The 110,721-nt window shown below is 73.0% G+C and carries 115 protein-coding genes, 2 pseudogenes and 1 riboswitch (2 of these 118 running past the window's edge); of the genes and pseudogenes, 63 read left to right on the top strand and 54 right to left on the bottom strand.

The genetic code is table 11. The features are described 5' to 3' along the window. Positions 1-472 carry the 3' portion of a GNAT family N-acetyltransferase gene (locus tag ABD332_RS29690; RefSeq protein ID WP_344505599.1) on the top strand. 284 nt of this gene lie to the left of the window's left edge, so 472 of the gene's 756 nt are visible here — the last part of the coding sequence; its start codon lies beyond the left edge, outside the window; its stop codon occupies positions 470-472. 45 nt (positions 473-517) lie between these two features. Here ABD332_RS29690 and ABD332_RS29685 read toward each other — a convergent pair whose 3' ends face one another. Continuing rightward, positions 518-958, bottom strand: a complete 441-nt coding sequence (locus ABD332_RS29685; RefSeq protein WP_344505597.1) for a TIGR03618 family F420-dependent PPOX class oxidoreductase — start codon at positions 956-958, stop codon at positions 518-520. A 39-nt stretch (positions 959-997) separates the two neighbouring features. Between ABD332_RS29685 and ABD332_RS29680 the strand changes: the two genes are divergently transcribed. Beyond that, positions 998-1,363 (top strand): hypothetical protein, encoded by a 366-nt coding sequence (locus ABD332_RS29680; protein WP_344505595.1) that lies wholly within the window; start codon positions 998-1,000, stop codon positions 1,361-1,363. Between the two features lie 32 nt (positions 1,364-1,395). On the opposite strand, the gene ABD332_RS29675 is transcribed toward ABD332_RS29680, so the two are convergent. Continuing rightward, positions 1,396-3,066, bottom strand: a complete 1,671-nt coding sequence (locus ABD332_RS29675) for a protein kinase domain-containing protein (RefSeq protein ID WP_344505703.1) — start codon at positions 3,064-3,066, stop codon at positions 1,396-1,398. Between the two features lie 104 nt (positions 3,067-3,170). On the opposite strand from ABD332_RS29675, the gene ABD332_RS29670 reads away from it, so the two are divergent. Next, entirely contained in the window at positions 3,171-3,623 is a 453-nt protein-coding gene (locus ABD332_RS29670; RefSeq protein ID WP_344505593.1) for a hypothetical protein, read from the top strand. A 2-nt stretch (positions 3,624-3,625) separates the two neighbouring features. Here ABD332_RS29670 and ABD332_RS29665 read toward each other — a convergent pair whose 3' ends face one another. From ABD332_RS29665 to ABD332_RS60140, 3 genes and pseudogenes are all read right to left on the bottom strand, one after another. Further along, positions 3,626-4,111 (bottom strand): TolB family protein, encoded by a 486-nt coding sequence (locus ABD332_RS29665; protein WP_344505591.1) that lies wholly within the window; start codon positions 4,109-4,111, stop codon positions 3,626-3,628. 99 nt (positions 4,112-4,210) lie between these two features. Beyond that, complete coding sequence (locus ABD332_RS29660; RefSeq protein ID WP_344505590.1) at positions 4,211-4,699, bottom strand: outer membrane protein assembly factor BamB family protein; 489 nt, start codon at positions 4,697-4,699, stop codon at positions 4,211-4,213. A 245-nt stretch (positions 4,700-4,944) separates the two neighbouring features. Beyond that, positions 4,945-5,493, bottom strand: a pseudogene (locus ABD332_RS60140) (outer membrane protein assembly factor BamB family protein); the annotation flags it as partial. A gap of 36 nt (positions 5,494-5,529) precedes the next feature. On the opposite strand from ABD332_RS60140, the gene ABD332_RS29650 reads away from it, so the two are divergent. Next, positions 5,530-6,267: a hypothetical protein gene (locus ABD332_RS29650; RefSeq protein ID WP_344505588.1), complete on the top strand. Its 738-nt coding sequence runs from the start codon at positions 5,530-5,532 to the stop codon at positions 6,265-6,267. Positions 6,268-6,376: 109 nt separating this feature from the next. Here ABD332_RS29650 and ABD332_RS29645 read toward each other — a convergent pair whose 3' ends face one another. Beyond that, complete coding sequence (locus ABD332_RS29645) at positions 6,377-7,828, bottom strand: peptide MFS transporter (RefSeq protein WP_344505586.1); 1,452 nt, start codon at positions 7,826-7,828, stop codon at positions 6,377-6,379. Positions 7,829-7,908: 80 nt separating this feature from the next. After that, positions 7,909-8,415, bottom strand: coding sequence for a GNAT family N-acetyltransferase (locus tag ABD332_RS29640; RefSeq protein WP_344505584.1), 507 nt, complete (start codon positions 8,413-8,415; stop codon positions 7,909-7,911). Between the two features lie 103 nt (positions 8,416-8,518). On the opposite strand from ABD332_RS29640, the gene ABD332_RS29635 reads away from it, so the two are divergent. Beyond that, on the top strand, positions 8,519-9,829 hold the full coding sequence (locus ABD332_RS29635; RefSeq protein WP_344505582.1) for a hypothetical protein: 1,311 nt from the start codon (positions 8,519-8,521) through the stop codon (positions 9,827-9,829). Positions 9,830-9,891: 62 nt separating this feature from the next. On the opposite strand, the gene ABD332_RS29630 is transcribed toward ABD332_RS29635, so the two are convergent. The 3 genes from ABD332_RS29630 to ABD332_RS29620 form a co-directional block, all read right to left on the bottom strand. Next, on the bottom strand, positions 9,892-10,605 hold the full coding sequence (locus tag ABD332_RS29630; protein ID WP_344505580.1) for an ABC transporter permease: 714 nt from the start codon (positions 10,603-10,605) through the stop codon (positions 9,892-9,894). A 9-nt stretch (positions 10,606-10,614) separates the two neighbouring features. Further along, the gene (locus ABD332_RS29625) at positions 10,615-11,199 is read right to left on the bottom strand and encodes an ATP-binding cassette domain-containing protein (RefSeq protein WP_344505578.1); all 585 of its coding nucleotides are present in this window, start codon (positions 11,197-11,199) and stop codon (positions 10,615-10,617) included. An 80-nt stretch (positions 11,200-11,279) separates the two neighbouring features. After that, complete coding sequence (locus ABD332_RS29620; RefSeq protein WP_344505576.1) at positions 11,280-14,186, bottom strand: AfsR/SARP family transcriptional regulator; 2,907 nt, start codon at positions 14,184-14,186, stop codon at positions 11,280-11,282. A gap of 191 nt (positions 14,187-14,377) precedes the next feature. Here ABD332_RS29620 and ABD332_RS29615 point away from each other — a divergent pair, with 191 nt between their 5' ends. Next, positions 14,378-15,076 (top strand): DivIVA domain-containing protein, encoded by a 699-nt coding sequence (locus ABD332_RS29615; protein ID WP_344505575.1) that lies wholly within the window; start codon positions 14,378-14,380, stop codon positions 15,074-15,076. A gap of 7 nt (positions 15,077-15,083) precedes the next feature. Here the strand turns inward: ABD332_RS29615 and ABD332_RS29610 are convergent, their stop codons facing one another. Further along, the gene (locus ABD332_RS29610) at positions 15,084-15,542 is read right to left on the bottom strand and encodes a carboxymuconolactone decarboxylase family protein (RefSeq protein WP_344505574.1); all 459 of its coding nucleotides are present in this window, start codon (positions 15,540-15,542) and stop codon (positions 15,084-15,086) included. Positions 15,543-15,634: 92 nt separating this feature from the next. Between ABD332_RS29610 and ABD332_RS29605 the strand changes: the two genes are divergently transcribed. After that, positions 15,635-16,471: a sigma-70 family RNA polymerase sigma factor gene (locus ABD332_RS29605; RefSeq protein WP_344505572.1), complete on the top strand. Its 837-nt coding sequence runs from the start codon at positions 15,635-15,637 to the stop codon at positions 16,469-16,471. 74 nt (positions 16,472-16,545) lie between these two features. On the opposite strand, the gene ABD332_RS29600 is transcribed toward ABD332_RS29605, so the two are convergent. The 3 genes from ABD332_RS29600 to ABD332_RS29590 all read right to left on the bottom strand — a co-directional run bounded on the left by ABD332_RS29600 (position 16,546) and on the right by ABD332_RS29590 (position 18,847). Continuing rightward, a complete protein-coding gene (locus ABD332_RS29600; protein ID WP_344505571.1) occupies positions 16,546-17,532 on the bottom strand; it encodes a hypothetical protein in 987 nt (328 codons plus the stop codon). A gap of 143 nt (positions 17,533-17,675) precedes the next feature. Beyond that, complete coding sequence (locus ABD332_RS29595) at positions 17,676-18,245, bottom strand: OsmC family protein (protein WP_344505570.1); 570 nt, start codon at positions 18,243-18,245, stop codon at positions 17,676-17,678. 11 nt (positions 18,246-18,256) lie between these two features. Continuing rightward, positions 18,257-18,847 (bottom strand): carboxymuconolactone decarboxylase family protein, encoded by a 591-nt coding sequence (locus ABD332_RS29590; protein WP_344505569.1) that lies wholly within the window; start codon positions 18,845-18,847, stop codon positions 18,257-18,259. A gap of 123 nt (positions 18,848-18,970) precedes the next feature. Between ABD332_RS29590 and ABD332_RS29585 the strand changes: the two genes are divergently transcribed. The 3 genes from ABD332_RS29585 (at position 18,971) to ABD332_RS29575 (ending at position 22,494) form a co-directional block, all read left to right on the top strand. Continuing rightward, positions 18,971-21,547, top strand: a complete 2,577-nt coding sequence (locus ABD332_RS29585) for an ATP-binding protein (protein WP_344505568.1) — start codon at positions 18,971-18,973, stop codon at positions 21,545-21,547. 45 nt (positions 21,548-21,592) lie between these two features. After that, entirely contained in the window at positions 21,593-21,775 is a 183-nt protein-coding gene (locus ABD332_RS29580; protein WP_344505567.1) for a hypothetical protein, read from the top strand. Positions 21,776-21,999: 224 nt separating this feature from the next. Then, the gene (locus ABD332_RS29575; RefSeq protein WP_344505565.1) at positions 22,000-22,494 is read left to right on the top strand and encodes a hypothetical protein; all 495 of its coding nucleotides are present in this window, start codon (positions 22,000-22,002) and stop codon (positions 22,492-22,494) included. On the opposite strand, the gene ABD332_RS29570 is transcribed toward ABD332_RS29575, so the two are convergent. From ABD332_RS29570 to ABD332_RS29550, 5 genes are all read right to left on the bottom strand, one after another. Continuing rightward, a complete protein-coding gene (locus tag ABD332_RS29570) occupies positions 22,449-23,384 on the bottom strand; it encodes a TerD family protein (protein WP_344505564.1) in 936 nt (311 codons plus the stop codon). The genes ABD332_RS29575 and ABD332_RS29570 overlap by 46 nt on opposite strands. Before the next feature lie 96 nt (positions 23,385-23,480). After that, positions 23,481-24,197: a Clp protease N-terminal domain-containing protein gene (locus ABD332_RS29565; RefSeq protein ID WP_344505563.1), complete on the bottom strand. Its 717-nt coding sequence runs from the start codon at positions 24,195-24,197 to the stop codon at positions 23,481-23,483. A gap of 111 nt (positions 24,198-24,308) precedes the next feature. Beyond that, positions 24,309-24,527, bottom strand: coding sequence for a helix-turn-helix domain-containing protein (locus tag ABD332_RS29560; protein WP_344505561.1), 219 nt, complete (start codon positions 24,525-24,527; stop codon positions 24,309-24,311). 164 nt (positions 24,528-24,691) lie between these two features. After that, entirely contained in the window at positions 24,692-26,929 is a 2,238-nt protein-coding gene (metE, locus tag ABD332_RS29555) for a 5-methyltetrahydropteroyltriglutamate--homocysteine S-methyltransferase (RefSeq protein ID WP_344505560.1), read from the bottom strand. A 130-nt stretch (positions 26,930-27,059) separates the two neighbouring features. Next, positions 27,060-27,281, bottom strand: a riboswitch (cobalamin riboswitch). Positions 27,282-27,317: 36 nt separating this feature from the next. After that, positions 27,318-28,211 carry a DUF4437 domain-containing protein gene (locus tag ABD332_RS29550; RefSeq protein ID WP_344505558.1) on the bottom strand — a complete coding sequence of 298 codons (894 nt, stop codon included), beginning with the start codon at positions 28,209-28,211 and terminating at the stop codon, positions 27,318-27,320. 83 nt (positions 28,212-28,294) lie between these two features. Here ABD332_RS29550 and ABD332_RS29545 point away from each other — a divergent pair, with 83 nt between their 5' ends. The 3 genes from ABD332_RS29545 to ABD332_RS29535 all read left to right on the top strand — a co-directional run bounded on the left by ABD332_RS29545 (position 28,295) and on the right by ABD332_RS29535 (position 29,906). Then, positions 28,295-28,852: a TetR/AcrR family transcriptional regulator gene (locus ABD332_RS29545; protein WP_344505556.1), complete on the top strand. Its 558-nt coding sequence runs from the start codon at positions 28,295-28,297 to the stop codon at positions 28,850-28,852. Continuing rightward, positions 28,849-29,592: a maleate cis-trans isomerase family protein gene (locus tag ABD332_RS29540; RefSeq protein ID WP_344505554.1), complete on the top strand. Its 744-nt coding sequence runs from the start codon at positions 28,849-28,851 to the stop codon at positions 29,590-29,592. Before ABD332_RS29545 ends, ABD332_RS29540 begins: the two co-directional genes overlap by 4 nt. Positions 29,593-29,744: 152 nt before the next feature. After that, positions 29,745-29,906, top strand: a complete 162-nt coding sequence (locus ABD332_RS29535) for a hypothetical protein (RefSeq protein WP_344505552.1) — start codon at positions 29,745-29,747, stop codon at positions 29,904-29,906. Between the two features lie 105 nt (positions 29,907-30,011). Here ABD332_RS29535 and ABD332_RS29530 read toward each other — a convergent pair whose 3' ends face one another. Next, on the bottom strand, positions 30,012-30,809 hold the full coding sequence (locus tag ABD332_RS29530; protein WP_344505550.1) for a methyltransferase domain-containing protein: 798 nt from the start codon (positions 30,807-30,809) through the stop codon (positions 30,012-30,014). A gap of 82 nt (positions 30,810-30,891) precedes the next feature. Here ABD332_RS29530 and ABD332_RS29525 point away from each other — a divergent pair, with 82 nt between their 5' ends. After that, entirely contained in the window at positions 30,892-31,629 is a 738-nt protein-coding gene (locus ABD332_RS29525) for an ATP-binding protein (protein WP_344505548.1), read from the top strand. Between the two features lie 4 nt (positions 31,630-31,633). Here ABD332_RS29525 and ABD332_RS29520 read toward each other — a convergent pair whose 3' ends face one another. Both ABD332_RS29520 and ABD332_RS29515 read right to left on the bottom strand, forming a co-directional pair. Further along, a complete protein-coding gene (locus ABD332_RS29520) occupies positions 31,634-32,764 on the bottom strand; it encodes a SigB/SigF/SigG family RNA polymerase sigma factor (RefSeq protein ID WP_344505547.1) in 1,131 nt (376 codons plus the stop codon). Between the two features lie 384 nt (positions 32,765-33,148). Beyond that, positions 33,149-34,285, bottom strand: a complete 1,137-nt coding sequence (locus tag ABD332_RS29515; RefSeq protein WP_344505546.1) for an NAD(P)/FAD-dependent oxidoreductase — start codon at positions 34,283-34,285, stop codon at positions 33,149-33,151. A 47-nt stretch (positions 34,286-34,332) separates the two neighbouring features. On the opposite strand from ABD332_RS29515, the gene ABD332_RS29510 reads away from it, so the two are divergent. The 14 genes from ABD332_RS29510 to ABD332_RS29445 all read left to right on the top strand — a co-directional run bounded on the left by ABD332_RS29510 (position 34,333) and on the right by ABD332_RS29445 (position 47,768). Then, entirely contained in the window at positions 34,333-34,545 is a 213-nt protein-coding gene (locus ABD332_RS29510; protein WP_344505545.1) for a hypothetical protein, read from the top strand. A 2-nt stretch (positions 34,546-34,547) separates the two neighbouring features. Continuing rightward, positions 34,548-35,078 carry a nitroreductase family protein gene (locus ABD332_RS29505; protein WP_344505543.1) on the top strand — a complete coding sequence of 177 codons (531 nt, stop codon included), beginning with the start codon at positions 34,548-34,550 and terminating at the stop codon, positions 35,076-35,078. A gap of 97 nt (positions 35,079-35,175) precedes the next feature. Beyond that, positions 35,176-35,721, top strand: a complete 546-nt coding sequence (locus ABD332_RS29500) for a DUF488 domain-containing protein (protein ID WP_344505542.1) — start codon at positions 35,176-35,178, stop codon at positions 35,719-35,721. A 79-nt stretch (positions 35,722-35,800) separates the two neighbouring features. Further along, positions 35,801-36,328: a SigE family RNA polymerase sigma factor gene (locus ABD332_RS29495; RefSeq protein ID WP_344505541.1), complete on the top strand. Its 528-nt coding sequence runs from the start codon at positions 35,801-35,803 to the stop codon at positions 36,326-36,328. After that, entirely contained in the window at positions 36,325-37,524 is a 1,200-nt protein-coding gene (locus tag ABD332_RS29490; RefSeq protein WP_344505540.1) for a hypothetical protein, read from the top strand. Before ABD332_RS29495 ends, ABD332_RS29490 begins: the two co-directional genes overlap by 4 nt. Continuing rightward, positions 37,521-38,621: a hypothetical protein gene (locus ABD332_RS29485; RefSeq protein ID WP_344505539.1), complete on the top strand. Its 1,101-nt coding sequence runs from the start codon at positions 37,521-37,523 to the stop codon at positions 38,619-38,621. Before ABD332_RS29490 ends, ABD332_RS29485 begins: the two co-directional genes overlap by 4 nt. A gap of 109 nt (positions 38,622-38,730) precedes the next feature. Beyond that, complete coding sequence (locus ABD332_RS29480) at positions 38,731-39,378, top strand: hypothetical protein (protein ID WP_344505538.1); 648 nt, start codon at positions 38,731-38,733, stop codon at positions 39,376-39,378. A gap of 166 nt (positions 39,379-39,544) precedes the next feature. Further along, positions 39,545-40,714, top strand: a complete 1,170-nt coding sequence (locus ABD332_RS29475) for a hypothetical protein (protein ID WP_344505536.1) — start codon at positions 39,545-39,547, stop codon at positions 40,712-40,714. A gap of 223 nt (positions 40,715-40,937) precedes the next feature. Further along, positions 40,938-42,323 carry a glycoside hydrolase family 43 protein gene (locus ABD332_RS29470; protein WP_344505534.1) on the top strand — a complete coding sequence of 462 codons (1,386 nt, stop codon included), beginning with the start codon at positions 40,938-40,940 and terminating at the stop codon, positions 42,321-42,323. Continuing rightward, positions 42,320-43,774 (top strand): family 43 glycosylhydrolase, encoded by a 1,455-nt coding sequence (locus tag ABD332_RS29465; RefSeq protein ID WP_344505533.1) that lies wholly within the window; start codon positions 42,320-42,322, stop codon positions 43,772-43,774. The genes ABD332_RS29470 and ABD332_RS29465 overlap by 4 nt, the downstream gene beginning before the upstream one ends. Continuing rightward, positions 43,771-45,150 (top strand): family 43 glycosylhydrolase, encoded by a 1,380-nt coding sequence (locus ABD332_RS29460; protein ID WP_344505532.1) that lies wholly within the window; start codon positions 43,771-43,773, stop codon positions 45,148-45,150. The genes ABD332_RS29465 and ABD332_RS29460 overlap by 4 nt, the downstream gene beginning before the upstream one ends. Before the next feature lie 7 nt (positions 45,151-45,157). After that, positions 45,158-46,573, top strand: a complete 1,416-nt coding sequence (locus ABD332_RS29455) for a glycoside hydrolase family 43 protein (protein WP_344505531.1) — start codon at positions 45,158-45,160, stop codon at positions 46,571-46,573. A gap of 59 nt (positions 46,574-46,632) precedes the next feature. Next, positions 46,633-47,091 carry an NUDIX domain-containing protein gene (locus ABD332_RS29450; protein ID WP_344505530.1) on the top strand — a complete coding sequence of 153 codons (459 nt, stop codon included), beginning with the start codon at positions 46,633-46,635 and terminating at the stop codon, positions 47,089-47,091. Then, positions 47,088-47,768 (top strand): 2-phosphosulfolactate phosphatase, encoded by a 681-nt coding sequence (locus ABD332_RS29445; RefSeq protein ID WP_344505529.1) that lies wholly within the window; start codon positions 47,088-47,090, stop codon positions 47,766-47,768. The genes ABD332_RS29450 and ABD332_RS29445 overlap by 4 nt, the downstream gene beginning before the upstream one ends. Here ABD332_RS29445 and ABD332_RS29440 read toward each other — a convergent pair. After that, the gene (locus ABD332_RS29440) at positions 47,743-48,324 is read right to left on the bottom strand and encodes a hypothetical protein (RefSeq protein WP_344505528.1); all 582 of its coding nucleotides are present in this window, start codon (positions 48,322-48,324) and stop codon (positions 47,743-47,745) included. The genes ABD332_RS29445 and ABD332_RS29440 overlap by 26 nt on opposite strands. Positions 48,325-48,382: 58 nt before the next feature. Next, positions 48,383-48,982, bottom strand: a complete 600-nt coding sequence (locus tag ABD332_RS29435; RefSeq protein WP_344505527.1) for a TetR/AcrR family transcriptional regulator — start codon at positions 48,980-48,982, stop codon at positions 48,383-48,385. Between the two features lie 23 nt (positions 48,983-49,005). Here ABD332_RS29435 and ABD332_RS29430 point away from each other — a divergent pair, with 23 nt between their 5' ends. Beyond that, entirely contained in the window at positions 49,006-49,392 is a 387-nt protein-coding gene (locus ABD332_RS29430) for a cupin domain-containing protein (RefSeq protein ID WP_344505526.1), read from the top strand. 10 nt (positions 49,393-49,402) lie between these two features. On the opposite strand, the gene ABD332_RS29425 is transcribed toward ABD332_RS29430, so the two are convergent. From ABD332_RS29425 to ABD332_RS29405, 5 genes and pseudogenes are all read right to left on the bottom strand, one after another. After that, positions 49,403-50,140, bottom strand: coding sequence for a hypothetical protein (locus ABD332_RS29425; protein ID WP_344505525.1), 738 nt, complete (start codon positions 50,138-50,140; stop codon positions 49,403-49,405). A gap of 258 nt (positions 50,141-50,398) precedes the next feature. Further along, positions 50,399-50,716 (bottom strand): hypothetical protein, encoded by a 318-nt coding sequence (locus tag ABD332_RS29420; protein WP_344505524.1) that lies wholly within the window; start codon positions 50,714-50,716, stop codon positions 50,399-50,401. Beyond that, positions 50,713-50,925 (bottom strand): hypothetical protein, encoded by a 213-nt coding sequence (locus ABD332_RS29415; protein ID WP_344505710.1) that lies wholly within the window; start codon positions 50,923-50,925, stop codon positions 50,713-50,715. Before ABD332_RS29415 ends, ABD332_RS29420 begins: the two co-directional genes overlap by 4 nt. 407 nt (positions 50,926-51,332) lie before the next feature. Then, positions 51,333-51,641, bottom strand: a pseudogene (locus tag ABD332_RS29410) (GNAT family N-acetyltransferase); the annotation flags it as partial. 45 nt (positions 51,642-51,686) lie between these two features. Beyond that, entirely contained in the window at positions 51,687-52,499 is an 813-nt protein-coding gene (locus ABD332_RS29405) for a barstar family protein (RefSeq protein ID WP_344505523.1), read from the bottom strand. A 112-nt stretch (positions 52,500-52,611) separates the two neighbouring features. Here ABD332_RS29405 and ABD332_RS29400 point away from each other — a divergent pair, with 112 nt between their 5' ends. Both ABD332_RS29400 and ABD332_RS29395 read left to right on the top strand, forming a co-directional pair. After that, complete coding sequence (locus ABD332_RS29400; RefSeq protein ID WP_344505522.1) at positions 52,612-53,487, top strand: peptidoglycan DD-metalloendopeptidase family protein; 876 nt, start codon at positions 52,612-52,614, stop codon at positions 53,485-53,487. 39 nt (positions 53,488-53,526) lie between these two features. Then, positions 53,527-54,468: a hypothetical protein gene (locus ABD332_RS29395; protein ID WP_344505521.1), complete on the top strand. Its 942-nt coding sequence runs from the start codon at positions 53,527-53,529 to the stop codon at positions 54,466-54,468. Between the two features lie 2 nt (positions 54,469-54,470). Here ABD332_RS29395 and ABD332_RS29390 read toward each other — a convergent pair whose 3' ends face one another. Beyond that, the gene (locus ABD332_RS29390) at positions 54,471-55,049 is read right to left on the bottom strand and encodes a hypothetical protein (protein WP_344505520.1); all 579 of its coding nucleotides are present in this window, start codon (positions 55,047-55,049) and stop codon (positions 54,471-54,473) included. A gap of 223 nt (positions 55,050-55,272) precedes the next feature. Here ABD332_RS29390 and ABD332_RS29385 point away from each other — a divergent pair, with 223 nt between their 5' ends. Both ABD332_RS29385 and ABD332_RS29380 read left to right on the top strand, forming a co-directional pair. Further along, positions 55,273-56,826 carry a methyl-accepting chemotaxis protein gene (locus tag ABD332_RS29385; protein WP_344505519.1) on the top strand — a complete coding sequence of 518 codons (1,554 nt, stop codon included), beginning with the start codon at positions 55,273-55,275 and terminating at the stop codon, positions 56,824-56,826. A 20-nt stretch (positions 56,827-56,846) separates the two neighbouring features. Beyond that, entirely contained in the window at positions 56,847-58,136 is a 1,290-nt protein-coding gene (locus tag ABD332_RS29380; RefSeq protein ID WP_344505518.1) for an ABC transporter substrate-binding protein, read from the top strand. A 245-nt stretch (positions 58,137-58,381) separates the two neighbouring features. Here the strand turns inward: ABD332_RS29380 and ABD332_RS29375 are convergent, their stop codons facing one another. Then, entirely contained in the window at positions 58,382-59,590 is a 1,209-nt protein-coding gene (locus tag ABD332_RS29375; RefSeq protein ID WP_344505517.1) for an alpha/beta hydrolase family protein, read from the bottom strand. Positions 59,591-59,691: 101 nt separating this feature from the next. On the opposite strand from ABD332_RS29375, the gene ABD332_RS29370 reads away from it, so the two are divergent. Both ABD332_RS29370 and ABD332_RS29365 read left to right on the top strand, forming a co-directional pair. Beyond that, entirely contained in the window at positions 59,692-62,199 is a 2,508-nt protein-coding gene (locus tag ABD332_RS29370) for a hypothetical protein (RefSeq protein WP_344505515.1), read from the top strand. A 3-nt stretch (positions 62,200-62,202) separates the two neighbouring features. Continuing rightward, positions 62,203-63,021, top strand: coding sequence for a YwqG family protein (locus ABD332_RS29365; RefSeq protein WP_344505514.1), 819 nt, complete (start codon positions 62,203-62,205; stop codon positions 63,019-63,021). 60 nt (positions 63,022-63,081) lie between these two features. Here the strand turns inward: ABD332_RS29365 and ABD332_RS29360 are convergent, their stop codons facing one another. Both ABD332_RS29360 and ABD332_RS29355 read right to left on the bottom strand, forming a co-directional pair. Continuing rightward, positions 63,082-63,759 (bottom strand): Tat pathway signal sequence domain protein, encoded by a 678-nt coding sequence (locus ABD332_RS29360; protein WP_344505513.1) that lies wholly within the window; start codon positions 63,757-63,759, stop codon positions 63,082-63,084. Positions 63,760-63,793: 34 nt separating this feature from the next. Continuing rightward, a complete protein-coding gene (locus ABD332_RS29355) occupies positions 63,794-64,714 on the bottom strand; it encodes a hypothetical protein (protein ID WP_344505512.1) in 921 nt (306 codons plus the stop codon). 213 nt (positions 64,715-64,927) lie between these two features. On the opposite strand from ABD332_RS29355, the gene ABD332_RS29350 reads away from it, so the two are divergent. Together ABD332_RS29350 and ABD332_RS29345 are read left to right on the top strand one after the other, a co-directional pair. After that, on the top strand, positions 64,928-65,551 hold the full coding sequence (locus ABD332_RS29350; protein ID WP_344505510.1) for a DUF6230 family protein: 624 nt from the start codon (positions 64,928-64,930) through the stop codon (positions 65,549-65,551). Between the two features lies 1 nt (position 65,552). Next, the gene (locus ABD332_RS29345; RefSeq protein ID WP_344505509.1) at positions 65,553-65,978 is read left to right on the top strand and encodes a DUF6114 domain-containing protein; all 426 of its coding nucleotides are present in this window, start codon (positions 65,553-65,555) and stop codon (positions 65,976-65,978) included. Positions 65,979-66,004: 26 nt separating this feature from the next. Here the strand turns inward: ABD332_RS29345 and ABD332_RS29340 are convergent, their stop codons facing one another. Then, entirely contained in the window at positions 66,005-66,511 is a 507-nt protein-coding gene (locus tag ABD332_RS29340) for a hypothetical protein (RefSeq protein ID WP_344505508.1), read from the bottom strand. 354 nt (positions 66,512-66,865) lie between these two features. On the opposite strand from ABD332_RS29340, the gene ABD332_RS29335 reads away from it, so the two are divergent. The 6 genes from ABD332_RS29335 (at position 66,866) to ABD332_RS29310 (ending at position 70,018) form a co-directional block, all read left to right on the top strand. Next, positions 66,866-67,144, top strand: a complete 279-nt coding sequence (locus ABD332_RS29335; protein ID WP_344505507.1) for a hypothetical protein — start codon at positions 66,866-66,868, stop codon at positions 67,142-67,144. A 28-nt stretch (positions 67,145-67,172) separates the two neighbouring features. Further along, the gene (locus ABD332_RS29330) at positions 67,173-67,856 is read left to right on the top strand and encodes an arsenate reductase/protein-tyrosine-phosphatase family protein (protein ID WP_344505506.1); all 684 of its coding nucleotides are present in this window, start codon (positions 67,173-67,175) and stop codon (positions 67,854-67,856) included. Beyond that, a complete protein-coding gene (locus ABD332_RS29325) occupies positions 67,849-68,508 on the top strand; it encodes an arsenate reductase ArsC (RefSeq protein ID WP_344505505.1) in 660 nt (219 codons plus the stop codon). Before ABD332_RS29330 ends, ABD332_RS29325 begins: the two co-directional genes overlap by 8 nt. 34 nt (positions 68,509-68,542) lie before the next feature. Continuing rightward, complete coding sequence (locus tag ABD332_RS29320; protein WP_344505504.1) at positions 68,543-69,280, top strand: aquaporin; 738 nt, start codon at positions 68,543-68,545, stop codon at positions 69,278-69,280. A 29-nt stretch (positions 69,281-69,309) separates the two neighbouring features. Continuing rightward, positions 69,310-69,720, top strand: coding sequence for an arsenate reductase ArsC (locus tag ABD332_RS29315; protein WP_344505503.1), 411 nt, complete (start codon positions 69,310-69,312; stop codon positions 69,718-69,720). A gap of 67 nt (positions 69,721-69,787) precedes the next feature. Beyond that, on the top strand, positions 69,788-70,018 hold the full coding sequence (locus ABD332_RS29310; RefSeq protein ID WP_344505501.1) for a hypothetical protein: 231 nt from the start codon (positions 69,788-69,790) through the stop codon (positions 70,016-70,018). Positions 70,019-70,026: 8 nt separating this feature from the next. On the opposite strand, the gene ABD332_RS29305 is transcribed toward ABD332_RS29310, so the two are convergent. After that, the gene (locus ABD332_RS29305) at positions 70,027-70,602 is read right to left on the bottom strand and encodes a permease prefix domain 1-containing protein (protein WP_344505499.1); all 576 of its coding nucleotides are present in this window, start codon (positions 70,600-70,602) and stop codon (positions 70,027-70,029) included. After that, complete coding sequence (locus tag ABD332_RS29300; protein ID WP_344505498.1) at positions 70,584-70,928, bottom strand: PadR family transcriptional regulator; 345 nt, start codon at positions 70,926-70,928, stop codon at positions 70,584-70,586. The genes ABD332_RS29305 and ABD332_RS29300 overlap by 19 nt, the downstream gene beginning before the upstream one ends. Positions 70,929-70,989: 61 nt before the next feature. Here ABD332_RS29300 and ABD332_RS29295 point away from each other — a divergent pair, with 61 nt between their 5' ends. Continuing rightward, positions 70,990-71,502, top strand: coding sequence for a hypothetical protein (locus tag ABD332_RS29295; protein ID WP_344505496.1), 513 nt, complete (start codon positions 70,990-70,992; stop codon positions 71,500-71,502). Here ABD332_RS29295 and ABD332_RS29290 read toward each other — a convergent pair. Then, on the bottom strand, positions 71,453-71,827 hold the full coding sequence (locus tag ABD332_RS29290; protein WP_344505494.1) for an ArsR/SmtB family transcription factor: 375 nt from the start codon (positions 71,825-71,827) through the stop codon (positions 71,453-71,455). The genes ABD332_RS29295 and ABD332_RS29290 overlap by 50 nt on opposite strands. 90 nt (positions 71,828-71,917) lie before the next feature. Here ABD332_RS29290 and ABD332_RS29285 point away from each other — a divergent pair, with 90 nt between their 5' ends. From ABD332_RS29285 to ABD332_RS29255, 7 genes are all read left to right on the top strand, one after another. Further along, the gene (locus ABD332_RS29285) at positions 71,918-72,064 is read left to right on the top strand and encodes a hypothetical protein (protein WP_344505492.1); all 147 of its coding nucleotides are present in this window, start codon (positions 71,918-71,920) and stop codon (positions 72,062-72,064) included. A gap of 57 nt (positions 72,065-72,121) precedes the next feature. Then, positions 72,122-72,355: a hypothetical protein gene (locus ABD332_RS29280; RefSeq protein ID WP_344505491.1), complete on the top strand. Its 234-nt coding sequence runs from the start codon at positions 72,122-72,124 to the stop codon at positions 72,353-72,355. After that, the gene (locus tag ABD332_RS29275; protein ID WP_344505490.1) at positions 72,352-73,605 is read left to right on the top strand and encodes a M28 family metallopeptidase; all 1,254 of its coding nucleotides are present in this window, start codon (positions 72,352-72,354) and stop codon (positions 73,603-73,605) included. Before ABD332_RS29280 ends, ABD332_RS29275 begins: the two co-directional genes overlap by 4 nt. Positions 73,606-73,617: 12 nt before the next feature. Continuing rightward, entirely contained in the window at positions 73,618-73,947 is a 330-nt protein-coding gene (locus ABD332_RS29270) for an ArsR/SmtB family transcription factor (RefSeq protein WP_344505488.1), read from the top strand. After that, on the top strand, positions 73,944-74,447 hold the full coding sequence (locus tag ABD332_RS29265; protein WP_344505486.1) for a GNAT family N-acetyltransferase: 504 nt from the start codon (positions 73,944-73,946) through the stop codon (positions 74,445-74,447). The genes ABD332_RS29270 and ABD332_RS29265 overlap by 4 nt, the downstream gene beginning before the upstream one ends. A gap of 65 nt (positions 74,448-74,512) precedes the next feature. After that, entirely contained in the window at positions 74,513-75,937 is a 1,425-nt protein-coding gene (locus ABD332_RS29260) for an FAD-dependent oxidoreductase (protein ID WP_344505485.1), read from the top strand. A 22-nt stretch (positions 75,938-75,959) separates the two neighbouring features. Beyond that, the gene (locus tag ABD332_RS29255; RefSeq protein WP_344505484.1) at positions 75,960-77,252 is read left to right on the top strand and encodes an MFS transporter; all 1,293 of its coding nucleotides are present in this window, start codon (positions 75,960-75,962) and stop codon (positions 77,250-77,252) included. Here the strand turns inward: ABD332_RS29255 and ABD332_RS29250 are convergent. Next, positions 77,183-77,587 (bottom strand): hypothetical protein, encoded by a 405-nt coding sequence (locus ABD332_RS29250; RefSeq protein WP_344505483.1) that lies wholly within the window; start codon positions 77,585-77,587, stop codon positions 77,183-77,185. The genes ABD332_RS29255 and ABD332_RS29250 overlap by 70 nt on opposite strands. Here ABD332_RS29250 and ABD332_RS29245 point away from each other — a divergent pair. Then, on the top strand, positions 77,574-78,077 hold the full coding sequence (locus tag ABD332_RS29245; protein WP_344505482.1) for a hypothetical protein: 504 nt from the start codon (positions 77,574-77,576) through the stop codon (positions 78,075-78,077). The two genes, ABD332_RS29250 and ABD332_RS29245, sit on opposite strands and share 14 nt — an antisense overlap. Positions 78,078-78,151: 74 nt before the next feature. Here the strand turns inward: ABD332_RS29245 and ABD332_RS29240 are convergent, their stop codons facing one another. Further along, a complete protein-coding gene (locus ABD332_RS29240; RefSeq protein ID WP_344505481.1) occupies positions 78,152-79,180 on the bottom strand; it encodes a DUF932 domain-containing protein in 1,029 nt (342 codons plus the stop codon). Between ABD332_RS29240 and ABD332_RS29235 the strand changes: the two genes are divergently transcribed. After that, positions 79,160-79,780, top strand: a complete 621-nt coding sequence (locus tag ABD332_RS29235; RefSeq protein WP_344505479.1) for a hypothetical protein — start codon at positions 79,160-79,162, stop codon at positions 79,778-79,780. The genes ABD332_RS29240 and ABD332_RS29235 overlap by 21 nt on opposite strands. Before the next feature lie 40 nt (positions 79,781-79,820). Here the strand turns inward: ABD332_RS29235 and ABD332_RS29230 are convergent, their stop codons facing one another. From ABD332_RS29230 to ABD332_RS29215, 4 genes are all read right to left on the bottom strand, one after another. After that, a complete protein-coding gene (locus tag ABD332_RS29230) occupies positions 79,821-82,853 on the bottom strand; it encodes a hypothetical protein (protein ID WP_344505478.1) in 3,033 nt (1,010 codons plus the stop codon). A gap of 240 nt (positions 82,854-83,093) precedes the next feature. Further along, complete coding sequence (locus ABD332_RS29225; protein WP_344505477.1) at positions 83,094-83,450, bottom strand: hypothetical protein; 357 nt, start codon at positions 83,448-83,450, stop codon at positions 83,094-83,096. 169 nt (positions 83,451-83,619) lie between these two features. Continuing rightward, entirely contained in the window at positions 83,620-84,270 is a 651-nt protein-coding gene (locus ABD332_RS29220) for a response regulator (RefSeq protein WP_344505476.1), read from the bottom strand. Beyond that, positions 84,267-85,544, bottom strand: coding sequence for a sensor histidine kinase (locus ABD332_RS29215; RefSeq protein ID WP_344505475.1), 1,278 nt, complete (start codon positions 85,542-85,544; stop codon positions 84,267-84,269). The genes ABD332_RS29220 and ABD332_RS29215 overlap by 4 nt, the downstream gene beginning before the upstream one ends. A gap of 110 nt (positions 85,545-85,654) precedes the next feature. Between ABD332_RS29215 and ABD332_RS29210 the strand changes: the two genes are divergently transcribed. The 4 genes from ABD332_RS29210 to ABD332_RS29195 are packed head-to-tail and all read left to right on the top strand — an operon-like array spanning position 85,655 to position 89,134. Further along, complete coding sequence (locus ABD332_RS29210; RefSeq protein ID WP_344505474.1) at positions 85,655-86,173, top strand: hypothetical protein; 519 nt, start codon at positions 85,655-85,657, stop codon at positions 86,171-86,173. Beyond that, complete coding sequence (locus ABD332_RS29205; protein WP_344505473.1) at positions 86,170-87,258, top strand: peptidoglycan-binding protein; 1,089 nt, start codon at positions 86,170-86,172, stop codon at positions 87,256-87,258. The genes ABD332_RS29210 and ABD332_RS29205 overlap by 4 nt, the downstream gene beginning before the upstream one ends. Continuing rightward, a complete protein-coding gene (locus ABD332_RS29200) occupies positions 87,255-87,950 on the top strand; it encodes an ABC transporter ATP-binding protein (RefSeq protein ID WP_344505472.1) in 696 nt (231 codons plus the stop codon). Before ABD332_RS29205 ends, ABD332_RS29200 begins: the two co-directional genes overlap by 4 nt. Next, a complete protein-coding gene (locus tag ABD332_RS29195) occupies positions 87,947-89,134 on the top strand; it encodes an ABC transporter permease (RefSeq protein WP_344505471.1) in 1,188 nt (395 codons plus the stop codon). Before ABD332_RS29200 ends, ABD332_RS29195 begins: the two co-directional genes overlap by 4 nt. Here the strand turns inward: ABD332_RS29195 and ABD332_RS29190 are convergent. The 4 genes from ABD332_RS29190 to ABD332_RS29175 form a co-directional block, all read right to left on the bottom strand. Next, a complete protein-coding gene (locus tag ABD332_RS29190) occupies positions 89,103-89,606 on the bottom strand; it encodes a DinB family protein (protein ID WP_344505470.1) in 504 nt (167 codons plus the stop codon). The two genes, ABD332_RS29195 and ABD332_RS29190, sit on opposite strands and share 32 nt — an antisense overlap. A gap of 227 nt (positions 89,607-89,833) precedes the next feature. After that, positions 89,834-92,314 (bottom strand): FtsX-like permease family protein, encoded by a 2,481-nt coding sequence (locus ABD332_RS29185; RefSeq protein ID WP_344505468.1) that lies wholly within the window; start codon positions 92,312-92,314, stop codon positions 89,834-89,836. 5 nt (positions 92,315-92,319) lie between these two features. Then, positions 92,320-93,045: an ABC transporter ATP-binding protein gene (locus ABD332_RS29180; protein ID WP_344505467.1), complete on the bottom strand. Its 726-nt coding sequence runs from the start codon at positions 93,043-93,045 to the stop codon at positions 92,320-92,322. After that, positions 93,042-93,620: a PadR family transcriptional regulator gene (locus tag ABD332_RS29175; RefSeq protein WP_344505466.1), complete on the bottom strand. Its 579-nt coding sequence runs from the start codon at positions 93,618-93,620 to the stop codon at positions 93,042-93,044. Before ABD332_RS29175 ends, ABD332_RS29180 begins: the two co-directional genes overlap by 4 nt. Before the next feature lie 109 nt (positions 93,621-93,729). Between ABD332_RS29175 and ABD332_RS29170 the strand changes: the two genes are divergently transcribed. Then, a complete protein-coding gene (locus tag ABD332_RS29170; RefSeq protein ID WP_344505465.1) occupies positions 93,730-94,053 on the top strand; it encodes a hypothetical protein in 324 nt (107 codons plus the stop codon). A 40-nt stretch (positions 94,054-94,093) separates the two neighbouring features. Next, positions 94,094-95,476: an AAA family ATPase gene (locus tag ABD332_RS29165; protein WP_344505464.1), complete on the top strand. Its 1,383-nt coding sequence runs from the start codon at positions 94,094-94,096 to the stop codon at positions 95,474-95,476. 67 nt (positions 95,477-95,543) lie between these two features. On the opposite strand, the gene ABD332_RS29160 is transcribed toward ABD332_RS29165, so the two are convergent. Both ABD332_RS29160 and ABD332_RS29155 read right to left on the bottom strand, forming a co-directional pair. Further along, positions 95,544-97,370 carry an AMP-dependent synthetase/ligase gene (locus ABD332_RS29160; protein WP_344505463.1) on the bottom strand — a complete coding sequence of 609 codons (1,827 nt, stop codon included), beginning with the start codon at positions 97,368-97,370 and terminating at the stop codon, positions 95,544-95,546. A gap of 99 nt (positions 97,371-97,469) precedes the next feature. Next, positions 97,470-98,642 (bottom strand): TetR/AcrR family transcriptional regulator, encoded by a 1,173-nt coding sequence (locus ABD332_RS29155; RefSeq protein WP_344505462.1) that lies wholly within the window; start codon positions 98,640-98,642, stop codon positions 97,470-97,472. A gap of 104 nt (positions 98,643-98,746) precedes the next feature. Between ABD332_RS29155 and ABD332_RS29150 the strand changes: the two genes are divergently transcribed. The 4 genes from ABD332_RS29150 (at position 98,747) to ABD332_RS29135 (ending at position 106,060) form a co-directional block, all read left to right on the top strand. Next, positions 98,747-99,958 (top strand): acetyl-CoA C-acetyltransferase, encoded by a 1,212-nt coding sequence (locus ABD332_RS29150; RefSeq protein WP_344505461.1) that lies wholly within the window; start codon positions 98,747-98,749, stop codon positions 99,956-99,958. A 12-nt stretch (positions 99,959-99,970) separates the two neighbouring features. Continuing rightward, positions 99,971-102,085 carry a 3-hydroxyacyl-CoA dehydrogenase NAD-binding domain-containing protein gene (locus ABD332_RS29145; protein WP_344505460.1) on the top strand — a complete coding sequence of 705 codons (2,115 nt, stop codon included), beginning with the start codon at positions 99,971-99,973 and terminating at the stop codon, positions 102,083-102,085. 147 nt (positions 102,086-102,232) lie between these two features. Next, positions 102,233-104,596, top strand: a complete 2,364-nt coding sequence (locus ABD332_RS29140; protein WP_344505458.1) for a caspase, EACC1-associated type — start codon at positions 102,233-102,235, stop codon at positions 104,594-104,596. Positions 104,597-104,809: 213 nt separating this feature from the next. Continuing rightward, on the top strand, positions 104,810-106,060 hold the full coding sequence (locus ABD332_RS29135; RefSeq protein ID WP_344505457.1) for an NsdA family TPR-like regulatory protein: 1,251 nt from the start codon (positions 104,810-104,812) through the stop codon (positions 106,058-106,060). A 101-nt stretch (positions 106,061-106,161) separates the two neighbouring features. Here the strand turns inward: ABD332_RS29135 and ABD332_RS29130 are convergent, their stop codons facing one another. The 5 genes in view from ABD332_RS29130 to ABD332_RS29110 are tightly spaced (at most 10 nt apart) and all read right to left on the bottom strand, a layout consistent with a single transcriptional unit that may run on beyond the window. Next, a complete protein-coding gene (locus ABD332_RS29130) occupies positions 106,162-106,803 on the bottom strand; it encodes a hypothetical protein (protein WP_344505455.1) in 642 nt (213 codons plus the stop codon). A gap of 10 nt (positions 106,804-106,813) precedes the next feature. Further along, positions 106,814-108,766, bottom strand: coding sequence for a GMC family oxidoreductase (locus ABD332_RS29125; RefSeq protein WP_344505453.1), 1,953 nt, complete (start codon positions 108,764-108,766; stop codon positions 106,814-106,816). Next, positions 108,766-109,479, bottom strand: coding sequence for an ABC transporter ATP-binding protein (locus ABD332_RS29120; protein WP_344505452.1), 714 nt, complete (start codon positions 109,477-109,479; stop codon positions 108,766-108,768). The genes ABD332_RS29125 and ABD332_RS29120 overlap by 1 nt, the downstream gene beginning before the upstream one ends. Continuing rightward, positions 109,476-110,267 (bottom strand): ABC transporter ATP-binding protein, encoded by a 792-nt coding sequence (locus tag ABD332_RS29115; protein WP_344505451.1) that lies wholly within the window; start codon positions 110,265-110,267, stop codon positions 109,476-109,478. The genes ABD332_RS29120 and ABD332_RS29115 overlap by 4 nt, the downstream gene beginning before the upstream one ends. Beyond that, positions 110,264-110,721, bottom strand: the end of a protein-coding gene (locus tag ABD332_RS29110) for an ABC transporter permease (RefSeq protein WP_344505450.1). 1,462 nt of this gene lie beyond the right edge of the window; 458 of the gene's 1,920 nt are visible here — the last part of the coding sequence; its start codon lies beyond the right edge, outside the window; the stop codon is at positions 110,264-110,266. The genes ABD332_RS29115 and ABD332_RS29110 overlap by 4 nt, the downstream gene beginning before the upstream one ends.

Raw genomic sequence — 110,721 nt, 5'->3', positions numbered from 1 at the left:
GCGGCACACGTACCTGTGCTGCCGCCCGACGACGCTGCGGACGCCTGCCGTGCCCGACCCGTACCAGCTGCGGACACCGGACACCGACGAGCTGCTCGCGGCGCTGATCGGCGCGCAGAACGCCGCCTTCGGCGCGGAGCCCGTCGCGTCCCCGGCGGACGTGGCCCGGGTCCGCCGCCTGCAGGCCGCCGGTGGCGTCGCCGTCATGGCCGTCACCGGCGACGAGTGCGCGGGCGGCGGCCAGGCGGTCCCACCCGCCGACGGGGTGAGCGAGGTCGCCGGGATCGCCGTGTGTACGCCACACCGCCGCCGCGGCCTCGCCGGTGCCATCACCGCCGACGTGACGGCCCGCCTCTTCGCGTCCGGGGTGGACCTCGCCTGGCTCGAGGCCTCCGGCGAGGACTCCTGGCGCGTCTACACCCGCGTCGGCTACGAGCGCGCCGGCGAACGGCTGTACATGACGATGACCTGATCGCAGCCCAGCGGCGGTCCTGGCCTGCGCCGGGGCCGCCGCCCGTCAGGGGTTGGTGGCGAAGCGCTCGGGGTGGACCAGGACGGCGACGCGACGGTCCTCCAGCATCGCCCGGTCGTACTCGTCGAGGTCGGGGTGGACGCCGCCGGCGGCGTGGTACACGTCGCGCAGCAGGAGCCGGAGCGACTCGGCGCCCGCCTCGGGCCCGACGACCTCGGCCGGCCCGGCCACCGAGATCCACTCCCAGCCGGCGCGGAAGACGAGGGTGGCCCGCGGGTGACCGGCCAGGTTGTGAAGCTTGGCCGTGTCGCCGCGGGAAACCAGCGCGACGACCGGCTCACCGGTGGCCGGGTGCGGCAGGACGCCGGCGTTGACGACCGACGTCGACGGCTCACCGTCCGGCCTGATCGTCACCAGCACGGCCAGCCAGTGCTCCCGCCTGGCCAGCTCCGTCACCCGCCGCAGCCCCGCCTCGATCGTGGTCATGCCGCCACCCTATCCACCGCCGCCGGTGCGGAGACTTCAATGATCAAGAGCATGCAGACCGAGAAGCTCCTTCACCTGCTCCGCCACGACGGCTTGCGTCACCCCGATGTGGTGAAGCAAGACATCGAAGATCCCGGAGTCACGTTCGATCCGGAGCAGACACGGGTGATCGTGATTCCCGCCCAGGACGCGTACCGAACGGACCTGGCCCGTTGCGAGGTCGATCGAGAAGGCGGCCGCGTTTGGCTTGGATGGGAGGATCGCCTCTCAGCGTTGCGAGAGATCAACGGCAACGTGGGGATCACCTACATCACCGTCGGTCGCTGGCGCCTGGGTGTGCTCCTGCACGAGGACCTGAGCCAGACTTACGCCTGCCTGTATCGGCCGCTGAACAAGGATGTCTAGATCAGGTAGCCGTGGGCAAGGCGGCGGCGGGCCTAGGCGGTGGGGGTGGTGGCGCAGGCCCAGTCCTGCTGGCCGGGTGGGGAGTAGGGGGAGACGCCGGCGGGGCCGGAGGCGCGGACCTTGAAGCACATGTACGTGCCGGGGGTGAGGCCGTCCCAGGTCAGTGACGTCGAGTTGGCGCCGGTGGTGCGGGACCTGCTGCCGTCGATGACGGTGAAGCCGGTCTCGTCGGTGGAGTTGTCCGTCCATTGTAGACGGATGGCGGTCGGGCCGGTCGGGGTGGCGGTCAGGTTCGAGGGCGCGGCGGGGCCCTGGCCGGCGAGGCTGGTGGCGCAGACCCAGTCCTGCTGGCCGGCCGGGTGGTAGGCGGACGGACCCGCGGCGTTGAACGCGCGCACCTTGAAGCACATGTACGTGTCCGGGGCCAGGCCGTCCCAGTCGAGGGTGGTCGCGTTGGCGGCGGTGTCGCGGGAGGCGGCACCGTTGAGGACGCTGAAGCCGGTCTCGTTGCTGGACGCGTCCGTCCAGCGGAGGCGGATCGTGGTGCTGCTGATCGGGGTCGCTGTCAGCTTCGACGGCACCGCGGGTGCACCGGCGACCGAGACCCTGCTGGGCGGTGGCGACGGCGGGGTGGGGACCGCCGTCGACGGGCCGCGGGTGGCGGAGGCGGCCGGGGAGCCGGGGGCTCCGGTGAGGCCGGCGGCGCCGCCGGCGGCGGACGGGCCCGGCTCGGTGGTGCCGGCGGCGTGCGCGGGGGTCTGAGGGTCGCCGCCGGGCAGCAGCGCGACGGTGGCGGCGGCCGCGGCCAGCAGCAGCACCGCACCGGCGGCGGCCACGATGACCCGCCGGCGTCCGCGGCCGGGGACGACGGTCAGGGGCTCGGTCGGTGAGGCGGTCAGCGCCTCCCGCGCGGCGGCGGCGAGGGCGGCACCCGAGGGCCACCGGTCCGTGGGGTTCTTGGCCAACGCCCGGGCGACCACCGAGCGGACCGCGGGCGGCACGTCAGACGGCAGGGGCGGCGGCTCGTCGTGGGCGTGCCGGAGCGCGATCTGCAGCATGCTCTCGCCGGTGAACGGCAGGTCGCCCGCGAGACAGCGATACGCGACGACGCCCAGCGAGTAGATGTCCGACTGGGCGGTCGCCGGCTCGCCGGCCGCGCGTTCCGGCGCGATGTACGACGCGGTGCCCAGCAGCAGCCCCATCGACGTCTCGTGGGTGCTGGTGGCGGAGCGGGCGATGCCGAAGTCGGTGAGCACGGTGCTGCCGTCGGGGCGGATCAGCAGGTTCGCGGGCTTGACGTCGCGGTGCGTCACGCCCTTCTCGTGGGCCGCGTGCAGCGCGAGCGCGGCCTCGGCGACGAGCCGCATCGTGGTCTCGGCGGACAGGCGCGGCGAGCGGTCCAGGGTGCGGGCCAGGGACTCGCCTTCGATGTACTTCATGACCAGGTACACGCCGGCGGTGGGGTCGTCGCCGAAGTCGTACACGTCGACGACGCCGGGGTGGCTGATCGTGGCCATGGTGCGCGCCTCGGTCCGGAACCGGTCGATGAACGACGGGTCGCCGGTGGGTGCCCGCAGCAGCTTGACCGCGACCGTGCGGCCGAGCACGCGGTCGTGCCCCTGCCACACGTCGCCCATGCCGCCGGAGGCGATGTGCTGCCCGATCTCGTAGCGCCCCGCCAGTACCGTGCCCGAACCTGTCATCCGTGTCACCCACCCCTCCGTACGCAGGCGATCGTAGTGGCTGTGTGCGTTGACACATCGCCAGGGATCTTTCCGGACGGGGGTGCCCGGCGCATGATCAGCGCATGGCGTTACAGGCCCGGGCGAGGCGAATCGCCGCTGCGTTGGTCATCCTGCCCCTGCTGCTCGGCTGCGGCTGCTGCGAGGGGGCCGGGGTCGCTGCCGACTCGGTCTTCGGCGGGAGCCGAAAGCCGTTCACCGAGCAGGACGTGATCGGCGACTGGTCCAGCGACTGTGACGGCACGATCAGCATCCGCGCCGACGGCACGGCCACCGTCAAGGGCCTGCCGACCAGCGAGGACACCAACGACGTGCGGACCTACGCCGACGGCGAGTTCACCTGGAAGATCGCCGCCGCGGACAAGAACCACGACCAGGAGGTGCAGTTCGTCAGCAAGGTCAAGGGCGGTGGGGAGTTCGAGGCCCACGCGGAGCGGACCTGGGGCGACTTCGAGGATCTCGAGTACTACCTGACCCGGCCGAGCGACCCGATCTACTGCGTGCTGAGCAAGCAGTAGCGTCAGGCGGGCTGGTCGCCGGGCACGTCGGTGATGAAGCCGACCTGCGGCGGCGCCTGGTCGCGGCACACGGCGGGCGAGACCGGCACGGACGTCGTGCCGCCCGCCAGCCCGACGCGGAACGCGCCGGGAGCCCCGGTGCAGGACGTCGCGGTGTACGTGATGCGGGTGCTGTCCGGTGTCCACTCGGGTGCGGTCCCGGTGCGGTCGCTCACCTGGTGCTTGCCCGCGCCGTTGACGCGCATCACCCAGACGGTGTTGTTGTGCACGTACGCGATGCGCTTGCCGTCGGGGGAGAGGCTCGGCTCGGCGTTGACCTCGTCCTCGGTGAGGCGCACCTCGTGGCCGCCGGTGCTGGCGTAGACCGCGCCGGCGCGGGCGTAGACGTCGGTGCCGGCGGAGGCCGCGTGCGCGGGGGAGGACGCGAGAAGGCTGCCCAGCCCGGCAGCGGCGGCGAGTCCGACGAGCGTGATCGTGGTGCGGTTCATCCGTGGCCTCCTGTGGTGCGTCGCTTCCCTGTGACGCAGTGACCATCGGCGCAACCGCGCTGCACCTGAACGGTTCCCGCCCGAAAACCGGTGTGACGATCAGGGCGTCACACGGAACATCTCCAGCGCCAGACGGTTCGGGCCCGCGCCGCGGGTCGTGGCGACCCAGTCGTCGCCGAGCCCGGCGAGCCAGCTGCCGAACCGGCCGCGGTCCTCGCCGGAGCGCACCGCGTACACCCGCACGAACGGCTTCTCGCCGACCGCGCCCTGCACGGCGACGAGCCCCGCGGTGAGCGCGCAGTCCCAGCTCGCCGACAGCCCCGGCAGGCCGCTGTCCGGTGCCTTCCAGCGCACCGCTCCGGTCTGGAAGTCCAGCAGCCGGAAGCCGCCCTCGTCGGCGGTGTCGCGCACCAGCAGCGTCGTGCCGTCGCTCTCCAGCGGCACGCCCCGCTCGTCGGAGCGCCAGACGGTGCGGCCGGTCGCGAGGTCGTACACCTGGACGGCGTCGTCGGCGGTCGCGGCCGCGATCCTCGTGCCGGCGCCGATGAGGACCGCCCCGCGTGGCGGTCGCCGAACGCCCGCTGGCACTCGCCGCCGCGTTCGCGGCCACTGTAGACGGCGCCGGAGGTCGTCTTTTCCCCGGTGTCGCCACTGTACGAGGTGACGGCGACCGTGCAGTTCGGGTCGCCACCGGGCGGGTCGTGGTCCGTGGTGACGATCAGGTCTCCTGCGGCGAGCGCGAACCAGCCCCGCTCCCGCGGTACAGACGCCGCCGACGCCACACCGGTCGCCGGGTCGAGCAGGGTCAGGCCGCCCCGGGGTGCCCCGGTGAGCAGCAGCCACGGACCCGCCTGCGGCGCGAACGGCCCCCGCCGCCCGATCGTGTCGGCGCCCACGTTGCCGGTCGCCTTCGGCAGCCGCCACAGCTCCCGCCCGTCGCGCATGTCGAGCGCCACCAGCGTGCACACCACCCCACCGGCCGGGCAGTCTCCACTGTAGACAGCGTCGGCGTAGACGACGGGCCGCCACAGCGACGGCGGCGTGCCCCAGACCGGGGTCCCGGTCGCGGCATCGAGCACGAACACGCGATGGGTCAGCGCCGCCGCGTCCGCCTCCTGAAGGACGACCCGGTCGCCCGCGACGACGGCCACGTGGGCGGCCTTGTCCCGCCGCCACAGCTCTCGCCCGGTCTGCTTGTCCAGCCCGAGCAGCGTCTGGTCGCCGATGACGACCGCGAGGTCCCCGACGACCGCCACGTCCTGCGCCCCGGTCTCGACCTGCACCGTCCACAACGGACGCGGCCCGGGGTCGGGCGTCTCGCCGTGGCCGCAGGCAGCCGTCGCCAGGATGATGCCGATCGTGCCCGCGACAGCCCACCGCATGCACCTCACCGTAGTCCGTGGCGCGACAATTGCCACATGACCGGCGACGACCTGGTGCGGGCGGGCGGGGTGTTCGAGGACGACGCCCTCATCGCCCGCGTGAACGACGCGCTGCGGGGCATGTGGTCGCGGCTCGCCGCGGTGCCCCGCGACGACCCGTTCTGGTCGCGGACCAACCACCGGACCACGTGGTTCAAGGTGCACGACCACGCCCGCGCGTGCCTCGACCGCGACCCGTCGGACGCGGAGGCCCGGCTCGCGCTGGTCGGGCTCGCGATGCGGGCCGGCGCGTTCGACGGCCTCGACCTGCTCGCCGAGGACGCCACGGCGCGCGACGGCGCGGTGCACGACCTGATCGCGGTCACCGAGTGGGTGTGGCTGCAGGTCGGCGTGGACCCCGGCCCGACGCTGGAGCGGGCGCTGCTGACGGTCGGCGGTCCGGCGCTGCGGCGGCTGTCGGCGTCCGGCATGCGCGCGGCGGCGGCCGGTCTCGCGTTCCTCGACGGAGCGTCGTTCGCCGAGGCGATCGGGCGCGATCGGTGGCAGCTGCTGCTGTACGCGCTGGTGGACCCGCCGTTCGACGAGCGGGCGCGGGAGTGCCTGCGCGACGATGCGTCGGCCGTCGGCGACCTGATGGACGAGGCGCGGTGGTGGGCGACCTACCGCGACACCGACGTCACCGGACGCCTTCGGGAACTGCTCGTGAACGCGGCGCCGGGGTCTGCTACGTCGGGGCGGACGGCAGGTACCGGCGGACCTCCGTCGCCACGATGACGGCGCCGGCGCCGGCGCGGGTTCGGGGTCGCCGCCGGTGCACGCGCCGGTCGCCAGGCCGAGCATGACCGCCACCGCCAGCCGCGTGTTCGGCCGCGCTGTGGCGAGGTCAGTGGACGCCGGACAGCAGGCGGCGGATCGTGGGGGTGAGGGCGGCGAGGACGGCGCCGAAGAGCAGGGCGGTGGCGCCGAGCGCTCCGAAGTACCAGGTCTCGTGCGCCTCGTCGTAGTAGCGGGCGAGGACCCCGGACATGGCGGTGCCGAGCGCCACGGACAGGAAGAACAGCGCGACGGTCTGGGTGCGGAACGCCACCGGCGCGACCTTCGTGGACAGCGACAGCCCGACCGGCGACAGCAGCAGCTCCGCGATCGTGAACACCAGCAGGATCCCGGCGAGGGCGAGCAGCGGCGCGCTGTTGGGCCCGCCGCCGGCGAGCGGCAGGAACAGCAGGAACGCCAGCCCCATCACGGCGGTGCCGGCGGCGAACTTGGCCGGGGTCGACGGCTGGCGGTCGCCGAGCCGCGTCCAGAGCGCCGCGAACGCGCCGGACAGCACGATGATGAACACCGGGTTGATCGCCTGGACCCACGAGACGGGCATCTCCCACCCGAGGATCGTGCGGTCCAGCCGCCGGTCGGAGTAGATCGTCACGACGGTGAACTGCTGCTGGTAGAGCGACCAGAACACCGCGCTGGCCAGGAACATCGGGATGAACCCGAGCATGCGGCGGCGCTCGACGGCGGTGACGGCGCGGCTGGTGAGGATGACGACGAAGTAGGTGGCCGCGGCGACGGCGCTGACGACCACGACGGCCGTCGCGAGCCGGTCCGCCGGCAGCAGCCCGCTGACCACGACGGCCCCGACCGCGGCCAGCCCCGCGACGGCGACCGCGGCGACGAGCCACCGCCGTGCGGCGGGCAGCGGGTTGGGCACCTCGCGCGCGGTGTCCTTCAGGTCGCGCCGTCCCATGGTGTACTGGACGAGCCCCACCGCCATGCCCGCGGCCGCCAGTCCGAAGCCGTAGTGGAAGCCGACGTTCTCCTGCAGCAGCCCCGTCAGCAGCGGCCCGGCCAGTGCGCCGAGGTTGACGCCCAGGTAGAACAGCGAGAACCCGGCGTCCCGGCGCGGGTCGTCCGCGGCGTACAACGACCCCACCAGCGACGTCGCGTTGGCCTTCACCCCACCCGAGCCGACCGCGATCAGCACCAGGCCCACGCTCACCCCGGCCAGCCCCGGGATCAGGGCGAGGGCGAGGTGCCCGGCCATGACGAGCACGGCGCTGCCGAACAGGACCCGTTCCGGCCCGAACAACCGGTCCGACGCCCACCCGCCGAGGATGGTGGACAGGTAGACGGCGCCGCCGTACGCGCCGACGATGCTGGTGGCGGTCGCCCGGTCGATGCCGAGCCCGCCGTCGGCCGCCGAGTAGTACAGGTAGATGAGCAGGATGCCCTGCATGCCGTAGAACGAGAACCGCTCCCACAGCTCGACCCCGAACAGGTTCGCGAGCACCCGCGGCTGCCCGAAGAACGTGCGCTCCCTGGTCTCCACCACCGTCATACCGCGTACGCCTACCCGCCCCCACCCCGTCCAACCACCCCTGGCGGGTGAGTATCGACGACCGTGAAAGCTACGCGGGCTCAGACCCCGAACGGCGGGGCGTAGGCGATCGTGCCGGAGGGGACCTCGACCCCGTCCCGCAGCGCCATCGCCATCAGCGCCTCGTCGGGCACGTCGAACGGGGCGCGGATGCCGAACTGCGAGGCCCGGCCGAACCCGAACCGCGGGTAGTACTCCGCGTGCCCCAGAACAACGACGGTCTGCTCGCCCATGGCGCGCGCCGCGTCGAGCGCCGCCCGGATCGCCGCCGAGCCCGCTCCCTGCCGCTGCACCCGCGGCAGGACCGAGCACGGCGCGAGGGCGAGCGCCGGCTCCCCGCCGATGTGGCACCGGGTCAGCAGCGCATACCCGACCGCTTCGCCGTCCTCGCCGGCCGCGACGACGGACAGGCCGTCGATCCAGGCCGGGTCCGCGCGCAGCGCGTCGACGAGGTCGGCCTCCTCCGCCGTCGGGAACGCGGCCAGGTTGACCGCCCGCACAGCCGGCTCGTCGGCCGCGGTCTCGACCCTGGTCACCCACCTCGTCACGCCCGCCATCCTATCGACGCCAGCCGTGCCGCGACCGGTACTCAAGCGCGGTTGAGCACCGCGACGGATGGCCTGTGCCGTTCGAGCCGCGAAGCTGGTCGGCATGGGGAAGCGGCACGCGCTCTTGGTCGGGCAGCTCACCGGGGTCTGGCTGCTGGGCTCGGCCGGGCTGCCCGCCGCGGTCGGGGTCGTGGTCGCCGCCGCGTTCGCCCACAGCCCGGCTGGCCTCGTCGGGGGCGGCATCGTGGTCGCCGGCGTCTTCCTGCTCGTGCTGTGGCTGATCGTGAGAGCGACCGCGGCGGCGTCGGCGCTCGGCGGGACGACCGGGCGGCAGGTGTGGTGGGTGCTGCTCGTGCTGGGGTTCGGTGTGGCGCTGTGGGGGTTCGGCTGGGCGCTGACCGACGAGGCCGGGCTCGGCGTGAGCCGCGACGGCGCGCTCACCCAGCTGTGCAGCGGCATCCCGTTCGCCCTGGTCGCCGGTGTACTGCTACGCGGCTGGCCGGCCCGGCTGACCGCGGCCGGGACCCTGGTGGCGCTCGTCGCGGCCGGACTCGTCGCCCTGGCCCGGTCCTCGCCGGCCCCTCCGCCCGCCGCTGAGCTGCCCCACGATCCGCCGTACGTCGTCAGCATCCCCGGCTACCGTCCCACCGACCCCTCGTTCGGCGGGGTCGTCGGCACCCGGACGTTCACGCCCACCGACCCCGCGGCGATCCCGCAGCCGCGCTGGATCACCGTCCTCGCGTACGCCCGGCAGTACGCGGTGACCGATCCCAGCCCGTGCGGCGAGACCGCGTACGACTCGAGCCTCCGGATCGCCGAGTGCACTGCCGAGCCGGACGGCTGGGTCTACCGCCGCGGCGTCGCGGAGCACGGCTACCAGGTCACCTCCGGCCAGTCGCTCGTCGTGGTGGCCGGCCCGCTCGTCGTGGACCGCCAGGTGCTGCGCGCCGCCGCCGCGACGGTCCACCCGGCGTCCCCGGCGGAGCTGACCGCGCTCAGCTCCGAGGGCGAGGAGGGCGTCTTCTTCGCGTCGTCGCCCGGCTACATCCCACGCAAGCAGGGCATCCCGCCCGGCGTCCGGCTCGAACCCGCCGACCCCGCCGCCTCACCGCAGAGCGTCGTGATCGACGTCTTCGCCGACCTGTCGGAGAACACCTGCGGCGCGGCCACCTGCACCGCGGAGCCCGGCGGCCTGCTCTACCGCCGCACCGACGACACGCACGGCTACGTGATCGCGCGCGGCCACGTCCACGTGTACGCCATGGGCGGCCTCAGGGTCGACAGGGCGCTGCTGCGCCAGGCCGTCCTCGAGGCCCGCCCCGCGACCGAGGAGGAGCTGCGCCGCTCCCTGCCCCCGCCACCCCCACCTGCCAGGAACGCAATGTCCCGCCTCCGCGACTGGCTCCGCGGCTGACCCCGTCATCGGGAAGCTGATCGGGCGGCGCGGTCCGACCGCTGTCGTCACGCTGTCGCCGCTCACGGACGCCGGCGCCGGGTCCGCCACTGGTGCACGGCGAGGACCACGGCGGCCTCGACGGTCCAGGCGGCGAGGACCATGGCGGCGTCGCGGGCGTCGGTGTGCTGGTCGACGGTGCTCCGCGCGACCTCGCCGAGCCAGTACGTCGGCAGCGCCTTCGCCACGTCGACCAGCCAGCCCGGGAACAGCGCCAGGGGCACGAGCAGCCCGCCGAGCAGCGCGCCGACGGTGAGCGCCCCGCCGGCGACGACGGGCTGGTCACGGGCCGCGACGAGCTGGCCGAGCACCAGCCCCAGCAGGGCGAACGGCAGCGTCGCCAGCCAGATCCCGGCGACGATCCGGGTCCACGCGCCCGCGGCCAGGTCGACCTGGTCGACGAACCGGGCGAGCAGGCACACCACCGCGATCGGCGTGGCCGACACCAGCATCGCGGTGAGCGCCTTCGCGGTCAGGTACGCACCCGGGGTCAGCGGCGTGAGGCTGAGCTGCCGCTGCCAGCCGCCGGCGCGCTCCAGCGCGATCCGCGCGGTCGGCAGGGTCGCGGCGATGTACGCGCCGAGCGCGGCCAGGGTCGGCACCAGGTAGGCGTCGCCGTCGAACGGCACGGCCAGCCGGTAGCCGAGGAACAGCACCGCCGGCAGCGCGACGGCCAGCAGCAGGTAGCGGCGGCAGCGCAGGGCCCGCCGGGTCTCCAGCGCGAGATATCCGAGCATGCGGTCCCCCTACGCGATCGCGGCGGCCGGCAGCGCGACGACCCGGTCGAAGACGGCATCGGGCAGGGACCGGGCGGTGACCAGGACGGCCGTGCCGCGCCGGCCGAGGACGCGCAGCGACTCGTGGAAGCCCTCGAACGCGGGCGGCTCGTCGAGCACCACGACGTCCGGGCAGCCGGCGAGCGCCAGCGCGTACCGGACCTGCCGCCGCTCGCCGGGGGACAGCGTCCCGCAGCGGCGCCCGGCGAGGGCCCGCACGCCGGCGAGGTCCAGCGCTTCGGTGACAGGCCTGGAGGACCGGTGCAGCGCGGCGATCATCGCGACCGTCTCGTGCACGCCGCAGTCGTCGAGCAGGGTGCCGTGCTGCAGCATCGCGCCGACCCGCCCGGCGCGGACCGCGTCGCGCGGCGCCCGTCCGTGGATGCTCACCTCACCGGCGTCCGGGCCGGTCAGGCCGAGGACGATCTCGACCAGTGCGGACTTGCCGGCGCCGGGCGGGCCGAGCACCGCGACCAGCGCGCCGGGTGGCACCGACAGATCGAACCCCGCGATGACGTGCCGCTTGACGAGCCCGCTGATCCGGATGGCGTACACGGCGATCTCCCTCGAATCGAACCGTCCGACCTCGACGATCCGATGCTGCGGGCGCCGCTTATCGGGGCGGCATCGCGCGCTTATCCCGCGTCGAGCTCCGCCAGCCGGGACCGCACCTGCGCCTCCAGCCGGGGTGACCGGACGACCCGCAGCAGCTCCAGCGCCGCCCGCAGCTCGGCCGCGGCGAGCCCGGGGTCGCCCGCCGCCGTCGCCAGCTCGGCGCGCGCCACCAGCACCCGCGCCTCCACGATGCGGTCGCCGGCCTCACGCGCCAGCCGGAGCGCCTCCCGCAGCGCCGCACCGGCGCCGGCGAGGTCGCCCATCCGGACGGCCGCCTGGCCGGTGCCGTGCAGCGCGTACGCCTCGCCGACCCCGTCGCCGAGCGACCGCACGACGGTGAGGGTCTGCGCGAAGACGTACGCCGCAGCCTGCGGCTCCCCGGCCTGCAGGTGCAGCTGGCCGAGCCGGTACAGCACCTGCGCCTCGACCCGGCGGCTGCCGGCGCGGCGGGTGTCGTCGAGGGCCTCCGGCAGGATCGCCCGGGCCGCCTCGATGTCGCCGAGCTCGAGCTTGATGTGGGCGAGGCCGTGCAGCACGTACGCGGCGGCGGCCGGATCCCCGATCCGGCGGAACGTGTCGAGGGCCCGCGTGTAGCGGCCGGTGGCCTCGTCCTGCCGGCCGAAGACCCGGTCGATGAAGGCGACGTGGCCCTCGACCAGCGCCACCCCCTGGTCGTGGCCGACCTCGTCGAACAGCGCACAGGCCGTGTCGAAGGACTCCAGGGCGTCGTCGAAGCGCTGCTCGAACATGAGCAGCGAGCCGATCGAATACCGCATCGCCGCCTGCCCCCGCACGTCGCCGGCCGCGGTGGCCGCCTCCAGGGCGACCCGGTGCGTCTCGCGCCAGTCGCCGAGGTAGTTGCGGGACTCGAACAGGGTGACCGCGGTCATCGCCAGCCCCCAGCCGTGCTCGACGAGACCGGCCCGGGCCGCGTGCCGCACCGCCGCGACGATGACCGGACGTTCGCGCTCGAACCACTCCAGCGGCGGGCTGGTCCGCACCGGCAGCGGGAACAGCGACGCGGGCGAGCGCACCCGTAGGAAGTCGCCGCCGTACATGGCGATGTGCGCCTCACCGGCGAGGAACAGCAGCGCGCCGAGGTAGCGCTCCAGCGCCCAGGTCTCGCCGTCGTCCGGGGTGAGCCGCTCGCGGGCGAAGACCCGGATCAGGTCGTGCAGCCGGTACTGTGTGGCCTCCCCGCGGCTCGACCCGCCGGTCTCGACCAGCTGCGCGTCGGCGAGCTCGTCGAGGAGGTCCTGCGCGTCCGGCAGCGGCATGTCGAGCAGCGCCGCCGCGGTCCACCCGGAGAAGTGCGGGACGTCCGGGACCGTCAGCAGGCGCAGCAGCCGCTGGGCGTCGCGGCCGAGATGGTCGTACGTGAGGGCGATGCTGGCCCGCACGCCCATCCCGCTGTGCGCGAGCTCGTCGAGGCGGCGGGTCTCGACCGCGAGCCGGCGCAGCAGCTGGTCCACGCTCCAATGTGGACGGGCGGCGAGCCGGGCGCCGGCGATCCGCAGCGCCAGCGGCAGGTGCCCGCACAGCTCGGCGAGCTCGGCCGTCGAGTCCGACTCGGCCTCGATCCGGTCGGCGCCGACGACCCGGGACAACAGCTGCACCGAGTGGGCGGCGTCGAACACGTCGATGTCCACATGCACCGCGCCCGGCAGCCCGGCGAGCCGCCCGCGGCTGGTGACCATCACCGCCGACCGCGACGAGCCCGGCACCAGCGGGCGGACCTGGCTCTCGCTGCTGGCGTTGTCGAGCACGACGAGCATCCGCCGGTTGGACAGCAGCGCGCGGTAGCGCTCCGCGCACTCGTCCAGCGTCGTCGGGATCTGCGTGCCGGGCACGCCCAGCGCCCGCAGGAACCGTTCGAGCACCTGCATCGCGCTGACCTGCTCGCTGTGCCGGCCGTGCAGGTCGGCGAAGAGCTGGCCGTCGGGGTAGCGGTCGGCGAGCCGGTGCGCGGCGTGCACCGCGAGGGTGGTCTTGCCGACGCCGGGCTTGCCGGGCATCACCACGACCGGCACCGCGAAGCGGGACGCGTCCTGCGCGGCGAGGGTCAGCTGCCGCTCGATCGCGTCGAGCTGGGTGCTGCGGCCGGTGAAGTCGGCGATGTCCGTCGGCAGCAGGTGCGGCGCCGCCGGTGCCGGCGCGACCGCCGCCCGCTCCGGCAGGGCCAGCCGTGGGTCGTCGGTCAGGATCGCGTGCTCGAGCCGGCGCAGCTCCTCCCCGGGCTCCAGGCCCAGCTCGTCGGCGAAGTACCGCCGGGCCGCCCGATACGTCTCGAGGGCCTCCGGAGCGCGCCCCGACCGGTGCAGCGCCAGCATCAGCTGCCCGCGCAGCTTCGTGCGCAGCGGCTGCTCCGCGACCTGGCCCGCGAGCTCGTCGACCAGCTCCCGGTGCCGGCCGAGGCCGAGCTCCAGCTCCACGCACTCCTCGACCGCGGTGTATCTGCGGTCGGTGAGCCGCGCCGCGGCGGACTGGATGAGCCGGCTGTCGATGCCGTCGAACGCGGGGCCGCGCCACAGCGCCGCCGCCGCCCGGTAGCCCGCGACTGCCTCTGTGGCGCGGTTCACGGAGCGCGCCTGCCGCGCCTGGCGCAGCTCCTCCTCGAACCGCCACAGGTCCAGCTCGCCGTCGCCGATGCGCAGCCGGTACCCCTGTGCCTGCGTCACGATCGCGTCAAGATCACCGTGCGTAGCGAACAGGCGCCGCAGCGCAGACACGCAGATCTGCACCTGCACCCGTGCCGTCGACGGCGGCTCCTCGCCGTAGAGCGCCTCGACGAGCCGCTCGAGCCGCACGGCCTTGTCGGCGTCCAGCAGCAACGCGGCCAGCACCGTGCGCTGCCGCTGGCTGCCGAGGTCGAGGCGCTCCCCGTCGGCGGCCAGGACCTCGAGCGCGCCGAGCGCGAGATACCGCATGCACACTCCCCGATGATCGGGTCAACGGTACCGGAGGCGGCGGCAACCGTCGGTAGCCGCGGGTGCTGACTTCCGGCGGCATCTCGGGTACTGTCCGCGTGGCATTCTGCACCCGCCCCCGCTCGCGGCCGGTTCGCGGCCGGAGTGCGGAATCGCCATCGAGGAGGGCAGGGACCATGACGCAGCACGGGATGCGACCGTTTGACGATCGGCTCGCGAACGGTCACGCGCAGCTGAACAACACCGCGGAGCAGCAGGCGCCCCGCCCCGACATGAACTCCATCAACGCCCAGCACCAGGCGTTGCAGGTGCTGACGATGGCGCAGCGCACCGCCGAGGAGCACCTCGACGGCGCGAAGCGCGAGGCGGAGCAGATCCGCGCCGGCGCCCACGCCGAGGCCGGGCAGATCGTGCAGAAGGCCCAGGCGCGCGCCGACGCGCTGCGCGCCGAGGCCGAGAAGATCATCGCCGACGCGCGGGCGCAGGCCGACAGCATCGCCCAGTCGGCGGAGCAGTTCGCCGCCGAGACGGAGCAGAACGCCTCCGACGTCCTGGCCGAGGCGCAGGACCGCTCGGACAAGATCATCCAGCAGGCCCGCGCCAGCGCCCACGAGATCAAGCAGCGCGCCGAGCAGATCTACGAGGACGTCGTCGGTGGCCTGACCGCCAAGCGGCAGGCCCTGCAGCAGCAGATCGAGGCCCTGGAGCGCTTCGACCACGAGTACCGGTCGCGCCTCACCTCGTTCATGCAGCAGCAGATGCGCGCCCTGTGGGTCAGCCAGCCGCAGGTCGAGGCCGACATCGAGGACGCCGAGGCGGTCGCCGGCGAGCTGGTCGCCGGGCCCCGGCACGAGCAGCAGCCCGAGCCGGAGCCGTCCCGCGACGTGTGACCCGCCGTCACTCCCAACGGGTGCCCGCGGGCACCCGAAGGGTGGTGTTGATGCGGTTGAAGAAGTTCGTGACCGCGACCATCAGCACGAGCGCGCCCAGCTGCCGCTCGTCGTAGTGCTTCGCGGCCTCGGCCCAGATCTCGTCGGTGACCGCGCCCGGCCGGTCGGCGAGCCGGGTCGCGGCCTCGGTGAGCGCGAGCGCGGCCCGTTCGGCGTCGTCGAACGCCGGGTGCTCGTACCAGGCGGCGACGGCGAGCAGCTTGTCGGTGCCGATGCCGGCCTTGGCGCCGCTCACACCCCCGGCGTCCACGCAGGCGCTGCAGCCGTTGATCTGGCTCGCCCGCAGGTGCACCAGTTCGAGCGTCTGCCGCGGTACGCCTCCCGCGTACACCTGCTTGTACAGGTGCTGGATCGCGGCGGTGATGTCGGGCTGGGTCGCGGTGTTCTGGATTCGTGGTGTCGTCATGCCATTGCGACGTCCGCCGCGGCCGGAAGGTAACGCGTTACCTTTGCGGTCCCGTGGACGTCGTGATGGTGACACCGCATTGGGGGAACGCCGTGACCGACGAGTTCGATGCTCACCGTCCGTATCTGCACGCCGTCGCGTACCGCATCCTCGGCAGCCACGCCGACGCGGACGACGCCGTGCAGGAGGCGTGGTTGCGGCTGGCCCGGACCGGGTCCGAAGGCATCGACGACCTGCGCGGCTGGCTCACCACGGTCACCTCGCGGATCTGCCTGGACACGTTGCGGGTCCGTGGCCGGCGCGGCGAAGAGCCGCTGGAGCTGCTCGTCGGCTCCCTCTCCGACGACGCGGACCCCTCGCGGGAAGTGCTGCTCGCCGAGTCGGTGGGTCTCGCGCTGTACGTCGTGATGGACGCGCTCACGCCGGCGGAGCGGGTGTCGTTCGTGCTGCACGACGTGTTCGACGTGCCGTTCGACGCGATCGCCGGCGTCCTCGGGCGCAGCACCGCCGCCACGAAGATGCTCGCCAGCCGCGCCCGGTCCCGCGTGCGTCTCGGCCGCCCCTCAGCCGGCGACCAGCCCGGCGACCAGGCCGCCGCCCGGCAGGTCATCGACGCGTTCCTCGCCGCCGCCGGCCGGGGCGACGTCGCCGCGCTCCTGACCGTCCTCGCCCCCGACATCGAGCTGCGCGCGGCCGGCACCCTCATCCGCGGCGCCACCGCCGTCGCCACCCAGGCCACGACGTTCGCCCGCCCCGACGCCGTGGTCCATCCCGCGCTCATCGACGGCGTTCCCGGCGTCCTGGTCACGGTCGGCGGCCGCCCGGTGACGGTCATGGCCTTCACCGTCACCGGCGGCGTCGTCACCAGGATCTCGACGCTGACCGACCCGGCCAGGCTCGCCCAGATCGTGCCCTCCTGGGTCGCCTGACCGCCCGCCGGGACCGGGGTCCGCTGCTCGTCCGGTCGCTCGTCCGGTCGCTCGTCCGGCGCTTTATTCGTCGCTTATTCGTCGAACGGGTCCCAGTGGGCGGCGTACCGCAGCAGGGAGCGGGCCAGGTCGGGGTGCGCCGCCGCCCAGCGGGTGTCGAAGACGAACCACTGGTCGAAGCCGAAGAAGCTGTCGATGTGCCGGGCGACCTGCGCGATGTGCGGCGCCAGGCTGACCCGCGTCCCGGCGAGCGGCTTGGCCGCCAGGTCCTTGAGCACCCGCTGATGGATCAGGTCGTGCTCCGCCACGGTGTCGATCCCGGCCGGCTCGGGGTCGTAGCCGCCGAGCCGCGCGAACCGCTCCATCGCCGGCCCGATGTCGCCGTCCTGCAGCCCGACGAGGGCGCGCAGCAGCCGCGCGTCGTGCGGCCAGCCCAGCGCCTCCGGATCGGCGGCGTCGCGCAGGTGCCCGGCGAGCTCCGGCAGCGTCAGCCCGGGGAACGCCACCGCGCCCGCCAGGTCAAGGTTCGTCCCGGTGCCGGGGTGCTGCCAGCAGGTGCGGACCGAGTAGACGCAGTCCGGTCCGGCACCCGCGGGCCGCATGGTCTGCACCGGCACGTCGTGGTCGAAGGCCCCGTCCGACGCTCCCGCGGGCAGCGGCCACCCGTCCCACAGCAGGAACGCGACCCGGTCCGGCGCCGCGGCCACGTCCTCGATGAAGTAGTAGGCCAGGTCGACCTCGTCGTCGTCGGTGCGCACCCGCAACGTGTGCTCGTCGAGCCGGATGAAGGTGCCGTCGTCGTCGCCCTCGACCCAGAGGTGCTCGTCGAGCAGCCCGCGGAGCTCGTCGATTGTGTCGGGGCGGGGCAGGTGCAGCTCCCGCGCCTCCGCGAAGATGGACTCGAGCCCGTAGACCCCGCCGTCGAGCTCGTCGCCGACCCAGCCGTCCGGGTCCTCCTGGTCCCAGCCGCGCCGGAACCACTCCAGCACCGTCGCGTCCGCAACCCTGATCACCTGCTTGCTGAGCGGCGACTCGTCCCGCCACCGGCGCACGAAGTACACGCCGCAGAGCTTATGTCCTTACCGGCGTCAGGACGGGCCTGCCCAGTGGCGGGGCGTCGCGTCCGGGACCAACGGTGATGCGCACATGTGGGGGGTTCCTGTCGGTGTGGGGCCTCTGTGGCTGAGTGGACGCGTTGGCCGGTTCAAACGGTTGCGACCTCGATCGTGACCGGGACCACGTTGGTGAGGACGTCGAGGACGGCCGAGCGGGCCCGGGAGTGCTCGACCAGGTCGCGCAGCTGGTCGGCGGGGGCGTCGCCCGTGACGGTGAAGCGGACGGTGATCTGGCCGAAGCCGTTGCGGACGGCCGGGTCGAGGCCGAGGACGCCGTTGAGGTCGAGGTCGCCGGTGACGGTCGAGCGGACCTCGGTGAGGCGGATGCCGCGGGCCGCGGCGGCGGTCGCCAGGCCGGCGGTGAGGCAGGACGCGAGCGCGTGCAGGACGAGCTCCGGTCCGGTCGGGCCGTTGTCTCGGCCGGCGAGGACGGCCGGGTGGTCGGCGTCGAACTGGAACGTGCGCTCGTGCGTGCGCTCCTCGCCGCCGCCGGAGTAGTCGTGGATCGTGCCGCGGTTGTGGGTGCCGCTGATCCACTCGTTGTGGGCCCGGAATTGGAACGCGGCCGCGGCCGGGTTGCCCCGGACCGCGTCGGCGGTGGCGGAGAGGGCGGCGACGTCCACGCCGTTGCGGCTGGAGTCGTCGCGCGTCGAGGCCATGACTGCGCCCGTTACGAGGCGACGGGGCGGCCGAAGGTCACCGCGTCGCGCACGGCGGCCGGGGTCGAGGCGTGCAGCGCCTGGTCCGGGCGGGCGCCGAGCGCGTCGTTGACCGTCGAGAACGCCAGCCGCAGCGCCACGAACACCGTCATCGTGAAGATCTGCGGGTCGCTGAAGCCGGCGTCGCGCAGCACCTGGACGTCCGCCTCGGTGGTGCCGTTCGGGTCGCGGGCGACCTTGCGGGCCCAGCCGGCCATCGCCCGCTCCTCGGAGCTCAGGCCGGCGTCGCTGCCGGTGAGCACCCCGGCGGCGGTCTCCGGTTCGCTGAGCCCGGCCAGCTTGCCGCCCCAGGCGAGCGCGCAGTACGAGTCGCCGAACGCCGACGCGCAGGCGGTGACGAGGATGCCGCGCTGCCGCAGACTGAGCCGGTCGCCGGCGTTCGCGTTCCGGAGCAGCTCGAACAGCCCCGACAGCGTCTCCGGCTGGTACGCCCACAGGCGCGAGTTGTTCATCACGTACCCGAGCTCGGCGACGTCGTCGTCGAACAGGCGCTGCGCCTCGGCAGTCGGCTCGGGGGTCGCGAGAAAGCCTGCGGTGTCCATGCTGCTCCTGTCCGGTGGTGTACTGACCGCATCAGCTTCGCCGATGGGCCCCGCCGGGTCATCCGTACGTTGCACGGAACCTCCTACGGAGTTTTTGTCAGACCTGCCGGGGAGAATGCGGGCATGAGCGTCGAGGGGCAGGGCCGGGCGGCCGGCGTCACCGATCGCGAGGCGGAGGTGCTGCGCGCGGTCGGGGAGCGGCTGCGCAACCGGGAGATCGCCGAGCGGCTGCACCTGTCGGTGCGGACCGTGGAGAGCCACGTCGCGGCGCTGCTGCGCAAGCTCGGCGTCGCCGACCGGGCGGCGCTGGTCGAGGCCGGTGCCGCGCTGCGCCGTCCGGCCCGCTCCACGCCGGCCCTGCCCGCGCCGCTGACCAGCCTCGTCGGCCGGGACCGGGAGGCCGGCGAGGTCGGGGCGCTGCTGCGCGAGCACCGGCTCGTCACGCTGACCGGGCCGGGTGGGGTCGGCAAGACCCGGCTGGCGTTCCGGGTCGCCACGGGCGTCACGGCCGACGCGGGCGGCGTGGGCGGCGTGGGCGGTGCGGGTGGCGTGGGCGGTGCGGGTGGCGCGGGTGGTGCGGGTGGCGTGGGTGGCGTGGGTGGCGTGGGTGGTGCGGTGTGGCTCGCGGACCTGGCGCCGGTCACCCCGGATCTTGTCGGTGACGTCGTCGCGCGGGCGTTGGGTGTCGTGCCGGAGCCGGGCTGGTCCCTGACCGACATCCTCGGCGACGCCGCCGCCGGCCTGCCGGGTCTGTTGCTCGTCGACAACTGCGAGCACGTCGTGGCGGCCGCCGCCGACGTCGTCGCCACGCTGCTGCGCGCCGGCGGGCCGCTGCGGGTCCTCGCCACCAGCCGCGAGCCCCTCGGCGTGCCCGGCGAGGTCACCTACCAGGTGGACCCCCTCGATGTGCCGGCCTCCCTGGATGCGGCGGACATCGCGGGCAGCGCGGCGGTGCGGCTGTTCGTGGACCGGGCCGCGACCGCCGCGCCGGGGTTCGCCCTGACCGACGGCGTCGCCCCCGCCGTCGCCGCACTCTGCCGGCGGGTCGACGGCCTGCCGCTCGCGATCGAGCTGGCCGCGTCGCGGCTGCGCACGTTCGGGCCGGCCGAGCTCGTCGAGCACCTCGACCAGCGCTTCGACCTGCTCTCCACGGGTGCCCGCACCGCCGGTCCGCGGCACCGGACCCTGCGCAGCGCCATCGACTGGAGCTATGAGCTGCTCGACGCCGACGAGCGCGTCCTGTTCGACCGGCTCGGCGTGTTCCCCGCCGACTTCGACTTCGACGCCGTGCAGGCGGTCCACGGCGAAGCGCGGGCGGCGGTCAGAGTGCTGCCGGCGCTCGTCGACAAGTCGCTCGTGTCCACTGCCGGCGGGGAGCCGCGCCGGTATCGGCTGCTGGAGACGATCCGGTCCTATGCCGCGGAGCGCCTCTGCGCCGGCGACGCCGAACCCGGCGCGCGCCGCCGCCACGCCGCGCACTTCCTCGCCTTCGGCGAGCGCGCCGCCGAGGGGCTCAGGCACGCCGAGCAGCGGGCGTGGTTCCTGCGCGTCTCGACGGAGCAGCCGAATGTGCGCGCCGCGTTCTCGTACAGTGTGGACACCGGCGACACCGAGTCGGCATGGCGCTGGATCGCGGCCCTGGAACGGTTCTGGGACCTGGCCGGGCAGCGCCGCGAGGCGCAGGAGTGGATCCAGCGGACCCTGGCCGCCGGCAAGCCGCCCGCGACACCGGCGGCGGTCGCCGGGCTCGCCGCGGCCAGCGCCGTGCTGCACCCCAGCGACGCCGGCACCGCCTTCGACCTCGCCGAGCAGGCGCGGCAGCTCGCCACCGGCCACGACCCGCTGACACGGGCGACCGCCGCCCGCGCGGTCGGCATGTGCTCGACCTGGATCCGGCCGGAGCTGAGCCACCCCGCGCTGCGCGAGGCCCTCGACGGGTTCCCCGAGGACCGGGGGTGGGACCGGGCGCTCACGATGCAGGGCCTCGTGCTGGCATCGCGGGCACTGAGCGAGGCCCTGCAGTGGGGCCGCGACAGCGTCACCCTGTTCCGCCACGCCGGCGACCACGTGTATGCGGCCAACACCCTGTTCATGATGGCGCAGCGGGCCATGGCGGCGGGCGTCGCCGACGACGACATCCACGCCTGGCTGACGCAGAGCCGGGCGATGGCCGAGGCCGCCGGCAGCGAGGCCGACATCGTCCACGCCGACGTCGGCCTCGCCCAGTGGGCGTTCGTCCGCGGCTCCACCGCTCGCGCCGCCGACCTCATGCACGACGTGCTGCCGGCGCTGCGCAGGCTCGGCGACCGCCGCTGCGCTGGGCGGGCGCTGTTCGTCCTCGGCGAGCACGCCAGGCGCACCGGCGACCTGCCCCGCGCCGGCGAGCTGCTGCGCGGCTGCGCCGAGGCGGTCCTGGTCGCCGGCCAGTCGGTCGTGCTCGTGCAGTCCCTCGAGGCACTCGCCGCGCTCGCCGCCGCGCAGGACCAGCCCCGGCCCGCCGCCATCCTGCTCGGCGCCGCGTATCGCCAGCGCGAGTCGTCCGGCCCCCACCTACGCCCGTCGAAGCCGGCCGACGAGGACCTGCACCGCGACCTCGCGACCACGCTGGGACGCCCGGCCTTCGACGACGCCTACGCCGAAGGCCGCACCCTCACCCCAGCCGACGCCCTGCGCCGCGCATTACCCGAACCCGACGCGTAACGACTCACGCCATCGGCGGACGCCTGCCGCGCCGAGCTCGGCGCCGTGCACCGCCAGCGCGAGTCGTCTGGCCCCCACCTGCGCTCGTCGAAACCGGCCGACGAGGACCTGCACCGCGACCTCGCGACCACGCTGGGACGCCCGGCCTTCGACGACGCCTACGCCGAGGGCCGCACCCTCACCCCGGCCGACGCCCTGCGCCGCGCATTACCCGAACCCGACGCGTAACGACTCACGCCATCGGCGGACGCCTGCCGCGCCGAGCTCGGCGCCGCTTCGGTTGATCCCGCAGCCAGCGACGGCCATGCCTGCCGCGGCGGCTTGGCAGCGCTTCGATTGACCCCGCAGCCGGCGGTGCCACGCCTGTCACGACCGACTCGGTGCCGCTTCGATTGACCCCGCAGCCAGCGGCGGTCATGCCTTCCGCAACGGCGTGGTGGGACGATGGCTGGGTGAAGCTCGAGTCGCTGCTGCCCGCCGGGGCGCGGTCTCCGGCGGACTACCTCCGGGCGGCGCAGGACCTCCGGCTCGACCAAGCCGGGCTCGACGCGCTCGCGGGTAGCGGGTATTCGTTCGTCCGGATGGCGGTGGCGCGGCGACCGCAGGCCGCTGCCGGCACGCTGGTGCGCGTGCTGGACGGCGACTACGACTGGTGGCAGTTCAACGATCTGCTGCGCGTTGTCGCCGGGCATCCCAATGCCGACCGTGGCGTGCTGCTGCGCGTCCTGCACCATGTCGCAAGGCTGCTCGAGGCGGCGGAGGTCCGGCCGTACGTGGCGGCGTTGACGCTGGCGGGCCGGCACGAGCTCACCGAGGCCGAGGTGCTGCGGCTGGCGGCGTTGCCTGGGAGCTCGCGGCGGCTGCGGCGGCGGCTGCGGACGGTCGTCGCGGGGCGGGGTGGTCAGCTCTTGCCCGGGACGGTCACCCACTTGATGCCCCAGTTGTAGGCGGCGTCGACGGCGTCGTTTCGGTACTGGCCGGGGGCCTGGACGATGTAGCGGGACTCGCGGCGGACGACGAGTTCGCCGTTGATGTTCTCGATGAGGAACAGGGCGGCGGCCCGCGCCATGACGGTGCACTCGTCGAGGCGCATCTCGATCGGGGCGCCGTGCTGGGGGAAGAGGGTGGCGACGGCGTCGAAGCCGGCGAACGAGGTGGCGCCGGCGTAGATGCTCGCGAAGATGAGAATCCGGCGGAACTTGTCTGTGTGGTCGAGGTTGATGGTGAGGTTCTCGCCCGCCTCGTTGGCGCCGGTGCGGTCGTCGCCGTCGAGCATGATGTACGGCGGGCGGTCCAGCGCGCCGAAGCTGCCGCCGATCGGGTGGACGATGCCCTTGCGGCCGTCGACGTGTTCGTACAGGCAGCACAGGTCGAGGTCCAGGTCGGGCAGGTGGGCGGTCTTCTGCTTGCCGAAGAGGCCGCGCTTGCCGAGGGAGCGCATGCTCCAGTTGAGGTTGACCCGCAGCGACCCGGACCGGCCGCCCTGCTTGGCGAGCGACACCGTCGGCGCCTGCCTGGTCAGTGTCACCTTCGTCAACCGCACCGGCACGGCGGGAGTCGCAGGTGCGACGATCGACGGCTCCACCCGGCCCAGGTCCACGAACACCGTGTCGGTGACCTGGTTCCCCGCGGTCGCCTTCCCCTCGTGCCGGACCGCCCCGGCCGGGTGCGCCGGCTGGTTGTAGAACACGAAGTCGTTGTCGTCCCGGACCTTGCCGTTGACCAGCAGCAGCGCCGAACCGCCGGCGTCGGGCACGCCGGCGCCGGACTGCCATCCCACGACCGCGCGGACCGCCGGCGCCTGTACCGGCAGGTTGGCGCACTTGCGCATCGACATAGTGAAACCCCTCCCCGTCGGGGGCAATATGCCCAAACGCCATCCGGCCACCCGCCACCGCCCTCACCCTGTAAGCAGTGAGGACGGATCGGGCCGTTACATCGTTTGGCCGGCAATGACGGCGGGGAGGGCGCCGGGTGAGGTGGCCGTGCGGCCGGTGGTTCGCTGGTACCGGGCGACGAGGTCGTTGCGGCGCGAACGGTGCCACAGGCGGCGGTCCGCGCGGAGGATCAGGTTGCGCCGCGGCGGCGGGAAGGACCGGCCGAGGTCGGCGAGGAGCCCGGCGATGTCCACGCCGGCGGTGTCGAGCGTCCAGGCGGCGCCGGGGTCAAGCGCGGTGAGCGCGAACGCGAGATGCTCCGTGCGATGGTCCCGCTCGCGGCGGGCGAGGGCGAGCCGGAGCGACGCCTCGAAGGCCGCCTGCGCGTCGAGCCCCATCGGCGGCCGCTTCTGCGCGGACCACCGCCGCGCCTTCGCGGCGCCGAGCGGCAGCAGCGGCTCCCGCCAGGTGACCCGGTCGAGGGCCGTCGGGGTGACACCCTCGAGGAGCCGGTCGATGTCGAGCCCGAGCGACGCGAGGACCTGGCGGTCGTCGGCGACGCCGGCGCCCAGCGGCGCGGCCCGGCACACGGCGTCGAGGATCGCGGGCTCGGTCGCGCCGTGCCGGGCGAGCACCGCGGCGACCTCGTCGGTGCCGGTGGTGAGCGCGAGCAGCAGGTGCTCGCTGCCGGTGCGGGGGTGGCCGAGCTCGCGGGCCCGCAGCACGGCGCGGCCCATGGTCCGGCACAGGTCGGGATGGCTACCGCGGAACATCAGTCCTCCTCGCGACGACGATGCGATCGGTGATGGCGACCGGCGATGGCGATCGGTGGTGGCGATCAGTGATGGCGGCCGGCGTTCGCGGTCGACGGTGGCAGCGGCGCATCAGTCGTCGCCGGTGCCGCGGTGCTTGCGGTGCACGGTCTGCTTGGTGACGCCGAGCCGCAGCGCGATGTCCTGCCACGACCATCCGTCCCGGCGGGCGGCGGCGACCCGCTCGGCCTCCAGCTGCTCGGTCAGGCGGCGCAGGCGGGCGACGGCCCGCAGCGCGACGTCGTGGTCGCTGTCGTGCGCGGCGCGACCGAGCTCGTCGATCACGGTCATACCGTCAGCATAAGCTGACGCCGGAGCAATCGTCAACATGTGCTGACGCAAACCGGGGACGACAGGCCTGCAGCGCGCCGGGCTTCGCTGTACACAGGCCGCAAACGCCAACGGCACGTGCCGACCCCGACGTGAGGCGCCGGCACGTGCCACGGCTCCAGAGATCAGCCGGCGCGGACCTCGGCGGCGGCCGCGACGAGATGCCGCAGGGACGCCTCGACCTCGGCGTAGCCGCGGGTCTTCAGGCCGCAGTCGGGGTTGACCCACAGCCGCCGGGCCGGGACGGCCGCGACCGCGTGGCGCAGCGCCTCGGCCATCTCCTCGCGCGACGGCACCCGCGGCGAGTGGATGTCCCACACCCCGGGCCCGACGCCGCGCCGGTACCCGGCGGCGGCGAGGTCGCCGAGGACCTCCATCTTCGACCGGGACGCCTCGATGCTGGTGACGTCGGCGTCGAGGGCGTCGATCGCGGTGATGACGTCGCCGAACTCGGAGTAGCACAGGTGGGTGTGGATCTGCGTGTCGTCGGCGACGCCGCTGGTCGCGAGCCGGAACGCGCCGACCGCCCAGTCCAGGTACGCCCCCTGCGCCGCCCGGCGCAGCGGCAGCGTCTCGCGCAGCGCCGGCTCGTCCACCTGGATCACCCGGATCCCGGCGGCCTCGAGGTCCCGGCACTCGTCGCGCAGCGCGAGCGCGACCTGGTCGGCGGTGGCGGCGAGCGGCTGGTCGGTGCGGACGAACGACCATGCGAGGACGGTGACCGGGCCGGTGAGCATCCCCTTGACGGGCCGGGTGGTCAGCGACTGGGCGAACGTGGCCCACCCGACCGTCATCGGCGCCCTGCGGGCCACGTCGCCGTGCAGGATCGGCGGGCGGACGCAGCGGGAGCCGTACGACTGCACCCAGCCGTGCTCGGTGGCGGCGAACCCGGACAGCTGCTCGGCGAAGTACTGCACCATGTCGTTGCGCTCCGGCTCGCCGTGCACGAGCACGTCCAGGCCGAGGTCCTCCTGCAGCCGGACGACCCGCCGGACCTCGGCCCGCATCAGCGCGGTGTAGCCCTCGTCGTCGAGGGTGCCGGCGGCCAGCGCGGCGCGGGCCCCGCGCAGCTCGGCGGTCTGCGGAAACGAGCCGATCGTGGTCGTCGGCAGGTCGGGCAGCCCGAGCAGTTCCTGCTGGCGGGCGGCGCGGGCGGTGGAGTCGCCGCGCCGCCGGTCGGCGGCGGTGAGGGCGGCGAGCCGGGCGCGCACCTCGTCGTGCCGCCACGCCGCCGGGGGCGGGGGCAGCGGCGCGGGCAGGTGGGCCGTGCCGTCGCGCAGCGCGCGGCCGAGGAGCACGACCTCGTCGACCTTCTGCCGCGCGAACGCGAGCCGCTCGTGCAGGCCCGGGTCGAGGCGGGTCTCGACGGACAGGTCCACCGGCACGTGCAGCAGCGAGCAGGACGTGGACACCGCCACGTGGTCGGCCAGGCCGGCGACGACCGCCCCGGCGGCGACCGCGGCGCGCAGGTCGGTGCGCCAGACGTTGTGGCCGTCGACGAGCCCCGCGACGATCGTCCTGCCGCCCAGGGGTCCGGCGGCCGCGAGCCGGTCGAGGTTGCCGGGGCCGGCGACGAGATCGAGGCCGATCGCCTCGACCGGCGTGTCCAGCAGGGCCGGCAGGGCGTCGCCGATCTCGCCGAAGTACGTGGCGACGAAGAGCTTCGGCCGTGCCCTGAGCGCGCCGAGCCGGGCGTAGGCGCGGCGCAGCGCGTCGATCTCGTCCGGGCCGCGGTCCGTGGCGTAGGCCGGCTCGTCCAGCTGTACCCACGAGACACCCGCATCCGCGAGGGCGGCGAGGATCTCGGCGTAGACGCCGACCAGGTCGTCGAGCCGGGCGAACGGGTCGTCGCCCTTGGCCAGCAGCAGGAACGTGGCCGGTCCGACCAGCACCGGCCGGGTCTCGAGGCCCAGGGCGCGGGCCTCGGCGTGCTCCCGCAGCGCCTTGGCCGGGTCGGCGGCGAAGACGGTGTCGGGTCCGATCTCGGGCACCAGGTAGTGGTAGTTGGTGCCGAACCACTTCGTCAGTTCGAGCGCCGGCTCGGCGTCCACGCCGCGGGCCATGGCGAAGTACGTGTCGAGCTTCGACAGCCCGAGCGCGGTGAACCGCGTGGGTGTCGCCCCGACCGCGACGGCGGTGTCGAGGACGTGGTCGTAGTAGGAGAACGTGTTCGACGGGATCGCCGCGAGGCGGGCGTTGCGCAGCGTCTGCCACACGTCGGCGCGCAGCGTCGCCGCCGTGCGCTCCAGGGTGTCCTCGTCGATGGTGCCGGCCCAGTAGGCCTCGACGGCCCGCTTCAGCTCGCGGTTCCCGCCGATGCGCGGGTAGCCGAGCACGGTGCTCAGCCCGAATGTGGTGCTCATGTGTCCCCTCGGTGCACAGTCACGACGGCCGGACTGGCACGGGGGACGCCACCGGCCGCGCGGCGGCGCGCCGCGTGGGCCGGTCGATGGCGTCGGCCGTCCCGCGCGGCCTCCGACCACCGCACGCCGGGCGGCGCGCGGTGCGCTGGCAGGTCTTCGGACTCGCGGGCGTGACCCTGGATGTCGTCCAGGGTCGCCTACTGGCCGTCGCTTCCCAGGCCTCGCGGCCCAGTGCTCAATGACGGCGGTCGTTCCCACTCACCGCTGCGGGGCAGTCCCGGATTCGCACCGGATTCCCTGTTGCCACGACCGGTCCCGGGGGACCGGCCGAACCAGCTGCACTCATCACCATACATACGCCCCGCCGCGGGAGCGGGTGTCGGCTGCGTCACTGGTGCGTGGGGTCGCTCCAGCGGCCGATGCTGCGGGAGCGGACCGGCTCGATGAACCGCGGCGCGGCGCTGTGCGGGAAGCCCTCGCCCCAGTTGGTGGCGTCGCCGTGCATCTGGACGCGGGCGTTGTCGGTGTACCAGTCGACGAGGTCCGCGTCGGAGCGCACGATCCACGTGCAGCCGGCCTCGGCGTCGGCGGTGAAGTCGCCGTGGCGGATCAGCGGCGGGCGCCAGAAGTACGTGCCGGGCCACATCTTGCCGAAGTTGTAGTCGAAGCCGCCGTCGAGGCAGTACGCCTCCTCGGAGCACGGGTGGTGTGCGAGCGGCACCTCCCGCCAGCCGGGCTTGGCCTTGATGAGCCGGGTGTAGAAGCCGGTCTTCTCGTCGCGGTGCAGCAGCTTGATGAACAGGCCCGGCACCGGCGTGCCGCCGAGGTCGAAGCGCATCGGGGAGCCGTCCTTGACGTCGATCCACGGCATCCGGGCGCTGTCGAGCACGACGAGCTTCTGGTCGGGCCGCACGGTTTCACGGTCCTTGGTTTCAGGGTGGAAGTGCCAGTCGCCGTACTCGCGGAACAGCAGGATCTCCGTGCCGGCCGTCGCCGTGACCGGCGGGGTCCACACGCCGGCGGGCGCGGTCCAGTAGCCCTCCGGCCCGAGGACGGTGTCGCCGATGACGACCTCGCCGGACAGCACGAACCATTCGGTGTCCGCGTCGTGTACGCCGGCCGGCCGCGACCAGTCGCCGGTGAAGCGGACCTTCAGCGAGGCCGACCCGTCCTCCTCGTCGTAGCTGAGGTTGCGCTGCTGGGCGGTGCCGGTGGCGTGCTGGAACTCGGCGAGGTGCCAGATCAGGTCACGCTCGTCGACGATCTCCACGTGCGGGCGCATGGGTGCCTCCAGGCTCGGCAGCAGTTTCCGGTGCGGAATGTATCGCTTAATAGTTTCGCGTACAAGGTGTACCGTCAACGCTCGTGACCCGACCTGGCCGACCCGCCGGCCCCACCTCCGACACCGAGACCGTCGTGCTGACCGCGGCCCTGGAGCTGCTGCTGGCCGAGGGTGCGGCGGCGCTGACCGCGCAGCGGCTGCATCAGGTCACCGGCGTGTCGCGGTCGACCATCTACCGGCACTGGCCCACGCCCGGCGCGGTGCTCGCCGCGCTGATCGACGTCGCGCCGCTGCCGATCGGCGCGCCGACCGGCGAGCCGGCGCAGGACCTGCACGCCGCCGTCGACCAGCTGTGCGACCGGCTCCGCGACCGGCCCGTCGGCGCGTTCCTGCAGGCCCTCGTCGTTGCCGCCGCCTCCGACCCGGCGGCGGTGCCGCTGCGCCAGCGGTACGTCACCGACCTCCTGGCGCCGTTCCACACCGTGCTGCGCGCCGCGGGCGCCCCGGCGAAGGACCGCGAGGACGCCGTCGCCGCGATCGTCTCGCCGCTCCTGCTCGACGCGCTGCTGCTGGACCGCCCCGCCGCCCGCGCGCGGGCACACCGCATGGTCTCCGTCGTCTGTCAGGAGCTGACCGCATGACCAACGCCGTCGGGCCGCGCGCCGTCTTCGGCGTCATCGTCCCCAGCACCAACACCGTCGTCGAGCACGACTACTGGAGCGCCCGGGTGCCGGGGGTGACGTTCCGCGCCGGCTCCATGCACATCCCGAACCCCGCGATGGGCGACGACGCCGGCTTCGAGGCGCTGCTGGTCCAGATCCGCGCTTCCATCGACACCGCCGTGCGCGACGTCCTCACCGCCGAGCCCGACCGCATGGTCATGGGTATGTCCGCCGAGACGTTCTGGGGTGGCGTGGAGGGCAACGCCGCGTTCGAGGACCGCCTGCGCGCCCGCACCGGCCTCCCGGTCACCACCGGCGCCAGCTCGTGCCGCGCCGCCCTGCGGGAGCTCGGCTGCCACCGGATCGCGGTGTTCTCGCCGTACCAGCCGATCGCCGACCGCGAAGTGGGCCGGTTCTTCACCGAGGCGGGGTTCGACGTCGCCGCCATCACGGGCCTGCGCTGCCCGACCGCGACGGACATCGCCCGCGTCCCCTCCGCACGCCTCCGCGCCGTCGTCGCCGAGCTCGACGCCCCGGATGTCGACGCGATCGTGCAGGTCGGCACCAACCTGTCGTTCGTCGCCCTCGCCGACACCCTGGAGGAGGAGCTCGGCAAGCCGGTCATCGCCATCAACGCCGCCACCCTCTGGCACGCCCTGCGCTCCCACGGCCTCCCCGACCAGCTCCCCGGCGCGGGCCGCCTGCTCCGCTCCCACTGACCGGCAGGACTTCACGTCCACCGCCGCAGCGGGGCGCTGCCGACGGAATGCATGCGTCGTGCACTCGCACCTGGTCACCCTGGACGGCAGGATCCCGGCCGAACAATCAGGGAGCGGTCAACATCGACGCGACGCAGAAATTTATCATCGTCATGTTCTTCGTCTGGGCGCTGTGGGCGGCGTACGCCTGCTTCAGGGCGCTCCAGCGGGTGTATGCCGGGCACCACACGTCGGTCGACATCGGCAGGGCCGCCATGCTGTTCGTCGTCTTGAGCGTCATGGTCTACGGCCTCGTCATCTGCTTCACCGCCTGACGAGCGACCGTCCACGTCCGTCGCTGACCTCCTCGGGCAGCGTCCAACCAGACCTGGCGGTTCCAGCCGTGACCGTGCCTGTCCTGTGCTTGTCTCGGGGCCGCGTCACGACGGGACGCGGCCCCAGGCGGAGATCATGGGGGAGGTGGCGAGGTCGAGGAGGCCGGCCTCGATGTTGGCGAGGTGCTGGTCGATCTCCGCGTCGGTGGCGAGGCCGGCCCTGGTCAGGGACGCGCGGACCTGGCGGGTGGTGGCGTGCTCCAGAGCGGCGCAGGCGGGCCCGGCGACGGGGAAGTACGCGTCGGCGGCGACGTCGACGAGGCCCGCCTCGCGCAGCAGGCGCGGCAGGGTGCGCCCGTAGGCGAGGTCGACGCCGCGGGCGGCCATGAGCGTGCGGAAGTCGTGCTTGAGCTTGTTCGCGAGGCGCTGCGGCGGGGCGTGCTCGTCGGGGCAGACGAGGGGCTGCAACGACGGGTCCGCCTCCTCGAGCAGGAGCCAGCCGCCGGGCCGTACCGACGCCATCATCGCGGCGAGAGCGCGGGCGCGCTGCGGGACGTGGACGAGGACCAGGCGGGCGTGCACGAGGTCGAAGCGGTCGTCCGGCGGCGGGTCGACGCCCACGTCGTGGCGGCGGACCTCGTAGCCGGCGCCGCTGCCGGACCCGGTCCAGGAGGTGTCGATGTCGGTGGCCAGGACGTGCCCGGCCGGGCCCACGCGCGAGGCGAGCCAGGCCGGCACGCTCGTGCCGCCGGCGCCGACCTCCCAGCACCGCCAGCCGGCCCGGATGCCCAGGGCGTCGATGTGGCGGAACGTGGACGGGTCGAACAGCGCCTCCAGGGCGGTGAAGCGGGCGCCCGCCTCCGGCTGCTGGTTGTCGAGCAGGTACCCACCGCCGTCCGTCACGCCCGCATCATCGCACCATCCGCCGATGTTGATGGCGCCGCGTCCTTCGCCGCAGCCGCCCGTGCGGTCGTACAGTGGGTCGGTGCCGACCGCCGCTCTCGTCTGCCGCGTCGAGCTCTCGCCACCGCTGGCACATGTGACGGTGAAGGGCCGCATCGACCCGCACACCACACCGGAGCTGCGGCGCAGCGTGCTGGGCACGCTCGCCGCCGAGCCGGACGCCGTCCTCATCGACCTGGCCGGCGTCACCGGCACCGAGCCGATCGCGCTGACCGCGTTCGTGCCGCTCGCCCGGGCGGCGGCCGCGTGGCCGGGCGCCGACCTCGTGCACCACTCCGCGTCGCCGGCGCTCGCCCGGGAGCTCGAGGACCTCGCGATCGGCCGGCACGTGCCGCTCGCCGCGGACCGGGCGGCGGCGGAGGCCCTCGCCGCGGGCCGGAGCCGGCCGGTGCAGGTGCGGTGGGAGATCCCCGAGGGGCCGGATGCCCTCTCCGGCGCCCGGGACGTGGTGCGGATGCTGTGCGCGCGGGAGGGGCTGAGCGCGCTGGCCGAGCACGCCGAGCTGGTCGTCATGGAGCTCGTGGTCAACGCGCTGGAGCACGGTGTGGGTCCGCGCACGGCACTGGCGTCGGTGCACCGGCGCCGGCTGCACCTGGCGGTGCGCGACCACTCCCCGGCGATGCCCCGCCTCGGCGGCGCGGCCGGGACCGAGGCCGGTAGCGGCGGTCGCGGGCTGGTGATCGTCGAGGCGTTCACGACCGCGTGGGGCGCCACCCCGACCCCCGACGGCAAGATCGTGTGGTGCACGCTCGGCGGGTAGCGGACTATTCGGTCAGGCGGCGGTGCAGGGTCGACAGGGACCGGCGCAGCAGGCGCGACACGTGCATCTGCGACAGGCCGACCAGCGCGGCGATCTGCCCCTGCGGCAGGTTGCCGTAGAAGCGCAGGCTCAGGATCCGCTGCTCGCGCTCCGGCAGCTGCGCCACCAGCACCCGCAGCGACTCCCGGTGCTCGACCAGGTCATACGCCGGGTCCTCGGCGCCGACGATGTCCATCAGCGTCGTGTCGTCCTCGATGCCGGCGGAGGGCAGGTCCAGCGACAGCGGCTGGTGGCCGTTGCACGCGCAGATCATCTCGACGATCTCCTCCTCGTCGGCGCCGAGGTGCGCGGCGAGGTCGGCGACGGTCGGCCAGTGCCCGCACAACTGGGTCAGCTGGTCGCTGACCCTGTTGACCGACAGCCGCAGCTCCTGGAGCCGCCGGGGCATCCGGATGCCGTTCGAGCGGTCCCGGAAGTACCGCTTGATCTCGCCGAGGACCGTCGGCGTCGCGTATGCGCCGAACTCCACCCCGTGCGCGGGGTTGAAGCCGTCGACGGCCTTGACCAGGCCCAGCGCCGCGACCTGCGTCAGGTCGGCGGTCGGGCTGCCACCGCCGCTGTAGCGCCGCGCGAGACGGTGGGCGGCGGGCAGGCACAGCTCGATGACGTCGTCGCGGGCCCTGCGCCGGACGGGGTCGGTGGCGTCCAGCTCGTGCAGCCGCATCAGCAGCTCGGTCGCGTTCGCCGGCCACTCGCCATGACCGACGCGCATGCCGCCGAGGTCGACGGGTTCCCGTTGCCGCCGGTGTACCGGCCAGGCCAGCTCGTCGTAGACGCCCAGCTGCTTGGCGACGCCGGTGACCTCGAGGGTGGCCAGGACGGTGCCGCCGGCCTCCGCGAGCCGCAGGTCGCCGCCGAGCTGCTCGGCGCGGCTCTGCAGGTACAGGAACAGCTTGATCGAGGCGGCATCCAGCAGGCGGAGCCCGGACACACCCACGACGATCTGGCGCCGGTGGTCGTCCAGCAGCTCGAACACGACGTGCCGCAGGTACGGCACCGACGCGTAGTCGAGGATGCCCGTCAGCTCGACGAGGTCCTCGTCGTCCCTGGACGACAGGGCGATGGTCAGCTCCACGACGTCGCCGGCGGGATTCGCCTCCGTGGTGTGCTCATCTGCCGGGCTCCTCCCTGTGTCGTCGCGCAGCTGTGGTACCCCCAGGAGCTGCGCACGAACCGTGGCTTTCCGTGCGCTTCCGACAGATCCGACTTCGCCGTGCGGCGTACCGTGCTGCTCCTGGCATTGTGCGACCGAGTCGCGACGTCCGGTAGGCCACGTCACGCGGGTCCCGCCGTCGGGGTCGACCGCGATGGACACGCCCGTCTCCGACGGTAGCGGATCGCCGACCATCAGTTCAGCGAACGGCCGGGCCCGACCGTCATCGACGCCGGTCACGGCACCGGCAAGGCCGAGACGTGCCGCAGGACGGCACCCGCCGGCCGGCCGGCACCAGAGGCGGCCTCAGCCCAGGATGCGCGCGGCGCCGAAGCCGGCGGCGAGGGCCGACCCGGCGGCGAAGCGGTCGGGTGAGAACTGCTCGAGCCGCTGGTCGGCGTCGCCGGTGAGCAGCCTGGCCACGTGCTCGCCCCACACGGGTGCGAGCTTGAAGCCGTGCCCGCTGGTGCCGGCGTCGACGTGGACGCGATCGGTGACCCGGCCGGTGACCGGCTGCCAGTCGGGGCTGACGTCGTACAGGGACGCCCAGCTGCGGTCCGCCGCCGCCCGGGCCCGCACCGGCGCCCGCCGCGCCGCGCGGGCGGCGAGCCACGCGAACTCGGCGCCGGTCACGTCGGGGGAGTAGTCGTCGGGGTCGGTGGTGGCGGTCGGGGCGAGCGCGCCGAGCAGGAAGCGGTGCGCGCCGGCCGGCCGGGAGTAGTACCCGTGCTGGACGTCGATCAGCACGTACGGCACCGCGTGCGGGGCGGCCTCCGGCGGGTGCGCCAGCCCGGCGACGACGTGGCGCTCGGCGGTCAGCGGCAGCGTGACGCCGACCTGCGCCAGCAGCGGCCCGGTCCACGGCCCGGCCGCGACGAGCAGTCGGCCGACCTCGTGCCGGCTCCGATCGGCGAGCACCACCCGGACGGACCGGGGGCCTTCGTCGACGACCCGCACGGCGGCGTGCTCCAGCAGCGTCGCGCCGTGTCGCACGGCCGCGGCGGCGTACCCGAGTGCGGTGCGGTACGGGTCGGCGTACCCCGCGCGCTCCTCCCACACGCCGATCGCGGTCCCGTCGAGGTTCAGGTAGCTGAAGCGCGCCGCGAGGTCGTCGGTCAGGATCTCGTGGTCGCCGCCGGTGCGGAGGACGTCCGCGAGGTCGTCGGGGCCGTGCAGGTACAGCCCGCCGGTGCGCACATAGCCGCTCTCGCCGCCGACCTGGTCGGCGAAGTCGGCGAGCACGGCCGTGCTGTCGCGGGCGACCTCGGCCAGGAACCGGTTGGTGTAGTAGGACCGCACCACCCCGCTGGCCCGGCCGGTCGGGCCGGCGGCCCGCGTGCCGCGCTCGAACACGACCGTCGACACGCCCCGCCGGGCCAGGTGATACGCGGCGCTGAGGCCGTGCACCCCCGCACCGACGATCCCCACCTCATGGAACCCCACGGAAGTAATCCTATCGTTTGGATAGGAGATTCGCTACGCTGACCCGTATGGCACTCGCAGGACAGCTCACGGGGCACGCGGTAGTCACCCACCTCGCGAACCGGGTGATCCGGCTCGGCCACCGTCTGATCGGTTTCGGCGTGGCTTCAGCGGAAAGTCTCCCGGCGGAGCCCTGCCCGCCCGCCGTGCCTGACGCGGCGGTGTGGGCCGAGATGGCGTCGGAGCTGCGGCTGCGCGCCCTGACCAGCATGGAGCTGTGACGATGGAGACGTGGGATGCGGTGCGGTCGCGGCGCAACGTCCGCAAGTACAGGCCGGACCCGGTGCGGGCGGAAGACCTGCGGCGCATCGTCGAGGCGGGCTGGCGGGCGCCGTCCGCGTCCAACCGGCAGCACTGGGACTTCGTCGTCGTCACCGACCGCGAACAGCTGACCAGGCTCGCGACCGTCTGGCCCGGCGCGCAGCACGTCGCCGACGCGGCGGCCGCGATCGCCCTGGTGCTGCCGGAAGCCCCGGACGAGCGGACCCGCCTCACCGACCGGTACGACCTCGGCCAGGCGACCTACGCCATCCTCGTCGCCGCCGCGGACCTGGGCATCGGCACCGGTCACGCGGGGGTCGGCGACCAGGAGAAGGCCCGCGAGATCCTCGGCGTGCCCGACACCCACACCGTCGCCTATCTGATCGGCGTCGGCTACCCGGCCGACCGGCCGCTCCAGCTGATCCGCAACCCCGCCCGCCGCCCGTTCGACGAGGTCGTCCACTACGGCACCTTCGCCGCCGCCTCCTCCTGAAGCCCGCCCGTCCTGAGGCCGCCCGTTCTGAGGCCGCCCGTTCTGAAGCCGTGCCTGCCGGAGCTGCGCTGTCCGGAGCCGGGGTAGCGTTGCTCCGGTGGACGGCGGGGCGGCGCGGGTCTGGACGGTCGGGCACGGCGCGCGGCCGGTCGAGGCGCTGCTCGACATCCTCGTCGCCGCCGGCGTGCGCACGCTCGTCGACGTGCGCAGGTTCCCGGGGTCCCGGCGGCACCCGCAGTACGGGCGGGAGGCCCTCGCCGAGGCGGTGACCGGCGCCGGGCTGCGGTACACCTGGCAGGGCGAGACCCTCGGCGGGCGGCGGCACTCCACCCCGGGCTCCCGGCACACCGCCCTGCGCGTCGCCGCGTACGCCGACCACATGGACACGCCGGCGTTCCGCACGGCCGTCGACGACCTCGTCGGCCGGGCCGCGACCGAGCTGCCGGCCGTGCTGTGCGCCGAGACGCTGTGGTGGCACTGCCACCGCATGCTCGTCGCGGACGCGCTCGTCATGCGGGGCGCGACGGTCGTGCACCTCGTCGACGCCGGCACCCGGCAGGCGCACCGCCTGACGGAAGGGGTCCGCCGGGGCGCGGACGGCTGGCCCGTCTACGACGATCAGCAGACGCTGCCCGGTCTATGATCCGCATCGTCTAAACCTCAGCCAGGCCCGCTTGCGTCTACCGGGGTGGAACAGTGGCCACCGGAGGGGGACGACGCGGGTGCGGGTCGACGAGGAGCACGAGTACGTCGAGTACGTACGGGCGCAGTTGCCTCGCCTGCACCGGGTCGCGTGGCTGGTCCTGGGCGACCGGGACCGCGCCGAGGACGCGGTGCAGAACGCGCTGACGACGCTGTACCGGCGCTGGACGCGGCGCGGCGAGGTGGACAACCTCGACGCGTACGTGCACTCGATGGTGGTCCGGGCGTGCCTGAGCGATCAGCGCCGGCCGTGGACGCGGGTGTTCCTGCGGGACACGCCGCCCGACCACGCCGTCGAGGCGGCGATCGGGCAGGTCGACGAGCGGCTGCTGGTCCACGACGCGCTGCGCCGGCTGCCGGAGCGGCAACGGATCGTGGTGGTGCTGCGGTTCCTGTGCGACCTGCCCGTCGCCGACGTCGCCCGGGTGCTGGGCCGCTCGGAGGGCACGGTCAAGGCGCAGACGTCGACGGCGCTGCGGGCGCTGCGCGAGCTGTTCGCGGCGACGCCGGCGACCGGCGCCGACCTGTCGATGAGGAGGCCCGCGTGACCCCCGAAGAGGTGCTGCGGTCCCACGCGGAGCGGGAGGCCCCGCCGGTGCGCCTGCTCGCCGACGACGTGCTCGCCGGCGCTCGCCGCAGCGTGCGGCGCGGGCGGATCAGGGCGGCGGCCGCGGCCGGGGTCGTCGTCGCCCTGGTCGTCGCCGGGGTGGTGTTCGGGTCGTCGCTGCGCCGCCCCGACGGCGGGCCGCCCGCGGTGACCCCGACGCAGCCGGTCGCCCCGACCCGGTCGGCGGTGCCGCTCACCTGCACGGCCGCCGCGGTGCCCGCCCCGCCGGGACTCCCCGCCGGGCAGTGGGCGGTGTACACGGTCGACCCGACCGGGCGGTACATGGTCGGCGGCTACGCGTCCGCATCCTCGGTGACCGGCCTGCTCGTCTGGAAGGACGGCGTGCCGGACCGGCCGGCGGCGGCGATCGGGTTCGCGCCGAACGCGGTCAACCGCGACGGCACCGTCGCCGGTGCCACCCGCACGGCGGGCGGCGAACGCCGGGCGGCCCTGTTCCACGACGGCGCGGTCGTGCCGCTGCCGCTGCCGCCGGGCGCGACCGGCAGCGAGGCGCTCGCCGTCAACGCCCGCGGCGACGCCGCCGGATACGCGGTGGTCGGCGGCGGCCGGGTCGGGCTGGTCTGGCCGGCCGGCGGCGGGTTCGTCGAGCCGCCCGCCGGTGCGGGCCGCAGGGCGCAGGTCGCCGGGATCACCGACGACGGCGTGGCGGCCGGCGCGACGGTCGCGGACGACGCGACGGTCGCGGACGACGCGACGGTCGCCTACCGGTGGGACGGCGACGGCACGCCGCTGCCGAAGGGCGCCGCCGGGGCCGTCACGGCGGTCGGCGGCGAGTGGGCCGTCGGGACGGCGCCGCTGACCCGCCCGCACGACCCGGACGAGCTCGGCCCCTGGCACGCCCGGTGGAACCTGCGCACCGGCGCCGTCGAGCCGCTCGGGCTCTTCACCCCGCTCGCCGTGAGCGCCGCCGGGACCGTGCTCGGCGTACCCGCGGAGCGCGCGTCCGGCCTGGCCCTGTGGCGGGACGGCGCGGTCACGGTGCTGCTCCCGCTGAACCCGGACCGTCCGTGGCGCTGGCGCGCCGGCATCACCGGCGACGGCACCACGGTCGTGGCCAGCATGGTCGAGGGCGATCGCCATGACCTGTACGACAACACCCGCTGGACCTGCCGATGACGACCCACCAGAAGGAGACGACGAGGATGCGATTCGCCGGTGCGGTGCTGGTGGTGGCGCTCGCCACCGTCTCGGGCTGCTCGACGCCGGCCGCCGCGCCGGCCGCGGCGCCTCCGAGCGCGAGCGCCTGCGCCTCGTCGCCGCTGCCTCTGCCGCCGGACGCCAACGGGCTCGACATCCGCGGCGTGGACCCGGCCGGCCGGCTCGTGGTGGCGGTCCCCAACCACAACGGGGCGGAGCTGGGGGCGATGCTGTGGACCGACGGCGGGCCGCCGCAGCCCCTGCCCGCCATCAAGGACATCTCGGTCGCGGGCGTCAACGCCTCCGGCGTGGTCGCCGGCACGCGTCACGTGCCGGGAGTCGCGGGGGAGCGGGCCGTCCTCATCCGTGACGGCAAGGTGGTCCCGTTGCCGGTGCCGGACTCGGCGACCTCCACGTCGGCGGCCGGCATCAACACCCGCGGCGATGTCGCGGGGACGGTGACGCTCAAGGCCGGCGGGGAGCGGGCGGTGCTGTGGCGGGCCGGCGCGGCGACCCCGCTCCTGCTGGCCGCCGGCACCGGTGACACCAGCGCCGCCGGCACCCGCGACACCAGCGCCGTCGGCATCAACGACGACGGCGTCGTGGTCGGCAACGCGGGCCAGAACCGGCACGGGTACCGCTGGACGCCGGACGGCACCGCGACGGCCCTCGCAGTGCCGGACGGCTACCTGCGGGTCGCCGCGGTCGCGGTCGGGGGTGACTGGGCGCTCGGAGTGTCCGCGGCCGAACCCGTCGAGCGGGACGGGAAGCTGGTCGACGACCCGGCCCACCCGAGCCGCGGCGTGCGGTGGAACCTCCGCTCCGGCGCCGTCGAGATCCTCGACAAGATGGTGGGCCCGATGGCGATCGGCGCGTCGGGCGTGGCCGCCGGCGCGATCGACGGCACCGGCCGCCCGGCCGTCTGGCACGACGGCGCCGCCTTCGTGCTGCCGATGCCGATGCCGGACCCCGCGCCGAGCGTGATCGACTGGGTCGGCCCGGACGGCCGCACGATGATCGGCACCGTGCGTCACGACGACCTCGGCGCCCAGCTGGCCGTGTGGCGCGGCTGCTGAACGCCCCGATCGGCGGCGAAACAGCAGGCCGTTGACAGGCTGTACACAGGAAGCCACCGCACGCTGAGTTCCAGTCGAACACCATGATCGAACTGGAAGGACACCTACCGTGCGTCGCACTGTGAAGATCAGCATCGCCGCCGCCAGCACCGCCGTCGCGGGCGCGCTCCTCTTCGGCATCCCCGCCGTCGCCGCCACCACGGCGCCGTCCCCCTCCGCCAGCAGCTCCGCCGCCGCCCCCGGTCACCAGCGCGGCGGCGGCGACCACACCGCCGTGACCGGCGACGAGCTGGCGAAGGTGACGGCGGCGATGAAGGCGAAGGACTCGTCGGTGACGGTGACGAGCGTGCGGAAGGATCCGGACGGCTCCTACGACGTGTTCGGCACGAAGGACGGCGCGAAGGTGATGTACGACGTGAGCGCCGACCTCAAGACCTTCACCGCCAAGACCGGCAAGGGCGGCGGTGACGGCAAGGGCGGCGGCCGCGGTGACGCGGACACGGCGGTGACCGGCGACGAGCTGGCGAAGGTGACCGCGGCGACGAAGGCGAAGGACTCGTCGGTGACGGTGACGAGCGTGCGGAAGGACCCGGACGGCTCGTATGACGTCTTCGGCACCAAGGACGGGACGAAGGTGATGTACGACGTGAGCGCCGACCTCAAGACCTTCACCGCCCGGACGGGCAAGGGCGGTCAGGGCGGCGAGGGCGGCGGCAGGGGTCCGAAGCCCACCGCCACCGCCAGCCCCACGAGCTGAGCCACGCCGGGACGCCTTCCGGGACGGTCGTCTCGTCCGACCCGGAGGGCGTCCAGCGGCACCGGAACGAGCGGGTGCACGTCTGTACCATCGCGCGCATGGAGCCAGACCCTCGACCGCTGTCGGTGTCGGACGTCGAAGCGCTGTCCGGCGTGCGGGTCCGGCCGTGACCCGGCGGCGGGAGACGTCGCCGCCGCGGCCGATCACGCCGGGCGACGTGGTCGCGGCCTATTCCGAGGAATTGGGTGAGTGGACCGCGGCCCAGGTGACCGACCTTGACCCGGCGGGGCGAACGGCGGGAGTGCTCGAGCTGGACTGGTCCGGGCCCGAGCCGTCCTCGGTCGAGGAGCTGGGTGCGCTCGTCCCGCTCAGACTGCACCACCATGCCCACGACGGCAGGCTCTCGCACTGCAACTTCGCGTGGGTGCTCCCGCGCAGCTACAAGGTGCTGGGCAACGTGCCGCTCCTGCACGAGCGCAAGTCGAACAGCTATTCGTCGGGCTGGAACATCGGTGACCAACTGGCGTGGCAGCGCCAGTGGGAGCGCGGCGAACGAAGTCCACATCGCACCGGCGGCCGATCGTTGCTCGGCGCCGAGCTGGCCGACCTGGTCGCCCGGTCCGAGCCGTTCACCGAGGTGCGGATCCTGACCGTCACCGGGATCGCCGTTGTGGACGGTGACGACGTGGCCGCCCTCTTTCCGAATCTGACGCACCTGAAGTTGTCCGGAACCCTCGGTACCCTCAACGGTGCGGCCGGCCTGAATCGGCTGCGGAGCCTGAAGTCGCTGCACCTCATCGACCTGTTCGGCATGTCGGCGTCGGACTGTCTGTCGAGCACGGCGGTGCCGGGCCTGGAGATGCTGTGGCTGCACAGCGTGCCGGCCGAGTACGCCACCGCGATGAGCGAGATGTGGGCGAGGGAAGCCGGCAACGGCACCCTCGTCGAGATCAGCAGCCCCCGAGATTCCGGCTGGGTCGCCGAGAACCGCGACAATCCACTGCGCGACTGGGACGGCCGCGAACACATCAGCGCGGCCCAGTACCGCAGGTCCGTACGCCAGTTCATGACGACCCGGCGAGCCGTCCTCGACGTGCTCGCCGCGCCCGGCGGCGACACGGACGAGGCACGCCTGACCGACCTCGGTTCGGAGTTCGGCGAGGCGTTCAACCAGTTCGACGGCATGGACGACCCGTTCATCGAGACCGTCGAACGGGAGGAGCTGTTCGACGCCCTCGACGCCATCGTCGACGAGGCCGAGGCGGCGCACGGCCGCACGTTCGCGACCGCCCGCGAGTTCCTCGTCGCCGGCGTCGAAGAGGTCCGGGACTGGTGACCAACCGGCGTTGATCCGGCCGGTGCGCTCTTGACACCAGAAGTGTTATCGCTAACATTCTCGGAAAGTCACGCATCGACGGGCGTCCGCCACTCGGCCGTCGATGGCACCCCTTCATCGTTATGCGCAGTGATCGGTCGCCCGCGCCGTCAGGCCTGTGGGCGGCTGTCCGCGGCGTTCCATGTGAGCGCTAACAAGCACCCCTGCAGAGAGGTCTGCCATCGTGCACCTTCGTCGTCGTACCTTCGTCCAGCTCACCGGGTTGTCGGCCGCGGCCGCCGCGGTCGGGGTCGCCGCCACGCCCCGGGCGGCACTCGCGGCGAACAGCGCCTACGTGTTCGTGTACTTCACCGAGACGCCGAACCAGAGCGGCGCCAACTACGGGCTGCACGTCGCGGTGAGCACCGACGGGCTCAACTGGGCGCCGCTGAACCAGAACAACCCGGTCGTCACCCCGACCGCCGGCACGCTCGGCCTGCGCGACCCGTTCATCCTGCGCAAGCAGGACGGCACGTTCGTCATCCTGGCCACCGACCTCAACGGCACCGACTTCGGGCAGAACAACCAGTACCTGCACGTGTGGGACTCGACGGACCTGACCAGCTTCACCGGCTACCGGCGGATCAAGATGCACAACCTGGCGACCCACACGTGGGCGCCGACCGCCTTCTGGGACGCCTCGCGCGGCCAGTACGGCATCGTCTACTCCGCGAACAACGGCAGCGACGTGTTCATGGTCAACTACACGTCGGACTTCCGCACCGTCAGCGCCAACCAGGTGTACTTCAACCCTGGCTTCTCCGTGCTCGACGGCGACATCGTCGTGGACGGCTCGACGTTCTACCTGTACTACAAGAACCTCGCCAACGGGCTCACCTACGGCGCCCGCTCGTCCACCGGCGCACCCGGCAGCTACACCACGTACACCGCCGGGCTGAAGCAGGGCAACGCCATGGAGGCGCCGATGCTGGTGAAGGCCAACAGCGGCTCCGGGTGGTGGCTGTGGGGCGACTCGTTCAGCCCCGTCAACAACGACTACTACGCCTGGTCGACCAGCAACGTCGGCGGCGGCGCGTGGACGGTGCTCAACCAGCGCGACTACACCCCGCCGCTCAACGCCAAGCACGGCTCGATCGCCGGCATCACCACCGCCGAGTACAACGCGGCCGTCACCCGCTGGGGGCTGCCGGGCTGGGTGCGGCTCAAGTCGTCGAACTTCCCCGACCGGTACGTGCGGCACGCCAACAACGTCGCCCGCATCGACCCGTACCCGTTCGACCCGTACCAGGACCAGCTGTGGAAGCTGGTGCCCGGGCTCGCCGACAGCGCGGGCGTGTCCTTCCAGTCGGTGAACTACCCGACCCGCTACCTGCGCCACTACAACTACGAGCTGCGCCTGGACGCCAACGACAACACGGCCGCGTTCCGCGCCGACGCCACCTTCTACCGCACCGCCGGCCTGGCCGACTCGACGTGGTCGTCGTTCCGCTCGTACAACTTCCCGGACCGCTACCTGCGGCACGCCAACTACGTGCTGCGCATCGACCCGCTGAGCGCGTCGTCGAGCGCGACCGACCGGCAGGACGCGACCTTCAAGGTCACCTCGTGAGACGCGTGCTGCTGCTGGTCGCGGCGGTCCTTCTCGCTGTGGTCGCCGCTCCTGTACGGGCCGAGGCCGGCCCGGCGTTCACGAACCCGTTGAACAGCTCGGGTCCCGACCCGTACATGACCTGGTACAACGGCAACTACTACCTGATGACCACGCCGTGGAGCGGCCCGCTGACGATGCGGAAGGCGCCCACGATCGCCCAGCTGAAGACGACCACCCCGACGGCCGTGTTCAGCGCGCACGCCGCCGGCCGGGACCGCAACGTCTGGGCGCCGGAGTTCCACCTGCTCAACGGCCCCAACGGGCAGCGCTGGTACATCTACTACTCGGCCGGCAACGGCGACATCGAAGGCCAGCGGGTACACGTCCTGGAGAGCGCCGGCCTCGACCCGATGGGCCCGTACACGTACAAGGGCATGGTCTTCGGATCGAACAACTGGTGGGGCATCGACGGCAGCGTCGTCACCATCAACAACCAGCTCTACTTCATGTGGTCCGGGGTGCCGACCGTCCTGTGGCGCGACAGCGACCCGCACATCTACCTCGTCGCGATGAGCAACCCGTGGACGGTCACCGGCGCCCGTACCGCCATCTCCGAACCGATCCTGGACTGGGAGCGGCAGGGCACCCCGATGAACGAGGGTCCGGTCGCGATCCAGCACGGCGGCCGCACGTTCATCACGTACTCCGCGAGCGCCTGCCAGGGGCCGGACTACAAGATCGGGCAGCTGACGTACACCGGCGGCGCGGTGCTGTCGGCGTCGTCGTGGGTGAAGAAGTCCACGCCGATCTTCCAGCGCAACGACGCCGCCGGCGTCTACGGCCCGGCGCACCACGGGTTCTTCAAGTCCCCGGACGGCACCGAGGACTGGATCGTCTACCACGCGAACGCCTCCGCCTCCGACGGCTGCGGGTCCACCCGTACCACCCGGATCCAGCGCATCAGCTGGAACGCCGACGGCACCCCGAATCTCGGCGTCCCGGTCGCCACGGGGACCGTGCTCGCGCCGCCGTCCGGTGAGCCCGCCGGGCCCGCCGTGACGACGTGGCGGCTGCAGTCGTCCAACTTCCCGGACCGCTACGTGCGGCACGCCGACTATGACGTCCGCATCGACCCCAACGTGAGCCCAGCCGCGGACTCACAGTGGAAGGTCGTGCCGGGGCTGACCGGCGGCACCGGGTACGTCTCGCTGGAGTCGACGAACTTCCCCGGCTACTTCCTGCGCCACTCCAACTACGACTTCTCGCTCGTCCGCAACGACGGCAGCGCCGCGTTCGCCGCCGACGCGACCTTCCGGCAGGTGGCCGGCCTCGCCGACGCCGCCGGGGTGTCGTTCCAGTCCTACAGCCACCCCGACCGGTACATCCGCCACTACAACTACCTGCTGCGCCTCGACCCGATCAGTACGGCGACCGCCCGCGCCGACGCGACGTTCCGGCTCGTCGCGTGAGGCGCGCCGTCCTCCCGGTGCTTCCGGTGCTCGCGGTCCTGGCCGCGGTACTGCCGGGCACACCCGCTCTCGCCGCGCCGACCGTACCTACGGGCGCGCGCTCACTGGAATCCGTCAACTACCCCGGCCGGTACATGCGACAAGGCCAACTCGATCCGGTGTCCGCGTCCAGTGACGCCCAGACGAAGGCCGACGCGACGTTCACCGTCGTCAACGGGCTCGCCTCCCCGGCGTGCTACTCGCTGCAGACGAAGAGCGGGCTGTTCCTGCGGCACCGCGACTTCCGGCTGCGGGTCGACGCGAACACCGGCGATCCCATGTTCCGCGCCGACGCGACCTTCTGCCCCGTCGACGGCTCCGTGGCCGGGTCGGTCGCGTTCACCTCCTACAACTATCCGTCCCGCCGCATCCGGCACCGGGACTTCGCGCTGTGGCTCGACCCGTTCCAGGACACCGCCGCGTTCAAGGCCGACAGCTCGTTCCGCGTCACGGCACCGTGGACCCCCAAGACAAACAAGGGCCCCGTGATCCCCGGCCTGTTCGCCGACCCGCACCTCACCGTCTTCAACGGCCGCTACTACCTGTACCCGACCACCGACGGGTACGCCGGCTGGAGCAGCCCCTACTACAAGGCGTTCTCCTCCACCGACCTGGTGAACTGGACCGACCACGGCGTGATCCTCGACCTCGGCCCCGACGTGGCGTGGGCCGACAACTCGGCGTGGGCGCCCGCGGTCGCCACCCGCAACGGCCGCTACCACCTGTACTTCAGCGGCGGCGCGGCCACCGGGGCGAAGCAGCTCGGCGTCGCGGTCGCCGACACCCCGACCGGCCCGTTCCGCGACGCCCTCGGCCGGCCCCTGGTCCGCGGCGACCAGTTCAGCGGCGGGCAGGCGATCGACCCGATGGTGTTCACCGACACCGACGGCCAGTCGTACCTGTACTGGGGGCAGGGCGTCGCCCGCGCCGTGCGGCTCAACGCCGACATGACGTCGTTCGACCCCGCACAGGTACGGGTCGTCACCCCGGCCGGCTACAACGAGGGGTCGTTCGTGTTCAAACGCAACGGCACCTACTACCTCATGTGGTCGGAGAACGACACCCGCAGCGAGGACTACCGGGTGGCGTACGCGACCGGGCCGTCACCGCTCGGCCCGTGGACGAACCGCGGCGTGGTGCTGCAGAAGCGCCTCGACGCCGGCATCAAGGGCACCGGCCACCACTCCGTCGTGCAGGCGCCCGGCACCGACACCTGGTACATCGCCTATCACCGCTTCGCCGTGCCCGCCGGCAACGGCACCAACCGCGAGACCACCATCGACCCGCTGGCGTTCAACGCCGACGGCACCATCCGCCCCGTCGTCGTCTCCTTGTAGGAGCATCATGCGCAAACTCCTCGTCGCGATCCTGCTCGCCGCCCTTACGGTCGCGTTGCCGAAACCCGCCGCCGCCGCGGACCCGTTCACCGGCTACCTGATGGCCCACTTCACCGGCGAGTCGTCGACCGCCCAGCAGATCTACCTCGCCCACAGCAAGGACGGCCTGCGCTGGACCGACCTCAACAACGGCGGTCTCGTGCTCAGCTCCAACGTCGGCACCCGCGGGGTGCGCGACCCCGCACTGGTCAGGTCGCCGGCGGGGGACCGGTACTGGATCATCGCCACCGACCTGTGCATCGGCTGCGGCCAGGACTGGCCGACGTCCATCAACAACGGCAGCCGCAACCTCGTCGTCTGGGAGTCCACCGACCTGGTCAACTGGTCCGCGCCGTGGCTGCTCAACGTCGCCGGCGCCATCCCCGACGGCCGCAACGCCTGGGCGCCCGAGGCGATCTGGAACCCGGCCACCAACGACTACGTCCTCTACTGGGCCACGAACGTGCCCCTGAACGGCGCGACCAAGCACCGCATCTACTACGCCCGCACCTCGAACTTCCGCACGATCACCACGCCGCAGCCGTACATCACCCGCCCCGGCGCACAGGAGATCATCGACACCCAGATCGTCGAGGTCCCCGCCGGCGTCGGCAACTACCGCTACGTCCGCACGTCCGGCGACGGCCAGATCACCATCGAGGGCAGCAACTCGATCCTCGGCACGTGGACCACGCTGGGCAACCTCTCCGGCATCGGCCTCACCGGCTCCCAGGTCGAGGGCCCCATGTGGGTCAAGTTCAACACCGGCAACTCCTGGGCGCTCTACCTCGACCAGTACGCCTCGGGCCGCGGCTACATGCCGGTCCTGACCGGCAACCCGTCCAGCCCCGCCGCCTACCAGCTGCCCGCGTCCGGCTCCTACAACATGGGCGGCACCAAGAAACGCCACGGCGCCATCCTCAACCTCACCGCCGCCGAGGAGAGCCGCGTCCTGTCCCGCTGGCCCAGCACCACGACGATCAACCGGCTCCAGTCGTACAACTTCCAGGACCGCTACGTGCGGCACGCCAACTACGACGTCCGCATCGACGCCTCGGTCTCGCCGGCCCAGGACGCCCAGTTCCGCCTCGTCCCCGGCCTGGCCGGCACCGGCACCGTCTCCATCCAGTCCGTCAACTTCCCCGGCTACTACCTGCGCCACTGGAACTACGACTTCGTCCTCGCCGCCAACGACGGCACCACCACCTTCGCCGCCGACGCCACCTTCCGCCAGGTCGCCGGCCTCGTCGACGCGTCGTGGACGTCCTTCCAGTCGTACAACTTCCCCGACCGGTACATCCGGCACAGCAACTACCTGCTGCGCATCGACCCCATCACCACCGCCACCGCCCGCGCCGACGCCACCTTCCGCATCACCACCTGAGACCGGCGGCCGGCGCCCCACCGCCAACGGGCGCCGGCCACCGCCAGTAGGGTTGCCCGGTGCCTGGTGAACGCTTCCGCATCGCCGCCGCCGTGTACGGGATCCTGCGCGCCGACGGTCGGCTGCTGCTCCTGCGGCGGGCGGGGACGACCTTCCGGCACGGGCAGCTGAGCCTGCCTGCCGGCCACCTCGACGGCGGCGAGGACGCGCTCTCCGGGCTCGTGCGGGAGCTGCGGGAGGAGCTGGGCATCGAGGCCGACCCCGGAGGCTGCCGGCTGGCGCTGCTCCTGCACACCGCCCCCGAGGACGCCGACGACCAGGAGTACTTCCACCTGTTCTTCACCGTCGACCGGTGGACCGGCGACCCCGTCATCAACGAGCCCGGCAAGTGCAGCGAGCTGCGCTGGGCCGACCCCACCGACCTCCCGCCCGACGTCGTCGACTACGTCGCCGAGGCCCTGGCCGCCATCACCCGCGGCGAGACCCTCGCCCTGCGCGGCTGGGTGACGGGCCCGTGACGGTAGTGGGCATCGACGCCGACGTTCCCGCCGGCCGGGTGGTGGTCGTGATCGACGTGATCCGGGCGTTCACCACGGCGGCGGTGGCGTTCGAGCGCGGAGCGGCGGAGATCGTGTGCGTGGGGTCCGCCCCGGAAGGCAGGGCGCTACGCGACCGGCACCCCGACCGGCTGCTCATCGGCGAGGTCGGCGGGCTCAAGCCGGACGACTTCGACCTCGGCAACTCGCCGCTCGACATGGCCGCCGCGGACGTCAGCGGCCGCAGCCTGATCCAGGCGACCTCCAACGGCACCCGCGGCCTCGTCCGCCACCCGGATGCCGCGGCGCTGCTCGCGGCCTCCGCCGTGAACGCCGCCGCCACCGTGCGCTGGATCGCCGAGCATCACGCGGGCGTGCCGTGGACGATCGTGTGCACGGGGCGGAGCGCCGAGGACTGGGCCTGCGGACGGCACTTGGATCTGTTGTTGGGCGGGTCCGCAGCCGACAGCGCCGAACTGGTCGCCGGCATCAGGGAGGGCGCCGCCCAGCAGGCGCTCCGGTCGGCGGGCCGCCCCGCTGACGAACGCGTCGACCTGACCCGCGACCTGCCGCTGTGCTGCGACGTCGACCGGTCGGCGTTCGCCATGGTCGGCGAGCTCCGCGACAACCGCGTCACCCTCGCCGCCGTGCCCTGCTGAACAGCCCGCGCCCGGTCGGGTCACCGAGCAGGTCGGCCTGGCGGCGCTTCAACGTGGCGAACGAGCTGCTCGCGTACTCCAGGACACCGTCGGTGGGGTAGCGGATGAGTGCGATCTGGTCGGTCAGATCGCCCGCCGCCCAGCGGGCGACCAGGATCTCGCTGGATGTCACGTGGGCGCACAGGTGCAGCAGTACGGGCGGCATCGACGGCTCGATGAGCAGGTCGGCGCGGCGGACGACCACTTCCCGAGCCCGCTGGATGTTCGGCAGGAAGGCGGTGGTGAACCACAGGCGCCACTCGGCCAGTTCGGCGTCGGTCGGTGGTGTGCCGCCGGGGTCGAACATCGACCTGCCGTCGGGCCGGACATGAAGCCGCCACGCGTCGAAGACCTGCCCGTTGGCGGACAGGGCGGCCAGCAGCGGCCCGTAGAACTCGCTGAGCTGCTCGTTGACCCGCGCCAGCCGCTCCTGGCGCCGGGCCAGATACATGTTGGTCAGATACGTGCCGACGATGCCGACGAAGGCGAGCACGATCGCGAGCGCCGCGGCTGACATGCGGGCCAGCATATATAGAGCGGCCGACATGCCCTGCCGGCATCGAGAGGTGCGGGGCTCAGGTGGTGAGGGCGGCGGCGAGGAGGGCCTGGGCGGTCCGGCGTACGGTCTCGGCGGCCTCGGCGTGGGTCTGGCCGGCGATGTCGAGCAGCCAGATGAGGGTTTCGATGCCGGTCGCGGACCTGATGGCGACGGCGAGCGCGTGGAGGTCGACGTCGGGGTGCGTGTCGCGCAGCGGGGCGAGGGCGTCCTCGATCCAGCCGATCGCCCGGCCCTGCCGCAGCGCCGGGCGGCCGCCACCACTGCCGCCTTTCTCGTCGAGCGAGAGTCGTAGCGAGGTGCGCAGCTGTGGCTCCCAGTCCATGTTGTACCGGCTGAACGCGGCCATGAACGCGTCGAGCCGCGCCCGGGGTTCCTGCGGTGCGTCGGGGCCGAGCAGCGTGTCCGGCGAGATCTGCGGGTGGGCCGCCATGAGCAGCGAACGCTGGTTGGGGAAGTAGCGGTACGCGGTCGTGCGGGACACCCCGGCCCGCTCGGCGGCGTCCTCGACCTGCGGGGTCGAGCCGTCCGCGAGCATCTCACGGGTCGCGTCGACGAGGGCCTGCCGGGTCCGGGACTTCTGCTGCGTTCTGCCCGTCGTCTCATATGGTACCGCCATGCCCATCATGGTACCGTAGTCCCATGAACGGTCAGGACCCGGTCGTCACCGACCCGAATCTGTACAGCGTCCTGTTCGAGAACGAGCGGGTGCGGGTGCTCCAGTACCGCGACCGCCCGGGCGACCGGACCCACCCGCACAGCCACCCGGACAGCGTGATGGTCACGCTCAGCTCCTTCCAGCGTCGCGTCTCCAGCGGCGACCGCCACGCCGACATCGAGCTGACCGCCGCCCAGGCCCGCTGGGTCGGCGCCCAGGAGCACACCGGCGAGAACATCGGCACCACCGACAGCCATGCCGTCTTCATCGAGCTGAAGGAGCCGGCCCCCAACCCGGCCCCCAACCCGGCCCCCAACCCGGCCCCCAACCCGTCCCCCGGCGCGGCCCCGCTCGGCCCGTCCAACCACTGACCGCGTCGCGTCAGTCCTCGTCTGCCGCCCTGGCGTCGTGGACCGCGATGCACCGTGCGGCCAACCCGGCAACGTTCGGGTCGTCGGCGTAGATCGCCGTCCAGATCTCCTCTTCGAGGGCGATCGCCTCGGCTTCCCAGGGCGCCGGTGTGTCACCTGCCTCCCGCAACACGGCGGCGCACCGCGCGACGTAGGCGGCGCCGTAGATCCGGTTCATCGATTCGTCGGGCCGGAACGTCCAGGGCCGCGGTTCGTCGAACCGTTCGAAGCCCAGCGCCCGGACCGCGGCGTACACCATGTCGTAGGCATCGCCGTCGGTGGACAGCGCGGCCGGGATCGCGCCGGCCGGTGGGTGGAGCCCGCTGGACTCCGCCCAGCGCTGGAGGTCGGCGGTGACGTCGTCGACGCTCCGTGCGGGCGGATCAGGAATGTGCTCGAACGCCTCGCGCTGCGGGCTGGGTTCCGGCAGGTGGAAGTGCGAGTGCGTGCCGTCGGGCAACACCAGGTAGACGTTGGCGCAATAGCCGTCGCTGATGTGTGCGCCGAGCACCGGGCCGCCGGTCGCCGCGGCGAGCCGCCGGGCGGCCTCGGCGACGTCGGGCGTGCCCCACCCCTGCGTCTCCACGAGCTGCCAATCGCCGCCCAGCGACCGCAACTCCCAGTGCATGTAGCCGAACCCGGCCATCGCCGGCTCGTGCGCGAGCAGCCCCGGCACCGCCGCGACGACGATCGAACCCCAGAAGTCCACCGCAGCATGCTAGTGCCGTGAGTCGTTGATTCGTTATCAGTGGGTACGGTGGTTGTCGGCCGTTGCCGACAGCAGTGCCGATCGTGCTCACTGATGATGAACAGGAGCAGTTGCTGGCGTGGTCGCGTCGTCCGTCGAGTGCGCAGGCCCTTGCGTTCCGGTCGCGGGTGGTGCTGGCGTGCGCGGCTGCCGGTGCGGCGGCGAATGGGCAGATCGCGCAAGATCTCGATGGGGTCCGCCACGCCCGGCATTCAACCATCAGACGGACGTGGTCACCAGGCAGATCAGGACGAACACGGTCGCGCCGATGAGCGTGCTGGACAGCGCGCCCCGTCCGAACGCCCGCGCGTACGGCTGGGTCATGCACACCCCGCAGACGAACACCCCGACCGGCACGATCGCCAGCTCCGGGATCACCAGCAGCACCATGAACGACCGCGCCTCCGGGTCGCCGTTGACGATGAGCTGCAGGATCAGGAACGCCATCAGCAGCACGTGCGGCAGCGCGCCGAGGACCGCGCCGAGGGTCTGGCCGCGGGCCGGCGGCGTGGCCGCCGGCCCGACGAACGGGGTCATCGAACCGACCCGTACAGGCCGGTGTTGATGGCCGCCATGCTCTGCCGCACCGAGTTGCTGCTGTAGTCGCCGTCCCAGTAGTTCGTGTGGTTCAGCGTCGGGTCGAAGTCCAGCCCGAACTGCTTCGCACCGAACACCCAGTCGGTCGGGCTGACGCCGAAGGCGTACCAGAGCCGGCGGGACCGGCTTGGACGCAGGGATGTTGGCACAGACGGTGACCTTCGCTTCGGTGGGTGGGAGCGGCAAAGCGTAGGAAACCGGCGCCCTTCAAGGTCAACACCGGGATCGCCGGTGGCGTCACCGGTGTGCCGCGGTGTGCCGCGGTGTGCCGCAGTGTGCCCGGACGCCCGTTGTCACGGGGTGTGATCTGACCGGCCGGTGGACACCCGTCGGTGGACGCCAGCGGCTCGCGGCGGCCGACGCAGTCGTGGTCCCAGAAGGGGGCCGAGTAGACGAGGGCGCCGGTCATCCAGGGTTCGTAGGCGGACAGGCGGATGACCTGGAAGCCCTGGTCGGGGATGCGCAGGGACGGTTTGCGGAAGCCGTGGTCGCCCGCGGGGGTGAAGCCGGCGCGGGCGTAGTAACCCGGGTCGCCCTCCAGGAACACCAGCGGGACGCCGCGCTCGTCGAGCCGGCGCGGGCCGGCCTGGATGAGGGCGGAGCCGATCCCGCGGCGCTGCAGGTGTGGCGCGACGGCGAGCGGGCTCAGCGACTGGACCGCGACCTGCCGGCGCGGGGCGTCCAGCAGGCAGCGGCTGAACATGACGTGCCCCGCGACCTCGCCGTCCTCCTCGGCCACCAGTGAAAGCGCGGCGGAGGGCGTCACCGGGCGGGCCGCCGTGCCGCCGTGCTCGCCGCCGAAGGCGGCCCGGTGCAGTGCTCCGACGGCGGCGTGGTCGCTGGGGTGTTCGGTGCGGATCAGCATGGGCGGCAAGGCAACGCGGCCCGCACCGCGCGATGCCAACGGCTTTCAGCGCAGCTCGACCTGTACGCCGTCGTCGGTGAGCCGGTCGACCAGATCGTCGAAGGTGACGGCAACGCTCCAGGCCTTACGGTCGTAACCGGGGACCAGGTGGGTGCGGGCGATCTCGGCGTCGTGCCAGATCAGGCGGAAGCCGGGGGTGGCGCCCGCGTCGCCGGTGCCGGCGCACTCGTGCAGCCAGAAGAGGTCGCCGCCGAACCAGCCGCCGGGGCCGTTGATCGCCTCGCCGATCGCGCAGTAGAACGCGTCGTAGTCGGTGACGTGCCGGCCGTCCAGGTGGTACACGGTGCCGGCGGGCTTGTCCGGAGCGTGGACCTGGTGTGCCCGGGCGGCCTGCACCCAGAGGTAGCGGTCGCTGCGCTCCAGCCCGGCCCACTGGTTGGGCGCGGTCGGACCGCCGGCGCGCCACATGTCGTAGAGCGGCCGCTCGTTGGCCGCCAGCGGTGCGCCGATCCGCGCGTCCAGCTCGACGTCGAGCAGCCCGCCGGCGGCCTCCGTGTGGCCGACGACCCGGACGTCCAGCAACTGCTCGCCGGTCTCGTAACAGGTCAGGCAATCGGCGGTGGCGGAGCACGGGGCGTGGACGCCTTCGAGGTAGATGTTGCCGAGCCACGCGGGGCCGGTGCCGTCGACCGCGGCCCGAAGCGGCCCTTCCGGCGTGCAGCCCAGCAGCGTGTACCGCTCGTACACCGGCGGCACAGGAAACACGCGATCGGTGAACAGCCCGTCGATGTCGTCGCACTCGGCGACGACGGTGTCGGTGTCGTGGTCGAGCAGGCGCCAGCGCGACGGGATCGGCACGGCCTCACCCTTTCCGGTGGCCCGCAGATGAAATCTCCGCGCATCCATTGATATCAGTGGATCAGGGTGGATAGCCTCGACGGGCTCACATCGACGGGGGAAGGTGGATCGGATGATGCGGCCCAGGGTGCCACCCTGCTGCGGCGCGGACGAGCAGCCGGCCGGCGGGCTCAGCCGCCGCGGCGTGCTGCGCGGTGCGGCGCTCGCGGCGGGCGGCGGCGTGGTCCTCGGCCTGCCCGGCACCGCGTACGCGGCACCGGTGATCGACAACCCGTTCGCCGGGTACACCATCACGCAGACCTGGGCGCAGCACCGGGCGAACGGCTCGCTCGGCGGGATCGACTTCGCCATGGCGGTCGGCACCGGGCTGCCCGCCTGCGGCGCCGGCACCGTCACCAACATCCCGAACAACGGCACCGGCGGGCACACCGTGACGATCGCCCACGCCGACGGGTACAAGAGCCAATATCTGCACCTGTCGGCGTTCGTGCTCGCGAACGGCACGCCGGTGGCCCGCGGCGCGATCGTCGGCCGGTCCGGCGGCGCGGTCGGCGCACCCGGGTCCGGCTCGTCGACCGGCCCGCACCTGCACTGGCACATGATCGACCCGGGCGGCACCCGGATCAACCCGCTCGAATACGTCGCGCAGCATCCGCCGGCGGGCGCGCTGCCGAAGACCGCCACCGAGACGACCGGCACACCGGACGTGACGTGCTACAAGCGGATGCAGCACTGGCTGCGCCTCACGAACGGCTACACCGGCCCGATCGACGGCGTCCCCGGCACCGCCACGTACTCCGCCCTGCAGCGGGCGATGCGCGGCTACGGGTACACGGGACCCATCGACGGCGTCATGGGCCCCAACTCGTGGCGCGCCGTGCAGAACCTCGCGTCCGGTTACGGGTACACCGGCCCGCTCGACGGCGTGATGGGCCCCAACTCGTGGCGCGGCTTCGCCCGTTTCCTCAACCAGAACGCCTGGGACTGAAACCGCAGCTCGATCTGACCGCCCGGTAGCATGCGTCGCGTGATCGAGGAGCTGATCAGAAAGACCGCCGACGATGACGAGGATGCGGCCGAGGAGCTGACGGCGATCGCGGCCGCCGACCCGCAACGCCTGGTGCCGCACCACCACCTGATGCTCGACCTCGACGTGTTGTGGCCGGCCACGCTGTACCGGGGAGCCGGCGCCGACGTCGTGAGCCGCGTCGTCGAGCGGGTCGACGGCGGGCAGATCCCCGTCCAGCTCAACAACCTGCTGCTCGTCCTCGCGCACACCGGCCATCCGCTCGCGGAGCAGGCGATGCGCCGCTGGGAGAATGCCCCACCGGCCGGGTCGGACGCACTGCACCTCGGTCCGCTGCGGTACGCGGAGCAGGCCGGCTGGACCGTCGGCCCGGACGGCAGCCGGCGCTCGCTGTGCGGCGACGTCGCCTACGAGTGGCACCTGCGCCCGTCCACGCCCGCGGCCGACGGTGGCACCTGCCCGTGGTGCACGTCGCCGCTGTGGACGGCCGCAGACCTCCCCGATGCGGGTGACGCCCTGGCGCACACCGGCTGGCCCGGCCGGCTCGTCGTCCGGACCTGCCACTTCTGCGCCTGCTACACGACGCTGTACAGCGCCGTCGCCCCCGACGGCGGCAGCACGTGGTGGACGGGCAACACCCGCCCCGACTACATCGGCCGCGACGCCGGCCCGGAGGACCCGCCGGCGCTGCTGCCGGTCATGGGCCCGCAGCGGCAGAGCCCGTTCCAGGCGAGCGCGTGGAACGACGGCGGCTCGACGCTCGGCGGCCACCCCGAGTGGATCCAGGACGCCGACCACCCGGCCTGCCCCAGCTGCGGCGAGCCGATGGACTACATCGGCATGCTGTACGGCGGGGACTTCGACGAATTTGGCGAAGGCGCCTACTACCTGCACCTGCACGCCCCGTGCGGGTTCGCCGCGGTCAACTACCAGCAAAGCTGACGTCAAATCGGCTGCTCCCACGGCACCAGCTGGTGGAAGGCGCGGCCGAGGAGGCGCCGCAGGCCGGCCGCCTGCGCCGTCAGGTGCGGCAGCAGCGGGGTTGCGGGGTCGCGGGGAGCGGGCAGGTCCGCCGGGTCCAGCCCGCACAGATCCAGCAGCGGCCCGGGCCCGGCGGCCGGATCGTCGAACGCGCCGAGCGCCGACCTCAATGCCGCAGGGTCCGGCGGGCACGGCCGGTCGCCGCACCACCACTCGATCGTCAGCCAGCCGCCGGGAGACCACTGCAGCGCCTGGCGGAGCAGGTCGGCGTGGGTCGTCACGGGCGGCCCGAACATCCGGTCGAGCGTAGGGACCGCCGCCGCCAGATTGGTCGTCCCGCGCTCGCGCCCCACCAGCGGCGCGGTGGCCGGCCCCCACGGCGTGTCGCCGGCGCTGACGTCGTCCGCGCGGAACAGGGTGAGCCACAGCAGCGGCACCTCGCCGTCGGCGACGGCCACCACCTGCTCCGCCTCGTACTCCGCGTCCTGCTCCATCGGGTAGATCCCGGGGCGGCCGCCCGCGCACAGGTACACAGCGCTCACCGCCGCAGCGTACCGACCCGCGCGGCCGCCACCGGGCGACCGCTCGTACCGGAGCGGCCACAGCGGGGTGTGACGAAGTGCTCAGATCGCGGCGTGGTGCTCCGATGGGGGATGCGGCAGTTCCCGATCGGCGGGCGGTCTGGTGTAGGCGGGTTTACAGATGACAGGTGCGGTTGAGGACGTACGTCCGCGCGGTGCCGGGCCCGGCCGAGGCTTGTCCATCTTGGGACGGATCCTGGCCGCCCTGTTCGTCGTCGCGTTGGCGGCGGCCGGGGTCGGGCTGCTGTCCGTGCAGCAGATGGGGAAGCTCAGTGACGACCTGGACGGACTGCGGGTGCGGCAGGGCGTGAGCGACGCGGCGCTGCAGCGGGTCCGGGCGGCGCAGGCGCTGATGTTCCAGAACCTGTGGTCGTACGCGGCGCAGGGCGAGGGGGCCGCGAAGCGGACGCAGGCGGCGGTCACCGCGTCGGACGAGGTGATGGATCAGGCGCTCACGGACTTCACGTCCAGTGCGTCCAGCGCGGCGACGAAGGCGGCGGCAAGCGAGTTCGGCACGCAGTGGGGCCAGTTCCGGCAGATCCGCGACGCGTTCGTGTTCGGCGCGCCCGCCCCGGCGGGTGCTGTCGTCCCGGGCGACGCGGAGGCGTTCGAGGCGCTCGCGATCAGGCTCGGCGCGGGGCTGGAGAAGGTCGTCCGGGCGCAGCAGGACGATGCCCGCGCCGCGCAGGCCGTCTCGGAGCGTTCCTACGGCCGGGCCCGGAACATCGCGATCGCCGGCATCGCGGTCGGGGTGGTGGCGGCGCTGGCGATCGGCCTGTTCATCTCCCGCATGATCGCCCGGTCGCTGGCGAGGGTGTCCGAGGTACTGAGGGCCGTCGCGAGCGGCGACCTGACCCAGCGCGTGCCGGACCAGTCCGCGCGGGAACTGCAGGCCATGGCCGAGTCGGTGAACACCGCGACGGGCAGCCTGCGCGAGACGGTGACGGCGCTGGCGAAGAGCTCGGAGGTGCTCGGCGGCACCTCCGGCCGGCTCAGCACCAGCAGCGATGAGCTCAACGTGGGCGCCGAGCACGTCAGTGCCCAGGCCGAGCGGGCCACCTCCACCGCCTCGTCGGTGTCGGAGAACATCGGTACCATCGCCGCCGCCGCCGAGGAGATGAGCATCTCCATCCGGGAGATCGCCTCGACCAGCCTCGAAGGCACGCGGATGGCGGGGCGGGCGGCCGACGTCGCCGAGTCCACCAGCCAGACGATGGACCGCCTCGGCGAGACCAGCCAGCAGATCACCCAGATCGTGCAGATCATCACCTCGATCGCCAAGCAGACCAACCTGCTGGCGCTCAACGCCACCATCGAGGCGTCCCGGGCCGGCGAGGCGGGGCTCGGCTTCGCCGTCGTGGCCGGTGAGGTCAAGGACCTCGCGCAGGAGACCGCGCAGGCGACCGAGCAGATCTCCAAGCAGGTCACGTCGATCCGCACCGAGTGCGAGGCCGCGGTCTCCGCGATCGCCGACATCACGTCGATCATCGGGCAGGTCAACGACTTCCAGGCGACGATCTCCGCGGCGGTGGAGGAGCAGTCGGCGACCAGCCTGGAGATGAGCCGGAACATCTCCGAGGCGGCGACCGGCAGCACGGAGATCGCCACCGACATCGAGGCGATGACCGTCGCGGCCCGCCGGTCGGCGGAGTCGTCCTCGCACAACCGGCACTCCGCGGCCGAGCTCGCCTCCCTGGCGGGCGATCTGCAGCAGATGGTTTCGCGATTCCGGATCTGACCTGGGGGAGGAACGTCCACATGCGACACTCACGACTGCGCGCGCTGGCGCTGCTGATGGCCGTGTTCGGCGTGGTGGCCTCCGCGGGCTGCACCGAGGCCATCTCCGCAGCGGACCGGAAGATCACGCTGACGGTCGACACGTTCGGCAAGTTCGGCTACGACGAGTTGTTCAAGCAGTACGAGAAGGACCACCCGAACATCACCATCAAGAGCCGGGTGGTGGAGAACCTCGACGTCTACTGGCCGAAACTCAACGTGTACCTCGCGGCGGGCAGCGGCGCCGGTGACGTCGTCGCGATGGAGGAGGGCGTCACGCCCTTCTACAAAGGACAGTCGGACAGCTTCGTGGACCTCGCCAGGTACGGCGCGAACGCCATGAAGGCCGACTTCCTGCCGTGGAAATGGGCGCAGGGCACCCTCGACAACGGCAAGGTCGTCGCGCTCGGCACGGACATCGGCGGCCTCGCGATGTGTTACCGCAAGGACCTGTTCGCCAAGGCGGGCCTGCCGACGGACCGCGACGCGGTGTCGAAGCTCTGGCCGACCTGGGAGGCGTTCCGTCAGACCGGCGTGCGGTTCAAGACGGCCAACACCGGCGCGGCGTTCGTCGACTCGCCCGACCAGATCCTCGCCGCCGCGTTGTCCCAGGCCGCCGCGGCGAACGACAACGTCACGTACTTCGACCACGACGACAAGCTCATCATCGAGACCAGCCCGGCGGTGAAGACCGCCTGGGCGGAGGCGACGGGCATGGTCGCGTCCGGGCTCAGCTCGAAGATCGAGACGTGGACGGACGCCTGGCACGCCGGTTTCCGCGACGGTACCTTCGCCACGACCGCCTGCCCCAGCTGGATGCTCGGCATCATCCAGGACGGCGGCGGCCCGCAGACCAAGGACAAGTGGGACGTGGCCGCGATCCCCGGCGGCGGCGGCAACTGGGGCGGCTCGTTCCTCTCGGTGCCCGTGCAGAGCAAGCACCCGCGGGAGGCCGCCGAGCTGGCGATGTTCCTCACCTCGCCGGCCAGCCACGTGGCCGCCTTCAAGGCGGTCGGCGCTCTGCCCTCGGACGTGAAGTCGCTGCAGGACCCGAACTTCCTGGCGATCACCAATCCGTACTTCGGCAACGCCCCGGTCGGCAAGATCTTCGGCGAGGGCGCCATGAAGATCCAGCCGATGTACGTGGCGGTGCGGCACCGGCCGGTCGCGGAGACCACGCAGGCGGCCCTCGACGCGTACGTCGCCGGGAAGATCACTGCCGACGTCGCCTGGCAGCAGGCCGTCGCCGCGGCAAAACGGAAGGCCATTTGAGCCGGCGCCGCAGCGTCACGGGTCACCTCCTGTGGACTCCGCGGCGCTGTGGGATTCTGGCTCGACACCGCCCGCTTCGCGTCCGCGTGGAGCGAGCCGTCCCGCCGCCGTACGAGTAGGCCCGCCCGAGGCCTCGGCGCGGCTACCGGTGTGCAGGCACACGGTCGTCGCGCTCACCAGGTCCAGACGACCGACCGGTGCAGCCGCCCTGGGGTCGCGCCCCGGGCGGCTGCGATCGATCGATGTCAGCCGAGCTGCCGGAACCAGGCGAGGGCCGCGGCCGTGCCGGCGATGTTCGCGCCGAGGTGCGCCGAGCCGTTGTACGGGTGCGTGCCGACGTCCACGACCGCGCCGGTGCGCAGGCGGGTGGCGCAGTAGGTGCTGTTGGCGACCGGCACCTGCTCGTCGGCGCGGTCCACGAGCAGCCGGGCGGGCGCGCGGATGCCGTCGCAGGACGCGTCGTGCACGGCCAGGGCGTCCGCGAACGGCCCCGACGGTGCCCGCAGCACCGCCAGACCCCGCGGGGTGAACAGTTCCTCGGGCGTGCCGGGCAGCGTCGCCGCCAGGTCCTCGCCGGTGTGCACGCCGTCGAACAGGGCCTCGACCTTCCCGGCGTACGGTGCGGCGAAGAACTCCTCGGGTCGCTGGTACAGGCCGTGCAGCCGGTTCCACGCCACGACCAGGTAGGCGGTGTAGCCGACGTTGTACGGCGGCGCCACCGTCCCGCCGACGAGGGCCGGCAGCTCGACGCGGCGGGCGTCGAACGCGCCGGCGATCGGCGCCAGCGCCCCGAGGCGGAACCAGCCGTCGCCGCCGCGCTCCAGCGCCTGGCCGAGCGCGGTCGCGCCGCTGCCGCCCTGCGAGAAGCCGGTCACGTACACCTCGCGGCGCAGCGTGCGCTGCTGCCCGGCGGCGACGGTCCTGGCCGCCCGCAGCAGGTCCAGCGACGCCGACGCCTCGGTCGTGACGTCGAGGAACGGGTGCGGCCCCGGCCCGAGCCCCATCCCGAGGTAGTCGGGCGCGACGGCGGCGAACCCGGCCGACGCGTACGTCAGCGCCGGCGCCACCGCCCAGCCGTCCCGCCACATCGACGGCGCGTCGGTCCGGTTGAGCTCCGTGCCGTGCGCGTACGACACCACCCGCAGCTGCCGCTCACCGTTGCGCGGCAAGGCGAGCAGCCCGCTGGCCACCGTCGCCCTGTTGCGCGCGTCGACGGTGCGGTACAGCACCTGGTACACCTCGACGCCGTGCCGCACGCCGCCCGCGTCGAACTGCGCCCCGCCGAGCACGTCCCGCACCCCGCTGGCGTCGAGCTCCCGCAGCGGCTGCACCGCCACGACCTCCCCACGCCATCCGTCCCCGCCCCGTTCCGGCTGCGCCCCGGCGGCCGCGGCGCTCGACGCGCCCACCACCAGCACCAGCCCGAGCACCATCGTGTGCCTGAGAAGTCTCATACCCGCGACGCTATGACTCCCAGCGACCGACCTCGATCCGGTTGCCCGGCCTGTTGCCGGTGGGGCCATCCCCACCCCGGCGGAACGGCTATCGTGCTGGGGTGCTCGACAAGATCGAACTGCGCCTCCGGGCGACCGCTTCGGGTGAGCCGGCGCGCCTGCTGAGCCGCCGGCTGAGTTGGCGGGCCGAACACGGGATGTCGCGGTCGGCGCCGCTGCTGGAGCTCGTGGCGCGGCTCGCCGACCGGTTGCGGGGCGATGGGGTCGCCGTGACCAATCCGTCAGGCTCCTCGTTCTTCAGCGAGCTCGACGTGTACGACCTGTTCGTGGCCGAAGGCATCCCGTTCGAGCTGGACGTGCCGCGGCAGATCGAGCTGTCGGACTGGTTCGCCGACGACGGGCCCGGCCGGCGGCCGCTGCTCAGCCTCGGCACGCACCCGGTGTTCGAGGCCGGGTTCAGGAAGTCCTGCCTGTGGCTGCTCGGCGACCACCGGTTCGGCGCGGACGTCGGCGGGTTCCCGATCCACCCGAACCTCCTGGCTCGGGCGCTGTCGGTCCCCGGTGTCGCCGCTGCGCTCACGGCCGAGGTCGACGCGCTCACCGCTTCGCTCGGCGCCGCGCCACTCGGTGAGGTGCAGCGCATCATGTACCGGCTGGGCACGCTGCGGAGCCCGGCCGGCTACGCCGCGTTCAAGCCGTTCCTGGAGCGGATCGCTGCCCTGGACGCGCCGGCCGCGCTGGCGCGGACGTTGCGGTGCGGGCTCCCCGAGGAGCTGGTGTGGCCGCCGTACGAGCAGGCGTCCGCCGCGCTCGACGCCGGGACCATGCGGACCGACCAGGAATGGCCGCTGCTCGCGATCCACGACGCCCGCACGGCGGTCGTGCTCGGCCCGTCCGGCGTCGTCGCCCGCCACGAGCTCGCGGTGCCCGCCCGCGACGGTATCGACGGGCAGTTCCGGCCGCGCTGCACCCTCCACGACGGACGCCTGCTCGTCAGCTGGCGGCAGGGCGGCAGCGAACGCGGCTACTGGGCCGACACGCCGGGCGTCGAGTTCGACGCCGACCTGGGTGGGCTGGTGCTCGGGCCGATGACCCGCCTGCCCGTGTCCGAGGACATCGTCCCCGGCGGCCGGTTCGAGCCGGTGCCCGGCGCAGGGCCGGTCCGCCTCCGCTGGCGCCGCGACCTGTGGCCGGACGCGCCCGCGGTGTTCGGCGCCGCGGATGGCGTGACCGGCTGGGACGTCATCGACACCGCTGGCGCCGCGGACGGCGTCACCGGCTGGGACGTCGTCGACATCGCCGGCGGCGCGGTTGTCCGCTCGGTGGACGGGCGTCAGGTGCCGCTACCGCCAACGGTGCGAGCGGCGACCATCATGGGTGTGCTCGCCCTGCCCGGCGGCGGCGACCGGCTGGTGACGGTCGACCAGTTCGGCGCCGTCACGGTCTGGGATCCGGCGACCGGCACCCCCGCGTACGGGCCTGCCAAGCCGGAGGGGCTGCCGCCGGCCGGCTGGTGGGACCTGCTGCGCCCGCGCGACCCGGCCGGCTCGGCGGCGCTGCGCACCGGCGGACCGGTCACCGCCGTCACCGACCCCGTCCTGGCCGCCGCGGTCGGACGGCAGGCCGCCATCGCCGCCACCCTCGCCGCGACCGTCGAGCAGTACCGCGCGCTGCGGCACGAGCCGGCCCGCCCACCGGTCCCGGTGACGGCCGATGACATCACCATCGCCGACGCCCTGTCCGGCCTCACCCACGCTTCCCGGTTCACCGAGCACCGCCGCGGTTCGAGGACGTCGACGGTCCCCGAGTACAAACTGATGGGGTTCCTCGACGCCCTGCCGGCGGCGCTGGACGGCGAGCGGCCACGCCCGTCCGCCGGCGTGGCGGGCTGGACCCGCGTGCTGGCGGGCCTCGGCGCCGTGGCGCTGCGCGCGGCCATGCCGACGACCCCACCGCCTGAGCGGGAGGTCCTCGCGGCGCTGCTGACCGCGCTCGCCGACGCCGGCCTCGCCGACGGGTCCGCCGGCCTGTCGGTGCTCACCGTCGTCACCGACGGCCAGCTCAACGGCGAGCAGGCGGCCGGGCTCGGCATGAGGGCCGTCGCCGCGGAGAGCATCGGCGGCGGGTTCGACCGCTCCTGCTGGCGGCTCATCGTCCACGGCACGGTCCCTGACCGCCCCGACGTGCGGGTGGTGGAGCGGACCCCGCTCGGCGGCTGGGGCACCGCCGGCACGGTGCGCCGGTTCGTCGACCTGCTCGCCGAGCGCGGGCCGGTCACCTGGCGCCCCGAGTGGGCCGCGTCGTTCCCCGACCTCGCCGTCGAGCCGGCGACGGTCCTGCTCACCGGGGCGACGTACTGCGCCGCTTCGGACGAGGTCACCGCGCCGCCCTCGTACCTGGAGGTGACGGGCCTGAGCGCGGCGGCCGCTCGTGCGGCATCTGACGCTTTCTCAGCGCTGCCGAAGGGCCGGCTGCTCCACCTGCTCAACGCCGCGATGCCGCTAGACCCCGCGGCGCTGTGGGAGTCCGGCCCCGACACCGCCCGCCTCGCGTCCGCGTGGCGTGAACCGTCCCCGCCGCCCTACGAGTTCCAACCCGGGCTGGAGTGACCGGTGCCGACCACCCCGCCACCACCCGTCGACGTCACGGCGCTGGTACCGGCACTCGCGGCGTACGCACGGCAGACGGTCCGCCTGCACCCGCGCCCCGGCGCGCCGACCGCCGCCGACAGCTCGCTCGGCGGCCCGCTCGCGTGGCCCCTCGGCGAACCCTGGCCGTACTGCCACCCCGGCCGGTGGGACCACACCTTCGACGACGCCCCACGGGAGCCCGTGCCGTTCGTCCCGGTCCTGCAGGTGTACGCCCGCGACGCGCCGCAGCTGCCGTACCCGCCGGGGACGGACCTGCTGCAGGTCACCTGGTGCCCGTTCGACCACAACCCGTACAGCGCGCCGATCCCACGCCTCGACTGGCGCGACAGCGCGGGATTCCACCAGCCCGCGGCGATCCCCGTGCCGCACCACGCCAGCCCCCGGACCACGGTGCCGGCCCCGTGCTCCGTCAGCCCGGAGCCCGTTCTCGAGTACCCGAGCTGGGACCTGCCCCGCGACCTGTACTACGCCATCCGGTCGGCGACCCCGTACGACTTCGACGCGGAGCTGTCCGTCGCCCCAGGCACGAAGCTGGGCGGCTACCCCAGCTGGTGCCAGCTGCCGGAGTGGCCGGCCTGCCCGGCGTGCGGCACCACGATGGAGCATCTGGCGACGGTGGCGAGCCTGGAGTGCGACCCGGGTGGGGAGCGCTGGCTGCCGGCCGGGTCCCGCCTTCGCCAGCCGTCGGGCCTGATGCTGGGCGATGTCGGCAGCATCTACCTCTTCACCTGTACCGCCTGCCCGCACCGCCCGTACGAGTCGGTCTTCCAGAACTCCTGAGGCTCGGCGCGGCCCCGTCCACGGAGGACGGGGCCGCGCCTTCTCACCCCGCGACGGGCCTCAGTTGACGAACACCAGCGGGCTGCCGGCGACGGTGGTGTCCTTCACCGGGCCGTAGGCGGCGCTGAAGTAGCCGTTCGGGAAGCACGCGGACGGGCCTGAGAAGCGGTTGAACTTCTGGTTGGTGAACGTGATGGACTGGCCGACGTTGTTCGCCACGCCGACCACCTGGTTGAGGTCGGCGCGGTAGACGCAGGTGATGGTGCCGAGGCCCGACGTGAGCTTCATGGTCGTCTGGATCGGCAGTGTGGCGGTGCCGGTCACCTTGACCTGGTTGCTCGGCGGCGAGGTCACGGTGGTGGCGTACGGCAGGTTGTTCACCACGATGCTCTGCACCGCGGTGACGGTCGGGATGCCCGTCGGTGTGCACGACGAGAAGTTCTGCAGGGTCAGCGACTCGCCGGCGGTGCCGGGCGCGGGCACGTTGCTCGTCACGGTGGCGCCGAAGTTCGAGACCGTGCACGTGATGAAGCTGGAGCTGCCCGGCGTGCTGTAGAACGTGGCCGTGGTGCCGGTCTTCAGCGGCGCGGAGACCGCGTCGCCGTTGGCCACGTTGGGGCCGCCGACGCTGACGGTGGTCAGCACGTTGACGGTCGCGGCGTGCGCCGCGGCGGGGAGCAGCCCGGCCGCCAGGACCGCGGTGAGCGCGGCGGCGGACAGGGTCCAGAGCTTGCGCATGGAGGAGCCTTTCTCGTGCGGGTACCGCGGCCGTTCAGTGCGCGGACGCGGCGATGGCCTGCTTGAGGTCGCCGAGGCTCGAGTCGACGGCCAGTGACGTGTCCGTCTGGCTGAACACGACGGTGTTGCGTCCGGCCGCGGCGGGCAGGCCGAACACGGTGTTGATGACCCAGTCCAGCGAGCCGCCGATGCCGCAGCCGTTGGCCACCGGCACCCTGACGCTGTTGTCCACCAGCGTCGCGCCGGAGAACGACACGACGAAGGCGCCGAAGCCGTTCGGGTCCGAGGCGAGGTCGATGACGCCGGCGTCCCCGGTGATCGGGACGTTGGGCGGCGGCGGGCTGGTCGTGCCGGTGGTCGGGCCGAGCACGATCGGGCTGCTGTTCGAGCCGATGTAGCAGCGCAGCCCGAAGAGCGCGTTGAACAGGTGGAGCTTGATCGGCAGGCGGAACACCGGGGCGGGCTCGCCGGTGGCGAGCGGGATGAACTCGGTGATCGGACCGGCCAGCTCGACCTGGGCGAACGCGCTGGTGACGCCGGGCAGGAAGTTGGCCAGCCCCGGGATCGGGACCTGCAATGGCGACGACGTCAGCGTTTTGCCGTCGGCGGACGGCACGGTGCTGAACACGTTGGCGACGGTGCCGTCCGGGAACTCGACCGTCGGACCGCTCGCCGGCCAGTACACGCCGAACTGCAGCGTGATCGGCTGGGTGAGCGCGACCGTGGTGGAGCCGATCGTGACGCTGCCGCCGCGGGTCACCGAGATGACGCAGCCGACCTGCTGGTTGCCCGGGTCGGCGAGGACCGGGCTGGACAGCGGGCAGTTGCCCATCCCGGCGTAGATGCCGGTCGGCTTCGCGGCCGCCGCCGGTTGTGCACTTGCGGGAGTGCCGAAGACCGCGAGGATGCCGGCGGCCATCACCGCGGTCGCGGCGGACACACGTTTGGAGCGCATGGAACCTCCTGCTGGATTTCGGCGGGGTGTGACGAGTTGTAAACCCGTCGAGTATCTAACGTCAAGAATGCATTCGACGATGATCTGTCCACAGAGATCGAAAACCGCCGGAGTTTTCAACCGGTGAAATACGGGCGACCAGGGTTGACCTGATCAATACCCGCGAGTAACTTCCGGGTGACCGCCGTCCGTCGAGTGCGTGGAGGTCCCGCCATGACCCAGGCCGAAGATCAGGAAGAACAGCCGCAGGGAAAGACCCGCTGGCGCCGATTCGCATTGACGATGGGCATTTCGACGGCGGTTACCGCCGGGCTCGTGGTGCTCACCGGTCAAGGCGTCATCGCCGCGTCCTTCTCGGTGTCCGGGCTGCCGTTCGTGGTGACCGCGGACGAGCTGCAGGGCACGGGCTTCGAGCAGTACGCGGTGCTCGACACGATGGAGCCCGGCAGCCCCAACGAGGGCGACACCGGGGGCCAGCTGATCCTCATCGTCTCGGCGGTCGACAACGCCAAGCTGACCAACCTGTGCCAGAGCATCAACCTCGGCGGGACGAACCTGAAGCTGACCGCCGGCGACGCCCAGCACCCCGTCACCGCCACCAAGCTCATCGTCGACTCCGACCTCATCTCGGGCGACGCCAGCTTCACCTCGATCGACATCGGTCAGGACGCCAGCACGCTGACCCGCGTGCCCGGCGCCACCGGCGGGATCGGCATCTTCGGCCAGCAGGCCGAGACCGTGCGCATCCAGCACCTGCGGCAGAACAACTACGCCACCACGGCCGCCACCTTCATCCTGCCCAACCTGCACATGAGCTTCAGCGACGAGGGTTGCTGAGTTGCGCCGCTCCTTCCGCCGCTGGCGACGCAGCCGCCCCTTCTGGGGCGGCCTGTTCATCGTCGTCGCCGCCGTCGAGATCTTCCTGACGGTCAAGGCCCCGCTGCCGGTGGTGGTACACATCGGCATGCAGGGCCTGGCCGGCTACCTCGTGCCCATCATCATGCTGCTGTGCGGGGTCCTGCTGTGGTTCAGCCCGGAGAACCGCACCTTCTACTCGATCCTGGCCCTGCTCATGGCCCTCGCCTCCTGGGTCACGTCCAACCTGGGCGGCTTCCTGATCGGTCTGCTCCTCGGCCTGCTCGGCGGCTCTCTCGCCTTCTCCTGGCAGCCGGTACCGCCGAGAAAGCCCGACCCGGACGCCATGCCTGCCGAGTCCCAGCACGAGAACGACTCACCGCTGGAGGCCGAACGCGCCGAACCGTAGCCGGCCAGTTCGATCGCCGGCTACGGCTACCGGTGGTCCAGTCGGTACTGCACCACCGGCGGCACGAGATAGCACGATGCCGCAAACGCGTGACCCGGCTGCGTCGACGACACCAACCAGCCCAGGCCGCGCACTTCGAACAACCGACCTGATTCCGCCTGGCCACCGACAACGAGGTCGACCACAATCCCACCCGACGCGGCGATTCCCGCCAGCTCGACGGCCGCGTCGCGCAACGACATCCCCGCGTCCTCCGCCAACCGCACAGCAAAGATCAAGCTCGCGTGGCGAACCGGCCAGCCACTGTCCCCGGCGAGCCGGTCAACGGCGAACGACCACACCGTCACACCGGGCGCAGCGGCCGGCCCGCCGAGATCGTCCGGCGATGCCCCACGCACTCGGGAGACCGCGTCGACGACGCCGCCGCCGTGCGCGATCGTCCCGTCCGCCATCGGCGACCTGGGCAGATCGACCACCGCATCCCAGACCGGGAAAGACACCGTCTCGCGCGCAGCAGCATTCGGCCCGTGCACGAAACCAGCCTACCGAGCCCCATCCTTGAGAGGCGGACAAGAGCTGCGGTTGCCCCGGAAGGGCTCGTTCAAGAGGTATCCCGCGACGGCAATTCCGGCCTCATGGATCAGGGATCATGCCGATTTCAACGACAACAGCGTCCACGGCTGTCGTGCTCCGCAGCGGGTTGGCGTGATCGGTCAACGGGCGTCACATACGCTCGGACGAACCAGTGCGAGACAGGGTGCAGATGCTCGACCACCGTCTGCCCCTCGCCGCTCGACAACCCCAGGAACTCGTCGACGTCAATCCGGCGCCCTGCCACGAGCCCCGGATCGACCACCTCGATCCGATCGGCGTAGACCCGCACGTGCATGCAGGTCGGCTGCGCGAACGGCCTGCTGATGGAGTCGGTGCACCGATGGGCGGCCGAGCGTGGCCGCCGGGTCGAGCCGTTTGGTGTCGACCTCGGCGCGCGGCTGGTCGCGGCGGCGCGTGTCCGGCTGCCGCACTGGGCCGACCGCGCCGACGCCGCCGACCGGGTGCGCGCGCTGGGACTGCCGGTCGCCGGTGTTGCGTACGGGACCGCGGCGAGCGAGGCGTCGTCGACCGCGTGGATCGAGAGGGCGACATCTGCTGTTCATTTGACGTGATCGGAAAAGCTCAGACATCATTGAGTCAATGAATGCTGAGCTTTCTTCGGTGCAGCGGCGCGCTCGGATTCACGCCGCTCTCGGTGACCCGGCACGCCTGGCCATCGTGGACACGCTCACCCTCGGCGACGCCTCGCCCGGCGAGATCGCCCGCAGCCTCGACCTGCCGACCAACCTCGTCGCCCACCACGTCAAGGTCCTCGACGAGGCCGGGCTCCTCGTCCGGAGCCGTTCGGAGGGGGACCGGCGCCGTACGTACCTGCGCCTCGAGCCCGGAGCGCTCGCCTCGCTCACGGCGCCGGTGCTGACCGACGTGTCGCGGGTGGTGTTCGTCTGTACCCACAACTCCGCCCGGTCCCAGCTGGCCGCCGCGTTGTGGACGCACAAGGCCACGATCCCCGCCGCGTCGGCCGGCACCCAGCCCGCCGCACGCGTCAACCCCCGCGCGGTGGCCGTCGCCCGCCGGCACGGGCTGGTGATCAACGCCGCCGGCACCGCGCACGTCGCGGATGTCGTGCACGACACGGACCTCGTGGTGGCCGTGTGCGACAACGCCCACGAGGACCTCACCCAGGGCGTCCGGCCTCGGCTGCACTGGTCCGTCCCGGCGCCGGCGGACACCGACGCCGCCTTCGAGGCCACGTTCGCCGACCTCGCCGCGCGCATCGATCGCCTCGCACCCGCCCTACTCCCCGGAGCCAACCATGCCTGACGCCCTCGCCGGCTACCACCAGGAGCTCTCCATCGACCAGCAGCTCGCCCTGCGCACCGCCGCGGCGCGGCTCGCCGGTGAGTTCGACGGCACGTACGGCACCGAGACCATCGAACGGTTCCTGCACAGCAGCTACGACCAGTTCGCGTCGCTGAGCACCGTGCCGAACTTCCTGCCGCTGCTCGCCGAACGCTTCGCCCGGCAGCGCCTGCACGCCCTGGCCCGGGTCGAGGGCAAGCACCGCGACGGCAAACCGGTCGTGCTGTTCCTGTGCACGCACAACGCGGGCCGCTCCCAGATCGCGCTCGGCTGGTTCACCCACCTCACCGGAGACCGGGCCGTCGCCTGGTCCGGTGGTTCGGAGCCCGGCATCGAGATCAACCCGGCGGCGGTCGCCGCGATGGCCGAGCGCGGTATCGACATCACCGCCGAATACCCGAAGCCGTGGACCGACGAGGTCGTCCGTGCCGCCGACGTGGTCGTCACGATGGGCTGCGGCGACGCCTGCCCCGTGTTCCCCGGCACCCGGTACGAGAACTGGGACCTGGACGACCCGGCCGGCTGGGACGTCGAGGGTGTCCGCCCGCTCCGCGACGAGATCGAGCGCCGGGTCCGCCGCCTGATCGACCAGCTCAACATCCCCGCCGCCTGATACTTCGCCCACCAGAGCAAGGAGCACGTACTCGATGACCCACCCAGCACCGTGGCGACGGTTCCTCGCCGAGTTCGTCGGCACCGCGCTGCTCGTCACCGCCGTCGTCGGCTCCGGCGTCATGGCCACCACACTCTCGGACGACGTCGGGCTGCAGTTGCTGGAGAACTCCGTCGCCACGGCGTTCGCGCTCGGCGCGCTGATCCTCACGTTCGGGCCGGTGTCCGGTGCGCACTTCAACCCGGTCGTGTCGGCAGCGGACTGGTTCCTCGGTCGCCGCACCCGCACCGGACTGAGCGCATCCGACCTCGGCGGGTACGTCGCGGCGCAGACCGCGGGCGCGATCGCCGGGTCGGTCCTGGCGAACCTGATGTTCGACCTCGCGGCCGTCGACTTCTCCGGCAAGGACCGCTCGGCCGGTCACCTGTGGCTGGGCGAGGTCGTCGCCACCGCCGGGCTGATCCTGCTCATCTTCGCCCTCGCCCGCTCCGGCCGGGCACCGGTCGCGCCCGCGGCGGTCGGCGCGTACATCGGCGCCGCGTACTGGTTCACCTCCTCCACGAGCTTCGCCAACCCGGCGGTCACCATCGGCCGGGCCTTCACTGATTCGTTCGCCGGCATCGCTCCCTCGTCGGTACCGGGTTTCGTCGTCGCGCAGTTCGCCGGACTTCTGGTCGGGGCCGGGCTGCTGCTGGCGCTGTATCCGGACGCCGGTCGCGCGGCAGACGAGGTCGTCGTCGGCCACGCCGATCAGACCGCACGATCGTCCTGAAACCACCAGCACGGAGGAACCGAACCGTCATGAGTGACAAGCCCAGCGTCCTGTTCGTGTGCGTGCACAACGCCGGCCGCTCGCAGATGGCCGCCGGCTGGCTGCGCCACCTCGCCGGCGACACCGTCGAGGTCCGCTCCGCCGGGTCGGAGCCCGCATCGCAGATCAACCCCGTCGCCGTCGAGGCGATGCGGGAGGTCGGCATCGACATCACCGCCAACATCCCACGCAAGCTGGACTACGAGACCGCCGAGTCCTCCGACGTCCTGATCACGATGGGCTGCGGCGACGTCTGCCCCGTGTTCCCCGGCAAGCGGTACCTGGACTGGAAGCTGGACGACCCGGCCGGGCAGGGCATCGACGCCGTCCGCCCGATCCGCGACGCCATCAAGGCCCGCGTCGAGCAGCTGATCACCGAACTGCCCGTCACGACCGGCTGAGAGCTCCGCCGCCGGTTGGTCAGGCCGGCGGCGGTTCCACCCCCGTTCGTTTCCGGAGAGGTTGTCCATGCGCCTGCTCGTCATCGGCGGCAGCGACGCCGGGATCAGCGCCGGCCTGCGCGCCCGCGAACTCGACCCCACCGCCGACGTCACCCTCCTCGTCGCCGACCGGTGTCCCAACTTCAGCGCCGTGCAGGTCACCCGCCCGGACGGCGACGACCAGGTCCCGGTCGAGCCGGCCGCGCGGCAGCTGCGGTGCGTCGTGTGCGGCGAGTCCTACGCTGCGGCGACAAGCTGAAGATGCTGTCACCCGGTGAGGAGGCGGGGCACGACCCGGGCCGTCAGGATCAGGCGGGTGAGGCTGGCGCCCGTGGCGATGGCGAGCGGCCAGGTGAACGTCAGCGGCAGCAGGACGGCGCCCACAAGGATGGCCGCGTCGAGGGCGACGAGCCCGAGACCGGCGGCGCCGGCGATCCTGGTGCGGCGGTAGCTGCGGCGGGCGGTAGCGGCGAACACCATCGCGGTGACGACGGCCAGGAAGCCCACGCCGAACGCCAGTCGGACGGGTGCCGGCACGGGCCAGCTCCAGGCGTGGCCGGTGACCATCGCCACGGCCCAGCAGCCGCCGACGGCGGGTCCCGAGGCGACGAGGGCCCGTGCGGCGCGACGGCCGGGGGACTGGTGGACGAAGGCCGCGATGATCACGTCCGGCTCGCCGAATTCGGCGATGGTCTCGCGCGCTGCGGCGTCGGGGTCGAGGCCCTGAGCGAGGTGCCGTGCGTAGGTCTCGGCCAGGCCGTCGGCGAGCTCGTCGACCGCGTCGGCGGGCAGGTGCCGGGCGAGCGCGGTGACGGCGTCGTCGATCAGCTCGTGGCCGGCCACGGCGGCCTGTCCAGCAGGGTGGTGACGGCGGCGGCGAACTCGTGCCAGTTGACCCGGTCGCCGGCGAGTTTGCGTCGGCCGGCCTCGGTCAGCTCGTAGATGCGGCGGCGGCGCGTCTCGGCGTGCGACCAGGTGCCGCTGATCAGGCCCGCGGCCTCGAGGCGGTGCAGTGCGGGGTAGACCGTGCCGGTGGGCAGGTCGAACCGTCCGCCGCTGCCCTCACGTAACGCCTCCTTGACCGCGTATCCGTGCCGCGGGCCGTCCTCGAGGGCGGCCAGCAGCAGCACGTCGAGGTGCCCCTTGAGCGCCTGCGCCTCGGCCTTCATAGGTAGTTATGCTACCGTACGAACGTAGGTAGGTTAACTACGTATCTGGTCGGAGGCGCGCATGTCGCCGGTGTTCCTGACCGCGCTCGCGGTGCACGTGGCCGCGGGTCTGACCGGAGTCGTCGCGGGTGGCCTGGCGGCCGCCTCCCGCAAGCGGCCCGGCCGCCATCCGTGGGCCGGTGCGGTGTACCTGTACGCGATCGGCGGCGTGTTCGCGACGGCGACCGTCATGGCAGTCCTGCGCTGGCGGCACGACTGGCACCTGTTCCTGATCGCCGCGGTCGCGTTCGCGCTGGCGCTGTCCGGCTGGTGGGCGCGCCGTGCGCGGCCCCGCCGGTGGGTGGTCTGGCACGGCTCGGCCATGGCCGGCTCGTACATCGCCCTGCTGACCGGGTTCTACGTCGACAACGGTGGCCGGCTGCCACTGTGGGATCGGCTGCCGCCGGTGCTGTACTGGCTGCTGCCCGCCGCCGTGGGTGCCCCGCTCACGTGGCGGGCGCTGCGGCGCGATGGCGCGCTGCGGGTCAGCCGGCCGGCGCCTCCACGGTCAGCAGGGCGGCGAGCTGGCGCATGATGCCGGGTCGGGCGCGGTAGTAGACCCACGTTCCGCGCCGGTCGGAGTCCACCAGGCCCGCTTCTCGGAGGGTCTTCAGGTGGTGGGAGATCGTCGGTCCGGACAGCTCGAACGCCGGGGTGAGGTCGCAGACGCAGATCTCGCCGTCCGGCGCGGACGCGATCATCGACATCAGCTGCAGGCGGACCGGGTCGCCGAGGGCCTTGAAGGCGGGTGCCAGGACGGCGGCGGTCTCCGCGGGGATGCGGCGCTGCGCGATCGGCGGGCAGCACGGGGTGTCCGCGTTGAGATCGGTGAGGGTGAGCACCGCCGGCTGTTTTGACATGCCTCTAGGTTGACAGATCTCGAATCAGCGTGCAACCGTTTGATTCGACGGACGTCAAGACAGTTCGTCCCGCACGATGAGGAGATCGCCATGTTCCGCTTCCCCCGCCGTTCCGCTGCGCAGGCCGGCGTTCGGTTCTGCGACGGCTGCGCCGAGGTCAGCACCGCTGCCGACCGTGCGTGGCGCCGCGTCGAGCGCACCCGCGCCGAGCTCGCCGCACTGGCCGGCCCGCGCTAGCCGACACCGCTCAACCCGACCTGATCCACGAACACCAACAACCTTATGGAGCACACCATGACCAGCACGCAGACTCAGGGCGGATTCGCCGGCGACCCGGCGGCAGCCCTCAACGTCGCCGGCACGAGCGGCTGCTGCGGCAACCCGCCCCAGGCGACCCTTACCCTGCTGGAGCCCGCGAGCTCCGGGCCCTGTTGCGGCACCACCGCGGAGGCGACCGAGGCCGGCGCCTGCTGTGGTACGTCGGCGAAGGCTGAGGCAGTCGCGTCCGGCGCGGGCTGCTGCGGATGAGCGCCGCCGCCAGCCGGCCGGCATCAGTCGCGCAGATCCTCGCGGAGATGCTGGGCGGTGTCTCCGGCGACCGGATGGCCGCCACCGTCGCCGCCCTCGCCGGGGAGCCGTTCCGCGGGCGGCGGGTCGGTTCGGCTGGCGGCGCCGCGGCCCGCGCCTGGCTCGCCCAGCACCTGGCCGATCTCGGCGCGGCGGTCAGCCTGGAGCCGTTCGCGGTCCGGTTCGTCCCCGAGGTGTACACGACGCCGACCGTCGACTGGCACGACGGCACCACGACCCGCCGGCTGGCCTTCGGCCGTGATGTCGCCGTCCACCTCGCTTCCGCCGACCAGCCGCTCATCCAGCGCGGCGGCGTCGCGGTCGCCGGAGCCGGTGATCCTGCCGGCCGGTGGCTCGCCGTCCCGGCCGGGATGACGCTCTTCGACGCGTACGGCCATGCACACGGCGCGGTCGGGCTGTTGTTCGGCCGTGGGGTGGACGCCGACGGCTGGCACTACACGATGCTCGCCGGCCCGAACCCCGGCCCGCTGCCGATCCTCACCCTCGACACCGCCACCCACACCGCACTGTGTGCCGCGGCCGGCAGCGGTGCGGCCTGGCTGGCCGCAAACGCGCCGATCCGCCGGCTCGACGTGCCCGCCACCAACCTGCACGCCACGTGGCCCGCCGGCACGGGTGTGGAGGTGCTGCTGACGGCGCACTATGACGGGGTCGGTGACCATCCGGGGCTACGCCAGCCGGCGGCGGCCGACAACGGCAGCGGCGTCGCCGTCGTCCTCGAGGCGGCCCGCGTGCTGAGGGAAGCCGGCCTGCGGCTGTCGGTCGCGTTGCTCGACGCGGAGGAGGCCGGAGCGCTCGGCTCCGCCCACCATGCGGCCCAGCTGCGGCAGGCAGGCGCCGCGCCGCTCGTCATCAACGTCGACGGCGCCGGCAACCTGCACCAGGCGGCCGCCGTCGAAGCCGGCGGGCCCGCACATGCACTGCTTGCGGCGCTCGACCAGGCCGGGCGGCACACCGGGCTGCCGCTCGTCGCGGGGCCGGTCGCCTCGGACAACCGCCGCTACGCGGCCGAGGGCCTGGCCGCAGTCGGGATCGGCGCGGGGATGGCCAGCTACCACAGCCCGGCCGACACCCCGGACAGCGTGGAAACGACGACGCTTGCGGCCGTCGCGCGACTGGTCGTCGCAACGGGCTGGCTGGCGGCGACCGACCCGGCTACACTTCAATCGTTGATCGGCGATAGACGATGAAGTTGGTGCTGCGTGAGCGAGTTGCTGGACAGGGCGGCCGCGGAGGAGTACGCGTCCTGGTTTCGCGCCTTGGCGGACCCGTCGCGGGTGCAGATCGTGGAGTACCTCGCCCGGCAGGGGAAGCCGTTGAGCGTCGGGGAGATCGTGGCGGCCGTGGGTCTGGCCCAGTCGACGGTGTCGCAGCACCTGAAGATCCTGACCGAGGTGCGGTTCGTGCTGGTCGAGGCGGTCGGCACCGCGCGGCACTACCGCATCAACGCCGCCTGCATCGCCTGCTTCCCGTCCGCCGCCGACGTCGTGATGGGCAAGCCCGCCCCGAGCCCGATCGGAGGCTGCGCGTGACCGACGTTGCGATCCGCCCGATGACGGCCGGGGACGCGGCAACGGTCCTGGCGATCTACCAGGCCGGCATGGACGCCGGCAACGCCAGCTTCGAGGACACCGCCCCCACGTGGGAGGCGTTCGACGCCGGCAAGCTGGCCGGCCACCGCCTCGTAGCGGTCGATCCTGGCGACACGGTGCTCGGCTGGGTCGCTGTGTCCCGGGTCTCCGCGCGTCAGGTGTACGCCGGGGTGGTCGAACACTCCGTCTACGTCGACCCCGCTGCCCAGGGCCGCGGCGTCGGCCGCGCGCTGCTCGACGCCCTGGTCGTCTCCACCGAAGCGGCCGGGATCTGGACCATCCAGTCCGGCGTCTTCCCAGAGAACACCGCGAGCCGCGCGCTGCACCGCGCCGCCGGCTTCCGCGAGGTCGGCATCCGCGAACGCGTCGGCCGCCACGCCAGCCAGGGCAACCGGTGGCGTGACGTCGTGTTCATCGAACGCCGCAGCCAACACGTCTAGCGCCATGCCGTAGCACCGCAGTGCGCCTTCGTATTTCGAATTCTGTCAAGACATTGGAGATCGTTGTGAGCAACCGTTTGGAAGACCTGCCCGTCGTCGTCATCGGTGCCGGCCCGGTCGGTCTGGCCGCCGCCGCACACCTGAACGAGCGCGGTCTGCCGTTCGTTGTTCTCGAGGCCGGCGACGGCCCGGCCGCCGCGATCCGGCGGTGGGCGCACGTCCGGCTGTTCTCGCCGTGGCGGTACAACATCGACGCCGCCGCTCGCAAGCTCCTCGCCGACGCCGGCTGGGTCGAACCCGACGCCGAGCGACTGCCGACCGGCGGGCAGTTGGCCGAGGACTACCTGCAGCCCTTGGCGGACCTGCCCGCGCTGAAGCCGCACGTGCGCTACGGCTCGCGGGTCGTGGCAGTGACCCGGCTCGGCCTGGACCGGTTGCGGACCGCCGGCCGTGAGTCGGCGCCGTTCCTGGTCCGACTCGCCGACGGCGGTGACCTCCTCGCGCGGGCCGTGATCGACGCGTCCGGCACCTGGTCCACCCCGAACGTCCTCGGCGCGTCAGGCATCCCCGCGCACGGCGAGACGGCCGCCGCCGCGTACATCGAGCACGCCCTGCCCGACGTGCTCGGCGTCGACCGGGATCGGTTCGCCGGGAAGCGGACCCTGGTCGTCGGCGCCGGGCACTCCGCCGCCAACACCCTGCTGGTCCTGGCCGAGCTGGCCGAGCAGGTCCCGGGCACCGGGGTCACGTGGGCGATCCGGGCGGCGACGCCCGCCCGCACCTACGGTGGTGAGACCGCCGACGCCCTCCCGGCTCGCGGCGCGATCGGCACCCGGCTGCGCGAGCACGTCGACGCCGGCCGCATCCAGCTCATCACCGGGTTCTCCGCCGAGACGCTGAAGGTCCTGCCCGAGGGTGCGGTCGAGGTGTCCAACGGTGAGCGCGTCGTCGTGGTGGACCGGATCGTGTCCGCGACCGGGTTCCGCCCGGACCACGGCTTCGTGTCCGAGCTGCGCCTGGACCTGGACCCGATCCTGGGCTCCACCCGCGCCCTGGCGCCGCTCATCGACCCGAACGAGCACTCCTGCGGCACGGTCCCGCCGCACGGCGTCGACGAGCTCGCGCACCCCGAGGCCGGCTTCTACGCCATCGGCGTGAAGAGCTACGGCCGCGCCCCGACGTTCCTGCTCGCCACCGGCTACGAGCAGGCACGGTCCGTCGTCGCTGCCCTCGCCGGGGATTGGGACGCTGCCCGCGACGTGCAGCTGGACCTGCCCGAGACCGGGGTTTGCAACAGCAACCCGGTCGTCGGCGAGGAGACCGTCGACGCGGCCGGAGGCGGCTGCTGCGGCGCACCCGCCGTCGATACGGCGCCGGCCGGGCGGGGGTTGGCCACGGGCATCTCCGGTGGGCTGCTGTCGTCCCCACTGACGCTGATCAGCGCCTCGGCGCCGGCCAGTGGTGAGCAGTCCGGCAGCTGCTGCAGCTGACCAGGTGAAATCTGCTCCCACGGTGGCCACCGACCCACACGTCGGTGGCCACCGGCCCGTCTTCCACGGCTGGCGGATCGTCGCCGCGCTCGCCATCACCCAGACCGTCGGCTACGGCACCCTGTACTACGCCTTCGCCGTCCTCCTGCAACCCATGGCCACGACGCTGCACACCTCCACCACCACCGTCACCGGCGCGCTGACCGCATCGATCCTGGCCGGAGCGGTCATGGCCGTCCCGGTCGGGCGGTGGCTGGACCGCCACGGCGGCCGGGCGCTGATGACCGCCGGCTCGGCCGCCGCAACCGGGCTGCTCGTCGCCTGGTCACAGGTGTCCACCGTGATCCAGCTGTACGCCGTGCTGATCGGCATCGGCCTGGCCTCGGCCATGGTGCAGTACGAAGCGGCCTTCGCCGTGGTGGTGTCCTGGTTCGATCACGGACGGCGGGCGAAGGCACTGCTGGCGATCACCATCGTGGCCGGGTTCGCCAGCGCCATCTTCCTGCCGCTGACCGGCGCCCTCGTCCAGCGGTACGGGTGGCAGCACGCCCTGCTCGTCCTCGCCGCCCTGCACGGCCTCATCACGGTCCCGTTGCACGGGCTCGTCCTGCGCCGCCCGCCATACACGCCGGTCGCCGCGAAGCACCGGCACCCAGCGGCCCGGCAGGCGGTGGTGGCCGCCGCGCTGCGCGACGGCCGGTTCTGGGCCCTCGCGGTCGCGTTCGTCGCCCACGGCGCGGCGATGACCACCATGACCGTCCACCTCGTCGGCTTCCTCACGAGCGTTGGACACCCGGTCACGTTCGCCGCCACGATCGCCGGCCTGCTCGGCGTGCTGTCCGTGACCGGGCGGCTCGTGCTCACCGGCGCGCAACGGCGGATCCGGACCACCACCGTCGTCGCGGCCGTCTACACCGTCCAGGCCACCGCAGCCCTCGCGCTGCTCGCCGCCGGCGGCAGCCGGGCCGGCGCCATCGCAGGAGTCATCGCCTTCGGGCTCGGGTTCGGCATCTCCAGCCTGGCATCGCCCGCCCTGCTCGCCGACCGGTACGGCACCGTCGCGTACGCCACGATCGCCGGGATCCTCACCGTCCCCATCACGCTCTCCCGTGCAGGGGCACCACTCGGCGCCGCGGCGCTGCACACCGCCGGCGGCTACGTCCCGGTCCTCACCGCGGTCGGCGTCGCGTGCCTGATCGCCGCGGCCGGCATCGTCGTGAAGGCCTCGACGCCGTCACCAGTGCCTCACGCCTCCGCCGCCCGCGCCACGGTCACCGCCACAGGGACGGACAACGCGTACATCACCAAGCCGTAGGCCAACAACGCCAGCACGACCACGGTCGATGCGGTCGAGGCGACGAACAGCGCGAGGGACAGGTTCCGGACCGCGGCCGTCATCTCGACCGCCCGCCGCGTCCGCGCCCGGCCCAGCCACGGCACCAGCGTCACCGCCAGGCAACCCGCCACCAGCACGGCGATGACACCGAGCGCCGCCCAACCCACCTCCGGGAGCCGCCCGGCGCCGGTGACGACGAAGTACGCCACCAACCCGGCAAGGAGCACGTCGGCGCAGCGCCGCGCGACGGTGTGCACCCGCCGCGCGGCTTCGGGATGGCGGCGCAAGAGCAGCATGCCGGTGCCGAGCGGCACGAGCTGGCCCAGCAGCCCAGCCGCAGGGATCGGGCAGCCGCAGCGAGATCAGCTCGGTCACGGCCTTTATACCGCCCGCGGCCTTGATGAGCTGGTCGTCGATGGCGATCCAGATCGTGCGGGCCAGCTGCCAGTCGACATCGCGGTAGTTGGCCAGCTCGAACGGGACCCGGACACCGTTGAGGTGGATCGCGTAGCCGGGCAGCGTGCTGCGGATGAGGGCGTGCTTCACCTCGAACATGGTGATCAGCACGGTGTGCGCAGCGACCGTCAGAGCGAAGGTCGACGCCTTCGGCAGGTCACGTTGGTCCCAGCGGTTCTCGCGATACACGGGCGGAGCGACCTGAACGTTGAACAGACTGGTCAGATGGGCGGCGATGGCGCGGCCGAAGGTGTGGACACCGAGCTCGCCGACTACCGGCTCAGCGGTGACCTGCTGGGTGTACGCGTCGTCGGTCAGCTCGGGTGGTTCGGGAGTGGACAGCATTGAGCAACTCCTGGAGGTGGTCAGAGACGGGCGCGTCCGGACCGTCAGAAGGCGATCCGGGCGCGGGGGCGAGGACGTCAGGCGTGGGCAGCGGCGAGGCGCATCGCCTGGACCGCGACGCTCTCCAGCTCGAAGGCAGCGTCCGCGTCGTCGAGGGTCTGCGCCACCGACGTAACGGCGTGCATCACACCGCCGGCGGAGATGTCACCGCCACGGATGAAGTGCGCCAGGATGCTGTCCTGCTGCTCCTCGGTGAACCGCAGCTGCTTGCCGACGACCTTGAGCGTCGTGTCCGGCTCCTTCAGCTCGGTACCGGCCGTGGTCTCCAGGTCGCGGAGCATCTCGGCGACGAAGTCCGCGTCGAGGAACGCGTTCACCGCGTCGGCGGCCCGGGAGGTGATCAGCTCCAGGGCCTTGGTGTTGGTCTCGGTCGACCACTCCACGACGCCGTCCTCGTCGGAGAGCCGGCCGCCGAGGTGGGCGTGGCGCAGCACGTTCTCGCTGATGACCAGGCCGTTGGAGCAGACCTCGAACCGGACCCACGGCTGGATGGAGAAGGCCCCGCAGCCGGTCTCCGAGTTCGTGATCACCAGGCCCGCGGACACGACCGGGAGCTCGCTGCCGGAGCGGCCGTTGAACGGTGACCGGTAGTTCGCGAGGAGCTTCAGCGCCGTCACCTGGATCTGCGGGGAGATCATCTTCAGGTACATGCGGCGGTCGGTCAGGTCGCAGGCCACCACGTCCACGGTTGCGTCTGCGCGGCGGATGCCTTCCAGGGCGGACATGGCCACGTCGAGGTTGTCGATGCGGGCGTACTTCGTGGACAGCACCGCTCTCGCGACCCCGCCGCCGGCGTCGTTGCGCAGGACCCGGATCAGGAACTTGCGGTTGGTGCGGTCCAACCAGCCGTTGACGTTCTCGTCGTACAGGTCGGGGTGTTCGATGGCGAGTTTGCGCAGGTACGCGGTGGGGATGCCGAGCTTGTCGGCCAGGCCGGCGTTGGCGATGTCGTTCGGCCGGTAGGTCCCGGCGGTCATCGTGACACCCTCCGGGCCGAGCTCGGGTTCGGTGTCGTCGAGGACCAGGTGGCCGCTGACGGCACGCATCCGGCCGGAGCCCAGGATCTCGCCGCCGGGAGCCGGCTGCGCACCGAGGACGGCAGTAGGGCAACCGTCAGGTCGGTCCGCTCGTTCACCGGTGCCCGGGACATGTACGACCTCGGCATCGAAGGGGTGCATGCCTACTTCGTGCAGGCCGGATCCGTCGCGGTGCTCGCGCACAACGCCGGGAGCTGCTGGGTCGACCTCACAGGTCCGGGCGTGTGGACCGCGATCAATGAAATAATGTCGGCGATGTCCGCGGCGTACGAGTTCCGCATGACGGGCGGCGTGCCAAGAAATATCGGCTACGTGCTCGACAATGTGAAGTTCGACGGATACCGGGCCGGTGTTCTGACCTTTCCAGGCGGGACGTGTACCCATCCCGCATGGCCCTTTCGATGGGGGGCGGCGAGGTTGCCTACCTGCTCCGACGCGGTCGCCGACCGTCCACGGGCAACCTGGTCGACGTGCTCGATCCAGCCGACTGCGCCGACGTGGTCACCGTCCAGCAGCAACGCGCCTGGTTCGACGACGGTTCAAGACCGTAACCGGATGGCGCTGGCTGTTCTACGCGTTGCTGAGCCTCTTCCGGCGGTGATGATGTGAGGTGTGGGCCGCGGCGGACAGATCGCCGCGGTCCACGCTGTCAGCTCGAGGTCACTGCGAATCCGTCGAGCACCGCATACATGCCGGACAGCTTCGTGACGACGATGGTGTGCGTGCCGGCGCTGAGTCCGGTTCTGCTGAAGACGGCGACGTTGGCGTGGCGTACGCCGTCGGTGGGGATGGTGTTGACGACCTGCTGGGTGCCGCCGTCGATGGTGATGCCGAGGTTGCCCTGGTCGGTGTGCTGTTCGCCGTGGACGGTGACGCCGGTGCCGGTGAACGTCAGGGTGGCCGTGGATCCGTTGGTGGTGGCGTAGTGGATGTCGCCGTTGAGGTCGCCGAAGGTCCGGCCCGACTGCAACGTGAAGCCGCTGTACGCGATCCGGCTGTCGGTGTCGTCCAGTCGGGTCGTGGTCGGGCCGGTATTCGCGACCGCGAACCCGTCCAGCACCGCGTAGCTGCCGGACAGTTTGGTGACCACGATGGTGTGCGTGCCGGCGCTGAGTCCGGTTCTGCTGAACACGGCGACGTTGGCGTGGCGTGCACCATCAGCGGGGACAGTGTTGACGACCTGCTGGGTGCCGCCGTCGATGGTGATGCCGAGGTTGCCCTGGTCGGTGTTCTGTTCGCCGTAGACGGTGATGCCGGTGCCGGTGAAGGTCAGCGTGGCGGTGGATCCGTTGGTGGTGGCGTAGTGGATGTCGCCGTTGAGGTCGCCGAAGGTCCGCCCGGACTGCAGGGTGAAACCGCTGTAGCTGATCCGGCTGTCCGTGTTGTCGATGCGGCCGGGGGTGACCGGGCCACCGCCGTCGTCGCCGACGCGGATGTCGGCCGCCGTGGTGCCCGACGGGATCGGCACGACGAGGAACCCGCCGGAGACGAACTGGACGCCGCTGACCCGCACGTTCTTGACGTAGACCGGGGTCGTGGCGGTGAAGCCGTGCCCGCCGACCAGCACCTGGGTCGCGTTCGTCGGGGAGATGTACCGGACCTGCGGCGCACCCGCGTTCGGTTGCGCGACGTATGCCGAGGTCAACCCCGCCGCCGCGAGGACGCTTGCCGGGACGTGTGTGGGGCCGGGTGTCGCCGGGATGGAGACGTTGCCGGAGGCGTTCGAGTCGACCGGTTGCGCGCACGGGTACGACTGGATCGGGGCGGAGAAGTAGTTGTTGCGGATCCAGAAGTGCCCGGTGGGGCTGCAACCGCCCTGTGCCGAGCCGCCGGCGCTGAACGCGACGTTGCCCTCCCAGTTGATCCATTCGGCGCCGGCGTCGTCGTAGTAGGTGAAGTTGGTGGAGCGGCCGTTGAAGGCGACGTTGCCCTTCACCTGTAGGCCCTTGGCGAGCGTGGCGACGGGGTCGATGGTGCCGTCGGTCCGGCGGACGTAGCCGGCCTGGTGGCCCTCGACGTAGATCGCGCCGCCGTCGCTGCGGACCGACATGTAGTCGTGGAAGAGGTTGTTGCTGATCGTGTTGCTCTCGTTGATGTTCGTGGAGTTCTGCGGCGTGCTCGCCTGGTCCACGTGGCCCTGGATGACGCCGGCGGTGATCGCGGTGTACGGCAGGTCGTACAGCACGTTGTTGGTGATCCTCGTGCCCCGGGAGAACAGCAGCGTGATGCCGCACGCGGAGGAGTAGTCGGTGCCGATGTGATGGATGACGTTGTCGGACACCGTGGTGTTGGTCAGGATCTCGTTGAGCCCGACGCTGTCGCCGCTGACGGCCGCGGGATCGGGCGTGCAGTGGTCCTTGATCCCCTGCGCCTCGCCGGCGTTCGTCGGGGTCGGGTCGTAGGTGCAGCCCAGCAGCAGGGCGGTGGAGGAGATGTCGGTGAACTCGTTGCCCTGGATGAGGGTGTTGCGTGCGCCGTACATGACGCTGAGCCCGGCGCCGCCGAGGTTGACGAACCGGTTGCCGGCCAGGGTGAGGTTGGTGGTGGCGGTGAACGCGACGTTGGCGAGGGGCTGGGTCAGCGCGCCCCACGGGCAGCTGCCGGCCGGGTTGGAGAAGGTGCACATGCCCTGGTTGCGTCCCTCGGTGATGCGCAGGTTGCTCTGCACGTCGGAGAAGCCGCGGGAAGGGTCGTTCCAGGTGGCGTAGGAGAACTGCAGCCCGACGAACGTGACGTCGTGCAGCGGGTTGGCCAGCGTGCCCGCACCCTGCAGCAGCGACTCGAGGCGGGGGAGCTCCACGTCGAGGTTCTGCATCTGCTGCCAGGACTCCGGTTGGTAGTACAGCCGGTTCGCGTCCAGGAACCATTCACCCGGGCTCAGCAACGCCCTGGTGTTGTCGACCCGTGCCGGCTTGGTGTTCACCGACATGGACGGCAGCCCGCCGCTGCCCTGGCTGAACGCGGCCCGGTTGGTGACGTTCGTCCAGCAGGGCTGCGCCATCGTGAGGGTCGCCGTGCTCGCCGCGTAGCCGGCGACCGGGCACCGCGACTCGGTCCAGGGGCCGTTGCCGCCGGGATAGTCGAACTCGACCCTGGCCACCTCGGCCGCCGTGCGCGCGCCGAACCACGCCTTCGCGTTGGCGTCGCCGCTGATGGTGTACCCGGACGAGGACCCGGTCCAGCCGGCGTTCCACCCGAGGTCCGACAAGGATGCACCGGCGACCGGCACCTTCCTGCCGTCGACGTACAGCTGCCGGGTCTGGCTGCCCGCCGGCACCGGCGCGGACCAGACGCCGCTGGTGCCTTCCTGCACCCAACCGGTCACCCGGGTCGCGCCGGAGATCACCGGCACGGCGCCGGGCGCGGCGCGCCACACCACGGGATGCCCCGTGCTGCCGGAGTCGGCGGCGGTGAACTTCCAGGTGCTGGACAGCCGGTACGTGCCGTCCGCCAGCAGCACCTGCACGTCCGCGCCGGGGTCGGCGGCGAGCTTGGCGCGGACGGCGGCCTGTGCGCCGGCGAGGGAACACGGGGCCGCCTGCGTGCACGACGACCCGGCGCCGGTCGGCGACGCGGAGAAGGTCGCCGCGGTCGCCGCGGACGCCTGCGGGATGAGCAGGGCCGGCGCCAGTCCCGCCGCGGTTGCGGCTATCCCGGCGAACAGCAGTCTGAGTCGGATCATGGTCGTCCTTTCGGCGAGACCGCTCCCCGCAGCGGGCAGGCATACATTGGATGTATTGCGATCGCTGGACGCGCCGACTCGTCAGCGACCTGGTCCGAACTGTGCAATGGGGTGCGGATTGCGACCATGCTCCGTGGCGGTGGGCACGGTCATCTGCTGCGAAACATAGGATGTGTCAGTGGCGATGTCAAGACATCGACGCGCGTGCCCGCCCCTATGATCAGCGGGTGCCGGACCGGCTCACCACGGCAGGTCGCCGGCAGTGTCCCGTCGGGCCGTCCCGACCTCGCCGCCCCGCAGGAGGTGGCGCGGGGCCTGGGCGTGCCGTGGGGGCTGGCGTTCCTGCCGCAACGGCAAGATCCTGCGCCTGTCGCAGGACGGCACCGCCAGCGTGTTCTCGCGAGTCGTCGCCTCGAGGACGTGATTGGGAAACCACTCCACGTTGACGTATCGCGCGAGCTTCTGCCGTCCGCGCTTCGGGTCGCCGATCTTCCCGGCGGCGAGATCCGTCTCAGCCTTCTGCCACGCCTTGTTCGCCCGCTTCTTGCTCGTGAACGTCCCCGCGGACCGTTCGCGGCCGTGGTGGTCCCGGTACATCGCCGTGTGTACTGGAGGCCACCCTGCCGCTCCCGCGTCTTCAGCCATTCCACCCGGCGCCTCCAAGATCAACGGTCCGCAAATGGTCCGCAACCTGTGCGCATTCCGGCGCACTCCAGCGAACCCCGGCGACAGGTGATCAAGCGCCTGACCTGCAGTTGTCGGGTGGTCAGGCGGCGCCGGTGCGGTGGGCGTAGATGACGGCGTGGATGCGGTCGCGGAGGCCGAGTTTGGCGAGGATGCGGCTCACGTGGGTCTTGACGGTGCCTTCGGAGATGGTGAGGCGGGTGGCGATCTCCTGGTTGGACATGCCCTCGGCGATCAGGTGCAGGACGTCGCGTTCGCGGGCGGTCAGGACGTCGATGGGGACGAGGTCGGACGGGCGGGGGTCGGTGGAGACGAAGTGCTGGACCAGGCGGCGGGTGACGGTCGGGGCGGCGACGTTGTGGCCGCCGGCGACGGCGCGGACCGCCTGCGTCAGTTCAGTGTCGAGGGCGTCCTTCAGCAGGAAGCCGGCGGCGCCTGCGCGGAGGCCCGCGTAGACGTACTCGTCGAGGTCGAACGTGGTCAGGATGATCACGTGGGGTGGGGCGGACGGGGGGAGGGCGGTCCGGAGACGGCGGGTGGCCTCGATGCCGTCGACGCCGGGCATGCGGACGTCCATCAGGATCACGTCGGGGGACACCGACGCGGCGACCAACAGGGCCTGCAGACCGTCCGCGGCCTCGCCGACCACGACCAGGTCGTCGGTGCCGTCGAGGATCATGCGGAAGCCGGCGCGGACGAGGGACTGGTCGTCGGCGAGCAGGACGCGGATCATGCGACGAGCGCCAGGGGCAGGAACGCCGACACCTCGAAGCCGCCGTCGGGGGATGGGCCGGCGGTCAGGACGCCGTTGAGGGCGGTGACCCGTTCCGTGATGCCCCGCAGGCCGTTGCCGGGCGTCAGGCGTGCAATGAAGCGGCCGTTGTCGCAGACGAAGATCCGCAGGCCGGAGGGGTCGAAGGTGAGCTCCACCGTACAGGAGGCGCCCGGCGTGGCGTGTTTGAGCGTGTTCGTCAGAGCCTCCTGGACGATCCGGTAGGCCGCCAGTTCGATCACGGCGGGCAGGGTCGCCGGGGCGCCGGCCACGCTGAAGGTGACCGGCACGCCGCTGGCTCGGACCCGGTCGATCAGCTCGGGCAGCGTGGCGAGGCCGGGCTGCGGGGACAGGGAAGCCGGCGCGCGGACCAGGTTCAGCAGGCGGCGCATCTCGGCGAGGGAGGCGCGGCCGGTGGTGACGATCGTGGTGAGCGCGGCGTCGGAGCGCTCGGGGGAGCGGTGCAGCTGAGCCTTGGCGCCCTGGGCCTGCACGACCATCACCGACAGGCCGTGCGCGACGACGTCGTGCAGCTCGCGGGTGATGCGGCCGCGTTCGGAGGCGACGGCGAGGGCGGTGCGCTGCTCCTGCTCGCGTTCCAGGTCGTCGGCGCGGGCCTGCAGGACCGCGACGTGCAGCCGCCGGGTGCGGGCGCTGTCGGCGACGGCCCAGGTGGCGGCGAGCAGCAGCGCGGGCACGGCCGCGGACTGCAGCGCGCGCACCAGCATGGGCAGCGCGTCGCCGTGGACGGCGGCGTACAAGGCCTTCGACGCCCGGCTGAGGTAGTCGGCCACGGACGTCAGCGGGCGGGCGGGGTCCGGCGCGAGGCCGATCCCCTGCGCCAGCGCGCCGGACAGCAGCAGCGCCTCGGTCGCGACCAGGGTCGCCAGGACCGTCTGGCGGCGGTGGTCGGAGCTGGTCAGGGTGTACATCGTGATCAGGACCGCGACGTCGGTCGGCGGCGACTTGAGGACCGGGTCGAGCAGGTGCACCTCGGCCGCGCAGATCGCCAGGATCGTCGCGGTGAGGGGCCAGCGGTGCCGCAGGACGATCGCGACCGCCGACGGGATCGCGGCGAGGCTCCACCAGAGCGTGTGCAGCCGCCAGGCGGCGACGGTGCCGAACGTGGCGAGCACCTTGAAGTCCGGCTCGCCGAACAGCAGGAGCGCGTCGCTCCACAGCAACGTGGCGGCGACCAGCACAGCGATGAGCGACGCGTCCAGCAGGCGTTGCATCGTCCGAGCGTACGTGCGTCGCGCCGGTTGCGGATCTGTCGCACGACAGACCCCGAAGATCGGTCTGCGGCCAGACGCGGGTGATGCCGGTGAACGGCGACCGTGAGCACATGACATCGAGACCGCTCCTGGCGCTGGTACTGGTGGCGCTCCTGGCCGGCTGCTCACCGGCGGCCGAGCAGCAGGACCCCAGCGTGATCAACACCCAGCAGGCCCTCGACGTGGGCCGCCGTATCTCCCAGTGCGCCCGCGACCACGGGTACCCCGACATGGCGGACCCGGTGATGGAAGGTGACCGCCTCGCCTGGCCGGGCGACGGCCGCGACGTCAAGGAGCAGCTGCGGACGCTCAGCGAGCAGGTCCCCGAGTGCAAGGCGATCATGGACGAGATGGCGGCGCTCGGCACGCCCCGCTCCGCCGAGCCGCCCAGCGCCGCGGACATGGAGAAGCTCAAGGCGTTCGCCAAGTGCATGCGGGAGCACGGCATCGACGGCTTCCCCGACCCGAAGGCGGACGGCACGTTCCCGCTCGTCGGCACGCCGCTGGAGAACGAAGGCAAGAGCGAGCGGGTCCTGGCCGCCTTGGACGCCTGCAAGAGCATCTACGACAAGAAGATCGCGGTCTCATGAGGGTACGAGTGGTTGCGGCCGGCAGCGCGCTGCTCGCGGCGGGAGTGGCCGGCTGGGCGATGACCCGCCCGCAGAAGCCCGAAACCGTCGCGGCGCCCCAGGTGCGCACGACGACGGCACCGGTGACCCGCGGCGACGTCGCCACCCGCGTCCAGGTCGCCGGCGTGCTGGGCTTCGACGGCGCGTACACCGTCGTGAACCAGCTGCCGGGCGGCGTCGTCACCGTCGTGCCGGCGCCCGGGACCGCCGTCGTCCGCGGCGCCGACCTCTACACGGTGGCCGGCGTCCCGGCGACGCTGCTCTACGGCGCCGTGCCGGCGTACCGGGAGCTGGCCACGGGCATGAGCGACGGCGTCGACGTGCTGCAGCTGGAGCAGAACCTGGTCGCCCTCGGCATGGACCCGGGCCACGGCATCACCGTCGACCGGCACTTCAGCGACGCCACCGCGACCGCGGTCCGGCGCTGGCAGGCGGCCCGCGGCCTGCCCGTCGCGCAGCGCACCGGCCGGCTGCCGCTCGGGCAGGTCGCGTTCCTGCCCGGCGCGGTGCGGGTCGGCGCGGCCCTCGTCCAGGTCGGCGCGTCCGCCGGGCCGGGTGAGCCGATGCTGTCGGCGACGACGACCGCCCGCGTGGTCCGCGTCGCGCTGAGCGCCGGCCGGCAGGGCACCGTCCACGCCGGCGATCCGGTCACGGTCAACGTGCCCGGACTGGACGCCCCCGTCCCGGGCACCGTCCGCGAGGTCGGCACCGTCGCGATCGCGCCCGAGCCGGGCAACAACGGCCCGCCCGGGCCGGCCACCGTGTCGATGGTGGTGACCGTGACCATGCCGTCCGGCGCGCCCGCGCTCGACCAGGCGCCCGTTCAGGTGTCGATCACCGGGTCGCAGCGCAGGAACGTGCTGCGGGTCCCGGTCACCGCCCTGCTCGCCGCCGCCGACGGCGGCTACCAGGTCGCGGTCGTCGACGGGTCCGGCCGGCGCCTGATCACGGTCACGACCGGGCTCTTCGACGAGAACGCCAGCATGGTCGAGATCACCGGCGGCGAGCTCACCGAAGGCATGCGCGTCGAGGTGCCGGTGACATGACCGATGCCGTTCTGGCTCTGGTACAGGCAGCGCGCACGTACCCCGGCACCCCGCCCGTCGAGTCGTTGCGGGGCGTGGACCTGACCGTCGCCGCCGGGGAGATGGTCGCCGTGGTCGGACCGTCGGGGTCCGGCAAGACCACGCTGCTGAACCTCGCCGCCGGGCTGGACCGGCCGACGAGCGGCTCGGTGCGCCTCGCGGGGCACGCCGTGGAGGACCTGACGGACGGGCAGCTGTCCGGCCTGCGGGCGCACACGCTCGGCGTCGTGTTCCAGCAGTTCTTCCTGATGGACCACCGGTCCGCGGTCGACAACGTGGCCGACGGGCTGCTGTACCGCGGCGTGCGCGCGTCGTCGCGACGGCGGGCGGCGGCCGACGCCCTCGACCGGGTCGGCCTCGCGCACCGCGTCGGCCACCCCGCCGGCAAGCTGTCCGGCGGTGAACGGCAGCGCGTCGCCATCGCCCGCGCGCTCGTCGGCCGTCCCGCGCTGGTCCTCGCCGACGAGCCCACCGGCAACCTCGACAGCAGGACCGGCGGGCAGATCCTCGTGCTGCTGCGGCAACTGCACGCGGACGGCGTGACGCTGCTCGTCATCACCCACGACGCCGTCGTCGCGGAGGCGTGCCCGCGCCGGGTCGACCTCCGCGACGGCCGGATCGTCGCCGACACGCTGACTGGACGGTCCGGATGAGATCCCGTGTACGCGCCGCCGACCTGCTCCCGCTGGCGAGCATCGGCATGCGCAGCCGCCCCCTGCGCGCCGCACTGTCCACATTGGGCATCGCGATCGGCGTCGCCGCCATCGTCGGCGTCCTCGGCATCACCCGCTCCAGCCAGGCCGACCTCCTCGCCCGCATCGACCACCTCGGCACCAACCTGCTCACCGTCGCCAACGGCACCCGCATCGGCGGCGACGAGGCGAAGCTGCCCACGTCCTCGGCGACCGGCGCCGCCCGGACCGACGGCGTGCTGAAGGTGACGGCGACCGCGGGCGTGCCGCGCCTGCAGGTGTTCCGCACCGACATGGTGCCCGCCTACCGCGGCGGCGGCGTCGAGGTCCGCGCCACCGAACCGTCGCTGCTGGACACGCTCGACGGCCACCTGGCCACCGGCGTCTTCCTCAACGACGCCACCGCCCGGTATCCCGTCGTGGTCCTGGGCCACGACGCGGCGACGGCGCTCGGCATCGCCCAGGTCGACGCCGGCACGCGCGTCTGGCTGGGCGAGCACTGGTTCACCGTCGCGGGGGTGCTGCGCCCGTTCGAACTCGCCCCCGAGATCGACCGGGCCGCGCTGATCGGCCTGCCGGTGGCCGCGTCGTACTTCGGCTACGACGGCCACCCGACGCGCCTGTACGTCCGCGCGGACACCGCTCGGACGGCCCCGGTCGCGAGGATGCTGGCCCGGGCCGTCAACCCCGGCGAACCGAACAGCGTCAACGTGAGCCGCCCCTCCGACGCCCTGGCCTCCCGGCTGCTCGTCGCGGACTCCATCACGTCCCTGCTGCTCGGCCTCGGCGCGGTGGCCCTGCTCGTTGGCGGCGTCGGCGTCGCCAACGTCATGGTCATCTCGGTCCTGGAGCGCCGCACCGAGATCGGCCTGCGCCGCGCACTGGGCGCCGCCCGCCGGCACATCACCGTCCAGTTCATGACCGAGTCCCTCCTGCTGTCCCTGCTGGGTGGCCTCACCGGCGTCATCCTCGGCGCGGCCGTCACCCACGCCGTGGCCGCGTACCGCGGCTGGCACCCGCTCGTGCCGCTGTCGGCGGTCGGCGGCGGCTTCGCCGCGACGCTGCTGATCGGCGTGGTCGCGGGCGTCTACCCGGCGGTCAGAGCCGCCCGCCTCAACCCGACGGACGCGCTGCGGACCGCGTGAGCTGCTCGCGGAGGATGTCGCCGTGGCCGGCGTGGCGGGCGAGGTCCTCGATCAGCAGCAGGTAGATGAACCGGAGGCTGACGTCGCCGGCGACGGGATGGGGTCTGGTGTCGTCGAGCTCGAAGCCGGCGGCGATCGCGCGGGAGCGGTCGCTCGCCCGCTCGAACTCGGCGATCACGTCCGCCAGGGTCTCGTCGCCGGCGACGACGAAGCTGCTGTCGCCGCCGGCGGCGGGCCCGTCGCACTCGGCCGCGTCCAGGCCGAGCAGCACCCGCTGGAACCAGATGCGTTCGGCGGTTGCGGCGTGCTTGACCAGCCCGATCGGCGTCGTCAGCGACGCCACGAGTCGCTGCCGCGCCTGGGCCTCGGTCAGCCCGCGCGCGGTGTCGACGAGAGCCTGCCGGGCGCGGTCGAGCATGTGCTCCAGCAGGAGCCGTTCGGGCCCGGCGGTCACCGTGGGCATCGTCCACATAGGTCGTCCATCCTTCCGGCTGCACGCCGTGGCATCGGGTCGGATCGCTGGGCCGGCGTCAGAAGGTCCTCAGCGACGTGCCGAGACCGGTCCCGGCTGGCCGACCCCGGTGCCGAGGGCGTCCGAGCGCGGCTACCCTCGCCACCGCCTCGCCGTCACCGCCGCCCGCCTCGTCGGCACCCTCACCGCCGCCCGCTAGAGCGCGTCGGAGGCGGGCCGGCGGAGGGTCAGTCGAGCGGCTGGCGGGACAGGGCCGGGGCCTCCTTCCCGGCCAGGAGCCAGCCGCCGGCGTACGCGACCGCCGGCAGCCCGGCCAGGATCGCGGCGAGCGCGACCGACGGCGGGTGGCCCAGCCAGTGCAGCGCCCGGTGGTGCCAGGAGAGCAGCGCCAGGTAGGCGCCGGCGGTGCCGAGCAGCGCGCCGAGCAGGGCGAGCGCCCCGGCGGTCGCGGCGGTCAGCGCCCGGCGGGTGCGGCGCGGCGCGCCCGTCGCGGTCAGGGTGCGCAGGTCCCGGGCGGTCTCGCTGCGGATCAGGCCGACCGTCACGGCGAGCACGCCGAGCGCGACCGCGATCCCGATGGCAGTCGCGAACAGCGCGACCCGGGCCACGTCCGCGCCCGTCGGGCGGGTCTCCACGGTGAGGCCGGACCGCTGGGCCGTCTCCTCGGCCCGGTCGATCTGGGCTTGGGTCAGCGGGCCCGGGGCGTGGACCAGCCAGCCGCCCGGGACCGCCTGCAACCGCAGCGTGGCCATGGCGTGGGCGGTGATCAGCGAGCCGGGCAGCGACGGGTACGCCGGCAGGTCCGCGTGCTGCACCTTCGGGCGCCAGTCGGGCCGGTCGCTGGGGATCAGGTCGTACCCGTCGTAGCTGGCGCGGAAGGTGACGATGTCGGTGTCGGCGGCGATGCTCGCCGGGTCGATCCCGTAGTGGCGCAGCACCTCCGGCGTCGCCACGACCAACGGGTCGGCCTCGGAGCTGCTGTACTGGGTCATCGTGCGGCCGCCGATCGTCTCCCGGCGGCCGATGCCCATCTGCGACACCGGACGCCCGCCGCCGGAGTCGCCGACCTGCGGCCCGTGCGGGTCCATCGCCGCCTGGAGCGGGAGCACCGACGTGGCGTGCAGCGCGGCCGCGATCACGTCGACCTGCTGCCGGGCGGCGGCCTCCTGTTCCGGTGTCGTCTCCGGTACCGGTCCGTCGAGGCCGGACGGTCCGAGCCACACGACGAGCTGGTCGGCCGGCAGGTTGCCGCCGGCCGGCGCGGCCGCCTTGGCGACGGACACGGCGGCGGCGAGCGCGAGGGCGGCCGCGATGCCGACGGCGAGGGTGATCGCGGCGACCGCGGCGCTCGACCGGGCCCGGTAGCGGGCCAGGTCGCGCAGCGCCAGCCGGGGCGCCAGCGGGACGAACCGCGCCAGCCGGCCGGCGGCGGCCACGCCCAGCGGGGCGAGCAGGAGCAGGCCGGTGGCGACGCCGAGGACGCCGCCGATGAGGTACGGAGGCTCCTCGTGGTGCGACGTGAAGAGCGCGCCGAGCCCGGCGGCGAGGAGCGCCAGGCCGGCCAGCGCGAAGCGGTGCGCCGGCCGGGGCGGCAGCGGACGCGCCGACAGCGCGGCGACGACCGGGACGCGGGCGGCGGCCCGGGCCGGCCACCAGGCCGCACCCACGGCGGTGAGGACCGCCAGCAGCAGCATGGCGGCGAACGCGGACCAGGGCAGGTCGAAGCGGTCGATGCGGCGCCCGATCAGCGGCTCCAGCCGGGGGCTGAAGGCGGCCCATCCGGCGAGCCCGGCCGCCGCGCCGACGATCGCGCCGGTCGCGCCGATGACGGCGCCGTTGGCCACCAGCACGAGCCGGATGTGCCGGTGGCTCGCGCCGATCGCGCCGAGCATGCCGAGCGCCCGCATCCGCCGCTGGGCCATCACGGTGAACCCGGCCACGGCGAGCAGGCCCACGAACAGCAGGCCGATGGTGGCGAGCACGAGGACCGGGACCGTGCCCGGATCCGTCTGCGTGCCGCGGAACTGGGCCGACATCCCGTCCGGCTTGCGGGCGGCGCGGAACTGCTGCTCGGTGGAGCGGATCAGCACGGCGGTCTGCGCGTCGGCGCCGGCCTGGCCGGGCGCGACGAGCGCGAAGTGGTCGAGCAGGTTGAGCGGGTTCTCGACCAGGCCGACCACCGTGCGGCGCCGGCCGCCCTGGTCCCAGGTGCCGTCGAGGCGCAGGTCGAACGTCTTCGCCACCCGAGGGGTCACCGCGACCTCGTCCGCGCCCTGCGGGTAGCGGCCGGCGGTGAGGCGCAGCATCGAGCGTCCGTAGGGGCCGTTCGGGTCCTGGGCGCGCAGGTCGTACGCGGTGGCCGAGCCGGGCACCGGGATCTTCTGATGGTTGATGACCTCGATGGTGCCGAACGAGGTCCGCAGCGTGGCGAGGTCGGCGTCGGCCTGCGCGCCGGTGCTGCCGATCGTGGCCAGGCGGTTGGCGGTGCCGAACGTCGCGGCCTGCGGATCGCCGGCGGAGCCGGCGTAGCCGAGCCCGGCCGTGGTCGCGGCGACGGCGATCACCAGCAGCACCAGGACGAGCGCCTGCTGGCGCCACTCCCGGCGGAACAGCCGCCACGCCCAGCGCACGACCGCTCTGCGTGCCGGCATGCCGCCGTGGCCCTTGCCCAGCACCGGCGGCGGCCTCTCCTCCACGACGGCGCTCATCGGGCTCATCGGGCCGCCTCGTCGGCCAGCAGGGACTCGGGCCCGGGGCGCGGCGCCGTCCGGTCGACGATGCGCCCGTCGCGGATGAACACGACCCGGTCCGCCCACGAGGCGAGCTGCGCGTCGTGGGTCACGATGACCGCGGCCAGCCCGCGCTTGCAGGCGGCCAGCATCATGCGCATGACCGTCTCGCCGTTGGCCGAGTCGAGGGCGCCGGTGGGCTCGTCGGCGAGCAGCAGCCGCCGGTCGCCGACGACGGCCCGCGCGATCGCGACCCGCTGCCGCTCCCCACCGGACAGCTGGTCGGGGAAGCGGGCCGCCCGGTCGGCGAGCCCCAGGTCGTCGAGCGCCCGCTGGCCGGCGGCGCGGGCCCGGCCCGCCGGGACTCCGTCGAGCTCGAGCGGCAGCGCCACGTTCTCGGCCGCGGTCAGGCCGGGCAGCAGGTTGAAGTCCTGGAAGACGTACCCGATGGCGCGCCGCCGCAGCCGGCTCCTGTCGTCGCGCGACATCCCGCCCAGCGACTGCCCCGCCACGTGCACCTCGCCGCTCGTCGGCGACTCCAGCGCCCCGGCGATCGTGAGCAGCGTGCTCTTGCCCGAGCCGCTGGGCCCCATCACCGCGACCATCTTGCCGGCCTCGACCGTCAGCGACACCTCGCGCAGGGCGTGGACCTCGTCGCTGCCGTCGAGGTACGTCTTCGACACGCCGTCCAGGCGCAGCACGTCGCTCATCGACGGACCCCCGTCCGGCGCCGGATCAGCGGTGTCGCGGGCCGCTCCCTGGGTGGCTCGAGCGCGGCGCGCTTCAGCCGGCCGTCGGCGGTGTCCAGCCACTGCACGACCGAGTCGAGCCGGTACAGCTCGGCGTCCACGACGAGCGCGAGCCCGAGGTCGAGGTCGGCCTCCTCCTCCTTGAGCCGGGTCCACTGCTGCATCAGCTCGACCAGGTACCGCCGGTGCGTCTGGATGACCTCGTGCACGTCGACGCCCGGCAGGCGGACCGCGACGAGCACCTTGATGACCAGCTCGTCGCGCGGCGGCGACTCCAGGTTGGGCGGGGTGCGCAGCCACCCGGCGAGCTCCTCCGCCCCGTCGTCGGTGATCCGGAACCCCCGCTGCGGCCCGGGCTCGGCGTCGCCGTCGGACTCCACGAGACCGTCCCGCTCCAGCCGCTGCAGGGTCGTGTAGACCTGCCCGACGTTGAGCGGCCACACCTCACCGGTGCGCGCCTCGAACTCCTCGCGCAGCTGCAGCCCGTACTTCGGACCCTCGCTGAGCAGCGCCAGCAGCGCGTGCCGGATGCTCATCGGATCGACTTCCTCGATATCATGCCCCGTATAATACTCAGTATACTAACCTTGTCGAGGATCTCGATGTCCCGTGTTTCGGATCATCCTGGTGGGGAACATCTGGTGCATGCAGCCAGGTGCGTCAGCGGGAGACGAGATCGTCGTTGACACCCAGCCGTTCCTGCGGGTGGGTGTGGGCATGCCGGTCGTCGACGAGGCCGGGGAGCAGATCGGCGTCGTGGCGGCGGTGCAGGGACCGGGGACCGACATCCGCCCCGACACGATCGCCGGGATCGCCGAGCACCTGATGGGCACCGGGTATGCGCGCATCGACGGCACCGGATTCCTCTCCAACGACGTCTACGCCGCCGGCAACCAGATCAGCGGGGTGACCGACGACGTCGTCGAGCTGCACGTCGGCCGCGAGGAACTGCACCGCGCCACGAGCTGAACGCCCCGCCGCGGCTCCTCCCGTGGGGGATGATGCTGCGGTGGATGAACGCGCGGGGGACTTCGTCACGGCATTCAAGGCGTTCCTGGAGGAGGTCGTCAGCGACCACCGGGAGCGGCAGGACACCGACGGGCAGCTCGTCCCGGTCCTGACCGATCACCTCGGCAACGACCCGCGGCGGCTGCCCGTCGTCACCGAGGAGGTCGCGGGGCACCAGTTCGTCGACCTCGACATCGCGCTCGACGAGGTGCAGCGCCGCGGCGGGCGGCACGCGCTCATCGGGATCGGCGGCGGCGAGCAGCGCCGGCACCAGTCCCTGAGCGAGATCCTGCAGCACGCCGGGCGGTATGGCCAGTTCGGCGTGGCCGCCGTCGACTACGCCAGCGTCGCCACCGGGCCCGACACGGCGCGCCAAGCGGTGTCGTTCGGGCTGCGGCTGCTCATGTACGACGGAGCGCCCGTCGCCGTGCTGCAACGCTCGCCCGACATGCGCATCGGCCAGGCGATGGCCCGGATGGAGGTCGTCACCGCGGCCGAGGGCGTGGCGGCCCGCCTGATCGAAGAGGTCGGCGCCCTGATGCTGCGGCGGTCGGTGCTGCGCGGTCAGGTGCTGTCGCTGGGCGGCTCGGCGTACGAGCGCGGCGTCGGCCAGATCTCGTTCCACCGCCGCCCCGACGTCACCGAGGCCGACATCATCCTCCCCGACGGCGTGCTCGCCCGCGTCCACCGGCACGTCGCCGGAATCGCCGAGCACCGCGACCGCCTGCGTGCCGCGGGCCAGCACCTCAAGCGCGGCCTGCTGCTCTACGGCCCGCCCGGCACCGGCAAGACCCACACCGTCCGGTACCTGCTGTCCGCCCTGCCGGACGTCACCGTCGTCCTGCTGGCCGGCCCGGCGATCGCGTTCGTCGCCGAGGCCGCCAGGATGGCCCGCGCGCTGCAACCGGCGCTCGTCGTCCTGGAGGACTGCGACCTGGTCGCCGAGAGCCGCGAGCTGCACCACGGCCCGCAGCCGCTGCTGTTCACCGTCCTGGAGACCCTCGACGGCCTCGGCGACGACGCCGACGTCGCGTTCCTGCTCACCACCAACCGCGTCAACGTCCTCGAACCCGCCCTCGCCCAGCGCCCCGGCCGCGTCGACCTGGCGGTGGAGATCCCGTTGCCCGACGAGGCCTCCCGTCGCCGCCTGCTTCGCCTGTACGCCCGGAACCTCCCCTTCACGGAGCCCGCGCTCGACCGTGCGGCGGCCGCCGCGGCGGGCGTCACCGCCTCGTTCGCCAAGGAGCTCCTCCGCCGCGCTGTCCTGATCGCCGCCGAGGAAGGCACCCACCCCACCGACGCCCACCTCGCCACGGCCCTCGACGAGATGCTCTCCCAGGCCGAGTCCGTCACCCGCTCCCTCCTCGGCACCCCGGCGTCCTGACCCGGGAGGCCCGGCAGCTCTTCGGCGAGCTGCCCGGCCTCGTCGCCGCCGGGGTGCTCGGCCCGGGTCAGGCGTACATCTCCTCGATGACGGTGGCGTGCTTCGAGGAGACGATGCGGCGGCGGAGTTTCAGGGACGGGGTGAGTTCGCCGGTCTCGGGGGTCCAGGCGGATGGCATGATGCGGAAGGTCTTGATCTGCTCGGGGCGGGACAGGCGCTCGTTGACCGAGGCGACCACCGCCGACACGGCCGCGTGGACGGCCGGGTCGGCGGCGAGCGCGGCGAGGTCGACGTCCGGGAGGCCCTGTGACGTGGCCCAGACGGGGGCGACCTCCTCGTCGAGGACGATGAGCGCGGTGATGTACGGGCGCCGGTCGCCGATGGTGACGGCCTGGCCGATCAGCGGGCTGACGCGCAGCAGGTTCTCGATCTGTGCGGGGGAGATGTTCTTCCCGCTGGACGTGATGATGAGCTCCTTCTTGCGGTCGGTGATGGTGAGGAACCCGTCCGCGTCGACGGCGCCGACGTCGCCGGTGGAGAGCCAGCCGTCGGTGTCCACGATGGACTGTGTGGAGCCGTCGGCGTCGAGGTACCCGAGGCAGACGAGCGGGCCGCGGACCTGGATCTCGCCGTCGTCGAGCAGGCGCACCTCCATGCCGGCGTTGGCCCGGCCGACGGTGCCGGGGCGGAAGGTCGTGGGGGTGTTGATGGTCGTGGTGCCGGTCGTCTCCGTCATGCCCCACACCTCGAGCACGTCGACGCCGAGGCCGGCCAGGAACACCAGCACGTCCACGGGGATCGGCGCGGCGCCGCTGCCGGCCCAGCGCATCTCGTCGAGGCCGAGCAGGGCGCGCATCGGTGCCAGTACCTTGGCATCCAGGGCGGCGAGCTGCGCTGCCTGGTCCTCGGCCAGGACCTTCCCGTCGGCCCGGGCGTGGAAGCTCTCCCGGGCCAGGCCGCTGGCGGTCTCGAACGCGGCCAGGACCGCCGGGTCGGCGGTGGCCAGCTGGGCCTGCACGCCGGCGGCCATCTTCTCCCAGACGCGGGGGACGCCGAAGAACGAGTGCGGCCGGACCGCGCGGAGCGCGGCGACGAGCTGCTTGCCGTCGGTGACGATCGTGGCGTGCCCGACGCGGTAGAGCAGGTTGTAGATGCCCAGGACGCGTTCGGCGATGTGCGCGAGCGGCAGGTACGCGAGGGTGCGCGGGTGGTCGGGCACCGCCACCGCCCCTTCGAGGACCCCGCACTGGTAGACGACGTTGCGGTGCGACAGCAGGACGCCCTTGGGGTCGCCGGTGGTGCCGGAGGTGTAGAGCAGCGTCACGGGCTGCTCGGTGCGCACCTGCCGCCACGCCTCCTCGAACACCGTCGGGTCGGCGGCGTGCAGCGCGGCCCCGTCGGAGGCCACTGTGGACAGTGCCGTCGTCCCCGCCTGTACCGCGTCCTCCTCGACGACGATGACGTGCTCGACGGCGGGGAGGTCGCCGAGGACGGCCTGCCAGCGTCGCAGCTCGGGCAGGCCGTTGACCACGAGGATCTTCGCGCCGCTGTGCTGGGCGATGTACCGCAGCTGCTCGGCGCTGAGAGTGGCGTAGGCGGTGCAGGGGACGGCGCCGAGATGCACGGCGGCCAGGTCGGCGACCCAGTGCTCGATGCGGCTCGGCAAGCTAATGATCATGCGGTCGCCGGGGGAGAGGCCGAGGGCGCTCAGCCCCCGGGCCACGGCGGCGACCCGGTCACGCAGCTCCAGCCAGGTGACGGAGTCATCGGTGTTGAAGGTGCTCAGCGCCACCAGGTCGGGGTGTTCGGTGGCGTTGCGGTGCAGTAGTGCGGGAATGCTCGTGCCGGCGGCGATGTCCGCGCAGCGCGTCGCGAGGTCCAGGTTGGCGGTCACGGACTCAGCCTCCTCGGCCGACGGATCAGCTCTGGAGGGACTGTAACTCCCGATTAACTTATTGGGAAGAGATCCGACGTCAGGCGCGTGAACCGTGATTCAGGCGTGCAAAGCCGCCAGTGCGAGACCGGCCGTCTGCGAGGAGTAGCCGGGGGTGCGGTCGAAGCCGCCCAGGCGGCCGATGTCGGTGACCACGTTGAGCGCCGCGTGCACGAGGACCCGCGCGTCGGCGACCGGCAGCTCCGGCCGGACCGCGCCGACGAGCCGCACCCACTCCTCGACGTGCAGGCGCTGCGCCCCGCGCAGCTGGTGCCGGTCGGCGTCGGGCAGGTTGTTGTTCTCGGCCAGGTAGACCGCGACCAGGTCGCTCTGCCCGAACGCGAAGTCGACATACGCCGCCACGACCCGCCGCAGCGCGTCGGTGGGGTCGCTCGCCTCCGCGATTGCCGTGCTCGTCGCGCCGGTGAGCCGGTCCGTGGCCCGGTAGTAGGCGGCCGCGAGCAGGTCGGCCTTGCTGGGGAAGTACCGGTAGACGCTGGACGCCTGCATGCCCGCCGCGCGGCCGATGTCCTCGACGGAGACGGCGTGGAAGCCGTGCCGGTGGAAGAGCCGGATCGCCTCGATGAGCAGCAGCTCGCGGCGCGACGCGGGCTTGATCACCGCGGGTGCGTCCACGCCGCCCGCCGGCAGCTGCGGCGGGTCGGCGCGCAGCAGGGTCCACGCGACCCGGGTCAGCAGCCGCGCGGTGTCGGTGCCGGTGGCCGCCACGCGGTGCGTGGTGACGCTGCCGAACGCGCTGAGCGCGGCGTTGACCAGCAGCTCCGCCTGGCCCGCGGCCAGCTCGGGCCGCATGGCGCGCAGCGGCCCAGCGAGGCGGCCGACCAGCTCGGTGAGGCCCGCGCCGAACTCGCGGCGGTGCTCCCCGGTGAGGTACCGCCGCTCCCACTGGTACAGCCCGGCGGCGCGGCGCCTGGCCACGGCGATCCCGGCGACCGCGGCGAGCAGCTCGTCCAGGGTGCCCTCGGTGGTGGCGGCGAGCAGCGCGTTGACGACGTCCCGGGTGGCGTGCACGAGGATCGCGTACTTGTTCGGGAAGTGCCGGTAGACCGCGGGTCCGCTGATGCCGACGACCGCGGCGATCTCGTCGACGGACACCCCGTGGTAGCCCCGCTCACAGAACAGCTCGGCGCCGGCCAGGGCGATGCGGTCCTTGCGGTCCTTCGGCCGCTTCGCCGGCGTGGCGGGCTCCGCGCTGTTCGCTGCTGTTCGCACACGGTACAGGTTAACGCCGCCACGACAACGCTTGACAACTGAGCGCACCGGCACAGAAAGTTAGGCGGGATTCGCATCCGAGAGCGTTGAGGCGAGGAGTGGTCATGGCATCCGAGGCGTACATCTACGACGCGCTGCGCACGCCGCGCGGCCGCGGCAAGCCCACCGGAGCGCTGCACTCGGTGAAGCCGGTGTCGCTCATCAGCGGCCTGATCGAGGAGACGCTGCGCCGCGCGCCAGGCCTGGACCCGGCCCGCATCGACGACGTCGTGCTCGGCGTCGTGTCACCGCTCGGCGACCAGGGCGCCGACATCGCCAAGACCGCCGCCCTCACCGCCGGGCTGCCCGACACGGTCGCCGGCGTGCAGCTCAACCGGTTCTGCGCCTCCGGCCTCGAAGCGGTGAACATCGCCGCGCAGAAGGTCCGGTCCGGCTGGGAGGACCTCGTCCTCGCCGGCGGGGTCGAGTCGATGTCGCGGGTGCCGATGGGCTCCGACGGCGGCGCGTGGGCCCTCGACCCGGAGACCAACTACGACACCGGCTTCGTGCCGCAGGGCATCGGCGCCGACCTGATCGCCACCCTCGACGGGTACACCCGCGAGGACGTCGACCGCTACGCGCTGCAGTCGCAGACCAGGGCCGCGAAGGCCTGGGCCAACGGCTACTTCGCCCGGTCCGTCGTGCCGGTGCTGGACCGCAACGGCCTCGTCGTCCTCGACCGCGACGAGCACCTGCGAGCGTCCACACTGGAGGGTCTTGGGCAGCTGCCGGCGTCGTTCGCGATGATCGGTGAGATGGGCGGCTTCGACGCGGTGGCGTTGCAGCGGTACCACTGGGTCGAGCGGATCGAGCACGTGCACACCGCCGGCAACTCCTCCGGCATCGTCGACGGCGCGTCGCTCGTCGTCATCGGCAACGAGGCGGTCGGCGCCGCCGCCGGCCTGACGCCCCGCGCCCGCATCGTCGCCACCGCCGTCAGTGGCGCCGACCCGACCATCATGCTCACCGGCCCGGCACCCGCCGCCCGCAAGGCCCTCGCGAAGGCGGGCCTCGGCGTCGACGACCTGGATCTCGTCGAGATCAACGAGGCGTTCGCGGCCGTGGTACTGCGGTTCGTCGCCGACCTGGGACTCAGCATGGACATCGTCAACGTCAACGGGGGCGCCATCGCCATGGGTCACCCGCTCGGCGCGACCGGCGCCATGATCCTCGGCACCCTCACCGACGAGCTGGAGCGGCGCGGCGGCCGCTACGGCCTCGCCACGCTCTGCGTCGGCGGCGGCATGGGCATCGCAACCGTCATCGAACGCCTGTAGGGGGACACAGACATGGCTGACACCATCCGCTGGGAGCGCGGCGAGGACGGGATCGTCCTGCTGACCCTCGACCACCCGGGACGCTCCGCGAACGTGATGAACGACGAGTTCGGCGCGAGCCTCGCCGCCACCGTGGACCGGCTGGAACGGGAGCGCGACGCCATCACCGGCGTCATGCTCACCTCCGCCAAGCAGACGTTCTTCGCCGGCGGCGACCTCGAGTCGCTGGTGCGGCTCAACGACGCCGCGGCGCTCGACGCCGACACGCGCCGGCTCAAGCAGGCGCTGCGCCGCCTCGAGACGCTCGGCCGGCCGGTCGTCGCCGCGATCAACGGCTCCGCGCTCGGCGGCGGCCTGGAGATCGCGCTCGCCTGCCACCACCGCATCGTCGCCGACGACGCCCGCATCGAGATCGGCTTCCCCGAGGTGACGCTCGGGCTGCTGCCCGGCGCCGGTGGGGTCGTGCGCAGCGTCCGGCTCCTCGGCATCGCGGACGCGCTCACCAACTGGCTGGTCCGCGGCCAGCGGCACCGGCCTTCCGCCGCCCTCGAACACGGCCTGGTGCACGAGGTCGCGCCCCGCGAGGAGCTGCTCGCCCGGGCGAAGGCGTGGATTCTTGAGAACCCCGGCGCGGTCCAGCCGTACGACGTGAAGGGCTACCGCATCCCCGGCGGTACACCGGCGACACCCGTGCTCGCGGCACAGCTCCCCGCGTTTCCGGCGACCCTGCGCAAGCAGCTGAAAGGCGCGCCCTACCCGGCGCCGCGCAACATCCTCGCCGCCGCCGTCGAGGGCGCCCAGGTCGACCTGGAGACGGCGTTCACCATCGAGGGCCGGTACTTCATCGAGCTCGCCACCGGGCAGATCGCCAAGAACATGATCCAGGCGCTGTTCTTCGACGTGCAGGCCGCCAACGCGCGCGGCGCCGCGGCACAGAAGTTCGGCAGGGTCGCGGTGCTCGGCGCGGGCATGATGGGCGCGGCGATCGCGTACGTGTGCGCGAAGGCCGGCATGCAGGTGCTGCTCAAGGACGTCACCGTCGAGGCCGCTTCCCGGGGCAAGGAGTACTCGGCCCGGGTCCTGGCGAAGAAGCCGTTCCTGCCCGCCGAGGAGATCCTGGGCCGGATCACCCCGACCGCGGACCCGGCGGACCTCGCCGGGTGCGACCTGGTCATCGAAGCCGTGTTCGAGGACCCGGGCCTGAAGCACAAGGTGTTCGCCGAGGTCCAGGACGTCGTCGCGCCGGACGCGCTGCTGTGCTCCAACACCTCGACGCTGCCGATCTCGCTGCTCGCCGAGGGCGTGACCCGCCGGGAGGACTTCGTCGGGCTGCACTTCTTCTCGCCCGTGGACAAGATGCCGCTCGTCGAGGTCATCCGCGGCAGCGCCACCTCCGCCGCCGCCGTGGACCGGGCGCTGGGTGTGGTACGGCAGCTGAAGAAGACGCCGATCGTCGTCAACGACAGCCGCGGGTTCTTCACCAGCCGGGTCATCGGCACGTTCACCAACGAGGGCGTCTCGATGCTCGCCGAAGGCATCCCCGCCGCCACCATCGAGCAGGCCAGCTCGCAGGCCGGATACCCGGCGCCGGTGCTCGCGCTGATGGACGAGCTGACCCTCACCCTGCCCCAGAAGATCCGCCAGGAGACCGCGGCCGCGGCCGTCGCCGCCGGCGGCACCTGGACCCCGCACGCCGCCGACGCCGTCATCGACCACCTGATCGCCGCCGGCCGCCCCGGCCGCTCCGGCGGCGCCGGCTTCTACGACTACGCCGCAGGCAAGCGCGCCGGCCTCTGGCCCGGGCTGCGGGACGCGTTCGGCGGCACCAACCTCGACGTCCCCTTCGCCGACCTCATCGAGCGGATGCTGTTCGTCGAGACCCTGGAGACCATCCGCTGCCTCGAGGAGGGCGTCCTCACCTCCGCCGTCGACGCCAACGTCGGCTCCATCCTCGGCATCGGCTACCCGGCCTGGACCGGCGGTGTGCTGCAGTACGCCAACCAGTACCAGGGCGGCCTGCCCGGCTTCGTGGCCCGCGCGTCGGAACTCGCCGCCCGCTACGGCGCCCGCTTCGAACCGCCCCAGCTCCTGCTCGACAAGGCCGCCCGCGGCGAACGCTTCGAGTGACCGCCGCGAGGGTGCGGGCGTCCAGGCCCGCACCCTCTGCCGCGCCGCACCGTTCCGGTGAGTGATAGAACGGACGGTGACGCGGAGGAGGGCGGTTGGTGATCGACGTGCACCGTGGTGCCGGGGAGCTGAACGGCGAGGTCCGGCGTGCGCGGCCGAACACCCGCGCCTGAACTGCCCCCTGGACCCAGGTTCGCCCTGGTCATCGCCACCGCGACGTATGCCGATCCCGCGCTGAGCCAGCTGCGCGCGCCGGCCCACGACGCGGCCGGGCTCGCCGAGGTCCTCGCCGACCCCGCCATCGGCGCGTTCGCGGTGACGTCGCTCATCGACCGGACCGCGCACGACATCCGCGTCGAGGTGGAGGGCTTCCTCGCCGGCCGGGACCCCGACGACCTGCTCGTCGTGTACCTGTCGTGCCACGGCGTCCGGGACCGGCGCGGACGGCTGTACTTCGCGGCGACCGACTCCAGGACCACCCACCTCGGCTCCACCGGCGTCGAGTCGAGGTGGCTGCTCGAACAGCTCGACGAGTGCCGGGCCCGCCAGGTCGTCATCCTCGACTGCTGCTTCAGCGGGGCGTTCTCCGACGGGGCGAAGGGCGAGCCGGAGGTGAACCTCGAACGGCACCTCATCGGCAGCAGCGGCCGCGGCCGTGCGGTGCTCACCGCCTCCCGGGCCGGCGAGTACTCGTTCGAGGGCGAGGTGCTGCCGGGCGCGCTCGTCGCCGGGTCGGTGTTCACCACCGGCATGATCGAGGGCCTGCGGTCGGGCGACGCGGACACCGACCGGGACGGCTACATCTCCGTCGACGACGCCTACACCTACGCGTTCGACCACGTCCGCAGGCAGCAGGCGGCGCAGACACCGCAGCGGTGGATCTACGGCGGCGAGGGCAAGATCTGGCTCGCCCGCAGCCTCGCCGGCGCGGTGATCAAACCGGTGCCACTGCCGGCCTCGCTGCGCGCCGCCCTCGACAGCCCGCACCCTGAGGTCCGGCTCGGTGCCGTGACGACCCTCGGGCAGTGGCTCGGCGGCCAGCCGGGCCGTGCGGTGACCGCCAGGCGCGTGCTGGAGGAGCTGGCCGGCCAGGAGATCCCGCCGGTCGTCGCGGCGGCGCGGGCACTGCTGTCGGCGCACCCGGCCGACGCCGGCCCCGACGAACCGCCGGCGCCGCAGGGCGGCACCCTCGACCTGCGCAGCGTGAACGCCGCCCGCGCCGAGGCGGAGCAGATCGTCGGCGCCGCCCAGCAGGAGTACGACGAGATCATCGCCGAGGCGAAGGCCCAGGTCGAGGCGGCCACCGTCGCCAGGGCGAAGGCGGAGCAGGACGCGGTCCTCGCCGTGCTCGCCGCGGAGCAGGCGGAGCAGCGGCTGCGGGCCGCCGAGCAGGCCGCCGAGGAGGCGAAGGCCGAAGCCGCCGCGATCGGGGCAGAGGTGGCACACCTGCGGGCGCTGCGCACGGCGGCCGAGCACGACGCGGCGAAGCGGCTGGAGCTGGCGGAGCGGCGGCACCAGGAGCTGACCCGTGGCCCGGTGGGCAACCGGGCCGCGGCAGGCCGGCTCCTCGGCGACGACGTCGACGGTCCGGCCCCGTCCGTGCCCTTCCCGCGTCCCGCCTGGGCGCCGGCCGGGCTGGACCTGCCACCGCCGGGCCTCGCCGCCGACGGCCGCGGCGACGACCCCGCGGCGGTGGACGAGTACCTCCACCGCGCCTACACGGCCCTCGCCCTCGGATCGGCGCGCATCCCCGACCCGCCGGAGTTCCCGTCGGTGCGGCGCGGATACCACCCCGGCGTCGTCGACGTCTACGTCCACCTGCTCCGTGCGACGGCCGCGCTGCGCGCCGCTGAGGCGCAGGCCATGATGTCGGCGGTGTTCGGCACCATGGTCCGCCGGACGCAGCGCCTGGGCGTCCGCCTGCGGGCCGCGGTGCATCAGCTGGCCGACCAGGAACAGGACCCGGACCGGCTGGCGGAGCTGCTGCACCTGGACCACCTCGCCGCCCGGATTCGCCGGTCGGACGAGATCCTGCTCGTCCTCGCCGGCGGGGACCCGGGCCGCCGCCGTCGCGAGCCGGCGCCCGTGGCGGACGTGCTGCGCAGCGCGCAGTCCGAGATCGAGCACTTCACCCGCGTCCGCTACATCGCGGTCGACCGGACCCAGCGCATCGCCGCCTTCGCGGTCTTCGACGTGGTCCACCTGATCGCCGAGCTCCTCGACAACGCCACGATCTATTCACCGCCCAACTCGATGGTCGACGTGACCGCTCGAAAGGTCGGTGACCGCCTGCGCATCACCGTCGAGGACGACGGGATCGGGATCTCACCCCATCAACTTGCCGAGCTCAACGACCAGCTCGCCCGCCCCGGCCCACCCTCCGACACGAGGGTCGGGCTCTACGCGGTGAGCCGCCTGGCGGCCCGGCACGGCATCGCGGTCCAGCTGTCGCCCGCCCCCGGCGGCGGCGTCGTGGCGGAGGTGCGCCTCCCGGCGCAGCTGCTGGTCTGAAGCTCACGGGCCGGCGCGGCCGAGGGCGTGGGCGGCGAGGAGCGGGTTGTGGCCGCGGGCGAACAGAACCCGGCCGGTGGCCATCACGCGCTCCGCGAGGGACCGGGACAAACGGTCAGGATCAGCTCGTCGTTGATGTGACACACGGTGTGCCAGCCGTGACCTGATGCCGAGTGCGCTGGCAACAGCTGGCAACATCCCGAGGGAGGTGCGGTGGCGTTCGGCGAGGCGATGCGGACACGGCGGGAAGCCGCCGGTCTGAGCCTGCGTGCCCTGGCCCGCGAGGCCCGCGTCGACCCCGGGCACCTGAGCCGCATCGAGGCGGGCGCCCGGCCGCCTACTCCCGCGATCGCGGAGGCCGTCGACATCGCCCTCGGCGCCGTGGCCGGGCGGCCGCGACCCGCACCGCTGTGCCAGTTCGGTAGCGACACATGGAGCCGCGACGACTCGGAGGCCCTCGCGGCGGCACTCGTCGAGCACGCGCCCACCCCGGAGAACGCACTCCGCCTCGCCCATGAGTGGCTCGTCGCCGAGCCCCCGCAGGTCTTCGAGGTCCGCGCAGGCCGTCGCATCGGGTCGTCAACCGTCGAGCATGTCGAGCAGCGGGTGCACCAGCTACGGCTCCTCGACGACCACGTCGGTGGTGAGGAGACCTTCGCGCTCGTCACCGCCGAGGTCGCCGCCACGGCCGAGCTGCTACAACTGGCGTCCTACACCGAGGACGTCGGCCGCCGGCTCCTGGTCGGCCTCGGCGAGCTGTGCCAGGTCGCCGGGTGGGTCGCCTCGGACGCCGGGCGGCACCGCGACGCGGAGCGGCTCTACCTCACCGGTCTCCGCGCCGCACACGCTGGAGGCGACCGGGCCGGGGCCGCGAACAACCTGTCCAGCCTCGCCTACCAGGTCTCGAACGTCGGCGACCCGCGGGACGCGGTGCTGCTGGCCCGGTCCGCGTTCCGTGGCGCCGAGCAGCATGCGAGCGCGACCACCCGGGCGCTGCTGCTGGAGCGGGTCGCCTGGGCGCACGCCCGTGCCGGGGACGCCCACGCATGCGACCGGACCCTCGCCGCCGTCGAGCGCGAGCTTGAGCACCAGCGGCCCGACGACGATCCCGTGTGGGTCTACTGGCTCAGCTCCGACGAGGTCGAGATCATGGCGGGCCGCTGCTGGACGGAGCTACGACGCCCGCTGCGGGCGGTGCCGATCCTGGAGCGGGCGACCGCCGGCTACGGCGCCGACATCGCCCGGGAGACCGCGCTGTACCTGACGTGGCTGGCAGAGGCGTTCGTCCAGGCGCACGAGGTCGACCAGGCGGCCGATGCCGCCACTCAGGCGCTCCGGCTGGCGCGGGTCGCCCGGTCGGTCCGCGCCACGGAGCGGGTCGAGGTGCTGCGCCGGGTGCTGGAGCCGCACCGTGGCAACGTGGTCGTCGACGAGTTCGAGGACTCCTACCGCTCCAACAGCTGATCCACCCACCGCTGTGTCAGCAACTCCAGCGAACGGCGAAGGAGAGTGGCCGCCGCAACTGGGATGCGTCCATGCGAGCCGGTCGTGCTTGCGCTGCATGGTCAGCACGGGTCGTGGCCGAGCGTGATGAAGACGTAGGTGTACTCGTCGAGGAGCTTGGCGAGCGAGACCGACTGGCGGCCGAGGAACGCGGGAAGCGTTGCGTCGTCGACGCCGGTCGCGGCGACCAGCGCGGCGGCCCAGGTCCGGCCCAGGGTCAGGTGGCGGGTGAAGGCCGCGCCGTCGCGGGCGCCGTGCAGCGTGACCGCGATCGCGGCGTCCCAGGGCATCACGGTGTCGGGGCGCAGCGCGTACAGGGCCTTGGCGGCGGCGGTCGGGCCGAGCGTGCGGCGGGGACCGGCCGGCACGGCGGACAGGGTGGCGTACGCCGTGCCGAGCGCGGCCAGGTCGGCGTCGGAGGCCAGGCGCAGCGGGCCGGCCGGCAAGGTCGCGCCGGACGCGGCCCACCAGCCGGCGATCCCGGCGTCGAACAGGTCCGGCTCGCCGTCGCGCGGGTACCGGATGCGGCACCCCCACGAGTTGAGCCACCGGTGCAGCAGCCGCCGGTGCTCCGGCCGCGACAGGTCAGGGCCCGGCGCGGTCCGCGCGACGAAGTCGAGCCAGGTCCGGTCGGCGTTGGCGTACCCGTTGAAGACCGCGACGGAGTGGGCGAGCCGCTCCACGGTCGGGGTCGGCAGCGTCACGCCGCCGATCCTAGTCGCGGAGCGTCGCGGCGAGGCGGCGGGCGTTCATGTGGGCGATCGCCTCGACGGAGATCATCGGGTTGACGCCGGACGACGTCGGGAAGCAGGACGCGTCGGCCACGACGAGGTTCGGGACCTCCCACGTCGCGCCGTCGGGGTCCGTGGCCGACGTGGCCTTGGAGCCGCCCATGCGGGCCGCGCCCATGATGTGCAGCGCCGCCATCGACAGCTCGCCGGGCGCGGTGCCGAGGCCGCCGGTGTACGCGATGAAGTCGTCGATCGAGCCCTTGCCGCGCTCCCACGTCAGGCCGCGCTGGTGGCCGGAGAAGACGGTCAGCGCGCCGGCGGCCTCCACGATGCGGGCCGCGCCGGCGATCCCGGCCCGCATGTGGGCGGCGTCGTACGCGGAGAGCCGGTAATGCACGACGGGCTCGCCGTCACGGTCGACGGTGACGTGGCCGGCGTCGCGGTCGCGGGTGATGACGCCGACGCCGCTGAGGTGCGGCAGGGCGCGCATCTGGGCGAGGTGCGACCGCGCGCCGCGCCAGCTCATGAACGACACGGCGATCGCGGGGTTGGTGGCGGCCGTCTCGTAGATGACGCCGTGGCCGAGGCCGTCGAGGTCGGCGTGCTCGGTGGAGTACCGCGTCTGCATCCCGCCCTCCCACGGGCGGACCTCCTCGGCGAAGGTGCCCCAGACCCCGGTGGCCGGGTGCAGGTGCAGGTGCCGGCCGATGTTGGGGTTGGTGAGCCCCGAGCGGCGCAGCAGCGCCGGCGTCTGGATGCTGCCGGCGGCGGCGACGACCGCCCGGGCGCGCACGGTGACCGGGAAACCGTCGGCCGTGCGCCCGGTGACGCCGGTGGCGGCGCCGGCCGCGACGGTGACGGTCCGCACGTCGACGCCGACGAGCAGCCGCGCGCCGGACCGCTGCGCGTCGACGAGCCAGGTCTTCGCCACGGACTGCTTGGCGCCGATGCGGCAGCCGAGGCCGCAGCGGCCGCACTCGACGCCGGTGTCGCAGCCGATGACGTTGCGCGGCATCTCCGCGACGTGCCAGCCGAGCGTGGCGAGCCCGGCCTGCATGAGGGCGTCGCGGGAGGAGATCGCGCCGTGGTCGAGGTTCACGCCGAGGCGGGTCCACACCGCGTCGAGCGAGGCGTCGTACTCGTCGGTGGCGAACTGCGGCACGCCGTGCGACGCCCACTCGTCGCGTACACCGGCCGGGGTGCGAAACGATGTGGAGTAGTTGACGACGGTGCCGCCGCCGACGCCCTGGCCCTGCAGCAGGCTCAGCTGCCCCTCGGCGGTCGCGGCCGGGCCGGGCGCGTAGAGCCGGGACAGGCCGGACAGCTCGCCGCCGTCGAAGTCCCGGTCGTCGTGGTAGGCGCCCTTCTCCACGACGACGACGTCGAGCCCGGCGGCGGCGAGGACGGCGGCCGCGGTCCCGCCGCCCGCCCCGGATCCGACGACCACCACGTCGCAGTCCAGGACGGTCGGTCCGGCCGGCCGGATCGGCCGCAGCGGTGGTTCCGCGGCGTCGGCTCGTGTACCGAGGGGGCCGGGATATCCGATCGCGTCCCACAGCGGCGAGTGCCCGGTGGGGCCGGGCGCCAGGTAGTAGGAGAGTGTCGCGGCGCCCTTGAGCGCCTGGAACAGCGCCCGCTTGCGGGCGTTGCCGGACCCGGCCAGCCCGAGCAGGATCGCCTCCCGCCGGGCCTGCGGCTGCCGGGAGAACGAGCGCGGCCCGCCACCCCGCAGCGGCGCGGCCAGCGGCGAGTCCCACAGCGTCAGCAGCTGCAGGAACTGCCGGGTCTCGGCGGCGCGCGGGTTGCCCAGCACGAGAGCGGCCATGATGTCGACGGCGCCGATCTCGCGGGCCGACGGGATGCCGTCGTCGTCGCCGGGCGCGAAGGTGTCGCAGATGCTCGCGAGCGCGGCGCGCTGCCGGGCGGTGAGTTCCATCAGGACTTCCCGATCGTAGAAGGTGACGCGCCGAAGTACGCCTCGGCGACGGTGTGCCGCTGCGCGCGCAGCCGGCGGGCGGAACCGGCGAGGACGGCGCGGCCGTGGTGGAGCACGACGGCCCGGTCGGCGACGGTCAGGGCGAGGTCGATGTGCTGCTCGACGAGCACGACGGCGACGCCGAGCCGGTCGGCGAGCGCGCGGACGGTCGGCAGGATCGCCTGCACGGCGATGGGGGACAGACCCATGCTGAGCTCGTCGATCAGCAGGATCCGCGGCATGCTGACGAGGGCCTTGGCGATGGCGAGCGTCTGCTGCTCGCCGCCGGACAGCAGCCCGCACCGGCGGGACAGCAGCGGCTCCAGGGTGGGGAACAGCTCCAGCACCCGGCCGAGGTCGGCCCGCCGGGCGAGGGCCAGGTTCTCCCGGACGGTCAGGCCGTGGAACACGCCGCGCGTGTCGGGGACGAGGACGAGCCCGGCGCGGGCGTTGCGTTCGACGCGCCGGTGCAGCGGCTTTCCGTACGCGGTGACGGTGCCCGCGGCCGGGGCGATGACGCCGGCGGCGGTGAGCAGCGTCGTGGTCTTGCCGGCGCCGTTGGGGCCGAGCAGCGCGACGACCTCGCCCTCGCCGACCTCGAGGTCGAGGTCCCGCACGGCGGGGACGCCCGCGTACCCGGCGGTGACGCCCGCCAGCTTCAGGACGGCGGTCATGAGGGCACCTCCTGAGGGGCGCCGGCGTCGGCCTCTGACGGGGCGCCGGCTTCGGCCGGGGCGCCGAGGTACGCGGTCCGCACGGCCGGGTCGGCGCGGACCTCGTGGGGCGTGCCGGCGGCGATGACGGCGCCGTAGTCCAGGACGTACACGCGGTCGCAGACGTCGAAGACGAGGTTCATGTCGTGGTCGATGAGCAGCACGCCGGGGCCCGCCGCCGCGATCGCCCGCACGTGCCCGCCGAACTCGGCGCTCTCGTCGGTGTCGAGCCCGGCGGCCGGCTCGTCGAGCAGGACCGCGCGGGTCCCGCCGGCGAGGGCGCGGGCCACCCCGACGATCTTCTGCCGGCCCAGGCTCAGCTCGCCGGGGCGCCGGTCCGCCACGAACTGCAGGCCGAACATCTCCAGTGCAGTGTCCACGTCGCCGGTACGGGCGGCCCGCCCGGTCAGGTCGCTCCACAGGTTGCGCAGCGGGCCCCGGGCGGCGGCGACGGCGACGTTCTGCCGGACGGTCAGGTCGCCGAAGAGCTCGCCCGCCTGCCAGGTGCGGGCCAGCCCGGCGCGGCGGCGGGCGTGTGGCGGGAGCCCGTCGAGGCGCCGCCTGTCGAGGGTGACGGTGCCGCGGGCGGCGGTGAAGCCGGTGACGGCGTCGACGAACGTGGTCTTGCCGGCGCCGTTCGGCCCGATCAGCCCGACCACCTCGCCGGCGTCGACGTGCAGGGTGACGTCGGTGTTGGCGAGGACGCCGCCGTACCGCACCGTGAGTCCGGTGGCTTCCAGGAGCGTCATGCCGCGACCTTCCGGCGGTGGAGATGCCCGGCGATGCCGGAGGGGTTGAGCACCGCGGTGACGACGAGCGCGCACGCGGCGATGAGCGTGTAGTACCGGCCGAGGCCGAACGTCGTGTTGAGCAGCGTGTACAGCACCCCGAGCGGCGCGACGAGCCCGGCGATGACGGCGCCGCCGATGCGGGTGATGCCGCCGACGTAGGTCATGCACAGCACGCCGAGGCCGACGATGACGTTGAACGACTCCGCGGACAGCTGCGAGCGGCTGTATCCGATGAGGCAGCCACCGACCCCGGCGAGGAACGCGGCGACGGCGAACCCGGCGAGCTTCGTGCGGGCCACGTCGATGCCGGCCGCGGCCGCCGCGCGCTCGTTGGCGCGCACCGCGAGGAACGCCTGCCCGGTCGTGCCGGCGAGCAGCCGCGCGACGGCGGCGGCGAGCACCCCGACCACGA

Origin of the sequence: Dactylosporangium maewongense, assembly GCF_039531485.1 — a bacterium.
Lineage (GTDB): Bacteria > Actinomycetota > Actinomycetes > Mycobacteriales > Micromonosporaceae > Dactylosporangium > Dactylosporangium maewongense.
Note: the sequence above shows the minus strand (reverse complement) of the source record. Positions and strands in the feature narration are given on the sequence as shown.

What these genes read in the sequence shown, in the direction of transcription:
- ABD332_RS29230 (WP_344505478.1), bottom strand. Translation starts at nt 82,853, where the DNA reads ATGATCCGACTCAGACTGCTGTTCGCCGGGATAGCCGCAACCGCGGCG.
- ABD332_RS29590 (WP_344505569.1), bottom strand. Translation starts at nt 18,847, where the DNA reads ATGGACACCGCAGGCTTTCTCGCGACCCCCGAGCCGACTGCCGAGGCG.
- ABD332_RS29670 (WP_344505593.1), top strand. Translation starts at nt 3,171, where the DNA reads ATGGCGTTACAGGCCCGGGCGAGGCGAATCGCCGCTGCGTTGGTCATC.
- ABD332_RS29170 (WP_344505465.1), top strand. Translation starts at nt 93,730, where the DNA reads ATGCAGCCAGGTGCGTCAGCGGGAGACGAGATCGTCGTTGACACCCAG.
- metE (WP_344505560.1), bottom strand. Translation starts at nt 26,929, where the DNA reads ATGAGCACCACATTCGGGCTGAGCACCGTGCTCGGCTACCCGCGCATC.
- ABD332_RS29400 (WP_344505522.1), top strand. Translation starts at nt 52,612, where the DNA reads ATGATGCGGCCCAGGGTGCCACCCTGCTGCGGCGCGGACGAGCAGCCG.
- ABD332_RS29595 (WP_344505570.1), bottom strand. Translation starts at nt 18,245, where the DNA reads ATGGCCTCGACGCGCGACGACTCCAGCCGCAACGGCGTGGACGTCGCC.
- ABD332_RS29240 (WP_344505481.1), bottom strand. Translation starts at nt 79,180, where the DNA reads ATGCGTGCCGTCAGCGGCCACCTGGTCCTCGACGACACCGAACCCGAG.
- ABD332_RS29375 (WP_344505517.1), bottom strand. Translation starts at nt 59,590, where the DNA reads ATGAGACTTCTCAGGCACACGATGGTGCTCGGGCTGGTGCTGGTGGTG.
- ABD332_RS29350 (WP_344505510.1), top strand. Translation starts at nt 64,928, where the DNA reads ATGACCCAGGCCGAAGATCAGGAAGAACAGCCGCAGGGAAAGACCCGC.
- ABD332_RS29650 (WP_344505588.1), top strand. Translation starts at nt 5,530, where the DNA reads ATGACCGGCGACGACCTGGTGCGGGCGGGCGGGGTGTTCGAGGACGAC.
- ABD332_RS29610 (WP_344505574.1), bottom strand. Translation starts at nt 15,542, where the DNA reads ATGACGACACCACGAATCCAGAACACCGCGACCCAGCCCGACATCACC.
- ABD332_RS29275 (WP_344505490.1), top strand. Translation starts at nt 72,352, where the DNA reads ATGAGCGCCGCCGCCAGCCGGCCGGCATCAGTCGCGCAGATCCTCGCG.
- ABD332_RS29630 (WP_344505580.1), bottom strand. Translation starts at nt 10,605, where the DNA reads ATGCTCGGATATCTCGCGCTGGAGACCCGGCGGGCCCTGCGCTGCCGC.
- ABD332_RS29675 (WP_344505703.1), bottom strand. Translation starts at nt 3,066, where the DNA reads ATGACAGGTTCGGGCACGGTACTGGCGGGGCGCTACGAGATCGGGCAG.
- ABD332_RS29180 (WP_344505467.1), bottom strand. Translation starts at nt 93,045, where the DNA reads ATGAGCGACGTGCTGCGCCTGGACGGCGTGTCGAAGACGTACCTCGAC.
- ABD332_RS29115 (WP_344505451.1), bottom strand. Translation starts at nt 110,267, where the DNA reads ATGACGCTCCTGGAAGCCACCGGACTCACGGTGCGGTACGGCGGCGTC.
- ABD332_RS29560 (WP_344505561.1), bottom strand. Translation starts at nt 24,527, where the DNA reads ATGACCGTGATCGACGAGCTCGGTCGCGCCGCGCACGACAGCGACCAC.
- ABD332_RS29440 (WP_344505528.1), bottom strand. Translation starts at nt 48,324, where the DNA reads ATGTCAGCCGCGGCGCTCGCGATCGTGCTCGCCTTCGTCGGCATCGTC.
- ABD332_RS29295 (WP_344505496.1), top strand. Translation starts at nt 70,990, where the DNA reads ATGTCGCCGGTGTTCCTGACCGCGCTCGCGGTGCACGTGGCCGCGGGT.
- ABD332_RS29280 (WP_344505491.1), top strand. Translation starts at nt 72,122, where the DNA reads ATGACCAGCACGCAGACTCAGGGCGGATTCGCCGGCGACCCGGCGGCA.
- ABD332_RS29510 (WP_344505545.1), top strand. Translation starts at nt 34,333, where the DNA reads ATGGCACTCGCAGGACAGCTCACGGGGCACGCGGTAGTCACCCACCTC.
- ABD332_RS29645 (WP_344505586.1), bottom strand. Translation starts at nt 7,828, where the DNA reads ATGACGGTGGTGGAGACCAGGGAGCGCACGTTCTTCGGGCAGCCGCGG.
- ABD332_RS29620 (WP_344505576.1), bottom strand. Translation starts at nt 14,186, where the DNA reads ATGCGGTATCTCGCGCTCGGCGCGCTCGAGGTCCTGGCCGCCGACGGG.
- ABD332_RS29360 (WP_344505513.1), bottom strand. Translation starts at nt 63,759, where the DNA reads ATGCGCAAGCTCTGGACCCTGTCCGCCGCCGCGCTCACCGCGGTCCTG.
- ABD332_RS29215 (WP_344505475.1), bottom strand. Translation starts at nt 85,544, where the DNA reads ATGCAACGCCTGCTGGACGCGTCGCTCATCGCTGTGCTGGTCGCCGCC.
- ABD332_RS29355 (WP_344505512.1), bottom strand. Translation starts at nt 64,714, where the DNA reads ATGCGCTCCAAACGTGTGTCCGCCGCGACCGCGGTGATGGCCGCCGGC.
- ABD332_RS29565 (WP_344505563.1), bottom strand. Translation starts at nt 24,197, where the DNA reads ATGTTCCGCGGTAGCCATCCCGACCTGTGCCGGACCATGGGCCGCGCC.
- ABD332_RS29175 (WP_344505466.1), bottom strand. Translation starts at nt 93,620, where the DNA reads ATGAGCATCCGGCACGCGCTGCTGGCGCTGCTCAGCGAGGGTCCGAAG.
- ABD332_RS29505 (WP_344505543.1), top strand. Translation starts at nt 34,548, where the DNA reads ATGGAGACGTGGGATGCGGTGCGGTCGCGGCGCAACGTCCGCAAGTAC.
- ABD332_RS29200 (WP_344505472.1), top strand. Translation starts at nt 87,255, where the DNA reads ATGACCGATGCCGTTCTGGCTCTGGTACAGGCAGCGCGCACGTACCCC.
- ABD332_RS29570 (WP_344505564.1), bottom strand. Translation starts at nt 23,384, where the DNA reads ATGTCGATGCGCAAGTGCGCCAACCTGCCGGTACAGGCGCCGGCGGTC.
- ABD332_RS29315 (WP_344505503.1), top strand. Translation starts at nt 69,310, where the DNA reads ATGAGTGACAAGCCCAGCGTCCTGTTCGTGTGCGTGCACAACGCCGGC.
- ABD332_RS29205 (WP_344505473.1), top strand. Translation starts at nt 86,170, where the DNA reads ATGAGGGTACGAGTGGTTGCGGCCGGCAGCGCGCTGCTCGCGGCGGGA.
- ABD332_RS29185 (WP_344505468.1), bottom strand. Translation starts at nt 92,314, where the DNA reads ATGAGCGCCGTCGTGGAGGAGAGGCCGCCGCCGGTGCTGGGCAAGGGC.
- ABD332_RS29615 (WP_344505575.1), top strand. Translation starts at nt 14,378, where the DNA reads ATGCGACCGTTTGACGATCGGCTCGCGAACGGTCACGCGCAGCTGAAC.
- ABD332_RS29150 (WP_344505461.1), top strand. Translation starts at nt 98,747, where the DNA reads ATGGCATCCGAGGCGTACATCTACGACGCGCTGCGCACGCCGCGCGGC.
- ABD332_RS29485 (WP_344505539.1), top strand. Translation starts at nt 37,521, where the DNA reads ATGACGACCCACCAGAAGGAGACGACGAGGATGCGATTCGCCGGTGCG.
- ABD332_RS29585 (WP_344505568.1), top strand. Translation starts at nt 18,971, where the DNA reads ATGAGCGTCGAGGGGCAGGGCCGGGCGGCCGGCGTCACCGATCGCGAG.
- ABD332_RS29290 (WP_344505494.1), bottom strand. Translation starts at nt 71,827, where the DNA reads ATGTCAAAACAGCCGGCGGTGCTCACCCTCACCGATCTCAACGCGGAC.
- ABD332_RS29635 (WP_344505582.1), top strand. Translation starts at nt 8,519, where the DNA reads ATGGGGAAGCGGCACGCGCTCTTGGTCGGGCAGCTCACCGGGGTCTGG.
- ABD332_RS29665 (WP_344505591.1), bottom strand. Translation starts at nt 4,111, where the DNA reads ATGAACCGCACCACGATCACGCTCGTCGGACTCGCCGCCGCTGCCGGG.
- ABD332_RS29320 (WP_344505504.1), top strand. Translation starts at nt 68,543, where the DNA reads ATGACCCACCCAGCACCGTGGCGACGGTTCCTCGCCGAGTTCGTCGGC.
- ABD332_RS29210 (WP_344505474.1), top strand. Translation starts at nt 85,655, where the DNA reads ATGACATCGAGACCGCTCCTGGCGCTGGTACTGGTGGCGCTCCTGGCC.
- ABD332_RS29220 (WP_344505476.1), bottom strand. Translation starts at nt 84,270, where the DNA reads ATGATCCGCGTCCTGCTCGCCGACGACCAGTCCCTCGTCCGCGCCGGC.
- ABD332_RS29125 (WP_344505453.1), bottom strand. Translation starts at nt 108,766, where the DNA reads ATGGAACTCACCGCCCGGCAGCGCGCCGCGCTCGCGAGCATCTGCGAC.
- ABD332_RS29435 (WP_344505527.1), bottom strand. Translation starts at nt 48,982, where the DNA reads ATGGCGGTACCATATGAGACGACGGGCAGAACGCAGCAGAAGTCCCGG.
- ABD332_RS29195 (WP_344505471.1), top strand. Translation starts at nt 87,947, where the DNA reads ATGAGATCCCGTGTACGCGCCGCCGACCTGCTCCCGCTGGCGAGCATC.
- ABD332_RS29380 (WP_344505518.1), top strand. Translation starts at nt 56,847, where the DNA reads ATGCGACACTCACGACTGCGCGCGCTGGCGCTGCTGATGGCCGTGTTC.
- ABD332_RS29680 (WP_344505595.1), top strand. Translation starts at nt 998, where the DNA reads ATGATCAAGAGCATGCAGACCGAGAAGCTCCTTCACCTGCTCCGCCAC.
- ABD332_RS29300 (WP_344505498.1), bottom strand. Translation starts at nt 70,928, where the DNA reads ATGAAGGCCGAGGCGCAGGCGCTCAAGGGGCACCTCGACGTGCTGCTG.
- ABD332_RS29310 (WP_344505501.1), top strand. Translation starts at nt 69,788, where the DNA reads ATGCGCCTGCTCGTCATCGGCGGCAGCGACGCCGGGATCAGCGCCGGC.
- ABD332_RS29550 (WP_344505558.1), bottom strand. Translation starts at nt 28,211, where the DNA reads ATGCGCCCGCACGTGGAGATCGTCGACGAGCGTGACCTGATCTGGCAC.
- ABD332_RS29120 (WP_344505452.1), bottom strand. Translation starts at nt 109,479, where the DNA reads ATGACCGCCGTCCTGAAGCTGGCGGGCGTCACCGCCGGGTACGCGGGC.
- ABD332_RS29540 (WP_344505554.1), top strand. Translation starts at nt 28,849, where the DNA reads ATGACCAACGCCGTCGGGCCGCGCGCCGTCTTCGGCGTCATCGTCCCC.
- ABD332_RS29330 (WP_344505506.1), top strand. Translation starts at nt 67,173, where the DNA reads ATGAATGCTGAGCTTTCTTCGGTGCAGCGGCGCGCTCGGATTCACGCC.
- ABD332_RS29685 (WP_344505597.1), bottom strand. Translation starts at nt 958, where the DNA reads ATGACCACGATCGAGGCGGGGCTGCGGCGGGTGACGGAGCTGGCCAGG.
- ABD332_RS29335 (WP_344505507.1), top strand. Translation starts at nt 66,866, where the DNA reads ATGCAGGTCGGCTGCGCGAACGGCCTGCTGATGGAGTCGGTGCACCGA.
- ABD332_RS29145 (WP_344505460.1), top strand. Translation starts at nt 99,971, where the DNA reads ATGGCTGACACCATCCGCTGGGAGCGCGGCGAGGACGGGATCGTCCTG.
- ABD332_RS29430 (WP_344505526.1), top strand. Translation starts at nt 49,006, where the DNA reads ATGAACGGTCAGGACCCGGTCGTCACCGACCCGAATCTGTACAGCGTC.
- ABD332_RS29455 (WP_344505531.1), top strand. Translation starts at nt 45,158, where the DNA reads ATGCGCAAACTCCTCGTCGCGATCCTGCTCGCCGCCCTTACGGTCGCG.
- ABD332_RS29325 (WP_344505505.1), top strand. Translation starts at nt 67,849, where the DNA reads ATGCCTGACGCCCTCGCCGGCTACCACCAGGAGCTCTCCATCGACCAG.
- ABD332_RS29420 (WP_344505524.1), bottom strand. Translation starts at nt 50,716, where the DNA reads ATGACCCCGTTCGTCGGGCCGGCGGCCACGCCGCCGGCCCGCGGCCAG.
- ABD332_RS29285 (WP_344505492.1), top strand. Translation starts at nt 71,918, where the DNA reads ATGTTCCGCTTCCCCCGCCGTTCCGCTGCGCAGGCCGGCGTTCGGTTC.
- ABD332_RS29535 (WP_344505552.1), top strand. Translation starts at nt 29,745, where the DNA reads ATGTTCTTCGTCTGGGCGCTGTGGGCGGCGTACGCCTGCTTCAGGGCG.
- ABD332_RS29225 (WP_344505477.1), bottom strand. Translation starts at nt 83,450, where the DNA reads ATGTACCGGGACCACCACGGCCGCGAACGGTCCGCGGGGACGTTCACG.
- ABD332_RS29190 (WP_344505470.1), bottom strand. Translation starts at nt 89,606, where the DNA reads ATGTGGACGATGCCCACGGTGACCGCCGGGCCCGAACGGCTCCTGCTG.